This window comes from Nocardia sp. GTS18 (genome assembly GCF_013839555.1).
GTDB classification, from domain to species: Bacteria; Actinomycetota; Actinomycetes; order Mycobacteriales; family Mycobacteriaceae; genus Nocardia; species Nocardia rosealba.
This window is the reverse complement of sequence record NZ_JACBIU010000002.1, coordinates 224,942-338,150: the sequence shown is the minus strand read 5'-3', so window position 1 is coordinate 338,150 and position 113,209 is coordinate 224,942. Positions and strand designations below refer to the sequence as shown.

At 68.4% G+C, this 113,209-nt stretch carries 111 protein-coding genes and 1 tRNA gene (2 of these 112 cut by a window edge); 65 read left to right on the top strand and 47 right to left on the bottom strand.

Going from position 1 to position 113,209, the window contains the following annotated elements; genetic code table 11:
- Positions 1-305 carry the 3' end of a TetR/AcrR family transcriptional regulator gene (locus HYG95_RS04750; RefSeq protein ID WP_181696756.1) on the top strand. Its footprint begins 355 nt before the window's first position, so only the last 305 of its 660 coding nucleotides appear in the window; the start codon falls outside the window, past its left edge; its stop codon occupies positions 303-305.
- 35 nt (positions 306-340) lie between these two features.
- On the opposite strand, the gene HYG95_RS04745 is transcribed toward HYG95_RS04750, so the two are convergent.
- The gene (locus HYG95_RS04745) at positions 341-1,162 is read right to left on the bottom strand and encodes an alpha/beta fold hydrolase (RefSeq protein ID WP_181696755.1); all 822 of its coding nucleotides are present in this window, start codon (positions 1,160-1,162) and stop codon (positions 341-343) included.
- 121 nt (positions 1,163-1,283) lie between these two features.
- Between HYG95_RS04745 and HYG95_RS04740 the strand changes: the two genes are divergently transcribed.
- Positions 1,284-2,282: a GlxA family transcriptional regulator gene (locus tag HYG95_RS04740; RefSeq protein ID WP_181696754.1), complete on the top strand. Its 999-nt coding sequence runs from the start codon at positions 1,284-1,286 to the stop codon at positions 2,280-2,282.
- A 1-nt stretch (position 2,283) separates the two neighbouring features.
- Here HYG95_RS04740 and HYG95_RS04735 read toward each other — a convergent pair whose 3' ends face one another.
- From HYG95_RS04735 to HYG95_RS04710, 6 genes are all read right to left on the bottom strand, one after another.
- Positions 2,284-2,808: a PH domain-containing protein gene (locus HYG95_RS04735; RefSeq protein ID WP_181696753.1), complete on the bottom strand. Its 525-nt coding sequence runs from the start codon at positions 2,806-2,808 to the stop codon at positions 2,284-2,286.
- Positions 2,809-2,864: 56 nt separating this feature from the next.
- Positions 2,865-3,662, bottom strand: a complete 798-nt coding sequence (locus HYG95_RS04730) for a family 1 encapsulin nanocompartment shell protein (RefSeq protein ID WP_181696752.1) — start codon at positions 3,660-3,662, stop codon at positions 2,865-2,867.
- Positions 3,663-3,676: 14 nt separating this feature from the next.
- Complete coding sequence (locus HYG95_RS04725; protein ID WP_181696751.1) at positions 3,677-4,726, bottom strand: Dyp-type peroxidase; 1,050 nt, start codon at positions 4,724-4,726, stop codon at positions 3,677-3,679.
- 34 nt (positions 4,727-4,760) lie between these two features.
- Positions 4,761-5,087 carry a cupin domain-containing protein gene (locus HYG95_RS04720; RefSeq protein WP_067485336.1) on the bottom strand — a complete coding sequence of 109 codons (327 nt, stop codon included), beginning with the start codon at positions 5,085-5,087 and terminating at the stop codon, positions 4,761-4,763.
- A 107-nt stretch (positions 5,088-5,194) separates the two neighbouring features.
- The gene (locus HYG95_RS04715) at positions 5,195-5,686 is read right to left on the bottom strand and encodes a dihydrofolate reductase (protein WP_370465676.1); all 492 of its coding nucleotides are present in this window, start codon (positions 5,684-5,686) and stop codon (positions 5,195-5,197) included.
- Entirely contained in the window at positions 5,683-6,486 is an 804-nt protein-coding gene (locus HYG95_RS04710; RefSeq protein ID WP_181696750.1) for a thymidylate synthase, read from the bottom strand. Before HYG95_RS04710 ends, HYG95_RS04715 begins: the two co-directional genes overlap by 4 nt.
- Before the next feature lie 45 nt (positions 6,487-6,531).
- Between HYG95_RS04710 and cobF the strand changes: the two genes are divergently transcribed.
- Both cobF and HYG95_RS04700 read left to right on the top strand, forming a co-directional pair.
- Entirely contained in the window at positions 6,532-7,272 is a 741-nt protein-coding gene (gene cobF, locus HYG95_RS04705; RefSeq protein ID WP_181696749.1) for a precorrin-6A synthase (deacetylating), read from the top strand.
- Between the two features lie 14 nt (positions 7,273-7,286).
- Entirely contained in the window at positions 7,287-8,156 is an 870-nt protein-coding gene (locus HYG95_RS04700) for an Fpg/Nei family DNA glycosylase (RefSeq protein ID WP_181696748.1), read from the top strand.
- Here the strand turns inward: HYG95_RS04700 and HYG95_RS04695 are convergent, their stop codons facing one another.
- The 3 genes from HYG95_RS04695 to HYG95_RS04685 all read right to left on the bottom strand — a co-directional run bounded on the left by HYG95_RS04695 (position 8,157) and on the right by HYG95_RS04685 (position 11,286).
- Entirely contained in the window at positions 8,157-9,590 is a 1,434-nt protein-coding gene (locus HYG95_RS04695; RefSeq protein WP_181696747.1) for an NAD(P)/FAD-dependent oxidoreductase, read from the bottom strand.
- Positions 9,587-9,832, bottom strand: coding sequence for a DUF2630 family protein (locus tag HYG95_RS04690; protein ID WP_181696746.1), 246 nt, complete (start codon positions 9,830-9,832; stop codon positions 9,587-9,589). Before HYG95_RS04690 ends, HYG95_RS04695 begins: the two co-directional genes overlap by 4 nt.
- 71 nt (positions 9,833-9,903) lie before the next feature.
- Entirely contained in the window at positions 9,904-11,286 is a 1,383-nt protein-coding gene (locus HYG95_RS04685) for a PLP-dependent aminotransferase family protein (RefSeq protein ID WP_181696745.1), read from the bottom strand.
- Positions 11,287-11,365: 79 nt separating this feature from the next.
- Here HYG95_RS04685 and HYG95_RS04680 point away from each other — a divergent pair, with 79 nt between their 5' ends.
- On the top strand, positions 11,366-12,055 hold the full coding sequence (locus HYG95_RS04680) for a pyridoxamine 5'-phosphate oxidase family protein (RefSeq protein ID WP_181696744.1): 690 nt from the start codon (positions 11,366-11,368) through the stop codon (positions 12,053-12,055).
- Positions 12,056-12,199: 144 nt separating this feature from the next.
- Positions 12,200-12,889: a TetR/AcrR family transcriptional regulator gene (locus HYG95_RS04675; protein ID WP_220139024.1), complete on the top strand. Its 690-nt coding sequence runs from the start codon at positions 12,200-12,202 to the stop codon at positions 12,887-12,889.
- 28 nt (positions 12,890-12,917) lie between these two features.
- Here the strand turns inward: HYG95_RS04675 and HYG95_RS04670 are convergent, their stop codons facing one another.
- Both HYG95_RS04670 and HYG95_RS04665 read right to left on the bottom strand, forming a co-directional pair.
- A complete protein-coding gene (locus HYG95_RS04670; protein ID WP_181696743.1) occupies positions 12,918-14,198 on the bottom strand; it encodes a hypothetical protein in 1,281 nt (426 codons plus the stop codon).
- Positions 14,198-14,986: a crotonase/enoyl-CoA hydratase family protein gene (locus HYG95_RS04665; protein ID WP_181696742.1), complete on the bottom strand. Its 789-nt coding sequence runs from the start codon at positions 14,984-14,986 to the stop codon at positions 14,198-14,200. The genes HYG95_RS04670 and HYG95_RS04665 overlap by 1 nt, the downstream gene beginning before the upstream one ends.
- A gap of 64 nt (positions 14,987-15,050) precedes the next feature.
- Here HYG95_RS04665 and HYG95_RS04660 point away from each other — a divergent pair, with 64 nt between their 5' ends.
- The 4 genes from HYG95_RS04660 (at position 15,051) to HYG95_RS04645 (ending at position 18,751) form a co-directional block, all read left to right on the top strand.
- Positions 15,051-15,656, top strand: a complete 606-nt coding sequence (locus HYG95_RS04660; protein WP_181696741.1) for a TetR/AcrR family transcriptional regulator — start codon at positions 15,051-15,053, stop codon at positions 15,654-15,656.
- Positions 15,657-15,673: 17 nt separating this feature from the next.
- Positions 15,674-17,302: an acyl-CoA dehydrogenase family protein gene (locus tag HYG95_RS04655; protein ID WP_181696740.1), complete on the top strand. Its 1,629-nt coding sequence runs from the start codon at positions 15,674-15,676 to the stop codon at positions 17,300-17,302.
- A gap of 51 nt (positions 17,303-17,353) precedes the next feature.
- Positions 17,354-18,013 (top strand): nucleoside/nucleotide kinase family protein, encoded by a 660-nt coding sequence (locus tag HYG95_RS04650; protein WP_181696739.1) that lies wholly within the window; start codon positions 17,354-17,356, stop codon positions 18,011-18,013.
- Positions 18,014-18,202: 189 nt separating this feature from the next.
- Positions 18,203-18,751, top strand: coding sequence for a potassium channel family protein (locus HYG95_RS04645; protein ID WP_181696738.1), 549 nt, complete (start codon positions 18,203-18,205; stop codon positions 18,749-18,751).
- On the opposite strand, the gene pgi is transcribed toward HYG95_RS04645, so the two are convergent.
- Entirely contained in the window at positions 18,720-20,360 is a 1,641-nt protein-coding gene (pgi, locus tag HYG95_RS04640) for a glucose-6-phosphate isomerase (protein WP_181696737.1), read from the bottom strand. The two genes, HYG95_RS04645 and pgi, sit on opposite strands and share 32 nt — an antisense overlap.
- 303 nt (positions 20,361-20,663) lie before the next feature.
- Between pgi and HYG95_RS04635 the strand changes: the two genes are divergently transcribed.
- On the top strand, positions 20,664-22,121 hold the full coding sequence (locus HYG95_RS04635) for an NAD-dependent succinate-semialdehyde dehydrogenase (RefSeq protein WP_181696736.1): 1,458 nt from the start codon (positions 20,664-20,666) through the stop codon (positions 22,119-22,121).
- Between the two features lie 94 nt (positions 22,122-22,215).
- Here the strand turns inward: HYG95_RS04635 and HYG95_RS04630 are convergent, their stop codons facing one another.
- A complete protein-coding gene (locus HYG95_RS04630) occupies positions 22,216-22,509 on the bottom strand; it encodes a chorismate mutase (protein ID WP_133733847.1) in 294 nt (97 codons plus the stop codon).
- Between the two features lie 335 nt (positions 22,510-22,844).
- On the opposite strand from HYG95_RS04630, the gene pcrA reads away from it, so the two are divergent.
- Positions 22,845-25,442, top strand: coding sequence for a DNA helicase PcrA (pcrA, locus tag HYG95_RS04625; protein ID WP_255494973.1), 2,598 nt, complete (start codon positions 22,845-22,847; stop codon positions 25,440-25,442).
- An 87-nt stretch (positions 25,443-25,529) separates the two neighbouring features.
- On the opposite strand, the gene HYG95_RS04620 is transcribed toward pcrA, so the two are convergent.
- Both HYG95_RS04620 and HYG95_RS04615 read right to left on the bottom strand, forming a co-directional pair.
- Positions 25,530-26,924, bottom strand: coding sequence for a DUF1731 domain-containing protein (locus HYG95_RS04620; RefSeq protein ID WP_181696735.1), 1,395 nt, complete (start codon positions 26,922-26,924; stop codon positions 25,530-25,532).
- Between the two features lie 56 nt (positions 26,925-26,980).
- On the bottom strand, positions 26,981-28,048 hold the full coding sequence (locus HYG95_RS04615) for a M23 family metallopeptidase (protein WP_181696734.1): 1,068 nt from the start codon (positions 28,046-28,048) through the stop codon (positions 26,981-26,983).
- Between the two features lie 514 nt (positions 28,049-28,562).
- On the opposite strand from HYG95_RS04615, the gene sucC reads away from it, so the two are divergent.
- From sucC to purH, 6 genes are all read left to right on the top strand, one after another.
- Positions 28,563-29,729 (top strand): ADP-forming succinate--CoA ligase subunit beta, encoded by a 1,167-nt coding sequence (sucC, locus tag HYG95_RS04610; RefSeq protein WP_067485387.1) that lies wholly within the window; start codon positions 28,563-28,565, stop codon positions 29,727-29,729.
- 12 nt (positions 29,730-29,741) lie between these two features.
- A complete protein-coding gene (sucD, locus tag HYG95_RS04605; RefSeq protein WP_067485390.1) occupies positions 29,742-30,659 on the top strand; it encodes a succinate--CoA ligase subunit alpha in 918 nt (305 codons plus the stop codon).
- 201 nt (positions 30,660-30,860) lie between these two features.
- Positions 30,861-31,895, top strand: a complete 1,035-nt coding sequence (locus HYG95_RS04600; RefSeq protein ID WP_181696733.1) for a DUF5336 domain-containing protein — start codon at positions 30,861-30,863, stop codon at positions 31,893-31,895.
- A gap of 115 nt (positions 31,896-32,010) precedes the next feature.
- The gene (locus HYG95_RS04595; RefSeq protein WP_181696732.1) at positions 32,011-33,525 is read left to right on the top strand and encodes a DUF6350 family protein; all 1,515 of its coding nucleotides are present in this window, start codon (positions 32,011-32,013) and stop codon (positions 33,523-33,525) included.
- A gap of 56 nt (positions 33,526-33,581) precedes the next feature.
- Positions 33,582-34,238, top strand: a complete 657-nt coding sequence (gene purN, locus HYG95_RS04590) for a phosphoribosylglycinamide formyltransferase (protein ID WP_220139068.1) — start codon at positions 33,582-33,584, stop codon at positions 34,236-34,238.
- Positions 34,235-35,800, top strand: coding sequence for a bifunctional phosphoribosylaminoimidazolecarboxamide formyltransferase/IMP cyclohydrolase (gene purH, locus HYG95_RS04585; protein ID WP_181696731.1), 1,566 nt, complete (start codon positions 34,235-34,237; stop codon positions 35,798-35,800). The genes purN and purH overlap by 4 nt, the downstream gene beginning before the upstream one ends.
- A gap of 56 nt (positions 35,801-35,856) precedes the next feature.
- On the opposite strand, the gene HYG95_RS04580 is transcribed toward purH, so the two are convergent.
- The 5 genes from HYG95_RS04580 to rpmB all read right to left on the bottom strand — a co-directional run bounded on the left by HYG95_RS04580 (position 35,857) and on the right by rpmB (position 37,367).
- Positions 35,857-36,288 (bottom strand): hypothetical protein, encoded by a 432-nt coding sequence (locus tag HYG95_RS04580; RefSeq protein ID WP_255494972.1) that lies wholly within the window; start codon positions 36,286-36,288, stop codon positions 35,857-35,859.
- A 68-nt stretch (positions 36,289-36,356) separates the two neighbouring features.
- Positions 36,357-36,614: a 30S ribosomal protein S18 gene (rpsR, locus tag HYG95_RS04575; RefSeq protein WP_067485410.1), complete on the bottom strand. Its 258-nt coding sequence runs from the start codon at positions 36,612-36,614 to the stop codon at positions 36,357-36,359.
- A gap of 32 nt (positions 36,615-36,646) precedes the next feature.
- Positions 36,647-36,952 (bottom strand): 30S ribosomal protein S14, encoded by a 306-nt coding sequence (gene rpsN, locus HYG95_RS04570; protein WP_181696730.1) that lies wholly within the window; start codon positions 36,950-36,952, stop codon positions 36,647-36,649.
- Complete coding sequence (gene rpmG, locus HYG95_RS04565) at positions 36,952-37,122, bottom strand: 50S ribosomal protein L33 (protein WP_011211511.1); 171 nt, start codon at positions 37,120-37,122, stop codon at positions 36,952-36,954. Before rpmG ends, rpsN begins: the two co-directional genes overlap by 1 nt.
- Positions 37,123-37,130: 8 nt before the next feature.
- Positions 37,131-37,367, bottom strand: coding sequence for a 50S ribosomal protein L28 (rpmB, locus tag HYG95_RS04560; protein WP_067485415.1), 237 nt, complete (start codon positions 37,365-37,367; stop codon positions 37,131-37,133).
- A gap of 104 nt (positions 37,368-37,471) precedes the next feature.
- Between rpmB and mrf the strand changes: the two genes are divergently transcribed.
- The 3 genes from mrf to rpmF are packed head-to-tail and all read left to right on the top strand — an operon-like array spanning position 37,472 to position 39,219.
- A complete protein-coding gene (gene mrf, locus HYG95_RS04555) occupies positions 37,472-38,776 on the top strand; it encodes a ribosome hibernation factor-recruiting GTPase MRF (protein ID WP_370465675.1) in 1,305 nt (434 codons plus the stop codon).
- On the top strand, positions 38,773-39,039 hold the full coding sequence (locus HYG95_RS04550; RefSeq protein WP_181696728.1) for a type B 50S ribosomal protein L31: 267 nt from the start codon (positions 38,773-38,775) through the stop codon (positions 39,037-39,039). Before mrf ends, HYG95_RS04550 begins: the two co-directional genes overlap by 4 nt.
- Before the next feature lie 3 nt (positions 39,040-39,042).
- On the top strand, positions 39,043-39,219 hold the full coding sequence (gene rpmF, locus HYG95_RS04545) for a 50S ribosomal protein L32 (protein ID WP_067485420.1): 177 nt from the start codon (positions 39,043-39,045) through the stop codon (positions 39,217-39,219).
- 123 nt (positions 39,220-39,342) lie between these two features.
- Here the strand turns inward: rpmF and HYG95_RS04540 are convergent, their stop codons facing one another.
- The 6 genes from HYG95_RS04540 to HYG95_RS04515 form a co-directional block, all read right to left on the bottom strand.
- Positions 39,343-39,567: a hypothetical protein gene (locus HYG95_RS04540; protein WP_067485421.1), complete on the bottom strand. Its 225-nt coding sequence runs from the start codon at positions 39,565-39,567 to the stop codon at positions 39,343-39,345.
- A 496-nt stretch (positions 39,568-40,063) separates the two neighbouring features.
- Complete coding sequence (locus tag HYG95_RS04535; RefSeq protein WP_181696727.1) at positions 40,064-40,843, bottom strand: MHYT domain-containing protein; 780 nt, start codon at positions 40,841-40,843, stop codon at positions 40,064-40,066.
- Complete coding sequence (locus HYG95_RS04530; protein WP_225278646.1) at positions 40,836-41,462, bottom strand: ATP/GTP-binding protein; 627 nt, start codon at positions 41,460-41,462, stop codon at positions 40,836-40,838. Before HYG95_RS04530 ends, HYG95_RS04535 begins: the two co-directional genes overlap by 8 nt.
- Positions 41,443-41,814: a DUF742 domain-containing protein gene (locus HYG95_RS04525; protein WP_067485423.1), complete on the bottom strand. Its 372-nt coding sequence runs from the start codon at positions 41,812-41,814 to the stop codon at positions 41,443-41,445. Before HYG95_RS04525 ends, HYG95_RS04530 begins: the two co-directional genes overlap by 20 nt.
- A 6-nt stretch (positions 41,815-41,820) precedes the next feature.
- A complete protein-coding gene (locus HYG95_RS04520) occupies positions 41,821-42,225 on the bottom strand; it encodes a roadblock/LC7 domain-containing protein (protein ID WP_181696726.1) in 405 nt (134 codons plus the stop codon).
- Entirely contained in the window at positions 42,222-45,452 is a 3,231-nt protein-coding gene (locus HYG95_RS04515; protein WP_255494971.1) for an ATP-binding protein, read from the bottom strand. Before HYG95_RS04515 ends, HYG95_RS04520 begins: the two co-directional genes overlap by 4 nt.
- Positions 45,453-45,687: 235 nt before the next feature.
- Here HYG95_RS04515 and HYG95_RS04510 point away from each other — a divergent pair, with 235 nt between their 5' ends.
- From HYG95_RS04510 to HYG95_RS04470, 9 genes are all read left to right on the top strand, one after another.
- Positions 45,688-46,374, top strand: a complete 687-nt coding sequence (locus tag HYG95_RS04510; protein WP_067485428.1) for a response regulator transcription factor — start codon at positions 45,688-45,690, stop codon at positions 46,372-46,374.
- Positions 46,375-46,383: 9 nt separating this feature from the next.
- Positions 46,384-47,841, top strand: coding sequence for a HAMP domain-containing sensor histidine kinase (locus HYG95_RS04505; RefSeq protein ID WP_181696725.1), 1,458 nt, complete (start codon positions 46,384-46,386; stop codon positions 47,839-47,841).
- A gap of 88 nt (positions 47,842-47,929) precedes the next feature.
- Positions 47,930-49,204 carry a S1C family serine protease gene (locus HYG95_RS04500; RefSeq protein WP_181696724.1) on the top strand — a complete coding sequence of 425 codons (1,275 nt, stop codon included), beginning with the start codon at positions 47,930-47,932 and terminating at the stop codon, positions 49,202-49,204.
- Entirely contained in the window at positions 49,204-49,746 is a 543-nt protein-coding gene (locus tag HYG95_RS04495) for a molybdenum cofactor biosynthesis protein B (RefSeq protein WP_181696798.1), read from the top strand. The genes HYG95_RS04500 and HYG95_RS04495 overlap by 1 nt, the downstream gene beginning before the upstream one ends.
- 4 nt (positions 49,747-49,750) lie before the next feature.
- A complete protein-coding gene (locus HYG95_RS04490) occupies positions 49,751-49,942 on the top strand; it encodes a hypothetical protein (protein WP_181696723.1) in 192 nt (63 codons plus the stop codon).
- 524 nt (positions 49,943-50,466) lie between these two features.
- Entirely contained in the window at positions 50,467-51,144 is a 678-nt protein-coding gene (locus tag HYG95_RS04485) for an MspA family porin (RefSeq protein WP_181696722.1), read from the top strand.
- 66 nt (positions 51,145-51,210) lie between these two features.
- Entirely contained in the window at positions 51,211-51,870 is a 660-nt protein-coding gene (locus tag HYG95_RS04480; RefSeq protein ID WP_181696721.1) for an MspA family porin, read from the top strand.
- A gap of 444 nt (positions 51,871-52,314) precedes the next feature.
- The gene (locus tag HYG95_RS04475; RefSeq protein ID WP_067641775.1) at positions 52,315-52,980 is read left to right on the top strand and encodes an MspA family porin; all 666 of its coding nucleotides are present in this window, start codon (positions 52,315-52,317) and stop codon (positions 52,978-52,980) included.
- Positions 52,981-53,042: 62 nt separating this feature from the next.
- Positions 53,043-53,711, top strand: coding sequence for an MspA family porin (locus HYG95_RS04470; protein ID WP_181696720.1), 669 nt, complete (start codon positions 53,043-53,045; stop codon positions 53,709-53,711).
- A 123-nt stretch (positions 53,712-53,834) separates the two neighbouring features.
- On the opposite strand, the gene HYG95_RS04465 is transcribed toward HYG95_RS04470, so the two are convergent.
- The 3 genes from HYG95_RS04465 to HYG95_RS04455 all read right to left on the bottom strand — a co-directional run bounded on the left by HYG95_RS04465 (position 53,835) and on the right by HYG95_RS04455 (position 55,551).
- Positions 53,835-54,500 carry an SAF domain-containing protein gene (locus HYG95_RS04465; RefSeq protein ID WP_181696719.1) on the bottom strand — a complete coding sequence of 222 codons (666 nt, stop codon included), beginning with the start codon at positions 54,498-54,500 and terminating at the stop codon, positions 53,835-53,837.
- A gap of 85 nt (positions 54,501-54,585) precedes the next feature.
- Complete coding sequence (locus HYG95_RS04460; RefSeq protein WP_181696718.1) at positions 54,586-54,882, bottom strand: FmdB family zinc ribbon protein; 297 nt, start codon at positions 54,880-54,882, stop codon at positions 54,586-54,588.
- A 69-nt stretch (positions 54,883-54,951) separates the two neighbouring features.
- Positions 54,952-55,551 (bottom strand): 5-formyltetrahydrofolate cyclo-ligase, encoded by a 600-nt coding sequence (locus tag HYG95_RS04455; RefSeq protein WP_181696797.1) that lies wholly within the window; start codon positions 55,549-55,551, stop codon positions 54,952-54,954.
- A gap of 87 nt (positions 55,552-55,638) precedes the next feature.
- Between HYG95_RS04455 and HYG95_RS04450 the strand changes: the two genes are divergently transcribed.
- From HYG95_RS04450 to HYG95_RS04430, 5 genes are all read left to right on the top strand, one after another.
- Entirely contained in the window at positions 55,639-56,565 is a 927-nt protein-coding gene (locus HYG95_RS04450) for a UTP--glucose-1-phosphate uridylyltransferase (RefSeq protein WP_067485930.1), read from the top strand.
- A gap of 46 nt (positions 56,566-56,611) precedes the next feature.
- Entirely contained in the window at positions 56,612-57,871 is a 1,260-nt protein-coding gene (glp, locus tag HYG95_RS04445) for a gephyrin-like molybdotransferase Glp (protein WP_181696717.1), read from the top strand.
- A 12-nt stretch (positions 57,872-57,883) separates the two neighbouring features.
- Entirely contained in the window at positions 57,884-58,534 is a 651-nt protein-coding gene (locus tag HYG95_RS04440) for a GNAT family N-acetyltransferase (RefSeq protein WP_067485934.1), read from the top strand.
- Positions 58,535-58,670: 136 nt separating this feature from the next.
- On the top strand, positions 58,671-59,660 hold the full coding sequence (gene glpR / locus HYG95_RS04435; RefSeq protein WP_181696716.1) for a gephyrin-like molybdotransferase receptor GlpR: 990 nt from the start codon (positions 58,671-58,673) through the stop codon (positions 59,658-59,660).
- Positions 59,661-59,747: 87 nt separating this feature from the next.
- Positions 59,748-59,820 (top strand) — tRNA-Ala (locus tag HYG95_RS04430).
- Between the two features lie 120 nt (positions 59,821-59,940).
- Here HYG95_RS04430 and HYG95_RS04425 read toward each other — a convergent pair.
- The 3 genes from HYG95_RS04425 to HYG95_RS04415 all read right to left on the bottom strand — a co-directional run bounded on the left by HYG95_RS04425 (position 59,941) and on the right by HYG95_RS04415 (position 61,993).
- Positions 59,941-60,309, bottom strand: coding sequence for a YncE family protein (locus tag HYG95_RS04425; RefSeq protein WP_220139074.1), 369 nt, complete (start codon positions 60,307-60,309; stop codon positions 59,941-59,943).
- Positions 60,267-61,046, bottom strand: a complete 780-nt coding sequence (locus tag HYG95_RS25095; protein ID WP_370465674.1) for a YncE family protein — start codon at positions 61,044-61,046, stop codon at positions 60,267-60,269. Before HYG95_RS25095 ends, HYG95_RS04425 begins: the two co-directional genes overlap by 43 nt.
- A 77-nt stretch (positions 61,047-61,123) precedes the next feature.
- The gene (locus HYG95_RS04415; protein WP_181696713.1) at positions 61,124-61,993 is read right to left on the bottom strand and encodes an alpha/beta fold hydrolase; all 870 of its coding nucleotides are present in this window, start codon (positions 61,991-61,993) and stop codon (positions 61,124-61,126) included.
- A 54-nt stretch (positions 61,994-62,047) separates the two neighbouring features.
- Here HYG95_RS04415 and HYG95_RS04410 point away from each other — a divergent pair, with 54 nt between their 5' ends.
- Positions 62,048-64,009 carry an AfsR/SARP family transcriptional regulator gene (locus HYG95_RS04410; protein WP_181696712.1) on the top strand — a complete coding sequence of 654 codons (1,962 nt, stop codon included), beginning with the start codon at positions 62,048-62,050 and terminating at the stop codon, positions 64,007-64,009.
- A 185-nt stretch (positions 64,010-64,194) separates the two neighbouring features.
- Positions 64,195-65,043 carry an SDR family NAD(P)-dependent oxidoreductase gene (locus HYG95_RS04405; protein WP_181696711.1) on the top strand — a complete coding sequence of 283 codons (849 nt, stop codon included), beginning with the start codon at positions 64,195-64,197 and terminating at the stop codon, positions 65,041-65,043.
- A gap of 8 nt (positions 65,044-65,051) precedes the next feature.
- On the opposite strand, the gene HYG95_RS04400 is transcribed toward HYG95_RS04405, so the two are convergent.
- Entirely contained in the window at positions 65,052-65,528 is a 477-nt protein-coding gene (locus HYG95_RS04400; RefSeq protein ID WP_181696710.1) for a GtrA family protein, read from the bottom strand.
- 143 nt (positions 65,529-65,671) lie between these two features.
- Here HYG95_RS04400 and HYG95_RS04395 point away from each other — a divergent pair, with 143 nt between their 5' ends.
- Positions 65,672-66,616 (top strand): ATP-binding cassette domain-containing protein, encoded by a 945-nt coding sequence (locus tag HYG95_RS04395; protein ID WP_181696709.1) that lies wholly within the window; start codon positions 65,672-65,674, stop codon positions 66,614-66,616.
- Entirely contained in the window at positions 66,613-67,389 is a 777-nt protein-coding gene (locus HYG95_RS04390) for an ABC transporter permease (protein WP_181696708.1), read from the top strand. The genes HYG95_RS04395 and HYG95_RS04390 overlap by 4 nt, the downstream gene beginning before the upstream one ends.
- Here the strand turns inward: HYG95_RS04390 and HYG95_RS04385 are convergent.
- A complete protein-coding gene (locus tag HYG95_RS04385; RefSeq protein WP_220139023.1) occupies positions 67,373-70,513 on the bottom strand; it encodes a BTAD domain-containing putative transcriptional regulator in 3,141 nt (1,046 codons plus the stop codon). The genes HYG95_RS04390 and HYG95_RS04385 overlap by 17 nt on opposite strands.
- Positions 70,514-70,663: 150 nt before the next feature.
- On the opposite strand from HYG95_RS04385, the gene HYG95_RS04380 reads away from it, so the two are divergent.
- Entirely contained in the window at positions 70,664-71,293 is a 630-nt protein-coding gene (locus HYG95_RS04380) for a hypothetical protein (protein WP_181696706.1), read from the top strand.
- A gap of 60 nt (positions 71,294-71,353) precedes the next feature.
- Here HYG95_RS04380 and HYG95_RS04375 read toward each other — a convergent pair whose 3' ends face one another.
- The gene (locus tag HYG95_RS04375) at positions 71,354-72,844 is read right to left on the bottom strand and encodes an MDR family MFS transporter (protein WP_181696705.1); all 1,491 of its coding nucleotides are present in this window, start codon (positions 72,842-72,844) and stop codon (positions 71,354-71,356) included.
- Between the two features lie 291 nt (positions 72,845-73,135).
- Between HYG95_RS04375 and HYG95_RS04370 the strand changes: the two genes are divergently transcribed.
- Positions 73,136-74,062 (top strand): alpha/beta hydrolase family protein, encoded by a 927-nt coding sequence (locus HYG95_RS04370; RefSeq protein ID WP_356985853.1) that lies wholly within the window; start codon positions 73,136-73,138, stop codon positions 74,060-74,062.
- On the opposite strand, the gene HYG95_RS04365 is transcribed toward HYG95_RS04370, so the two are convergent.
- Positions 74,055-76,232 carry a hypothetical protein gene (locus HYG95_RS04365; protein WP_220139022.1) on the bottom strand — a complete coding sequence of 726 codons (2,178 nt, stop codon included), beginning with the start codon at positions 76,230-76,232 and terminating at the stop codon, positions 74,055-74,057. The two genes, HYG95_RS04370 and HYG95_RS04365, sit on opposite strands and share 8 nt — an antisense overlap.
- A 182-nt stretch (positions 76,233-76,414) precedes the next feature.
- On the opposite strand from HYG95_RS04365, the gene HYG95_RS04360 reads away from it, so the two are divergent.
- From HYG95_RS04360 to HYG95_RS04335, 6 genes are all read left to right on the top strand, one after another.
- Positions 76,415-76,858 (top strand): GyrI-like domain-containing protein, encoded by a 444-nt coding sequence (locus HYG95_RS04360; protein WP_067485472.1) that lies wholly within the window; start codon positions 76,415-76,417, stop codon positions 76,856-76,858.
- Entirely contained in the window at positions 76,855-77,295 is a 441-nt protein-coding gene (locus HYG95_RS04355; RefSeq protein ID WP_181696703.1) for an AraC family transcriptional regulator, read from the top strand. Before HYG95_RS04360 ends, HYG95_RS04355 begins: the two co-directional genes overlap by 4 nt.
- Before the next feature lie 309 nt (positions 77,296-77,604).
- The gene (locus tag HYG95_RS04350) at positions 77,605-79,752 is read left to right on the top strand and encodes an Rv1355c family protein (RefSeq protein WP_181696702.1); all 2,148 of its coding nucleotides are present in this window, start codon (positions 77,605-77,607) and stop codon (positions 79,750-79,752) included.
- Positions 79,753-79,820: 68 nt separating this feature from the next.
- Complete coding sequence (locus tag HYG95_RS04345; RefSeq protein ID WP_067485939.1) at positions 79,821-81,638, top strand: bifunctional diguanylate cyclase/phosphodiesterase; 1,818 nt, start codon at positions 79,821-79,823, stop codon at positions 81,636-81,638.
- A complete protein-coding gene (locus HYG95_RS04340) occupies positions 81,639-82,607 on the top strand; it encodes a GAF domain-containing protein (protein WP_181696701.1) in 969 nt (322 codons plus the stop codon).
- 78 nt (positions 82,608-82,685) lie between these two features.
- Entirely contained in the window at positions 82,686-83,813 is a 1,128-nt protein-coding gene (locus tag HYG95_RS04335; protein WP_181696700.1) for a glycosyltransferase, read from the top strand.
- Between the two features lie 12 nt (positions 83,814-83,825).
- Here the strand turns inward: HYG95_RS04335 and rsmI are convergent, their stop codons facing one another.
- Positions 83,826-84,653 (bottom strand): 16S rRNA (cytidine(1402)-2'-O)-methyltransferase, encoded by an 828-nt coding sequence (gene rsmI, locus HYG95_RS04330; protein WP_370465673.1) that lies wholly within the window; start codon positions 84,651-84,653, stop codon positions 83,826-83,828.
- Positions 84,654-84,802: 149 nt separating this feature from the next.
- On the opposite strand from rsmI, the gene HYG95_RS04325 reads away from it, so the two are divergent.
- The gene (locus HYG95_RS04325; protein ID WP_370465672.1) at positions 84,803-86,398 is read left to right on the top strand and encodes a dolichyl-phosphate-mannose--protein mannosyltransferase; all 1,596 of its coding nucleotides are present in this window, start codon (positions 84,803-84,805) and stop codon (positions 86,396-86,398) included.
- A 6-nt stretch (positions 86,399-86,404) separates the two neighbouring features.
- On the opposite strand, the gene HYG95_RS04320 is transcribed toward HYG95_RS04325, so the two are convergent.
- A complete protein-coding gene (locus HYG95_RS04320) occupies positions 86,405-86,761 on the bottom strand; it encodes a GntR family transcriptional regulator (RefSeq protein WP_181696698.1) in 357 nt (118 codons plus the stop codon).
- Complete coding sequence (gene arcA, locus HYG95_RS04315) at positions 86,761-87,996, bottom strand: arginine deiminase (protein WP_067485485.1); 1,236 nt, start codon at positions 87,994-87,996, stop codon at positions 86,761-86,763. Before arcA ends, HYG95_RS04320 begins: the two co-directional genes overlap by 1 nt.
- A gap of 121 nt (positions 87,997-88,117) precedes the next feature.
- Between arcA and soxR the strand changes: the two genes are divergently transcribed.
- Genes soxR through HYG95_RS04295 form a run of 4 tightly spaced genes read left to right on the top strand, consistent with a single transcriptional unit; the run spans position 88,118 to position 90,519 of the window.
- Positions 88,118-88,603: a redox-sensitive transcriptional activator SoxR gene (soxR, locus tag HYG95_RS04310; RefSeq protein WP_067485487.1), complete on the top strand. Its 486-nt coding sequence runs from the start codon at positions 88,118-88,120 to the stop codon at positions 88,601-88,603.
- A 33-nt stretch (positions 88,604-88,636) separates the two neighbouring features.
- A complete protein-coding gene (locus HYG95_RS04305; protein ID WP_181696697.1) occupies positions 88,637-89,389 on the top strand; it encodes an isocitrate lyase/phosphoenolpyruvate mutase family protein in 753 nt (250 codons plus the stop codon).
- Positions 89,390-89,425: 36 nt separating this feature from the next.
- Positions 89,426-89,944: a helix-turn-helix domain-containing protein gene (locus HYG95_RS04300; protein WP_181696696.1), complete on the top strand. Its 519-nt coding sequence runs from the start codon at positions 89,426-89,428 to the stop codon at positions 89,942-89,944.
- Positions 89,945-89,958: 14 nt separating this feature from the next.
- Positions 89,959-90,519 carry a PIN domain-containing protein gene (locus HYG95_RS04295; protein WP_220139021.1) on the top strand — a complete coding sequence of 187 codons (561 nt, stop codon included), beginning with the start codon at positions 89,959-89,961 and terminating at the stop codon, positions 90,517-90,519.
- 21 nt (positions 90,520-90,540) lie between these two features.
- On the opposite strand, the gene metG is transcribed toward HYG95_RS04295, so the two are convergent.
- Entirely contained in the window at positions 90,541-92,106 is a 1,566-nt protein-coding gene (gene metG, locus HYG95_RS04290; protein ID WP_181696694.1) for a methionine--tRNA ligase, read from the bottom strand.
- A gap of 22 nt (positions 92,107-92,128) precedes the next feature.
- On the opposite strand from metG, the gene HYG95_RS04285 reads away from it, so the two are divergent.
- From HYG95_RS04285 to rsmA, 6 genes are all read left to right on the top strand, one after another.
- On the top strand, positions 92,129-92,962 hold the full coding sequence (locus HYG95_RS04285) for a TatD family hydrolase (protein WP_370465671.1): 834 nt from the start codon (positions 92,129-92,131) through the stop codon (positions 92,960-92,962).
- A 173-nt stretch (positions 92,963-93,135) separates the two neighbouring features.
- Complete coding sequence (locus HYG95_RS04280) at positions 93,136-94,263, top strand: resuscitation-promoting factor (protein WP_181696692.1); 1,128 nt, start codon at positions 93,136-93,138, stop codon at positions 94,261-94,263.
- 112 nt (positions 94,264-94,375) lie between these two features.
- Complete coding sequence (locus tag HYG95_RS04275; protein WP_181696691.1) at positions 94,376-95,779, top strand: hypothetical protein; 1,404 nt, start codon at positions 94,376-94,378, stop codon at positions 95,777-95,779.
- 122 nt (positions 95,780-95,901) lie between these two features.
- Complete coding sequence (locus tag HYG95_RS04270) at positions 95,902-97,032, top strand: alpha/beta fold hydrolase (RefSeq protein ID WP_181696792.1); 1,131 nt, start codon at positions 95,902-95,904, stop codon at positions 97,030-97,032.
- Between the two features lie 61 nt (positions 97,033-97,093).
- Positions 97,094-98,236: a lipase family protein gene (locus HYG95_RS04265; protein ID WP_181696690.1), complete on the top strand. Its 1,143-nt coding sequence runs from the start codon at positions 97,094-97,096 to the stop codon at positions 98,234-98,236.
- 34 nt (positions 98,237-98,270) lie between these two features.
- Complete coding sequence (gene rsmA, locus HYG95_RS04260) at positions 98,271-99,152, top strand: 16S rRNA (adenine(1518)-N(6)/adenine(1519)-N(6))-dimethyltransferase RsmA (RefSeq protein ID WP_181696689.1); 882 nt, start codon at positions 98,271-98,273, stop codon at positions 99,150-99,152.
- A gap of 42 nt (positions 99,153-99,194) precedes the next feature.
- Here the strand turns inward: rsmA and HYG95_RS04255 are convergent, their stop codons facing one another.
- Positions 99,195-99,401 carry a cation transporter gene (locus HYG95_RS04255; RefSeq protein ID WP_181696688.1) on the bottom strand — a complete coding sequence of 69 codons (207 nt, stop codon included), beginning with the start codon at positions 99,399-99,401 and terminating at the stop codon, positions 99,195-99,197.
- 173 nt (positions 99,402-99,574) lie between these two features.
- Between HYG95_RS04255 and HYG95_RS04250 the strand changes: the two genes are divergently transcribed.
- Entirely contained in the window at positions 99,575-100,501 is a 927-nt protein-coding gene (locus HYG95_RS04250; RefSeq protein WP_181696687.1) for a 4-(cytidine 5'-diphospho)-2-C-methyl-D-erythritol kinase, read from the top strand.
- Between the two features lie 75 nt (positions 100,502-100,576).
- On the top strand, positions 100,577-102,367 hold the full coding sequence (locus HYG95_RS04245; protein WP_181696686.1) for an ABC-F family ATP-binding cassette domain-containing protein: 1,791 nt from the start codon (positions 100,577-100,579) through the stop codon (positions 102,365-102,367).
- Here HYG95_RS04245 and HYG95_RS04240 read toward each other — a convergent pair.
- Together HYG95_RS04240 and HYG95_RS04235 are read right to left on the bottom strand one after the other, a co-directional pair.
- On the bottom strand, positions 102,364-103,200 hold the full coding sequence (locus tag HYG95_RS04240; protein ID WP_181696685.1) for an Abi-alpha family protein: 837 nt from the start codon (positions 103,198-103,200) through the stop codon (positions 102,364-102,366). The two genes, HYG95_RS04245 and HYG95_RS04240, sit on opposite strands and share 4 nt — an antisense overlap.
- Entirely contained in the window at positions 103,191-104,513 is a 1,323-nt protein-coding gene (locus HYG95_RS04235; protein WP_181696684.1) for a hypothetical protein, read from the bottom strand. The genes HYG95_RS04240 and HYG95_RS04235 overlap by 10 nt, the downstream gene beginning before the upstream one ends.
- Before the next feature lie 338 nt (positions 104,514-104,851).
- Here HYG95_RS04235 and HYG95_RS24655 point away from each other — a divergent pair, with 338 nt between their 5' ends.
- Together HYG95_RS24655 and HYG95_RS04225 are read left to right on the top strand one after the other, a co-directional pair.
- Positions 104,852-105,724 (top strand): Abi-alpha family protein, encoded by an 873-nt coding sequence (locus HYG95_RS24655; protein WP_084456787.1) that lies wholly within the window; start codon positions 104,852-104,854, stop codon positions 105,722-105,724.
- A 206-nt stretch (positions 105,725-105,930) separates the two neighbouring features.
- The gene (locus HYG95_RS04225; RefSeq protein WP_370465680.1) at positions 105,931-106,518 is read left to right on the top strand and encodes a nuclear transport factor 2 family protein; all 588 of its coding nucleotides are present in this window, start codon (positions 105,931-105,933) and stop codon (positions 106,516-106,518) included.
- Positions 106,519-106,539: 21 nt separating this feature from the next.
- Here HYG95_RS04225 and HYG95_RS04220 read toward each other — a convergent pair whose 3' ends face one another.
- A complete protein-coding gene (locus HYG95_RS04220) occupies positions 106,540-108,180 on the bottom strand; it encodes a peptide chain release factor 3 (protein ID WP_181696683.1) in 1,641 nt (546 codons plus the stop codon).
- 320 nt (positions 108,181-108,500) lie between these two features.
- Here HYG95_RS04220 and HYG95_RS04215 point away from each other — a divergent pair, with 320 nt between their 5' ends.
- Together HYG95_RS04215 and pth are read left to right on the top strand one after the other, a co-directional pair.
- The gene (locus HYG95_RS04215) at positions 108,501-109,115 is read left to right on the top strand and encodes a 50S ribosomal protein L25/general stress protein Ctc (protein ID WP_181696682.1); all 615 of its coding nucleotides are present in this window, start codon (positions 108,501-108,503) and stop codon (positions 109,113-109,115) included.
- Between the two features lie 20 nt (positions 109,116-109,135).
- Positions 109,136-109,714, top strand: coding sequence for an aminoacyl-tRNA hydrolase (gene pth, locus HYG95_RS04210; protein WP_181696681.1), 579 nt, complete (start codon positions 109,136-109,138; stop codon positions 109,712-109,714).
- 49 nt (positions 109,715-109,763) lie between these two features.
- Here the strand turns inward: pth and HYG95_RS04205 are convergent, their stop codons facing one another.
- Both HYG95_RS04205 and HYG95_RS04200 read right to left on the bottom strand, forming a co-directional pair.
- Complete coding sequence (locus HYG95_RS04205; protein WP_181696680.1) at positions 109,764-111,407, bottom strand: fatty acyl-AMP ligase; 1,644 nt, start codon at positions 111,405-111,407, stop codon at positions 109,764-109,766.
- A 192-nt stretch (positions 111,408-111,599) separates the two neighbouring features.
- Positions 111,600-112,781: an aminotransferase class V-fold PLP-dependent enzyme gene (locus HYG95_RS04200; RefSeq protein WP_181696679.1), complete on the bottom strand. Its 1,182-nt coding sequence runs from the start codon at positions 112,779-112,781 to the stop codon at positions 111,600-111,602.
- 123 nt (positions 112,782-112,904) lie between these two features.
- On the opposite strand from HYG95_RS04200, the gene egtA reads away from it, so the two are divergent.
- A protein-coding gene (gene egtA, locus HYG95_RS04195; RefSeq protein WP_181696678.1) for an ergothioneine biosynthesis glutamate--cysteine ligase EgtA crosses the window boundary here: on the top strand, positions 112,905-113,209 show its 5' end (the start). The gene runs 973 nt beyond the window's last position; the window shows 305 of its 1,278 coding nt (coding positions 1-305); its start codon is at positions 112,905-112,907; its stop codon lies off the right edge, out of view.

Here is a 113,209-nt window from a genome sequence, read left to right as displayed (position 1 = left end):
ACCTGCTGCCGGAACTGCGCACCGAACGTTTCGTCGCCTTCCGCCGCCGCCGCGACGAACTGCGCGAACACTACGAACGGCTCGCCGCCGAATCCTGTGCTGCGGCAGGGCAATCCGACGACGCGCGGATTCTGCCGTTCCGGCTGGTGGAGACGGTGATCGCGATCAGGTCCGACGAAGGGGCCGCGGGCGAGGAGGCCGAGCGCGTCATCCCGGACGCGATCGTGCGCATCGTCGGTCACCAGGGTGCGATGGATTCGGTGCGAGCCGCCGCCGACGCCTTGCTCGACCGCCTGTCGGACTGAGTGACCGGCGCGACGCGAGGCCGCGCCGGAAACTCTCAGCCCTTGATGAACGCGAGGATGTCGCTGATCAGCTCCTGCTGGTAGGCACCGAAGATGCCGTGCGGCGCCCCGGGGTACACCTTCAGCGTGCCGTCCTTCACCAGCTCGATCGACTTGTGTGCCGAGTTCGCGATGGGCACGATTTGATCGTCGTCGCCGTGCGCGATGAGGATCGGTACCTCGAGGGCGCGCAGGTCCTCGGTGAAATCGGTCGCCGAGAACGCGGCGACACACTCGTAGGCGGCCTGGATTCCCGCGAGCATGCCCTGCCGCCAGAAGTCGTCCATGGCGCCCTTGGACACGGCCGCACCCTCGCGGTTGAAGCCGAAGAACGACGGAGCCAGCTCCTGGTAGAAGTTGGACCGGTCCGCCAGCACCCCGGCACGGATGTTGTCGAACACCGACATGGGCAGACCGTCGGGGTAGGCCTCGGTGGCCACCATGATCGGCGGCACCGCACCGATGGTGACGACCTTGGCGACCCGGTCCCGGCCGTGGCGCGCCGCGTAACGCACGGCCTCGCCGCCGCCGGTCGAATGCCCGACGACGATCACATCGCGCAGATCGAGCGATTCGACGAGTTCGGCGAGGTCACGCGCGTAGGTGTCCATGTCGTTGCCCTGCCACGGCTGCGAGGAGCGGCCGTGTCCGCGACGGTCGTGGGCGATGACGCGATAACCGGCGTCGGCGAAGGTCTTGCGCTCGAGCGCCCAGGCATCGGAGCTCAGCGGCCAGCCGTGGCTGAAGACGATGGGCTGCCCGGTGCCCCAGTCGGAGAAGTAGATCTCGGTGCCGTCGGATGTCGTGAAGTAGGGCATGGCGATCCTGTCGAACGAGGTGGATGGATAGGTTGCTCATAGTTGTCGAGCGCGGGTGGGCTGTCGCCTACCCGAACGGCCGCGAATCCCGCTATTTCGGACGAACAGTAGATTTGTGGCTATGTCTGTAGCCCCGGATCGCCCGCGTCACAACGCATCTACTGGGACACGGCGTATCGGGTTTCTCCTGTTCGACGGGGTGAAGGCACTCGACTACGTCGGCCCGGCCGAGGTGTTCGTCGAGGCGAATCAGTTCGCCGATGCCTACGAGATCGTGCTGCTCTCACCCACCGGCGCGCCCGTGCAGACCTCGGTCGGCGGGGGAGTTGCTGTGGGGGCGGCAGCCGCCGATGTACTCGCGCTCGACACGCTCGTCGTGCCGGGCAGCGAGGTGCGCCCGGCCCAGTTCGTCCGTCCAGAACTACTCGACGCGGCACGTGTGCTCGCCGCGCGGAGCAGGCGGGTGGTTTCGATCTGCAGCGGGGCGTTCGTGCTCGCCGAACTCGGGCTGCTGGACGGGCGCGGCGCGACAACGCACTGGAAGTTCGCCCCCGAGCTGGCCCGCCGGTATCCGCGCGTGGAGGTGCTGGCGGATCGGATCTTCGTACGGGAGGCCGATATCGCGACCTCGGCCGGCGTAGCCGCGGGGATCGACCTCGCGCTGGCGCTGGTCGCCGAAGACATCGGCAGTGCCGTGGCCCGGCAGGTCGCCCAGGGTCTGCTGGTCTACCTCCAGCGATCCGGCGGGCAGGCGCAGTTCTCGACCCCGTTGCGCGCGGTGGCGCTGCCGCCGGGCCCGGTGCGCGCGGTGACGGACCTGATCGCCGACGACCCGTCACGGCGCCACAGCGTGCAGGAACTCGCCCGCCACGTGAACGTGAGCCCACGCCACCTCACCCGGCTCTTCACCGAGGAGGTCGGGCTCAGCCCGGCCGAATACGCGGCGAACATGCGCTTCGATCTGGCCCGCGCCCAACTCGAGGCGGGCAGCTCGGTGCGACGGGCCGCCGCCGACGCGGGCTTCACCAGCCCCGAGGCACTGCGGCGCACCTTCATCGCACGGCTCGGTGTGTCGCCGTCGGATTACCGGCGGCGGTTCACCTCCGGGCTCAGCGCCTGAGTCAGCGGGAGGTCGGCGGCGCGATCTGCCAGTGCTCGTTGAGGGCAGCGGCGATCCCGGGCAGCACGGTGATCGGAATCCGCTTGGCCCGCAACATCTCCCGGATCTCGGTCACCTGTTCCCGCTTGCGCATGTCGTAGGCGCCCGAGACCGGGCCAATGACCGGTGGGATCGACAGCAGCACGAGTTCGTCGCCGTTCTCGGTGAGGTCGAGGGCCAGTGCCCAGCGGCCGTGCTCGTCGAGGGTGAACCGCCCGGCCACCACTCGGTCCCACGGCACGGTGGCCGACCGGAACGGGGTCCGCACGTAGATACCGTGCTCGGTGAGCTCGACGACATCGCGCACGAACAGCGCGACACCCGCCGCCACACCGCCGACGGCGCCGACCAGCACGCCGGTCACCACCCGGTTGGCGCCGAACATCGCCACCAGCAGACCGGCGATCCCGATGGTGACCAGCAGCCCGATCAGGCAGTAGAACAGGCTCCTGCTCGCGGGCACGACCCCGGCACGCACGTCGGCCATGCGGACCTCCCTCTCACGATTCGTGGCCAACCCTAGCGCCGGTCACGCGATCGGGCTCACGACCCGAGCGATACCGCTGCTTCGGAGGTCTCGACCAGGAAGGTGAAGGTTTCCTGGAAGTACAGCTGGACGGTGTCGGCGTCGTGGCTGAGGTATCCGATGGAGAGGTCTTGGCCGATGGCGAGTTCGAAGTCGCCGCCGCGGGTGGTGAGGGCGAATCCGCCGGTGATGGCCGGTGCCCAGATGATCTCGCCGTCGATGAGGCGCTCGATGTGGGTGCGGATCGGGTGGCCGTGGTCGGAGGTTTCGCTGACCTTGGTGTAGAGGTCGGCGCTGAGCAGTACCGAGTAGGGGCCCTGGACACCGGCCAGGCGCAGCCCGGTGAGGGCACGCGAGATGGCGTCGGGGATGTCGACCACATTGCTCGGCAGCGTGATCGGGGTGCAGGACGCGGCGGCGCGGATGCCGGTGATGCCCGCAGCGGCGTAACCCTCGAAGATCGCGCGGTCTTCGGCGAAGGCGATTTTCTGGGCGGCGTCTTTGAGGTTGTCGAGGTCGGCGTCGGGGGCGCCGCGTTCGATGTCGTCGAGTTCGGAGCGTTGCAGGGTGAAGGGCACCCGCAGTTCCACGAGCGGCTGCACCACGCGCTGGTGTGCCTGCACACCGTCGTCGGGGGAGTCGATCGGGGCGAGCCTGCCGCGGTTGAGCGCCGAGTAACCGACGCCGTGCGGGCCCGAGACATCGACGACCCGGCGTCCGGCGATATTGCGCTTGAACGTGCGGGTGGCCTCCTCCTCGATCTCGGCCCAGGCCTCGTCGGTGATCGGCGCGAGTTCGCGATGCAGGTTGTTCATTCGGATACTCCTTCTCATCGAGTTTTCATCGAGCCGATGGCGAGGGCGCCGTCGGAACCCGCTGCGGAGGTATTTGCCCGTTCCACCGGAATTATCTCGGGCAACGGTCCGGATTCCGCCTCGTCGGCGAGGTTCGCGGGCGCGTCGGGCAGATCGTCGAGGAAATCGACGGTCGGGGTGAAGAACAGGGTGCCGGTGACCGCGACGGAGAAGTCGAGGATGCGGTCGTAGGCGGCTTCCTCGGTGCCGAGGAACATGCGCTCGAGCATCCGCTCGGTGACGCTCGGGGTGGCGGCGTAAGCGACGTAGTAGGTGCCGAACTCGCCGTCGGCGACCGAGCCGAAAGGCATGTTGGCACGGACGATCTGGCGCTCGGTGCCGTCGTCGTCGACGATGGTGTTCACCGCCACATGCGAATCGGCGGGCTTCACATCGTCGGGCAGTTCGTAGTCGCCGAGCTTGGTGCGCCCGATCACCCGCTCCTGCTCCTCGATCGACAGAGCGTTCCACTGGTCGAGCGGGTGGGTGTACTTCTGCACGATCACGTAACTGCCCCCGGTGAATTCGGGGTCCTCGGCACCGATCAGGGCCGCAGCGGCCGCGGCACCACCCTCGGGGTTCTCCGTGCCGTCGACGAAGCCGAGCAGGTCGCGCTGTTCGAAGTAGCGGAACCCGACCACCTCGTCGACAACCGTCGCCGCGCCACGCAGCCGTTCGGCGATCACCATGCCCAATTCGAAGCACGGGCCCTGGGTTTCGGCGCGGATGTGGAAAAGCAGGTCGCCGGGGGTGGCAGGCGCGCTGTGCACCGGACCGTTGTATCCCGGGAACTCGTGCAGCTCAGCCGGTTTGGGCCCGGCGAACAGGCGGTCCCACGCGGCGGAACCGATGGAGGTGACGCAACTCAGGCCCTCGCCGGGCACCCGGAAGCCGACCGATCGCCGTAAACCGTTGATATCGGCGAGCACATCGCGCACCACCGATTCGCCGCCCTCGTCGATGGTGAAGACGAGGAAGAGCGCGGCAGGCGACAGTGGATCGAGAATCGGTTGTGGCTCACCCATGGCGTCCAGAGTACGACGCCGTACCGACAGGTACTTATTTGGCGACGGTGAGCAGGAAGGTCACGTCGTCGATGGCTTTGACGCTGTGGCGGGCGCGCGGAACCACGATCAGATCGCCTGCCGAGCCCTTCCACTCGTCGGTGCCCGCGATCAGTACGAGCGTGCCGGTGAGGACCTGGATCGTCGCGTCGCCGGCATTGTCGTGTTCGGCCAGGCTCTGCCCTTCGGCCAGCGCGACGACGGTCTGGCGCAGGGCGTGGGTGTGGCCGCCGATGAGGGTTTGCGAACTCCGACCACTCGTCGAGGTGGCCGCCAGCTTCAGCTGTTGACGGGCCACCGCGGTCAGCGATTTCTTGTCCATGGGAACGCGCCTTTCGCAGGCTTCTCGCGGGCAGGTCTTCGCCTGGGAGTATGCCCGACATCACACCCGCGCTCGGGCGTTTTGCCGCGACCGTTAGCGACGTGTTGTCACTGCCGGACGTAATGCCGAATGCGGTAGCGCAGACCGTTTTCGGCGGTGCGCCACGGGGTATCCGGTGCCTGCCATTCCGGGCCGATGACCGGGGCGAAAGCATCGCCCGCCACGGTGGTGTCGACCTCGGTGACCAGCAGGGTCGTTGCCAGCGGCACCGCCTGGCGGTAGATCTCGCCACCACCGGCGATCCAGGTGTCGGCGGTGCCGGTCATGGCCAGCGCGTCGGGCAGCGAGGCGGCACGTTCGGCGCCCTCGGCGGCCCAGTCGGACTGACGGGTGACGACGATATTGCGTCGCCCGGCCAGTGGTCGGAAGGCGGCGGGCAGGGAGTCCCAGGTGCGCCTGCCCATGATCACGGGGTGACCGGTGGTCGTCTTCCGGAAATTGGCCATGTCCTCGGGCAGCCGCCACGGGATGGTGTTGTCGACGCCGATCACCCCGTCGTTGGCCTGCGCCCAGATCAGGCCGATCATGCGGTCGTTCACACCGCCACCGGCGCCTTGATGGCCGGGTGGTGCTGGTACCCGGACAGTTCGACATCGTCGTAGGTGTAGTCGAACAGGCTGGTGGCCGGGCGCAGGTGCAGGGTGGGGAAGGGGTAGGGCTCGCGGGTGAGCTGTTCACGCACCTGGTCGACGTGGTTGTCGTAGATGTGCACGTCGCCACCTGTCCAGATGAACTCGCCCGGTTCCAGCTCGGTCTGCTGGGCGACCATCAGGGTGAGCAGCGCGTAGCTGGCGATATTGAACGGCACACCGAGGAACAGGTCGGCGCTGCGCTGGTACAGCTGGCACGACAGCTTGCCGTCGGCGACATAGAACTGGAAGAAGGCGTGGCAGGGGGCGAGCGCCATCTTGTCCAGGTCGGCCACGTTCCACGCCGACACGATCATCCGGCGCGAATCCGGGTCGGTGCGCAGGGTGTGCAGGACCTGGGCGATCTGGTCGATGTGGGTGCCGTCGGGTGTCGGCCAGGAACGCCACTGCACGCCGTACACCGGGCCGAGCTCGCCGTCCGCATCCGCCCATTCGTCCCAGATGGTGACGCCGTGCTCGCGCAGCCACGACACATTGGAGTCGCCGCGCAGGAACCACAGCAACTCGTAGACGATGGATTTCAGGTGCACCCGCTTGGTGGTGATCAGCGGAAACGCCTCGGCCAGGTCGTAGCGCAGTTGATGGCCGAAGATGCTTCGGGTGCCGGTGCCGGTCCGATCGGCTTTCGGCGTGCCGTGTTCGAGCACGCGCCGGAGCAGATCTTCGTACTGCGTATCAGGGGTGGCCACGCCTGCCGATTCTACTGCTGTGCGCACCTGGCAAGCTCTGCGCGTATGCGCAAGCTCTACGTGATCGGTATCGGTGCGGGCGACCCCGACCAGGTGACGATGCAGGCAGTCAAGGCCATGCGGCGCGCCGAGGCGTTCTTCGTGATCGGCAAGGGCGCCGAGAAGCAGGAACTCGTCGACGTGCGCACCGCGATCCTGGCCGAGTACGTCGACGGCCCGCACCGGGTGCTCGAGATCGCCGACCCGCCACGCGACCGCGCACCCGCCGACTACACCGGTGTGGTGCAGGACTGGCACGAACGGCGCGCGGTGCTGCTGGAAGAGGCCTTCGAGCAGGTGGACGGCGACGGCGCGATCCTCGTCTGGGGCGATCCGGCCCTCTACGACAGCACCCTGCGCATGGTGGAGCGGGTGCTCGACCGTGGGCGGGTTCGGTTCGATTACGAGGTGATCCCCGGCGTCACCAGCGTCGCGGCACTGGCCGCCGCCCACCGGGTGGTGCTGCACCGCATCGGCGAACCCGTGCACATCACCACGGGGCGCAAGCTGCGCGAAGAAGGCCTCGGCCCGGGTTCGACGGTGGTGATGCTCGACGGCGAATGCTCGTTCACCGAGGTGCCCGGCGACGATATCCACATCTGGTGGGGCGCCTATCTCGGTATGCCCGACGAGATATTGATCGAAGGCAATCTGCGCGAGGTGGAGAAATCCATTCTCGAACGTCGTGCGCGATCGCGCGCCGAAAAGGGCTGGATCATGGACGTCTACCTGTTGCGGTCCGAATAGCTAGACTGACCTTTGTGCCCGAGTTACCCGAGGTAGAGGCGTTGGCGCAGTTCCTCCGGGATCATGCGGTCGGTGCGGTGGTGGGTCGCGTCGACGTGGCCGCGTTGAGTGCGGTGAAGACATTCGATCCGCCGGTGACCGCGCTGTCCGGCCGGGACGTGACCGGTGCGGGCCGGTGGGGCAAGTTTCTCGGAATGGACTGTGGTGGGCTGTGGTTGATCACCCATCTGTCACGTGGCGGCTGGTTGCGGTGGGTCGACGAACCGAATCCGTTGCCGCCCAAGCCCGGTGGTAAGAGCCCGCTCGCCTTGCGCGTGCATTTCTTCACTCCTGAAGGCGCGACGCCCGCCATCGACCTCACCGAGGCGGGAACCAAGAAACGCCTCGCGGTGTATGTCGTGGAGGATCCGCAGTCGGTTCCGGGCATCGCCCGGCTCGGTCCCGACGCGCTCGCGGTGACCGAGGACGAATTCGCGGCCCTGCTGCGCGGCACATCGCAGCGCATCAAGACCGCACTGGTTGATCAGACCCTGCTGGCCGGTATCGGCAATGCCTATTCCGACGAGATACTGCACACCGCACGCATTTCGCCGTTCGCGAATACGAAAACGATGCCCGCCGAAACTGTTTCGCAGTTGTACGCGGCGATGCGTTCGGTATTGCTCGATGCCGTCGACCGTTCGACCGGGCAGGACGCGGCCCGGTTGAAGGGGGAGAAGCGATCCGGCATGCGGGTGCACGCCAGGACCGGGCAGCCGTGTCCGGTGTGTGGCGACACGGTACGTGAGGTGTCCTACGCGGAGCGCTCTTTTCAGTACTGCCCGACCTGTCAGACCGGCGGCAAGGTGCTCGCCGACCGGCGGATGTCGCGGTTGCTCAAGTAGTCAGCGGTCCCGCCAGGTTTCCAGCAGCCGTAACCAGAATTCGCTGACCGTGGGAAACGCCGGTACCGCGTGCCACAGGGTGTCCAGTGGCACCCGCCCGACCACCGCGATGGTGGCGGCGTGCAATTGTTCGCCCATGTCGGGCCCGACGAAAGTGGCGCCGAGAAGGCGGTTTTCGGTGGTATCGACGACGATCTTCGCGCGGCCGTGGAAATCGTCGCGCGACAATGCGGAACCGGCTACCGAGATATCCATTTCCACGGTGTCGACCGCGTATCCGGCCTTGCGGGCCTGCTGCTCGGTGAGGCCGATGGCGGCGAGTTCCGGTGCGGTGTAGACGACTTGGGGAATCTGCTCGTGGTCGGCGCTCGCGGTGTAGCGGCTCTTGTCCAGCGGCGTGCCCTGTGCGCGAGCGGCGATGACATCCCCGCACACGCGGGCCTGGTATTTGCCCATATGTGTCAGTGCCGCACGGTGGTTCACATCGCCCACCGCGTACAGCCATTCCCCGGGAACATCACGGACAGTCAGGTGATCGTCGACGTCGAGATAGCCTGCCGACAGGCCGACCGTGTCCAGGCCGAGGTCGTCGGTCGCGGGTGCGCGGCCGGTCGCGACGACCAGCTCGTCGGCCTCCAGCTCACCGTTGTCGAGCACCAGCGTGACCGGGCCGCCGTGGATGCGGCCGACCCCGGTGTCGGCGGGGTCGCGGCGCGACACCATCAGCGGCTCGGTGTTCAGGCGAACCTCGACGCCCTTGTCGCGCAGACCTCGCAGCACCAGATCGGCGGCGAAGGGCTCCACCCGTGGCAGCAACCGGTCACCGCGCACCAGCATGGTCACCTCGGCCGCGCCCAGTTCGATCAGCCAAGTCGCTGCCTCGCACGCGACGACACCGCCGCCGATGATCGCGACCCGGGTCGGTACGACCGTCAGATTGGTCGCGTCGCGCGAGGTCCAGGGCAGGGCATCGCGCAGACCGGGAGTGTCGGGAATCGCGGCTGTTGTTCCGGTCGCGATCACGACAGCGTGCCTGGCGCGCAGTTCCCGCACCCCCGCGTCGGTGTGCACTTCGACCCGCCGCTCCCCGGCGAGCCTGGCCGCACCGCGGACCGGGTCGATGCGCGCCGATTTCGCCCAGTCGACCTGGGAGGTGTCGTCGCGGCGGTGGACGAAGGTGTCGCGGCGGGCCAGCACATCGGCCACCTCGGGGCCGCTCGCCGTCAGCCCGGGTAGCCCGGCGGCGAGATCGAGCACGGCGCCCGTGCGCAGCAGTGTCTTGCTGGGAATGCACGCCCAATAGCTGCATTCGCCGCCGAACAGTTCCCGTTCCACGAGCGCGGCGGTGCGGTCGCTGCCCGCGATGGCGTACGCGGCGGCGTTCTCGCCCGCCGGGCCGCCACCGATCACGATGACGTCGTACTCGTCGGTCACTGCAAGTAGCCCTCGACCTCACGGGGCGAGCGCATCTCGGTGTCTTCGGGGGAGGCGTCGGCGCCTGCGCGGGCGCGGCGCTGCCGCAGCAGATCCCAGGCCTGATCGAGCATCACCTCCAGCTGGGCGAGCTGCTTGCGCTCGCTGACCGGGTCGATCTCGCCCGCCGTCGCCTTGGACCGCAGTTCGTGTTCTTCGTCGACCAGCTGCTTGATCTTGGCCAGGATGTCCTGATCGGTCATGTGCTCACCACTTCGATTCTCGGAGGGGTAGTGCCGGGCGAACCGCGACCCGCGCGGGGTCCTGGTCCATGCTACGACCGCCGGGTGACATGAGCGGCGAGACAATCGGCCGCGATCGGGACGGCCCGGGCCAATTCGGCGCTGGTCAGGGCCGTGTAACCGAGGGCGACACCGAACTTGTGCGGCGTGGCGAGGTGATGGCGGGCCAGCCCGTCGAGCAGGACCCCGCGGCTCCGGGCGGCATCGACCGCGGCGGCCTCGGCGCCGGCGTCGGGCAGTTCGACGACCACGTGCGAGCCGGCGTCGTCACCGAGGACGGGCAGGCCCCGGTCGGCGAGCTCACCGACGAGCAGGGCGCGCCGTGGCGGGACCACCCGGCGCAGGCGACGCAGATGCCGGGCGAGGTCGCCGTTGCGGGCGAATTCGGCGAGCACAAGTTGGCCGGCCGGGCTCGGTGAACTGCCGATGCGGGCGCGGTGCGCCAGGACGGCCGCGGTGATGTCGGGACGAGCGACGAGCCAGCCGACACCGAGGGTGGGGGCGATGATCTTGCTCGTGGTGCCGAGGTGGACCACCACGTCCGGGGCCATCGCCGCGAGCAGGGGCAAGGGTGCGGTGTCGTAGCGCAATTCGCCGTCGTAGTCGTCCTCGATGACCAGAGCGCCGGTGCTGCGGGCGAATTCGACCAGTTCCACCCGGCGCCGGGCGGGCATCCGCGCACCCATCGGAAACTGATGTGCCGGTGTGCAATACACGGCGCGAACACCCGGCGGAATGCGGTCGACACACAGTCCGTGCGCGTCGACGGGCACCGGGAGCACCGTCGTCCCCGCGGCCTGGAACGCGCCGACCGCGCGTAGATAGCCGGGGTCTTCGATGGCCACGGTGTCGCCGGGACGGAGCAGGGCCGCGGCGAGTTCGCCGACGGCGGTGCTCGTGCCCGCGGTCGCCAGGACCACCGACGACGCGCCCGCGGCCAGTCCGCGATGCCGGAGCAGATGCTCGGCGACGGCATCGCGATAGCCGGGCTCACCCGCTCGATCCTTGCGGGCCTCGGGTGCGCGGTCACCGGCCGAGCGCCACGCGCGACGCCAGGCCGCGCGGTCGAGGGCCTCGATGCACGGTGCGCCTGCGGCGAGGTCGAGCAGGGTCGGTGCGTCCGCGATGCCCTTCATCGCGACGGTGCTCGGCGGTGCTGTCGCGGGGGCGGTGCTCAGGTAGGTGCCGGACCCGCGTCGACCGGTGAGCCAGCCCTCGGCGTGCAATTGGTCGTAGGCGGCGGCGATCACGGCCCGGCTCACTTCCAGCCGTTGCGCGAGGGTGCGCGAGGGCGGTAGCCGGTCGCCGACGCGTAGGACGCGGGTGGTCGCGGCGGTGCGCAGGGCATCGGCCACCTGCACCGACAGGGGTTCGGCGGCGGAGCGGTCGAGCGGGATCGGGAAGTCGTCGAGCATCGCCCACCTCTGATTGGACTGTCGTTCCTGCGTCGAATTGGACCTGTGCGAAGGCCAATCGTGCGGCGATGCTCATCTTATGAGCACGCACACCAGAACGCCGCTGTCCCCGACCCCGCGCACCACGGTGACCAGAGCCAAGGAACGCGCCCGCAGCGACCGGGCCGAACTGGACGCGGTGCTCGACGCGGGACTGATCTGCCACCTCGGAGTCGTGCTCGGTGGTTCGCCGGTGGTGCTGCCGACCGTGTACGGCCGCGCGGGCGACACGATCTACCTGCACGGTTCCACCGGTGCGGGCAATATGCGCGCCGCCGTCGGCACCGACATCAGCATCGCGGTGACCCAGGTCGACGGCCTGATCTACGCCCGCTCCGCCATGCACTTCTCGATGAACTACCGGTCGGCGGTGGTGCGCGGGCGGGCCGAACTCGTTACCGACGAGGACGAACGGCTGGAAGCGCTACGGGTGATCGTCGAGCACGCGGCGCCCGGATCCTGGGACCGTGTCCGCCCGCCCAGCCGCAAGGAGATGGCGGCCACGATGGTGCTGGCCCTCGACCTCACCGAGGCGTCGGTGAAAGTCCGGACCGGCGGGCCGAAGGACGACGAGGACGACATCACCGCAGGCGGGGTGTGGGCGGGGGAGCTCCCGCTGCGGCAGGTGTGGGGTGTGCCGGTGCCGTCGGTGGACCTCGAACCGGGGATCGAGGTCCCCGCCGAGGTGGTGGATCGGGTCGATTCGGCGATGCCGGTCGCGCTGCGGTAGGGAAGGGGTCGACGTTCCGCAGACTGCTGCGGATGGTCGTCGGGCTGGGTGATTCGATCAGTCGCGTAGTGCGGCGATGGAGTCGCGCGATTCGCTCGTCGTGGCACCTCGGTGGGCGGGTGCGCGCTCGGTACAGTCCCGCTTATGCCGTCGAGTCCGCTCAGCGGGGGCGAGCCGCCCGAACAGTTGTCGTGCACCGAGGATCGGGTGGTGGACGCGGCCCTGGCAGTGCTCGACGAGGGCGGGGCGGGTGCGCTCACGGTCGAGGCGGTTGCGGAGCGACTCGGCGTCGACCCGGCCGCGCTGGCTTGCGATCGGAGCGGACTGGAACGGGCCGCCATCGAACGCGTGCTCTCGAACGTGCGGCTCGGGCCGCTCTACGACCGGGGCGTCGAGTGGGTCTCGGCGGTGATCCAGTTGGCGCTGAGTATGCGGTCGCGGCTGTGGGAGCATCCGGCGGTCGCGGTGCTGATGATGTCGGGTCCGCACGACGGTCCGGCGGCGGACGGGCCCGCCGCACGCGATATCGAAGAGGCGTTGTTCGCCTGCTTCGCGCGCGGTGGTCTGCATACGCAGATGCGGGCGCACGGGGTGTACGCGGTGCTCGTCTATGTCCTCGGTTCGACGGCGCTCGATATCGCCGAGACGAACGGAATTCCGCCGCTGCCTACTGATTCGGAGCGGATCGCGCGGCGGCGCGAGCAACTCAGGGACCTGGACGTGGATCGCTGGACGCGTACCGCCGCGCATGTGGACGAGATCGCGGCGTGGACATCCGTCGACCAATTCGTCTGGGGGCTGAGGGTTCTGCTCGTGGGTATGACGGCGAATTGAGTTGCTGCGACCCGGAGGCCACGCGAACTCACCAGGGCTCGGCGGACAACCCGGCCTTCGACAGCACGAGATCCGCTGCAGCGGTGAGTGATTCGTGTGTGTCCAAGCTGACGAGCGCCAGCGTGTAGGTGTCGGCCAGACGGGAGAGGTAACCGGAGAGGCGAGTACGTGGAAAATCCGTGATGCCCGGATGGATCGCGCGGGCGGCCACGCGGGTGCATTCGTGCGGGCCGACAGTGCGCAGGGCGTCGGGCATTGTGCCGATATTGGAGCACAGGATGTCGCGCTCACCAGCACCTTTGCTGAGCTTGTACGCCAAGCGATCAGGGAGTACCTGCAGGATTTCTTCGGGCAGCCCGGCGGGCGCCGACATGCGGCGTAGATAGGCGTCGCGGGCTTTGACGCGAATCGTCTCCGGGGTGTCGGCACGGTAGATCCGGATCTCGGTCACGGCGAGATCGTTGTCCACGCGCGGTTCGTCGCGGGTATCCACCGGCAGGCTCGCAGTGATGGTGTCGGCACCGAAGCCGTTCTCCCACAGAATGTTCGCGACCAGATAGATGAACAGGCTGTTCGGTGTGCCACCGGCTTCCGCTGCGACGGAATCCCATCGTCCCGCGTCGAAAGCCAGCAGGGAGCTGCGGACGGTGCGACCTGGAGCCGCCGCGGGAACGATGGTCTCGGGCGGTCGGGGAACACCGTTGCGCAGTGCGCGCGCGGTCCCGCCGAGCACCGTGGCCCACTGCGTCCGAGCATCGGCCCAGTCCGAACGGGCCTCGTCCGCGGACCGTTCGCGGCGCTGGTCTCGTGCGGTGGAGGCGACCGCAGTCGACGCATGCTCTGTAGGTGTGCCGTTCAGCGATCGCAAGGCCAGCGCGACGGCGTGGATCAGTCCGCGTGCGTCGGCGAGGGCGTGCGAACAGGTCAGAGCGACAACGGTTCCGCCGTCTGCCAGAGGCGCCGCTGACAACCGCCAACCGGGGAAGAACTCGGGATCGAGGTCGGCGCCGAGCGTATCCGCCCACGGCAGGATTTCCCCCTCACGCAGGGGAGCGCGGTCGGCATCGGCCGCGAGGTAGTCGAGCGGGTGGGCGCGGACGGTGGGTTGCCAGGCACGTCGGGCGCCGGGAACGCGGACGCGGACGACTCTGCGGCCCAGCGGACCATGACTCAGCTCGTGGTGGATCTGTCGCAGCAGAGCCGGACCCATCGTGTCCGGCGTACGCCACAGTCCCTGCAGGGCGATCGGCGTGCCCATTCCCCGATGGGTACGCAGGAAGATCTCGTCGACGACGGTCAGGCGGTCCATTACGACGTGGAGGCGGCGCCGTGCCTGCCCGCGCCCGCGGCGAAGCGGGCCGCACCCTCGAGCGCACCATCGGCGAGAGCCTTGACACCGTGCGCGAATTCGATGCGTAGGGCCTCGTCCTCGGAATGACCGACCTGGTCGTACACGGATTCGCGGTCGGAACGCAGGCAGGTCTGCGGGAGCGCCGCGAGTTGCCCGGCCAGCTCCTCGGCTACCCGACGCGCATCCCCGGTGGGAACCACGCGGGTGACCAGCCCCATCTGCAACGCTTCGGGCGCGCCCACCGGCCGACCGGTGAGAATCATGTCCAGCGCCCGCCCCTCGCCGACGATGCGCGGCAGCCGCACCGTTCCGCCATCGATGAGCGGCACTCCCCAACGGCGGCAGAACACGCCGAACACGGCGTCCTGTTCGGCCACCCGCAGGTCACACCACAGCGCCAGCTCGAGGCCACCGGCTACCGCGTGCCCGGACACCGCCGCGATCACCGGTTTGGACAGCCGCATCCTGGTGGGGCCCATCGGTCCGTCACCGTCGGGCGTCGCCTGATTGCTGCGGTCGGTGCCGAGCGATTTCAGATCGGCGCCGGCGCAGAACGTGCCGTGCTCGCCCCACAGCACCGCCACCGAGGCTGTGGGGTCGGCGTCGAACGCGCGGAAAGCGTCGGCCAGGGCGCGGGCCGTCGGCCCGTCGACGGCGTTGCGGGCGTGGGGACGGTTCAGGATCACCGTGGTGACGGGCCCCGCCTTCTCGACACGCACCGAATCGGACGCGAGACCTGAGCTCATTGCTCGACCATACGACGAAACCTACCCTTGTGTGAAGAGGTGAATCGGTGGTTCACTTCTTCGTATGGTGTACCGGAGGACGCCCGCCGTGCAGGCCCGGCTCGACGCGCAGCGAGCGCTGATCGTGCAGGGTGCGACGGCCGTGCTCTCGCGCGACGGGTTCGCCGGCTTGTCGATGGCCGCGGTAGCGGCGGAGGCGGGTATCGCCACCGGCACGGTGTACAAGCAGTTCGAGAACAAGGCCGCGCTGGTGTCGGCCGTGTTCGAGAAGGTCGTCGCCCGCGAGGTCGCCGCGGTGCGCGCGGCGGTCGCCGAGGGCGACGTGGTGCAGCGGGTCAGCGCGGCCGTCGAGACCTTCGCCGGGCGTGCGCTCAAGAACCCGAAACTCGCCTACGTGCTGCTGGCCGAGCCCGTCGACGCCGCCGTCGACGTGCAACGCCTGGAGTTCCGCCGAGCCTTCACCGCCTCGTTCGAAGCGGCCATCACCCACGGCGTCGCCGAAGGCGCGCTGCCGCCGCAGGATTCGCACCTGTCCGCGGCCGCGCTCGTCGGCGCCATCGGCGAGGTGCTCGTCGGGCCCCTCGCCACGGCCCCGCCCGCCGAGTCCGTCGTTCCCGAACTGGTCGCTTTCGCCGTTCGCGCGCTCGGTGCGCGCCCGGAATCGTTGTAGCCCTAAGGAGTTCCGCCGTGATCACCCATGACGTGTTCAATCAGGTACCACCGCTCGTCCCCTTCGACGCCTCGCGTAATCCCGCGCTCATCGAGGGCCTGCACCGGGAGGGTGCGGGCTGGGCCGAGGCGGAGGTACGTGAACTCGGCGCTCTCGCAGGCGGTTTCGCCGCACAGGAGTGGGGCAGGCTGGCCAACGAGTACCCGCCGGTGCTGCACACCCACGACCGGTGGGGACACCGCGTCGACGAGGTCGAGTTCCATCCGCACTGGCACGACCTGATGAATGTGGCGGTGACGCACGGCCTGCACGGCGCACCGTGGCTCGACGAGCGCCCCGGTGCGCACACCGCCCGCGCGGCCAAGTTCTACACCTGGGGTGTGGCCGACGCCGGGCACATGTGTCCCATCTCGATGACCTACGCGGTGGTTCCCGCGCTGCGCCACAACCCCGAACTCGCCGCCCGCTTCGAGCCGCTGCTCGGCTCGCGCACCTACGATTTCGGATTGCGTGAGCCCGCCACGAAAGCGGGGCTGATCGCGGGCATGTCGATGACCGAGAAGCAGGGCGGCTCGGACGTGCGCGCCAACACCACCACCGCCACACCGCAATCGGACGGGTCGTACCGCATCGTCGGGCACAAGTGGTTCACCTCGGCGCCCATGTCGGACATGTTCCTCACCCTCGCGCAGGCGCCGGGCGGGTTGTCGTGCTTCCTGCTGCCGCGCGTGCTGCCCGACGGCACCCGCAACCCGATCCGGATCCAGCGGCTCAAGGACAAGCTCGGCAACAAGTCGAACGCCTCCTCGGAGATCGAATACGAGAACGCCACCGGGTGGCTCGTCGGCGCCGAGGGTGCCGGGGTGAAGACGATCATCGAGATGGTCAATATGACCCGCCTCGACTGCGTGATCGGCTCGGCCACCGGCATGCGGGTCGGTGCGGTCACCGCCGTGCATCACGCCAGGCATCGAGAAGCGTTCGGCGCGAAGCTGATCGACCAGCCCGCCATGCGCAACGTGCTGGCCGACCTGATCGTCGAATCCGACGCGGCGACCACCGTGATGATGCGTCTGGCCGGGGCCACCGACCGCGCGGGCAGCGACCCGGCCGAGGCGGCGCTGCGCCGGATCGCGCTGGCCATCACCAAGTACTGGGTGTGCAAGCGGGCCCCCGCGCATGCCGCCGAAGCGCTGGAATGCCTCGGCGGTAACGGGTATGCCGAGGAATCGGGGATGCCGCGTCTGTACCGGGAGGCGCCGCTCATGTCGATCTGGGAGGGGTCGGGCAATGTGGCTGCGCTGGATGCCCTGCGCGCCATGGGGCGTCAGCCCGAGACCGTCGAGGCCTACTTCGCCGAGGTCGGTCTGGCTCGTGGCGCGGACCCGCGTCTCGACGACGCCATCGACCGGGTCGGCAAGGAACTCACCGACCTGTCCGATATCGAATACCGGGCGCGCCGGGTGGTCGAGTTGATGGCGCTGGTGCTGCAGGGTGCGCAGTTGGTACGCCACGGTCATCCGGCCGTCGCCGATGCATTCTGCGCGACCCGGCTGAGCGGTGACTGGGGGATCGCTTACGGCACCCTGCCGGTCGGTGTCGACACCGGTGCGATTCTCGAACGGGGGTTCGTCGATACGCACTGAGCCGACTCCGGCCGGTCCTTCGCATGGCCGGGCTGGCGGTACCGTGACCGCGTGGCTCGAGCGGACGATGTGTTGACGGCAAGGGACCTCGCCGGGCTGGTGCCGACGCGCGCGGACCGGTTTCTCCTCGGTATCGCGGGCCCGCCGGGAGCTGGTAAATCGACGCTCGCGCAGCGCCTTTGCCACGAGCTGAATCGTCTCGGGCGACCTGCGGTCGTTGCGCCGATGGACGGCTATCACCTGCGCAACGACGTACTGAGAGCCAGGGGTGCGCTGGCGCGCAAGGGCGAGCCCGACACCTTCGACGCGGCCGCGTTCGTCACCGGCCTTCGCCTGCTCCGGGAAACACCCGTCGGCGAACCGGTGCCGTGGCCGCTGTTCGACCGGGCCGTCGACGAACCGACCGAGGGCGGTGTGGTGGTGCGCGACGAGCGCGTGGTCGTCGTCGAGGGGAACTACCTGCTGCTCACCGACGCACCGGGTTGGGCGCCGGTACGCGGACTGCTCGACGAATGCTGGTATCTCGACGCGCCACGGCAGGTGCTCACCGAACGCCTGCTCGACCGGCACATCGAAGGCGGGCGCACCCAGGATGAGGCGCGGGTGAAAGTGATGGACAGCGACCTGCGCAATGCCGACCTCATCGCCGCCACCCGAAGCCGCGCGGATCGGGTCCTGATCGCGACGGGCCGTGGATACGCCCTGGACTGACCGCCCCAGCCCTTCGCGCCGCCCCACCCTTCGCGCCGCCGCACCCCTTCGCCGCGTGGTACTGCCTCGCCCCGAGGCACCCCTTCGCCGCGTGGTACTGCTTCACCGCGGCACGACACCCCTTGCCGACCGCGGCACGCCGGGCGTGTGTCGCGCGGAAAGCGGCGGACTCGGCGCAATCATGGACTGATGAAGCGACGAGTCCCCGTGCACGCGGTCCGCAACGGCGCGGCAGCGGCCTGCGCGCTGGCGCTGTACTACAGCGTGCCGGTGGGGTGGGTGTTCGCACTCGACTCGTGGCCGGGGCGGGTCGTAGGGGTCGTCGTGTTCGTCGCGAGCGTCGCCGGACTCGGCTGGCTCGTGTGGCGGCGGATCGAGCACCTCCTCGAGGAGTCGACCGCGTTGGGCGAGCGGGTCGATGGGGTGCTGCTCGTGCTGTGCATCGTGTGCGTGGTGTTCGCACTCGTCTACTACCGCATGGAGCAACTACATCCGAACCAGTTCGCCGGGCTCGAGACGCGAACCGACGCACTGTATTACACGCTGGTCACCCTCGGGACCGTCGGTTACGGCGACATCCACGCCGTCGGCCAAGGCGCACGCATCGTCACCATGGTGCAGATCGTGTTCGACCTGGTCGTCCTCGGCACCCTGCTCGCCATCGTCACCACCAGCGTGACCAGCCGGATCCGCGCCGCGAGCGAGGTCAGCGCCGCCGCGCGCGATACCACTCGATGAGCGCGTCGGTCGACGAGTCACCCACCGACTCGGGCTCTTCCGGACCGCTCAGCAACGGCGTCAGGGCCAGCGCCTGCTGCTTGCCGAGCTCCACACCCCACTGATCGAAACTGTCGATGCCCCAGATGATTCCCTCGACGAACACCTGGTGCTCGTACAGCGCGATCAGCTGACCCATCGTCGACGGCGTGAGCTCCGGCGCCATGATCGTGGTGCTCGGCCGATTGCCGGGCATCACCTTGTGCGGCACCAACTTCGGATCGGTGCCCTCGGCCGCGATCTCTTCGGCGGTCTTGCCGAACGCGAGCACCTTGGTCTGCGCCAACAGGTTGCTCATCAGGATGTCCTGCATGCTGCCGGTGCCGTCGCGGGTCGGCAGGTCGTCGGTCGACCGGGCGAAACCGACGAAATCGGCCGGAATCAACCGGGTGCCCTGATGCAGCAGCTGATAGAAGGCGTGCTGGCCGTTGGTACCCGGCTCACCCCAGAAGATCTCACCCGTCGACGACGTGACCGGACTGCCGTCGGCACGCACCGATTTGCCGTTGGACTCCATCGTCAGCTGCTGCAGATACGCGGGGAACCGCGCCATATCGTTCGAATACGGCAGCACCACACGCGATTCCGCGCCGAAGAAGTTCGAATACCAGACGCCGAGCATCGCCAGCAGCACCGGACCGTTCGACTCCAACGGCTGCGACGCGAAATGCCGGTCGACGGCGTGCATTCCGCTGAGGAACTCGCCGAACCGTTCCTTGCCGATGGTCACCATCACCGAGAGACCGATCGCCGAATCCACCGAGTAGCGGCCGCCGACCCAATCCCAGAAACCGAACATGTGTGCGGTGTCGATACCGAACGCCGCCACCCGCTCCGCGTTCGTCGACACCGCGACGAAATGTTTGGCCACCGCGTTCTCACCGAGCGCCGCGACCAGCCAGCGCCGCGCCGCCGTCGCGTTGGTGAGGGTCTCCAAGGTGGAGAACGTCTTCGACGCGACGATGAACAATGTGCGCGCCGGATCGAGCCCCGCCAGCTTGGACACCAGATCGGCCGGGTCGACATTCGACACGAACCGGGCCTCGATCTCCGGATCGGCATAGTGCCGCAACGCGCGATACACCATGTCCGGCCCCAGATCCGAGCCACCGATACCGATATTGACCACCGTGGTGATGCGCTCACCGGTCGCCCCGCGCCACGCACCCGAGCGCACCGAATCGGCGAACTCGCCCATCCGGCGCAGCACGTCGTGCACGGCGGCATCGGCGTCGGTGCCGTCGATGTCGAGCTGCTCGCCCACCGGCAGACGCAACGCGATGTGCCCCACCGCGCGGTCCTCGGAGGTGTTGATGTGCTTGCCGGAATACATCTCGTCGCGTCGCTGCGGCACACCGGCCGCGCGCGCGAGATCCACCAGCAGACGCAGGGTTTCGCGGGTCACGCGATGTTTGCTGTAGTCGATGTGTAGATCGGCGACCTGCACGGTCAACTCCCGGCCGCGCGCCGGATCCTCGGCGAACAACTGCCGCAGATGCAGAGGTGCGACAGTGCGGTGATTGGTTTGCAGTGCCTGCCAGGCCGCCGACGCGGTGATGTCGCTGCTCACCCCGCCGAGCGTACTGTGTTGTCGGAGCGCTGGCGCGCTCGAGTTCGCGGCCCCGCCGGTCCCGACGATCAGGCGCCGTTGCTTGCTCCTTCGTCGCGTACGCCACGGCACCTGATCGTCGGGACGGCCGCGAACCGCCGACTTCGTCGGCGATCCCTCCTCGAGGTCGGGATGTACGGGGCTGGGGATGCGGTTATGGCGGCATTCGAGTTGGTGGCCGAGGGTGGGTTCGGGTGGTCCTTCTGGGTTATTCGTGTGGCGTTTGGCGGCTTCTCGGCCGGGGGGTCGGCATAGGGTGGGGGCATGGTTTCTGAACGGGACGTGATCGAGTTCGTACCAAAGGGTTTGTGGATCGGGTCGGGGCCGGTGGAGGCTACGGGCGGGGCCACATTTCCCGTGCACAATCCGGCCGACGGGTCGGTGATCACCGAGGTGGCGGATGCGACGCCCGAGGACGCGATGCGGGCGCTCGACGCGGCGGTGGCGGCCGGGCGGGAGTGGGCGGAAACGCCGTCGCGGGAACGCGGTGAGATCTTGCGGGCGGTGTTCACCGAGCTCACGGCGCGGGCCGAGGAGTTCGCGTTGCTGATGACGCTCGAGATGGGCAAGGCGCTCGGGGAGAGCCGCAACGAGGTGCGCTACGGCGCCGAGTTCTTCCGGTGGTTCAGCGAGGAAGCGGTGCGGGTGCACGGGCGGTATCTGCACGCGCCGTCGGGCACGGGGCGGATCATGGTCGCCAAACAACCGGTGGGCCCGTGCCTGGCGATCACGCCGTGGAATTTCCCGCTGGCCATGGGCACCCGCAAGATCGGTCCGGCGCTGGCGGCCGGCTGCACGATGATCGTCAAGCCCGCGTCGGCGACGCCACTGACCATGCTCGCGCTGGCCCGCCTGTGCAGCGAGGCCGGGCTGCCCGACGGTGTGCTGTCGGTCGTCACAACCAGCCGTTCCGGTGCCGTCACGGGCCCGCTGATCGACGATCCGCGCCTGCGCAAGCTCACCTTCACCGGGTCGACCGAGGTGGGTAAGAAGCTGGTCTCGTCGTCGGCGAACCGGCTGCTGCGCACCTCCATGGAACTGGGCGGCAACGCGCCCTTCGTGGTGTTCGACGACGCCGACATCGACAGCGCGGTGGCCGGTGCCATGCAGGCGAAACTGCGCAACGGCGGGGAGGCGTGCACGGCCGCCAACCGGTTCCACGTGCAGCGCGGCGTCGTCGCGGAATTCACCGAGAAGCTGGTGGCGGCGATGACCGAATCGGTGGTGCTCGGGCCGGGGACGGACGCGTCGACGACGCTCGGACCGCTGGTGAGCGCCGAGCAGCGCGAGACCGTCGCCGAACTCGTCGACGACGCGGTGAAAACCGGTGCGAAGCTGCTGCTCGGCGGGGAGACCCCGGTTGGGCCGGGCTGGTTCTACCCCGCCACCGTGCTCGCCGAAGTGCCGCCCGCCGCCCGCATCCTGCGCGAGGAGGTGTTCGGTCCGGTCGCGCCGATCGTCGCCTTCGACACCGAGGAGGAGGGCGTCGCCGCCGCCAACGACACGCAATACGGGCTGGTCAGCTACGTCTACACCCGCGACCTGGATCGTGCGCTTCGGGTGTCGGAGGCGATGGAGACCGGCATGGTCGGCGTGAACCGCGGTGTCATCTCCGACCCGGCCGCGCCCTTCGGCGGCGTCAAGGAATCGGGCTTCGGCCGCGAGGGCGGGACCGAGGGCATCGAGGAATACCTGGACACGAAGTACATCGCCCTCACCTGAGCGAAAAAAATAACCGCCCCGGGGATGTTGTCGCACCCGGGGCGGCTTTTCGTGAGCGGCGATCTGGACGACCGCCGCGTGGTTCGAGTTCGGCCTAGCGGCCGAGACGTCCGCGACCGAGGCGGAGCAGGAGCATGGCGAGGGTGTGACCCTCCTGGCCGAGCTCACTGAAGCGTTCGAGCACTTTCATCTCACGGCTGTGCACCAGCCGGGGCCCCCCAGAGGCCATCCGGGTGCGCCCGATGATCCGCGAAATTTCGCTCCGGCGTTTGATCGCGGCGAGGATGGTGGCGTCGAGTTCGTCGATTTCGAGGCGAAGCTTCTCGATCTCCGCCTCCGATTGCGGCAGTGCCGCCTCTGACCCGGCGGTTGTAGCAGGGGTGCTCATCATTCATCTCCTCGTGTCAGAACTGGGATCGGTCGATACGGACGTCGTGTTACCGATCTGTTCCTTCACCCTGAAAAACTTTCCGGCTGGGCGCCTGCCGCCACGATATCGGATCGATTGCCGATCCGGACAGGCGAAGCGGCGCTGACCACGCGGCCCAGTCTGCCACGGGTCGGTAGGTATGCAAAACAGTTGTGTTTGTGAATCCGCTGAGAACATTCACACGGGTGGGTACGACACCGGTCGTCATCCGGTTCACCCGCGGTTTGCCGGCCGGTGGCCGCGCCGACGGCGGTTGGCCGCTTGTCGGTGCCCGCCGGTAGCGTGGACAGACGATGGATATCACGGTCGCTCCCTCCGCAGACGAAACATCGTCCACCGCGCCGAACACCCCGGTCGCGGCACCAGACAGCACCGCCGCACCGCAGGGTGACGGCGGTGGCGGTGGTGTGGCTCGCAGCGGTCTTGCCGAGGCGGCGGCCCGGCACAGCGCCGAGCAGGAACAGCGCCGCAAGGAGCGCGAACAGCGTCGCGCCGAGGAAACCGAGCGGCTGCTCGACGGGCTCAACCCGCAGCAGCGCGCCGCCGTGGTGCACGCCGGTTCGCCGCTGCTGATCGTGGCGGGAGCGGGCTCGGGCAAAACGGCCGTGCTCACCCGCCGCATCGCCTACCTGCTCGCCGCACGCGGAGTGCAGACCGGACAGATCCTGGCGATCACGTTCACCAACAAGGCTGCTGCCGAGATGCGGGAGCGGGTGGCCGGGCTCGTCGGTCCGCGCGCCGCGAGCATGTGGGTATCGACTTTCCATTCCAGCTGTGTGCGCATTCTTCGCATGCAGGCGGCTTTGCTGCCGGGTCTGAATTCGAATTTCTCCATCTACGACGCCGACGATTCGCGCCGATTGCTCACGATGATCAGCCGCGATTTCGACATCGACACCAAAAAATATTCGGCGCGGCTGCTGTCGACGGCCATCTCCAATTTGAAGAACGAATTGATCGGGCCCGAACAAGCCGCCCGCGACGCCGAGGCCGACGACACCGAACTGCCCGCACTGGTCGCCCGCGTGTACGGCGAATACCAGAAGCGGCTGCGCGCGGCCAATGCCCTCGATTTCGACGATCTGATCGGTGAGACGGTCGCGCTGCTGCAGAACCACCCGCAGGTGGCCGAGTACTACCGGCGCCGGTTCCGGCACGTTCTCGTCGACGAGTACCAGGACACCAACCACGCCCAGTACGTGCTGGTGCGCGAACTCGTCGGCCACCACGGCCATTCCGGCGACGAGCAGGTGCCGCCCGGCGAGCTGTGCGTCGTCGGCGACGCCGACCAGTCCATCTACGCCTTCCGCGGTGCGACCATCCGCAATATCGAGGAATTCGAACGCGATTTCCCCGACGCCGAAACCATTCTGCTGGAGCAGAACTACCGCTCCACCCAGCACATCCTGTCGGCGGCCAACGCCGTGATCGCCCGCAACGAGGGCAGGCGTGAGAAGAAGCTGTGGACCGATTCCGGTGAGGGCGAGCTCATCACCGGCTACGTCGCCGACAACGAACACGACGAGGCCTCGTTCGTCGCGAAGGAAATCGACCGGTTGGTCGACGCGGGCGAGGCCACCTACGGTGATGTGGCGGTGTTCTACCGCACCAACAACAATTCGCGTGCGCTGGAAGAGATCTTCATCCGCATGGGGCTGCCGTACAAGGTGGTCGGCGGGGTCCGCTTCTACGAGCGCAAGGAAGTGCGCGATGTGGTGGCCTACCTGCGCGTGCTGGAGAACCCCGACGACGCCGTGAGCCTGCGCCGCATCCTCAACACCCCGCGCCGTGGCATCGGCGACCGTGCCGAGGCCTGCGTCGCGGTGCACGCAGAGCAGCGCGACATCGGTTTCGCGGCGGCCCTGCGCGACGCGGCCGACGGCAAGGTGGCGCTGCTCAATACCCGTGCGCAGCGGGCCATCGCCGGTTTCCTCGACCTGCTCGACGAGATCCGGGCCGCCGGACAGCGCGCCGACAGCGAGTACCCCGATGTGGGCAATGTGGTCGACGCGGTGCTCGACCGCACCGGCTACCGCGCCGAACTCGAGGCCTCCGACGACCCGCAGGACGGCGCGCGGCTGGACAACCTCAACGAATTGGTCAGCGTCGCCCGCGAATTCAGTTCCGAGGCGTTCAACAACGCCGAGGCCGCGCGCGAGGAGGGCCTGCTGCCCGAGGTGGGCGACGGTGAACCCGAACCCGGTTCGCTCGCGGCGTTCCTCGAACGGGTGTCACTGGTCGCCGATACCGATCAGATCCCGGACGAGGGCTCCGGGGTGGTCACCATGATGACCCTGCACACCGCCAAGGGCCTGGAGTTCCCGGTCGTTTTCGTCACCGGCTGGGAGGACGGCCAGTTCCCGCACATGCGGGCGCTCGGCGATCCGAACGAGCTGGCCGAGGAACGCAGGCTGGCGTACGTGGGCATCACCCGCGCCCGTCAGCGGCTGTACCTGTCACGAGCCGTGGTTCGGTCGGGCTGGGGGCAGCCGGTGTCGAACCCGGAATCGCGGTTCCTGCAGGAGATTCCGCAGCATCTGCTGGATTGGCGCAGGCTCGAACCGGTGGTGTCGCCGGTGCAACGTGGTCGCAGGCGCGGCGATGACAGCGGGTTCGATCGGGACTGGACGCGCGGCGACGGCTGGGATCAGCGGCCGGGCGTGCGCGGCGGTACCGGCACCCGCAGACCGGCGCCCGGCGGTGCGGTGAAGCGCAACAACACCGATCTCGTTCTCGCCGTGGGTGATCGGGTCACCGACGACAAGTACGGCCTGGGCCGGGTGGTCGCCGCCGACGGCGTCGGCCCACTGGCGACCGTCACCATCGACTTCGGCACCGCCGGAAAGATCCGCTTGATCCCCCAATTCAGCCGAACCATCGTCAAGTTGTGAATTGGTGGCCAACCCACTGAACCACCTCCCGGCCCTCACGGTCCGACGTGAGCCCGACTGCCAGCAGTCGAGCTCCGGACGGCACGCCTAATTCGCGGGGAGGCGGGCGGGGAGCAGGTCGGTGAGGGCCTCGTCGAGGGTGGGGTACTGGAAGGTGAAGCCGGTCTTCGGCAGCACCTCCGAAGTGGCGTGGCGGCCGGTGAGACCGAGTGCCGGATCCGACCGCAGCACCACGGCGCCCACCGACAGGATCGCTTTCGGCGTCGGCGGGGCAGCGGGGCGATGCAGGATTCGGCGCAGCGTCGCCATGAGTTCGGCATTGCGGACCGGGTTCTCGGTGGCGGCCACCAGGATGCCGTCGGGGATGCTCACCTCGGGATCCAGTCCGAGGCAGGCCCGCACGATGCGCAGCCAGTCCTCGATGTGGATCCAGCTGAACCATTGGTCGCCGGGGCCGACCCGTCCGCCGAGCCCGGCCTTGGTGAGCTGGCTCAGGCGTTTGAGCGCCGGGGCGTCCGGATCGAGCACGATGGATGTGCGCAGGATGGTCCAGTGCGCGGCCTGGGCCGGGTCGAATGCCTGCTCCCACGGCTCGGCGACGCCGGTCATCTGCGGCAGCCCTTCGGGCACGGGTGTTGTTTCCGTGCAGCGCGTTTCGCCCGCGTCCGACCAGATGGCGGTGGTGCTGGCCTGCACCCAGTAGTCGACCGGGGTGTCACGGGTGCGGGCGGCGGCGACCAGTGCCGTGGTGGAATCGACGCGGCTGCTGCGCAGTTCGGCGATATTGCGTTCGGTCGGCCTGCAGTCGACGAGTTTGCCCGCCAGGTTGACGACCGCGATCCGGCCGGGTTCGCGGAGTTCGGCGGCCCAGGCACCGACCGAGCGGCCGTCCCATTCGGTCTGCCGGAACGGTATTCCGGGGTTGCGGCGCCGGGTGAGCAGGGTGACGCGCGGACCACGGCAGGTGAGGTCGGCGGCGATCTGCACGCCGAGCGCTCCGGTGCCACCGGCGATCACCACGTTCAGGGCGTCGTCGGCCGGGACGAGGCCGGCGAGCCGGGCCAGGCGCGAGAAGTTCACGCGGGCTCCGGTTTCGATGAACGGTCCGGCCGCCGCCCGCATCGCCGCTGCGGACACACCGCTGAAGCGCAGTTCCTGAGTGACCTCGGTTCCACCCGCGCGCGGTTCGAGCCGCCAGGTGAGCACCATGCTTCCGGCGGGCTCGGGCTGCTCGATGGTCAGCTCACGTTCGGGCACAAGAGTTGTCACGGTGAACGGGGCGCCGAACCGCTCGTGCACCCGCGCGGACAGTTTCCCGTTGGGCACATAGTCACCGGTCGCACCGACGGCGACAGGCCCGTGCATCCGCACCGCACGCACACCCGGATTCCATTCCGGCCACTGCGTGAGATCCCCCAGCACCGCCCACACCGATTCCGGTGGCAGGGCAATGAACTGCGTGTACTTCGTCGTACCAGCCATACGAAAACGCTACCCCGCTAACGGGAAAGCGGAACCGTGCTGCTGGTCACCCGTCCTCAGTCGCGCTGGGCGCCCAGGCTGATACCACGGGTGGCGAGCCACGGGATGGGGTCGATCTTGTCGGTGCCGTTCTGCCACACCTCGAAGTGCACGTGCGGGCCGGTGGAGAAGCCGCGGTTGCCCATGGTGGCGATCTGGTCGCCCGCCATCACCCGTTCACCCTGCGAGACCGTCGCGGTGTCGATGTGACCATAGATGGTGACGGTGCCGTCGTCGTGCAGGATGCGCACCCACATGCCGAAACCGGAGGCGGGGCCCGCTTCGATGACGGTGCCGTCGGCGACCGCGTAGATCGGGGTGCCGATCGGACCCGCCACGTCGATGCCGAGATGCTGCACGCCCCAGCGGGCACCGAACCCGGAGGTGTAGTTACCGGTAGTGAATTTGGCGAACAGGGGCCGCAGCTTGGCGGACTCCTGGGCGGCCAGGTCTTCGGCGAACTTCTGGCCCTTGGCGAGGATGTCGTCGAAGTGGCTCATGTCGGCCACGGCGGTGGCGTCGAGTACCTGCGGCGACGAGCCGGTGACGTGGTCGGCGACCTCGGTGGTGCTCATCGACTGGGCGGCGATCTCGTGGATCTGACCCGCGGCTTCGTAGTCGACGCCGGAGTCGGTCTGCTGCGGGGAGGCCATGGCGGCCTGGCCGGCCGCGACGACCGCGCCCGCGGCGACGGCGATGACGGCGGCGCGGCCCTTCAGCGCGGTGGGCGGTGCGGGCACGCGGTGGGCGCCGCCACGCCGCTCGGCGCGACGCGGTTCGGGTGCCGGGGTCTCGGGTTCGGCGGGCGCCCAGTCTGTTTCGTAGGTGCCGGAGTCGTAGGAGCCCGACTCGTCGGCGGTCCATTCGTCCTCGGCGGGCGTCCACGCGGCGTTGTCGGACCAGGCGTCGTTCCCGGACCAGGAGTTCTCGGTGTGCCAGGAATCGGTGCTCGGCCAGGCGGGCTGCTGCGGCTGTGGCGCGGCGGCGCGGGGGCTGCGCGGGTGTGAGGTGAACTCGTCGGCATACCGGTAACGGCGGCCTGAGCTGTTGCGATCTTCAACTGGGAAGGTGGAGCGGTGGTTCATCGGCTACGCCTGACGTTCCTCAAGCTTGTCGTCCTCCTCAGTCCTGACCTGCCAGTCGTGACCTGGTTGTCGTGACCTGGTTGTGACATCGACCGCATTGACGGTAACGAAGCGATTGCAGAGTGGCAAGCGCTGGTCGAGAACCTACACTTGTCTGTGAGATTCGTCACCGTATTGCTGCAGAATAACTCACCGATTCGCGACACTTCGGGTGAGGTCGATCGACGACATAACGTAGTAGATGGCGGGGTGTTCCCCCTTTAGGTGTTCCGACCTGCCACGGCACCGAAAAACTACTCACCAGTAGCCTTGGCCAGCGGTTTTGGTGACCTCCCCGCACCCGTCGTGACCTGCGCCACTTAGGATGAATGTGGTCGTTTAGCCCTCCCCGTGACTAGTTAGAGTCCGACCGACCCGCTAGCTGACCCCTCGAGCGACCTGCAACCAGTCGCTACGGCAAGTCGGGCCGCCAACAAAGACGTTGTCATAGCAACGCAGACGAGACGGTGAGTACATGGATCTCTTCGAATATCAGGCGAAGGAGCTCTTCGTTAAGCACGGAGTGCCTTCGTCCGAGGGTCGTGTTTGCGACACGGCCGAAGAAGCACGCGCCATTGCCGAGGAAATCGGCAAGCCGGTCATGGTCAAGGCGCAGGTCAAGGTAGGCGGTCGCGGCAAGGCGGGTGGCGTGAAGTACGCCGCCACCCCGGAAGACGCGTTCACCCACGCGCAGAACATCCTCGGCCTCGACATCAAGGGCCACATCGTCAAGAAGCTCCTGGTCGCCGAGGCCAAGGACATCGCGGAGGAGTACTACATCTCCTTCCTGCTCGACCGCTCCAACCGCACCTACCTGGCCATGTGTTCGGTCGAGGGCGGCATGGAGATCGAAGAGGTCGCGGAGAAGACCCCCGAGCGTCTGGCCAAGATCCCCGTCGACGCCGTGAAGGGTGTCGACCTGACCTTCGCCCGCGAGATCGCGGAGAAGGGCCACCTGCCCGCCGAGGTGCTCGATGCCGCGGCCGTGACCATCCAGAAGCTGTGGGAGGTCTTCACCAAGGAAGACACCACCCTGGTCGAGGTCAACCCGCTGGTGCGCACCCCGAACGACGAGATCCTCGCCCTCGACGGCAAGGTCACCCTGGACGAGAACGCCGAGTTCCGTCAGCCCGGCCACCTCGAGTTCGCCGACGTCGACGCGACCGACCCGCTCGAGCTCAAGGCCAAGGAGAACGACCTCAACTACGTCAAGCTCGACGGTGAGGTCGGCATCATCGGCAACGGCGCCGGTCTGGTCATGTCGACCCTGGACGTCGTCGCCTACGCGGGCGAGAACCACGGCGGCGTGAAGCCCGCCAACTTCCTCGACATCGGCGGCGGCGCTTCGGCTTCCGTGATGGCCGCGGGTCTGGACGTGATCCTCGGTGACGCGCAGGTCAAGAGCGTGTTCGTCAACGTCTTCGGTGGCATCACCGCGTGCGACGCCGTGGCCAACGGCATCGTCGGCGCGCTCGAGGTGCTCGGTGACGCGGCCACCAAGCCGCTGGTCGTTCGCCTGGACGGCAACAACGTCGAAGAGGGTCGTCGCATCCTCGCCGAGGCCAACCACCCGCTGGTGACGCTGGCCCAGACCATGGACGAGGGCGCCGACAAGGCTGCCGAACTCGCCGCAGCGAAGTAAGGAACAGCGAACATGTCCATCTTCCTGAACAAGGACAACAAGGTCATCGTCCAGGGCATCACCGGCGGCGAGGGCACCAAGCACACCGCGCTGATGCTGAAGGCGGGCACCAACGTCGTCGGTGGCGTCAACGCGCGCAAGGCCGGTACCACGGTCAAGCACACCGACAAAGACGGCAACGAGATCGAGCTGCCCGTGTTCGCTTCGGTGGCCGAGGCCATGGAGAAGACCGGCGCCGACACCTCCATCGCGTTCGTGCCCCCGGCCTTCTCGAAGGACGCCATCATCGAGGCCATCGACGCGGAGATCCCGCTGCTCGTGGTCATCACCGAGGGCATCCCGGTGCAGGACTCCGCCTACGCGTGGGCCTACAACGTCGAAAAGGGCGAGAAGACCCGCATCATCGGCCCGAACTGCCCCGGCATCATCACCCCCGGTGAGGCGCTGGTCGGCATCACCCCGAACAACATCACCGGCAAGGGCCCGATCGGCCTGGTGTCGAAGTCGGGCACGCTGACCTACCAGATGATGTACGAGCTGCGCGATTTCGGTTTCTCCACCGCGATCGGCATCGGCGGCGACCCGGTCATCGGCACCACCCACATCGACGCCATCGAGGCGTTCGAGAAGGACCCCGAGACCAAGATCATCGTGATGATCGGCGAGATCGGTGGCGACGCCGAAGAGCGTGCCGCGGCCTACATCAAGGCCAACGTGACCAAGCCGGTCGTCGGCTACGTCGCGGGCTTCACCGCCCCCGAGGGCAAGACCATGGGCCACGCGGGCGCGATCGTGTCCAGTGGTGGTGGCACCGCGCAGGCCAAGCAGGAAGCGCTCGAGGCAGCGGGTGTGAAGGTCGGCAAGACGCCGTCCGCCACCGCCGCGCTCGCTCGCGAGATCCTGGAGAAGGCGTCCATCGCCTCTGCCTGACCCGCGAATCACATTGTCGAAGGCCGCTTTCAGGTTTAGCCTGGGCGGCCTTCGTCGATTCATCCACAGGCGGTGGTTTATCCACAGCCTGCATCGGTAGGTGATGACCGCGGGCGTGGCGTGCAGTAGCGTCAGGTATCGGATCAGGCACCAGTCAGTTCGACGCGACCGATGCGCACGACTCGACAAGGAGACGACGACATGTCCTACCCGACAGGGGGCTCCGGGTACAACGCACCCGCGACACCCGCCGCGCCCACACAGGGCCCGAGCACCGGAGCCGCCGCGGCTGCGTCCGTGGACGACGGTGGCGCCAAGGGGCTGCCCTTCATTCTCACCGCCGCGGGCGCCGGACTCGGTGTTGTCACCTTCCTGCTCGGCTTCGCGCCGTTCATCGGTTTCTCCCTCGGGGCGAAAACCGAGACCAGCAGCATGTTCGACTCCAGTGCGGGCGGTTACGCGGCGCTGATCCTGGCCGCCGCGATCGTGGCCGGTCTGTCGCTGCTGCCCAAGCTGAACAACCTCCCCGTGGCCGTCGCTCTCGCCGCGGCCGGATTCGTGGGCGTCGTGGTGGCGCTCATCAGCATCGAGAGCGCGGAACTGCAGTGGGGCGCCTTCGTCGTCTCGGTCTTCGCTTTCATCGTGACCGTTCTGCTCGTGGTCGCGCTGCTGTTCCAGCTCGGCATCATCAAGCCGCCGGCGCCCAAGCCCGCGCAGCCGCAGCAGCCGGGTCAGTACGGGCAGTACGGCCAGCAGGGTTACGGGCAGCAGGGATACGGCCAGCCGGGTCAGCAGCAGTCCTTCGGTCAGGGTGGTTACGGCCAGGCCTCGACCGGTGGGCAGTACCCCACGCAGTCGCCCTACGGTCAGCAGAGTTCGCCGTCGATGCCGCAGGCACAGCAGCCGTCCTACGGTCAGCAGGGTCAGCAGCAGGGTTACGGTCAGCCGCAACAGCAGTCGCCGTACGGCCAGCAGTACGGCGCCGCGCCGCAGCAGCAGCCTTACGGTGGGGCCCCGCAGGCGCAGCCGCGTCCCGATGAGAGCGCCACCCAGACCTTCGGCGGCCAGCCGACCGGTCAGCCGGGTGGTCAGCCGTTCGGTGCGCCCAATTACGGTGGTGCGCAGCAGGGTTCGGCCCCGCAGCCCGGGCAGAGTCAGCCGTTCGGTGGCGAGCAGAACGCCGACCCGGCGGCCGACGCGACCACCGCGTTCCGTCCCAGCGACGACCAGAAGTAGGAAAACCGACGGCTGGTTGTGGCCCCAGGTTTCGATCGCGAGCCCACAGGTGTGCCTGTGGGCTCGCGGCGCGCCTGACCCGCGCTCGCCGGGGAAGCTGCCACGCTGAATTGTCATGAGCTCCCGTAACGCCCTCGTGCGCCGGACCTCCGGGTCACGCGGCGGGGAGACTACCACCGCACCCTCCGGCCCGGAACACGCCTGGTGGTCGCTGCCACCGGACCGGGCGCGGACCCTGCTGCTCGTCGCCGCCCGGCCGACGATCTGCGCGCTGACGGCCATGATCGTCGTGGTGCTGCTGGTGATGCTCACCTCGGGCACCGAGCTCACCAGTGCGCCGGGCGCGGTCGCGGCGACCTGGCTCGCGGCCCATCAGATTCCGCTCACCGTCGGCCGGACCACCCTCGGTCTGCTGCCGCTGGTGCCGACCGTCGTGCTGGTGTGGCTGTCCGCCCGCGAATGCGCACGGGCCGTGCCGGACCGACCGACGCCGGTCGACCTGGGCTGGCTCACCGCCGCCGTACTCGCCGGGCCGCTCGTCATGACTTCGGTGTGCCTGGCTGTTGTCGGCGATGCCGCGGGCGTCACGCCACTCGAACCGCCCGGTGTCGTCACCGCTTTCGGCTGGGTACTGGTGCTGTACCTGGCCGCGGCTGCCGCCGGGATCTGCGCCCGCGCCTGGGATTCGTTGTGTGCGCTCCTCCCCGTTGATATCCCGGAGTGGGCCGTACTCGGTGCGCGCGCCGCCCGCCGCACCGTGCTGCGCATGCTCGGCTGCGCGGCGCTGGCGACCGTGATCTCGTTCTGCACGCACCTGTCCCGCGTCGGCGAGACGTATCAGCAGGCACACGATGTGACCGATGTGCTCGGCATGACCCTGCTCTCGCTGCTCTACCTGCCGAACGTGATCGTCGGCGCCGCCGGGATGCTCAGCGGCGCCGCGGTGCAGTTCGGGGTCGGGTCGGTGGGGTTGTTCGGTGTGAGCGCCGGGCAGGTGCCGCCGGTGCCCGCGTTGATCCCGCTGCCCACCGGTCCCGCCGCCGCGTGGTGGCCGGTGCTGCTGCTCGTGCCGCTGGCCGTCGGCGTGCTCGGCGGTGTGGAACTCGGCCGCACGAGCGACGATCGCCCCGGTGCGCCGTGGGCGACGCTCACCTGTGCCGGCCTGTCGACCCTCACCTTCCTGATCCTGTCGATCCTGAGCAGCGGTCAGCTCGGCGCCGTCGGTTTGGTCGGGCCCGATCTGTTGATGCTGGTCGTGCTGATGGTCACCTGGTTCGGTTTCGGCGGCTTCGTCGGCATGGTCTTCGCCCGCCGCTTCCTCGCACCGGCCGTCGAATACGACGACTACTCCTACGACGAGGACGACGACTACTACTACGAGGACGACGAAGGCGAGCACGACGAAGGCGACGACGACTACGCCGACGATCACGACTACGCCGACGACGACCACGAATACCCCGCCGAACCGGCCGTGGAAGTCGACGCCGAACTCGTCGAGGACATCGACGACGAGCCCGAGGTGAGCATCGCCGCCCCCGGCTCGACGACCCCACCGACCGACGACATCGTCGACGCCGAGGTGGTGGAGCCGGACCTGCCGGAGGGTGACGGGGACACCGGTCGTTAAGCTCGACCCGGCGCATTGTCGATCGCCGCCACCCGACCACACGCAGGAGTAGAGCGCTGACGTCCTCGTTTGCCCAGTGGAAGCCCGCCCGGACCCCGGCTACCGTCGTCGTCCTCGCCTCGGGCACCGGCTCGCTGCTCAACGCACTGCTGGCCGCCGCCCGTGAACCCGGTTACCCGGCGAAGATCGTCAGCGTCGGTGTCGACCGGGTGTGCCAGGCCACCGAACATGCCGAGGCCGCGGGCGTCGACCACTTCCGGGTCGCGGTCAAGGATTTCGACGACCGGGCCGCCTGGGACCGCGCGCTCGCCGACGCGGTCGCGGCCTACGAACCCGACCTGGTCGTCTCGGCCGGCTTCATGAAGATCGTCGGCCCCGCGTTCCTGGAACGCTTCGGTGGCCGATTCATCAACACCCATCCCGCGCTGCTGCCGTCGTTCCCCGGCGCGCACGGTGTGCGTGACGCGCTGGCTTACGGCGCCAAGGTCACCGGCTGCACGGTGCACCTGGTCGACGGCGGGGTCGACACGGGCCCGATCCTCGCGCAGGAGGCGGTCGAGGTGCTGCCCGGCGACGACGAGGCCGCGCTGCACGAGCGCATCAAGGTTGTCGAGCGACGGTTGCTGGCGCAGGTCATCGCCGCCGTCGCGACGCGAGGCATTGTCTCCGACGGACGAAAGGCAGAGATACCAGATGAGCGAGCACACCGGTGAGTGAACGTAAGGCGATCCGCAGGGCGCTGGTGAGCGTCTACGACAAGACCGGGCTCGTCGAGCTGGCCACCGGACTGCACGCCGCGGGCGTGGAGCTGGTGTCGACCGGTTCGACCGCGGGCAAGATCGCCGAGGCGGGCATTCCGGTCACCCGGGTCGAGGACCTGACCGGTTTCCCCGAGACCCTCGACGGCCGCGTGAAGACGCTGCACCCGCGCGTGCACGCCGGCATCCTGGCCGACACCCGCCGCGCCGAGCACCTCGACCAGCTCGTCGAGCTCGGTGTCGAGGCCTTCGAGCTGGTGGTGGTCAACCTCTACCCGTTCACCCAGACCGTGGCCAGCGGCGCCGGTGTGGACGAGTGCGTGGAGCAGATCGACATCGGCGGTCCGTCGATGGTGCGTGCCGCCGCCAAGAACCACCCGTCGGTGGGTGTGGTCGTCGACGTCACCGACTACGACGACGTGCTCGCGGCCGTGAAGTCGGGCGGATTCACCCTCGCCGAGCGGACCGCGTTGGCCGCCAAGGCTTTCCAGCACACCGCCAACTACGACGTGGCCGTGGCGAGCTGGATGGGCTCGGTCGCCGTGCCCGCCGTGCAGCCCGAGACCGAGCAGTTCCCGAGCTGGGTCGCCGGTTCGTGGGAGCGGGCCGCGGTGCTGCGCTACGGCGAGAACCCGCACCAGGCCGCGGCGCTGTACACCAGCAACGACGGCACCGTCGGCATCGCGCAGGCGCAGCAGTTGCACGGCAAGGAGATGTCGTACAACAACTACACCGACGGTGACGCCGCCTGGCGTGCCGCGTTCGACTTCGACGAGCCCGCCGTGGCGGTCATCAAACACGCCAACCCGTGTGGCATCGCCGTCGGCGCCGACATCGCCGAGGCTCACCGCAAGGCGCACGCCACCGATCCGGTGAGCGCCTACGGTGGCGTGATCGCCGCCAACCGCGAGGTGAGCGTCGAGATGGCCGAGCAGGTCGCCGAGATCTTCACCGAGGTGATCGTGGCCCCCGGTTACGCGCCCGGCGCCGTGGAGGTGCTGCAGCGCAAGAAGAACGTGCGCGTGCTGGTCGCCGAGCCGCCGCGCCGCAAGGGTGTGGAGCTGCGGCCGATCAGCGGCGGTGCGCTGCTCCAGGATCGCGACGTGCTCGACGCGTCGGGCGACGACCCGGCCAACTGGACCCTCGCCGCCGGTGATCCCGCCGACGCCACCACGCTGGCCGATCTCGAATTCGCTTGGCGCGCTTGCCGTGCGGTGAAGTCGAACGCGATCCTGCTGGCCGACGACGGCGCCGCTGTCGGCGTCGGCATGGGGCAGGTGAACCGGGTCGACTCCTGCAAGCTCGCCGTGGAACGCGCGGGGGAGCGGGCCAAGGGTTCGGTCGCCGCCTCGGATGCCTTCTTCCCGTTCTCCGACGGCCCGCAGATCCTGGTCGCCGCGGGCGTGCGCGCCATCGTCCACCCGGGTGGTTCGATCCGCGACAAGGACACCGTGGAACTGTGCAAGGAAGCGGGCGTCACGCTGTACCTGACCGGGGCGCGTCACTTCGCGCACTGAGTTCGCTTGCCCCGCAACGGGTGCCGCGCCGTCACGGTGCGGCACCCGCTGCTGTTTCAGGCCGCGTCGACGACCTGCCGGGAGCCCAGCGGCGCGTCGAGGGTGATCTCCAGCGTGCCGAGGACGGCCTCCATCGTGCACATCCGCCCGACGGCGTCGGCGGGGGTACCGGCACGCAGTGCGACGGTGACCGTGTCGGCCGTTTCGGTGACGGTGGCGTCGACGCCGTTGCACTGGGGATTGCCGGTCTGGAAGTCGACCGCGATGGTGGCCTCGCCCACCCGGCGCCACGCGGTGAACGGCAGTGGGCGTGGGTCGACCAGGTTCGGGTCGGCGGTGAACGGCCGACCGATGTCGGGCCCGGTGCTTTCCGGGCGGGTGTTCGTCGGTGCCGAGGTGGGTGTGGTGTCCCCGGAACTCGCGCAGGCCGGTGCGAACAGCACGGCCAGGCTCGCGACGAGGGCGAAGCGGCGCGACAACGGTCTCATGGCGTCCACCCTAGCCACGGCACGAAAACGGCCCCGGAGCACCAGCTCCGGGGCCGTCTGTCACGAGCTCACTTGGTGGTCGTGAACGGCAGCAACGCCATCTCGCGCGCGTTCTTCACCGCGACGGCGACCTGACGCTGCTGCCGCGGGGTCAGCCCGGTGACGCGGCGGCTACGGATCTTGCCGCGATCGGAGATGAAGGTGCGCAGCAGGTTGACGTCTTTGTAGTCGACGTATTCGATGCCCGCGGCGATCAGCGGGTTCTTCTTCGGCTTGCGGCCCTGCTCGGCGCGTGCCTTCTTGGACGGTGCTCGCTTCACTGCCATGGGATTTTCCTTCTCACGAGATCAGTGGGTGTCTACCAGCTCGATTTGTGGACCCCAGGGAGCTCGCCCCGGTGGGCCATCTCGCGCACACGTATACGGGAGAGCCCGAACTTGCGGAGATGACCGCGTGGCCGGCCATCGGCTGCATCCCGATTGCGCAATCGTACCGGACTGGCATCGCGGGGCTGGGCGCGCAGTTCGGCCTGGGCCGCGGCGCGCTCGTCGTCGCCGGTGCTCGGCTTGCGGATGATCTCCTTGAGCTCGGCACGGCGCGCGGCGTAGCGCTCGACGATCACGCGCCGCTGCTCGTTGCGGGCGATCTTCGACTTCTTCGCCATCAGCGCTCCTCGCGGAAGTCGACGTGCTTGCGCACGACGGGGTCGTATTTGCGCAGGACCATCCGGTCGGGGTCGTTGCGGCGGTTCTTGCGGGTGACGTAGGTGTAGCCGGTGCCCGCGGTGGACTTGAGTTTGACGATCGGCCGCAGTTCGGTCGATTTCGAGGCCATGGGTGCTCCTAGATCTTGTCGCCGCGAGCGCGGATGCGGGCCACTACGGCCTCGATCCCGTCGCGGTCGATGGTCTTGATGCCCTTGGCGGAGACCGTCAGCGTGACGCGGCGGCCCTCACTGGGCAGGTAGTAGGTCTTGCGCTGGATGTTGGGGTTCCAGCGGCGGTTCGTGCGCCGGTGCGAATGCGAGACGGCTTTTCCGAAGCCGGGCTTGCGTCCGGTGACCTGGCAGTGGGCCGACATGCGACCTCCCTCCACGGTTATGACAACCATTTTCGACAATGCTTATTCCGCACTGTACCGTTGCCCTTGAAGTAAATGAAAATCGTTATCGAAAGGGGTACCGGGTGCTTGACCAGTCCGACCGGAGAACACCCGTGGTGCTGCTGGCCGGTTTCGCCGGACCCGCCATGACCGGCGTCGAGCACATCGCGGCGGTGCTGAGCGAGGATGCGGGCACGGTCGTCGTGCAGCACGACCTCGCCGAACTGCGCGAGGGCGTGGTCCGGCGCACGGTGCGCACCGCGGGCAACGTGACAACGACGGTGCTCGAACTGGCGCACGGCTGTGTGTCGTGCACGCTGCGCGCCGATCTGCTGCCGATGCTGTGCACACTCGCCGCCCGCGAGCCGGTGCGGCGCATCGTGCTTGCCCTCGACCCGGCCATCGAGGCCGAGGCGCTGTGCCACGCGATCGAGACCGTCGAGGTGACCGGTGTCGCCGACCGGGTCGACGGCCCCGCGGGCCGGAACGTGCGCATCGAGGCCGTGCTGACCTGCGTCGACGGCAACCAGTGGCTCGCCGACGCCACGGGTGACGAGGCACTGGCCGACCGTGGTCTCGCCTCCGCCGACGACGAACGAACCGTCGCCCAGGTGGCCGTCGGTCAGGTCGACTTCGCCGACGCGCTCGTGGTGCTCGCCGACGGTGTGGAGCCCCTCGACCGCGAACGCCTCGACGCGGTGCTCACCCGGCTGGCGCCCGGCGCACCGACCGCCTGGCTCGGCGACCTGTCCGGCTTCGACGCCGTCGAGGTGGGCGCGCTGCTCACCCGCGTGCCCGACGATGCCCGGCGCGGTCACATCTTCGACGCCCACGCGCCGCTGCTGCGCGGTCAGCCGCCACTGAGCACCGACTGCGGTGTGTCGATCGTCGAGTTCGCCGCCCGCAGGCCGTTCCATCCGGCCCGGCTGCACGACGCCCTCGACGTGCTGTTCGACGGTGTGGTCACCGCGCGCGGCCGGATCTGGCTGGCCACCCAGCCCGACCAGGTGGTGTGGCTCGAATCGGCAGGCGGTGGGCTGCGCGTCGGAGGGGCGGGCAAGTGGCTGGCCGCGATGACGCCCGAGGAGCAGGCCGAGGTCGATCCGGCGCGGCGCGCGATGGCGGCGCTCGGCTGGGACGACCGGTTCGGCGACCGCGATGTGTCGCTGGTGATCCTGGCCCACGACGCCGACCCCGCCGAGATCCGGCACGCCCTGCACTGGGCGCTGGTGGAGGACGACGAACTGCTGCTCGTCGATCGCGCCCCCGAGCGGGTCGCGTTGTGGGAGGACCCCTTCGGCGAATGGCACGAAGACCCGTGCGCCGACCCCGCCGAGGCTCCGGCCACGGCGAGCGAGCGCACCAACCCGAGAGGAGAAACGGCATGAAAGCGGGCATCCACCCCGACTACCACCCGGTCGTGTTCGAGGACGCGAGCACCGGCAAGAAGTTCCTGACCCGGTCCACGGCGACCAGCGACCGGACCGTCGACTGGGAGGACGGGAACACCTACCCGCTGCTCACCGTCGACGTGACCTCGGATTCGCACCCGTTCTGGACCGGCACCGCGCGCAATCTCGACACCCAGGGCCGCGTGGAGAAGTTCGAGCGCCGCTACGGCAAGCGTTCGCGCCCGGGCAAGGAGGGCTGAGGCATGGCGGTTCCCAAGCGCCGGATGTCGCGCTCGAACACCAGGAGCAGGCGTTCGCAGTGGAAGGCCGAGGCGCCCCAACTCGTCCCGGTGACCGTGGCGGGTGTCGAATATCGGGTGCCACGTCGTATCGTTGGTGCCGTACGGAAGGGCCTGATCGATCCCGCGCGGATCTCCTGACCTTCCCAGGGTGTTCGAGAGCCGGTTCGGAGGGGACAACCCGAAGCGGGGTATCGGACAAAATGCAACGGCCTGCCGGGGTGTGAACCCCGACAGGCCGTTGCCATGTCAGCCGGTTACTTCTCAGCCTTCTTGCTCGGCGAGGGCGACCAGTGCGACGGCGAGCTTGATGTACTTGTTGGTGCCGAGGTCGGCGATGGTCTTGATCTTCAGCGCATCGAGCAGCTGCTGATCGACGCCTGCGGCGAGCCCGGCGAGGGCCGACGGCGGCGCGGACAGAATTTCCTTCAGCGTCTTGTTCTCGTATTCCTTGTCGAGAACTTTGTCGAGCACCACGTTGACGGCCATGCGAACTCCTTCGAACGAACCTTGGATGTGCCGGGCGAGACGAAAGCGCCCTGCGGGGACGATAACCCGCGCGAGGCCCGGATGTGGGCCTAACGCACCGTCCGCCGTGTGAGCTGGGAAGCAGGGTGTCCAGGGGGCTTACTGGCCACCTGTAATGCCTGGTCAGGGGCCCGCTCGGGAGGCCGGGGCAATCGCCCGGTTACCGGTGTGACGCATGCCACGTGGACTTGCCGCTCCGGAAAGCTTGCCGAGCGATTGCTGAACGCCCAGATACCAACTCGGGGTTTGTTTTTCGGCACAGGAAAATTCCTGAATGACTGATGCGGAGTCCTGCACGGGTATGTACTCTCGTGCGGGAGGGCGGGTTCTCCTACCAAGGAGAACCCGCTCATCGCCACTTCAGGGGCGGTTTTCGCTCGAATCCAGCACCGCGGGACCGCATTCGGGCAGCGGGGCGCAAGACGGTAAAGATTCCGGCAAACCGGACGTTAGCCAGTTATCGCGCACCGACGGTTTCGGCCTTCTCGGCGGCCTCGATGGCGTCGCGCCGATCGGGCGCCACCAGGATCGCCGTGATGGGCACCGTGAGGCCGAGCGAACCGAGCACGAACATCGGGAACACCAGGTCGAACAGCTGCAGCCCGTCGGGCGTGCGCGCACCGGGGTTCACGTCGAATTCCAGCGCGCCGACCGCCGTGTAGTACAGCGCCGCGACCCCCACGGCGAACAGCAGCGACAGCACCACGCGCAGGCCGATCAACCGCACCGTCTGACCGGCCCACAGCACGCCGGTGCACAACGCCATCGACATCAGCAGTACGAGCCCGATGAGGCCGAGCGACTCCGCCACGGTGCCCTGCACCGCGAGTGCGTCCAACGTGAGATAGGTCGACAGGCCGACGCCGAGCCCCATCGTCAACCCGCCGATCACCAGCCGAGGCAGATCGAGACGCCGCCCGCCGATCAGGAACCCGGCGAACACGGCGATCACCGCGATGGCGGCCGAGGCCGTGCCGAGGGCCAAGTTGTAGCGCACCGCGCTGCCCTCGACGTGAATGCCGAGCAGCGCGACCGAATTCGCCAGCCACAGACCGACACCACCGAGCGAGACGGCGGCCATCGTGAGCCACACGATGCGGAACCGCACCGAGTACTTGGCGTGGCGCACACACGCGAAGGCGACGACCGCGCCGACGGCCGACAGATCGAACGCCAGCCACGCCACGCCCGTACCGCGACCGAACACCTCCGCTCCGGTCGCGAGCAGATCAACCACGCCTGCCAGCTCCTTCGAACTGCTGCGGCTCGAGCTGGGCGATGGCGTATTCGGTCACCGCCGCCAGCGCCTGACGGACCTCGACGGCGTTGCGGGCGTCGATGTCGACGATCGGGATGCCCTCGCGCACCGAGAGCGCTTCGCGCAGTTCGGCGATCGGGAAACGCGGGGCGTTCGGGAAGCGGTTCACCGCGATCAGGAACGGCAGCCCGCGCGCCTCGAAGAAGTCGACGGCGGCGAAGCTGTCTTCCAGCCTGCGGGTGTCGATCAGCACCACCGCGCCGATGGCGCCGCGGATGAGGTCGTCCCACATGAACCAGAACCGCTTCTGGCCGGGCGTGCCGAACAGGTAGAGCACCAGGTTGCCCGGCAGCACGATGCGGCCGAAGTCCATCGCGACGGTGGTGGTCTCCTTCTCCGGCGTCTCGGCGAGATCGTCGATGCCGTCGGAGAAATGGGTCACCATCGCTTCGGTGCGCAGCGGAACGATCTCCGACACCGAGCCGACGAAGGTCGTCTTCCCGGCGCCGAAACCGCCCGCCACCACGATCTTCGTCGAGGCGACCCGTTGCTCGGGTGCCTGCTGGCGCGGTGCGCCCTCAGAGGCCACGGAGTCCACGCAAAGTCCTCTCCATCAGTGATCGGCGTTCGTCGTAGCTCGCCTGCTCGGTCAGCGTCGAGTGCACTCGAAGTATCCCGCCCACAACGAGATCGCCGATCATCACCCGGACCATACCCAGTGGGCGTGACAGGTATGCCGCGATCTCGGCGACCGAGAGGCGATGTGTGGCCAGGCGCACTATCTCACTGCGTAAATCGCCTGCGGGCCATTCCAAGTGTGCGGTATAGGAGACCGTCTCCACGACCGCCTCGAGTGGCAGCGCGATCGCGGGTTCGGTGCGGCCTGCGGTCAGGGCATAGGGCCTGACGCGTGTGGTCGGCCGGATTTCGGATCCGTACGGGCTCGACATCTCACCTCAGCCGGCGGAGCGGGCGGTGGCGGTGACCGCCGAGCCCACCCGGTCGACGAGCAGTGCCATCTCGTAGCCGATACGGCCGATGTCATGGCTCTTGTTGGCCAGAACCGCCAGGTGCGAACCGTTTCCGACGCTCATCACCAGCAGGTAGCCGCGCTGCATCTCGACGATCGACTGCATCACCTTGCCGCCGTCGAACAGTTGCGCCGCACCGGCGGACAGGCTCGCCAGACCCGCGGTCACCGCCGCGAGTTGTTCGGCGCGGTCCGAGGGTAGATGCGGGCTGGTCGCCTGCAGCAACCCGTCGGCCGAGACCAGCACCGCGTGCGAGACGCCGGGCACGTCCCGGGTGAAGCGGGCGACCAGCCAGTTCAGATTCTCGTCTGTGGGGTGCGCGTTGCTCATTCGAGGCCTCCGTCGTTGTACTGGATCTCGGCACGGCCACTGCGGACGCCGCTGAGATGTCGGGTCAAGTTGTTGCGGATCTCCTCGGGATCGCGGGCGCCCGCTTCCTCGGCTGGTGCCAGTCCGCCGGGCACCAGCTGGGCGCCCGGTTTACGGATCGGCAGTCCACCGGAGGTGCGTGCGGAGGTCGGTGGCTTGTCCGCACTGGCCGCCGCCGTCCATCCCGCGTCGCCGGGGGAGCTCCATGATGCCCCGTTCGACGCGGATTCGCTTGCGGCTGTGGAAGGTTCGACGAGCCACTCGGAAACCATGCGCTGATAGATCGGCGTCGGCGCCTCACCGTTGACCGGCTGCAACCTGGTCGAGGACGTGGGGACGGGGTCCCCGGCGGTGTCCTCGACGGGCTCGGCCGACTCGGGCCGTGCTTCGTCGAGCGGCTGCAGGCGTGCGGGGGAATCCTGTCGCTGCGCCGACGAGCTGGGCTCGTCGACCGGTTGCACGACGGCGGACGGGGTCTCCTCGGAGCGGTCGGCGTCCGAGCCGCTGCCGTCGAGCGGGTGGAGGCCGGTCGACCGGGCCGTGTCCGGGCCGGAGCTCGATCCGCTGCCGTCGAGCCGGTGGAGATCGGCCGAGGGCGCCGGATCGCGGCGCTCGTCGAGTGGACCCGCGTGGGATCGCTGTGTCGCGTCGTCGGTGTCGGCGCGGCTGCCGCCCGACCGATGCGGGAGGGCCGACGGTGTCGCGTCGGCTGGATCGCGGCGACCCTCGGAAGGTCGTGGGTCGGGCGAGGCCTGCCCGCTGTCGAGTGAGCGCGGGTCGGCCGCATCGGTGCGAGCGCCGCCGAGCGGTTGCAGGCGCACGGGAGCGGCCGGGCTCTGCGCTTGACGCCCGTTCGAATCGTGCTGGGGCGCCTCGTCGGAGCGGTTGCGGGTAGGTAGGGGCCAGGCGGCCGTCGGCTGACCGGTGGTCGGCCGGACAGGCGGGGGGACCTGCCAGGACGCGGACGGGGTGCGCTGCGGAAGCCCGGTGTTCTCGGCCTTCGGCTCGGGTAGGTCCTCGATCGGGTGCTCGGCCCACAGCCCGCTCGGCGTCTCATCGACCGGTTCGGATTCCGGCGCTGCCGACGGAACCCGTTGCGGCAGACCCGCCTTGGTGAGCGGCGCGCGGTATTCGCTGGCGTCGTAGGCGCCGGTGGTCGAACCGTACTGCGGCGGCACGAGCGGGTTCGCCACCGGGCTCAGCGGGTTCGGTGCGCCGACCGGCATGATCGGATTGGGTCCGGTGATGTCGGCGGCCGTGAGCGCCGACGGGACAAGCGGATTCGGTCCGGTCGACACCAGCGGATTGGGCCCGGTGGCCGGACCCGAGGAGGGCGGCGGGGGAGCGACGAGCGCACTGGGCAGATGCACGCTCGCGGTGATCCCCGGCTGCGGCGCCGAACCGTTGGTGCGGCGCAGGCTCACGGTGATGGTGTGCCGCTTGGCGAGCCTGCCGACCACGAAAAGACCCATCCGGCGGGCGGTTTCGATGGTCACCTCACCACCGGAGGCGAGCCGTTCATTGGTGGTGCGCAGATCGTCGGCCGACATGCCGAGGCCGCGGTCGGTGATCTCGATCAGGTACCCGCCGTCGACGGCCCGGCCGACGATCACCGCCACCGAGGTGCTCGGCGGCGAGTAGCGCAGCGCGTTGTCGATGAGCTCGGCGAGCAGGTGCTCGATGTCGACGGCCGACTCACCGGCGACCACGCCGTCGGGCACATTCCCGATCTCGACGCGCTGGTAGTCCTCCACCTGCGACACCGCGCTCCAGAGCATGTCCGACAGCGGCACCGGCGGCAGATGACCACGGCGCAGCGCGGTACCGGCGAGCACGAGCAGGTTGTCGCCGTTGCGGCGCATGCGGGTGGCGAGGTGGTCGAGGCGGAACAGGGTCTGCAGGCGCGAGGGGTTGTCCTCGTCGTGCTCGAGTTCCTCGATGAGCGCGAGCTGCTGCTCGACCAGCGACTGGCTGCGCCGCGACAGCGTCTCGAACATGTTGCCGATCTGCAGACGCAGTCGCGCCTGGTCGGCGGCCAGGTTGAGGGCCTGCTCGTGCATCTCGTCGACGGCGCGGGCGAGCTGACCGATCTCGTCGGTGGAGTGCACACCCACCGGCGCGATCTCGGGGGTCGCGCCGCCGCTGCGCACCACGGCGAGCTCGTCGGGCAGCTTCACATGGGCCACCTCGAGCGCGTCGCGGCGCAGCCTGCGCACCGGGACGACCAGGGTGCGCGCCACCGCGAGCGCCAGCGCGAGACCGGCGAGCAGCATGCCGAGGACCAGGGTGGTCTCGCGCAGCGCGGCGGTCTGGGCGGTCGAGGTGTTGAGGTCGAGGGTCTTGTCGATCTCGTCGAGCAGACCGGAGATGGTCGCCGCGTAGGTATCGGCGCTGACCTGCAGGGTGTTGAGCACCGCCGCGTTGGTCGTCGGGTCGCCGTTGTTCTGGCTGAACACGCTGATCCTGGTCTGGACCGCGTCGAGCAGCGAGGCCATGCTGCCCGCGTTGCCGGGCAGGATCATCGCGTAGGTCTTGATCATGGTCTGCTCGGAACCGAGCTCGACCAGCATCCGCGCACGAGCGCTCTGGCTCGTTCCCGCGTCGGGGGACACGACCAGCGTGCGTTCCCGGGTGAGCACCCGCCGCGCCTGGTGCAGCGCGGTGAGCTGCAGGAAGTAGCGCTGCACGACGTAGTCCTCGACCACCGGGGTCTTGGCGAGGGCGTTGCCGATGCGTTCACCGATCTCGTCGGTCTGTTCGCCGACCATCGCGGGCGATCCGCTGCGCACGGTGTTGCGCAGGGTGGCACCCGTGGTCGTGGCGGCGGTGAGTTCGTCGGCGACGGCCCGATCGATGCTCGCCATGCGCAGCGCGCTCTGTACCTCGGCGAGGGCTTGGTCGTAGGTGGTGAGCGCGGCGTCGGTCTGTGGGTCGGCGATCGCACCCCAGTTGGCGGTCGCGGCGACGGCGAGTTGTTCGGTGGCGGTGGCGAATTTGACGACGGGCCGGATGACGGCGGCCTGTTCGGTCGCCGCACCGAGTTGGGTCATGGTCTCGAGTTCGGCATTGATGCGCAGCACGGCGAACGTGGTCGCGAGCATCACCGGCAGCACGAGAACCACACCGACCTTGCGCGTTACCGACCAGTTCGACAGGCTGAATTGCCAGGAGCGCGATGCAGGTTCCATCCGCGTGCGTTGCCTCTGCTTCCACGTGTGACCCCGGCCCGCGCGGGGGAGGTCGCGGACCGATGCGAGCGCAGAACCAACTGAAGGTCTTCTTTTATCGCAGGAAAGATACCGTGCCGGGTGGTCAACGGCAATCCGGGCAGGACAGCCCGAAATCGCCGAATATGTGCTGACGCAACGCTGACCACCGCCACCCTCTCAGTACGTTCTCAGTCGCTAACGGCAAACTGAGCACATGCGCATTCTGGTTGTCGACGACGATCGTGCGGTGCGGGAATCACTGCGCCGATCACTGAGCTTCAACGGCTACACCGTCGACCTGGCCGTCGACGGCATGGACGCTTTGGAGAAAGTCACAACAGCCAGGCCCGATGCGCTCGTTCTCGATGTGATGATGCCCCGTCTGGACGGCCTGGAAGTGTGCCGCCGGCTGCGCAGTACGGGCGATGATCTGCCGATTCTCGTTTTGACCGCGCGCGATTCGGTCTCCGAACGCGTGGCCGGGCTCGATGCGGGTGCCGACGATTATTTGCCGAAGCCTTTCGCGCTGGAGGAATTGCTCGCGCGTTTACGCGCTTTGCTGCGCAGGCGGGCGCCCGATCTCGGCGAAGCATCCGAAGCGATGGTGTTCGCTGATCTGTCGCTGGACCCGGTCACTCGCGAAGTTTCGCGCGGTGAACGTTCGATCAGCTTGACTCGTACCGAGTTCTCGCTGCTGGAGATGTTGATGGCCAATCCGCGCCGGGTGCTCACCCGAGGGCGGATCCTGGAAGAGGTGTGGGGTTACGACTTTCCCACCTCCGGCAACGCGCTCGAGGTCTACATCGGCTATTTGCGCCGCAAAACCGAGGCCGACGGCGAGGAACGCTTGATCCACACCGTGCGCGGCGTCGGGTACGTGCTGCGCGAGACCCCTCCCTAGGCCGCGGGCATGGCACACAAGGAACCGGTGGTCGCCGGACTCGGCCGTCCGCTCGACTCCGGCGAGATGCGCCCACCGATGCCGCTCACGCGCTCGGTGTCGCTGCGCTGGCGGGTCACCCTGCTGGCCGCCTCGGTGGTGCTGATCGCGGTGGCCGTCACCTCCATCGCGGCCTACGCGATGGTCGCGCGTGCCCTCTACGCCGACGTCGACGCGCAACTCGAGGCGCGTGCGGCGACCATGATCAACAACAATTTCGAGTCGATCGGGTTCCAGTCGATCGTGCTCGCCGGGTTGTACTCCAACGAGGTCGGCGTCGCACTGATCTATGCCGATCACAAGCCGTATATGCCGCCGCAGCAGACGATTCCGCCGGTCGGCGCCCAGGAACTCGCGGTGGCCGACGGCAAGCTCAACTCCTCGCTGCGCACCGTCGGTGACCAGCGCGTCCTCGCCGCGCGCACGCACAGCGGCGCCACGCTCATCATCTCCCAGAAGCTCTACCGCACCCGCGAGGTGCTCGACCGGCTGGCGTGGCTGCTGTTCGTCGTCGGCGCCTGCGGTGTGGTGCTCGCCGCCGCGGCCGGTACCGCCGTCGGCCGCACCGGTCTTCGCCCGATCGCGCGCCTGACCGCCGCGACCGAGCGGGTCGCGCGCACCGACGACCTCACCCCGATCCCGGTCACCGGTGACGACGAATTGGCAAGGCTCACCGAGAGTTTCAACACCATGCTGCGTGCCCTGGCCGAATCCCGGGACCGGCAGCGCCGTCTCGTCGCCGACGCCGGACACGAGCTGCGCACCCCGCTCACCTCGCTGCGCACCAATATGGAACTGCTCATCGCCTCGAGCAGGCCGGGTGCGCCACGGGTGCCCGACGAGGACATGGTCGAGCTGCGAGCCGACGTGGTCGCCCAGATCGAGGAGCTGTCCACACTCGTCGGCGACCTCGTCGACCTGGCCCGCGAGGACGCCCCGGAAACCGTCTACGAGCGGGTGGATCTCGGCGAAGTGGCCGAGCGGGCGCTGGAGCGCGCGCGGCGGCGTCGCGCGGGCATCACCTTCGTCGCCGACCTGCGCCCCTGGTTCGTCTACGGCCACGAGGCCGGCTTGGAACGCGCGGTGCTCAACGTGCTCGACAACGCGGCCAAGTGGAGCCCGCCCGACGCGGTCGTGCGGATCACCATGCGCCCGGCAGGCCCGGGACTGCTGGAACTCGCCGTCGCCGACGCGGGCCCCGGCATTCCGCCAGGCGAACGCGAGCTGGTGTTCGAACGCTTCTACCGGACCACCGCGTCCAGGTCGATGCCCGGTTCCGGGCTCGGGCTCGCGATCGTGAAACAGGTGGTGACCAAGCACGGCGGAACCATCGCCATCGACACCTCCGATCGCGGCGGTGCCCTGGTCCGCATCGTCCTGCCCGGTGAGGCGGCGCCCGCGGCAGTGGAACCGGACGAGGCACCCTGAACCGAGTCTCGGGCAACTGACGGGCCGGTCTCAGGCGCTTCTCAGTAGCCGTCGCCAAGCTTGTCGGCAAGCGTGAGAGAAGGTGACCATGAACGACGATCCCCAGCAGCGGCCCGCCGACCACCCCCTCGGCGGCCACGGCCCGGGACAGGCGGATCACCCCGCCACCGTGCCGGGTAGCCACCCGTATGGGCCCGCGCAGCACGGCTACGGACCCCAGCCGTACCCCCAGCAGCCCTACACCCCCCCGCCCGCGGCCCCGCGAAAGCCGTTGCGGCTCGGCTTGATCGCCGGAGCCACCGCACTCGCGCTGGTGAGCGGTGGCGTCGGCGGTGTGGTCGGCGTGCTCGCCGCCGACTCCGATCCGGCGCCGGTGACCAACGCGCTCGAGGCGCCACGACCCGAGGTGAACAACGCCGCCAACGCGCCCGCCGGGTCGACCCAGGCGGTCGCGCAGCGGGTGTTGCCCAGCGTGGTGATGATCAAGGTCGCGGGCACCCGCGCGTCCGGTGAGGGGTCGGGGGTCGTGCTGTCCTCGGACGGGCTGATCCTGACCAACAACCACGTCGCCGCCGGTGCCGGATCGGGGGCGAAGATGGAGGTGGTGTTCAGCGACGGCAGCACCGCGCCCGCCACCATGATCGGCGCCGACCCGGTGTCCGACCTGGCCGTCATCAAGGCCGACAAGACCGGCCTCACCCCGATCGAACTCGGCACCTCCGACGGACTCGCGGTCGGCCAGCCGGTGATCGCGATCGGTTCGCCGCTCGGCCTGGCAGGCACCGTCACCACCGGCATCGTCTCGGCGCTCAACCGGCCCGTCTCCACCAGCGGTGAGGGCACACCGAGCCAGGTGAACCCGGTCATCGACGCGATCCAGACCGACGCCGCGATCAACCCGGGCAACTCCGGCGGCGCGCTCGTCGACGGCCAGGGCAAGCTCATCGGCATCAACACCGCCATCGCCAGCCTCGGCGGCGAGATGTCGGGTGCGCAGAGCGGATCCATCGGCCTGGGCTTCGCCATCCCGGTCGACCAGGCGCGCCGCGTGGCCGACGAACTCATCAAGACCGGCAAGGCCACCTACGCCCAGATCGGGATCAAACTGCGTCCGCTCGACACGGCCGCCCGGGTGCTCGAGGCGACCCCGGACGGGCCTGCCGCCAAGGCGGGCATCCCCGCGGGCGCGATCATCACCCGCCTCGACGACCGGCCCATCGATTCCGGCGACGCGCTGATCGCCGCCGTCCGTTCCCGCCAGCCAGGAGACACCGTGAAGATCACCTACACCGACGAACAGGGCGGAAACGCCAAGACCGTGGACGTCACGCTCACGGCCGCCGCGGCGGAGAGCGGCCGATGATGCGATCGAACGCGGCACTGTCGTGCGTAGGCGCTACGGTGATGACCATGGACATCGATGCTCCCGTGGCAGGGCGGGCACTTGTAGTGGTCGTCGACGACCGGACGGCGCACGGCGGCGTCGACTCGCTCGGCCCGCTCGTCACCGAATTGCTCAACGAAGCGGGCTTCCTGGTCGACGCCTCGGTGACCGTGCAGGCCGACGAGGTCGAGATCCGCAACGCGCTCAACACCGCCGTCATCGGCGGTGTCGACCTGGTGATCTCGGTCGGCGGCACGGGCATGTCGCCGCGTGATGTCACCCCCGAGGCCACCGCCCAGGTGCTCGACCGGGAACTGCCCGGCATCACCGAGGCGCTGCGTGCCTCGGGCCGCGTGGCCGGTTCGCTCGACGCGGGTCTGTCGCGCGGCGTCTCCGGTATTTCCGGCAGCACCCTCGTGGTGAACCTGCCGGGCACCCGCTCCGCGGTGCGCGACGGCATGGCCACCCTCGGCCCGCTGGCGAGCCGGGTGATCGGCGAACTCTCCGGTCTGGACGAGTGATTCGATGAACGCGTCGGACAGCACATCGCCCGAGGAGCGCGAGGCCGCGCGGCGCAAGGCCGCCGAAGCGGCTCGGCTCGCGCGGATCTTCGGCGATGTGCTGCCCGAAACCACCGCTGACGAGCGCGGCGACGGTTCGCGCGGTTCCGATAACGACGAGTGGCTGCGTTCGCAAATACCGCCCCACCACGGGTGACCGACCCGTTATCTGCCTTTCCCGCTACGTGATAGCCAACCGGGGTTAATCCACTATTAACCCATTGCGAAGCGGCTACATTTTCCGAGGACCACACTTGAAGTGTGGTCCTTTGTCGTATAAGCGACGGTTTGCGGTCCGGGAAGCGGAGCTGTTCATCCCACTTGACAAACCCGAAGCTCAGGGCATCTATGCACGTCAAAGCATGTGGCGATGTATGAACTTGTGCCGGGCGTCACAGTGAAATTTACGAACTCTACGGTTGCTGGAACTAGAACGCAGCGTTTAATGTTCGCCATCCAGACCCACCACAATCGGTCCCCGCAGTACTCAACTTCTGTGCGTTGAACATCCGGTGCAGCCCTACCCTCGGGTAGCTCCGCCGACCCCGGCCGTATCGCCGAAATAACAGTCGGTTACGTAACGGCAACAAAGGGGCGACACACTGAGCTGGGCCTGTGAGGTCCACCCGTCCGGTCACGAAAGTCGAGACCGGCTGCTAGAGAACACTGATGAGGGGAAGTATGAGCGAGAACCGCACCACCGGTGTGCGCCGCGGCGCCCGTGCCGCGGGCGTCGGCGCTGCCGCGGCCGCCATGGCCATCGGCCTGCTGTCGACCGGTGCCGCCAACGCAGACACCTTCGTACCGTTGCCGGACGGTCAGAAGGCAGGCCCCGGGGTGACCATCACCCGTACCGGCGAGAGCGCCCTGATTTCGCCGTCGATGGCGGCCAACGGCGCAGGTCGCGTCGTGTGGGTGTCGGGCTCGGCCATCGCCGACGTCACCGCGACCCCCGAGGGCGAGGCAGGCCCCTGGAACGGCCCGAGCGGCCGCGACGGCTCCAACAACTCTTCCTCGCACGGCACCTCCATCCTCAGCACCGGCTACATCGTCGGTTGCCAGGTGAGCATCGCCGACGACGCGATCGGTGCCGGTGTGTCCGGCGGCGTGAGCACCGGCGGCGTCAACGCCGGTGGCTCGATCGGCGTGAACCTGGGCCCGGGCGAGGTCAAGTTCGTGCAGATCAACTCGAAGGACATCGTCAAGGCGGGTGTCTACGCGATCGATTACCAGGACGCGGAGATCGAGATCCAGGGCTGCGCCGGTTACGCGCAGGCCCGGGCGTACACCGTGGTCGAGATCATCGGCGACCACTACTCGAAGACCACCCTGTACGGCATGCCGTTCAGCATCGGCTGACGTCTTTCGAACCGGTACGAATCCTCTTCTCGCTACGGCGAACTCACTCCTCGAGGGACAAATCCTATGATCAACCGTAAGTTCATGGCGCGGATGGCGGGCGTCGGCGCCGCGGCCTCCGTGGCCGTCGGCCTGCTCTCCACGGGCGCGGCCAATGCCGATACCTTTGTGCCGCTGCCGGGCGGCCACATCACCAAGACCCTGTCCGACGGCACCGTCGTCGACATCAGCCTGGTCGGCGAGTCGGCCCTCATCAGCCCGTCGATGGGCTCCACCCCCGTGCACCGCAACGCGTGGGTGTCGGGCAGCGCGCAGGTCACCGTCTCCACCGGTGGCGCGGGCAAGATCTACCCGGGCTACACCGTCGGCTGCCAGGTGAACATCGCCGGCGGCGGTGTCTCCGGTGAGGGCAATGTCGAGTCCGACTGGGAAGGCAAGGTCGACGGCGGCGTCGGCACCGGCGGCGAGCTCTCGCTCGGCCCCGGCCAGGCGAAGTCGTTCTACGTTCTCGACATCGAGAAGGCCGACGACTACGGCAACGAGTCGCACAGCAAGAACAACAAGTTCAAGAACGGCAGTGGCTCGGTGACCTGGTCGGACACCACCATCGGCCTGTCCGGCTGCGCCGGCTACGCGCAGGCTCGTGCCTTCGTGAGCGTCGAGGTCGAGACCGACAATGTGATCAGCTGGGTCACCCTGTGGGGCCAGCCCTTCAGCCTCGGCTGATCTGTTGTCCCGCCTCCCCGCGAATTCAGGCCAGACCTGGGCGCGGGGAGGCTTGCGTCGGCGGCCGGACCAGGATGGTGGCGGGGTCAGCCCGTCCCCGGCGAGTTACCCCTGTTGGTGCGAGATCAGCTGATCGGTAAGCGAAAGGGCCCGTGCGTGTGCACGGGCCCTTTCGGCGTTCGCTGGACATAGCCAAGGGCTCTCATTATGTTTGTTGCGAATCGACTGCTCTCGCGGTCGGATTCATCCGCGTTTCGTTCGCCGATCGGCTCAGCTCGCGCCGATTCGGTGACCGCAGGCTTCTCGATCCACCTCCCGGCAGGACTGTCTGTCCTGTTGCCAGCGGTGCTGTGCCCTTGTGGCACACCTCAGCTGGGGCCGGGTGCGTTACAGATATCGACCTCGATGGTCGAGGTCGATTTTGCGTATACCTCGAGGGGAACAATGAGCGAGAACCGCACCAATCGTGTGCGCGGCGCCTGGAGCGCAGGCGCCGCGGCGGCGGTGACGATCGGCCTGCTGTCGGCCGGTGCCGCCAACGCCGATACCTTTGTGCCGCTGCCCGACGGTCATAAGGCCGGGCCTGGTCTGAGCATCACCCGCGTCGGCGAGAAGGCGACCATCTCGCCCTCGCTCGCCGCCAACGGCGCGGGCCGGGTGGCCTGGGTGAGCGGCAGCGTCGTGGCCGACGTCCAGCAGACACCCGAGGGTGAGCCCGGGCCGTGGAACGGTCCGTCGGGTCGTCCCGGCTCCAATAATTCGTCCACACACGGTACTTCGCAGCTCAATACCGGTTACATCGTCGGCTGCCAGGTGAGCATCGCCGACGACGCGATCGGTGCCGGTGTGTCCGGTGGCGTGAGCACCGGCGGCGTCAGTGCCGGTGGTTCGATCGGGCTCAACCTCGGCCCGGGTGAGGTCGCGTTCGCGCAGATCAGTTCGAAGGACATCACCAAGCCCGGCGTCTACGCCATCGACTACCAGGACGCCGAGATCCAGGTGCAGGGCTGCGGCGGTTATGCCCAGGCCCGCGCGTACACGGTGGTCGAGATCATCGGCGACCACTACTCCAAGACCACGCTCTACGGCATGCCGTTCAGCATCGGCTGAGCGGGACGACCGCCGAAAATCCTGCCAGCTCGATCGAATTCACCCTCGAGGGGTCTACTGAGATGATCAATCGCAAGAGTACGACGCGGGCGGCGGGCGTGGCTGCCGCCGTGTCCTGCACCATCGGGCTGTTCTCCGTCGGCGCCGCCCATGCCGACACCTTCGTGCCGCTGCCCGGCGGCGAGATCACCAAGACGCTGTCGGACGGCACCGTCGTGAACATCAAGATGGTCGGCGAATCGGCCACCATCAGCCCGTCGATGGGTTCGACTCCGGTGCACCGCAACGCGTGGGTGTCGGGTAGTGCTCAGGTGTCGGTGTCCGGTGGTGGTGACGCGTCGGGCGGCAAGATCTACCCCGGCTACACCGTCGGCTGCCAGGTGAACATCGCCGGTGGTGGCGTGAGCGGCGAGGGCGAGGGCGCGGTCGATGACGCGGGCGAGCCCTCCGCCGGCATCGGCACCGGTGGCGAACTGTCGCTCGGACCAGGTCAGGCGAAGTCGTTCTACGTGCTCGATCTCGAGAAGGCCGACGACTACGGCAACGAATCGCATTCCAAGAACAACAAATTCAAGGGTTCCAACGGCTCGGTGACCTGGGCCGACGAAACCATCGGCCTGTCCGGCTGCGGTGGGTACGCGCAGGCGCGCTCGTTCGTGAGCGTGGAGGTCGAGACCGACAATGTCATCAGCTGGGTGACGCTGTGGGGTCAGCCCTTCAGCCTCGGCTGACACGGCTGCTGTGTAACGACCTGCCTCGCAGGCGAATCGGGGTCGCTCTTCGGAGTGGACCCCGATTTCGCTGTAGGGGACAGGCTTCGGGACCTGACAGTCCGTCATCGTGTGGACGGCCGGTTAGTGGAACACCACGGTGAGCGCCGTGCGTAAGGACGCTCCGGCCACTGCGGTCGCGTACTCGGTGGCCAGTGCGACGAGCACCACCCGCTCGGCGCGCCGGTCGGCGGTCGCGGTGACGAGTACGACCGCCGCGTCGGTGGCCAGGGTGCGCGCCGGTGCGTCGGCACCCGGCCCGCCCGTGTCGTCGACACCGACCACGTCTACCCGGTCGCCGGCGCGCAGCACCTCGGCTACCGCCGAATCGGCCAGTCGGATCGGCACGATCCGGGCGTCGTCGGTGCCCGCGGCGGCCGCGGCCAGGCGGGGGCCGATCACCCGCAGATCGGTGAACATCTCACCCGCACGCATGGCACCGGTGAGTGTCGCGCCGAGCAGGGGAGCGGCTTCGGCGGCGAAACCGGTAGGGAGCGTTCGGGTTTCGTGCCGATCGACGCGTACATCGTCGGCGGTGAGCACCCTTCCCGGCGCCAGATCACGGGCCGCGACCACCACCGGTTGTGTTGCCGCACCGGGATCGCCGCGCACGAACAGGACGACGGCGACAACAGCGAGCGCGGCGGCGAGGATGCGGCGCGCGAGCAGGGCATCGGCCCAGGCGGGGCGATTACCGAGGGCGAACCGCCAGGAGCTGCCACGTCCCAGATCGGCAAGGCTGCGAGTCATGCCTGAAGCCTAGGAACGCGGCGGCATCACCGACAGCGGCGAAGGGCCGCCTGTGGATAACTCGGGGGTGTGGAGAACTCTTCGTTCAGCTCGCGGCGGCGGGAGCGGCGGCGCTCGACGACGAACCGCTCGCGGACGACCCGCTCGACGAGGAGCTGCCGTTACCGTCCGAGGACTTCGCCGGCTCGCTCGCGGTGGACGCGCCACCACGGCTGTCGGTGCGGTAGAAACCGCTGCCCTTGAACACAATCCCGACCGAGTTGAACAGCTTCCGCAGCTTCCCCGTGCACTGCGGGCATTCCGTCAGTGAATCCTCGGAGAAGGACTGAACGATGTCGAAGCGGTTGTCACACTCGGTGCACGCGTACGAATAAGTTGGCACAGGATCCTCCGCAAGTCTCGTCGATCTAGCACTCTACCGCCGACACTGCCAACCTCGCCAATCGCCGTTTCATTCCGCCGCTCGCGCGCGGGGATCGCCCAGCTCGCTCAGGCCCGCCTCGGGCGTCAACGCCCAGCCCATCCGATGGTCGTGCGGTTCCTCGGGCAACTCGACCACCAACTCCACGTCCCGGACCACCGCGATCAACCGCGCGCCCGCACTCGCCGCGCCGAGGGTGCGGTCGTAATACCCGGCGCCGCGTCCGAGTCGCACACCACGCCGGTCGACCGCGAGCGCCGGGATCAGGATCGTGGCGGCCTCGGCGACCACCGGTGGCGGCAAGGTCTCGGTGATCGGTTCGAGCAGGCCGAAGCGCGCGGGGCGCAGCGAATCGGCCCCCGCGTAGTGCGCCCAGCTCAGCGGCCCCGGCTCTCCGGTGACGGGCAGCAACACTGTGGCGCCGCGCTCGCGCAGGGCATCGAGCATGCGCAGATCGCCCGGCTCGGTCTTCGTCGGTACGTAGGCGCACACCACCTCATCGGCCCCGGCCAGCAGGGCCGCGGTGGCCGCGAGGGCACTCGCCTCACGAGCGTGTTCGGCGGGTCCCACGGCGGCCCGGGTGGCCAGGATCTCACGTCGCCACGCATATTTCGTGCGCTCACCGGGCATCTCCACAGCGACCACCCTAAGCTCTTGCCGACGCCGGATCGTCGCGACGGGCGATCGGACGGCACGCTGAATGGATAGGGTATGCGCATGACAGACAAGACTTCCGGTTTCCGCACTGCGGTTGTCCCCGCGGCCGGACTCGGAACGCGGTTTCTGCCTGCGACCAAAACGGTGCCCAAGGAACTGCTGCCGGTAGTCGACACGCCCGGCATCGAACTGGTCGCCGCCGAGGCCGCGGATTCCGGTGCCGACCGCCTCGTGATCGTCACCTCGCCGGGCAAGGACGGCGTGGTCGCCCACTTCGTCGAGGACCTCGTCCTGGAGAGCACCCTCGCCGAACGCGGCAAGTTCGCGCTGCTCGAGAAGGTGCGCAAGGCGCCCGGTCTGCTCGACGTCACCTCCGTCGTGCAGGAGGAGCCGCTCGGTCTCGGTCATGCCGTCGCCCAGGCCGAGCCCGTCCTCGACGCCGACGAAGACGCGATCGCGGTGCTGCTGCCCGACGACCTCGTGCTGCCCTGCGGTGTGCTCGAGACGATGAGCCGGGTCCGTCGGGAGCGCGGCGGCACCGTGCTGTGCGCGATCGACGTGCCGAAGTCGCAGGTCAGCGCCTACGGTGTGTTCGACGTGGAGGATCTGGCCGAGGGTGCGGAGGCCGATGTGCTCCGGGTGCGCGGCATGGTCGAGAAGCCCGACCTGGCCGACGCGCCGTCGACGCTGGCCGCCGCCGGCCGCTACCTGCTCGACCGCGCGATCTTCGACGCCCTGCGCCGCATCGAGCCGGGCGCGGGCGGCGAGTTGCAGCTCACCGACGCCATCGCCCTGCTCATCGCCGAGGATCACCCGGTCCATGTGGTCGTCCATCGTGGGTCGCGCCACGATTTGGGCAACCCGGGCGGCTATCTTCGAGCTGCCGTCGATTTCGCCCTCGAGCGGGACGAATACGGGCCGCAACTGCGCGAGTGGCTGAAGTTCCGGCTCAGCCCGGAATGGGACCCGCAAGCGCCGGTCGCGTAAAACGATGGGAACCGGCGAAGCCGTCGCCGATACACACAGGAGCTCGATGCGCTCGGTTGAGGATCAGCTGATCAAGGTCACCGCGGCAGCGGTCGCGCCCCGGCCGGTCCGGGTGGCGATTTCCGAGGCCCAGGGTTTGCTGTGCGCCGAGGACGTGGTCACCGAACGACCGCTGCCCGGCTTCGACCAGGCCGCCATCGACGGCTACGCGGTGCGCAGCGTCGACGTGAGCGCCGCCGGTGCCGAGGTGCGCGACGAAGAGGGCGAACTCATCGACCTCACCCTGCCCGTGGTCGGCGAGGTGGTCGCGGGTTCGCGGCAGCCGATCCGGCTGCAACCGAGGCAGACGGTGCGTGTCGACACCGGCGCACCCATGCCGACGCTGGCCGACGCGGTGCTTCCGGTCGAGTTCACCGACGGTGGCCGGGCCAGGATCAAGGTGTTCGAGCCGGTGCGCTCCGGCGACTACGTGCGCCGCGTGGGCGACGACGTGCAGCCCGGTGACGTGGCGGTTCGCGCCGGAACCATCATCGGCGCGGCCCAGGTGGGTCTGCTCGCCGCGGTCGGCCAGGACAAGGTGCTCGTGCATCCGCGCCCCCGGCTGTCGGTGATCTCCATCGGTGGCGAACTGATCGATATCGACCGCACACCCGGCCCCGGCCAGGTCTACGACGTGAACTCCTACGCCCTGGCCGCCGCCGCACGTGACGCCGGTGCCGACGTGAACCGGGTGGGCATCGTCAGCGCCGACCCGCGCCGGCTGCGCGATGTGGTCGAAGGTCAGCTGGTGCGCTCAGAGGTCGTGGTGATCGCGGGCGCGGTCGGCGGCTGGGCGTCGGAGCAGGTGCGTGAGGCGCTCGACGGGCTCGGCGAGCTCGAGGTGGACCGGGTGGCCATGCACCCCGGGTCCGTCCAGGGCTTCGGCCGGCTCGGGCGCGACGAGGTGCCGACCTTCCTGCTGCCGTCGAATCCGGTGAGCGCGCTCGTGGTGTTCGAGGTGATGGTGCGGCCGCTGATCCGCATCGCGCTCGGGCGGCGTCAGCCGATGCGGCGAATCGTCAACGCGCGCACCATCACTCCCATCACCTCGATGCCGGGCCGCAAGGGCTATCTGCGCGCCCAGCTGCTGCGCGACGAGGCCACCGGTGACTACCTGGTGCAGCCGCTCGGCAACGGCAACGGCGGCTCCTCGCACCTGCTCGCGACGCTCGCCGAGGCCAACAGCCTGATCGTGGTGGAACCCGACGACACCGATTTCCGCACCGGTGACGAGGTGCGGGTCGCGTTCCTGGCGCAGCGCGGCTGAGAAGTGGAGTCCATGAACGTCTTCCGGGCCGGTCAGCATCCCGGGTGGCCTGCTCGTCTCGGTCCGGTGATCGTGGCGGGCGGCCAGGTCACCTTGCGGCCGGTGCGTTTTCGCGACGCCGCCGCCTGGAGCCGGATCCGGCTGCGCGACCGCGACCACCTCGAACCGTGGGAACCGACCGGCCGCGGCAGTTGGGAGGCGCGCAACCACGCCTCCAACTGGCCGTCGCTGTGGACCAGCCTGAAGGCCGAAGCGCGGCGCGGGGCGATGATTCCGCTGGTCATCGAGGTCGACGGGCAGTTCAGTGGGCAGCTCACCATCGGCAATATCGTGCGCGGGGCGCTGCGTTCGGCCTGGATCGGGTACTGGGTGGCCAAGGATTTGGGCGGCCAGGGGGTGGCGACGGCGGCACTCGGGCTCGGGCTCGACCACTGCTTCGGGCCGGTCGGCCTGCACCGGGTGGAAGCCACGGTGCGGCCGGAAAACCTTGCCAGCCAAGCCGTTCTGCGCAATGTCGGGTTCCGGGAAGAGGGTTTGCTGCGTCGTTACCTCGACGTCGACGGCGCCTGGCGCGATCACCTGCTGGTGGGCTTGACTGTCGAAGAGGTCATGGGCACCGTCGTAGATCGCCTGGTCAGGGAGGGTCGAGCGGCGCTGCCGTGAAAATTCTGTTACTCATGTGGCAGGTGTGCACGGCGCGCCTGCCACACGGGCGCGCGTGCCCGAATTAACCTACGGACGTCGGTAGTGCGTCCACGGACGGACAACACGTTGGCGGGGACGGGAGGTGATGACCGCGATGCCTAATTCGATCCTGTGGATCGGACTGGTCGTTCTGTGGGTATTCGTCCTGTTCCCGATCCTCGCGGACCGGCATCCCCGGATCCGCCGCACCACCGACGCTGCACTCGCCACGCGCGTGCTGCACCGTGGCGGGGCCGAACGACGGATTCGCATCGGGGCGGCGGGCGGACACGAGAGTGACCCCGACTATCGCCCCCGTGTGCTGACCAAGCGCCCCCACCGTACCGATTCGGAGGATCGGATGACGACCGATGAGCCCGTCACCGAAGGCGATGACGAAAAGCCCACCGTCACAGCAGAACTCGACGACATCGAACACGGCCCCGACGAAGAACCCGGCGACGACGCCGAACTCACCGCCACCGAGGCCGACGACGAAGCGGCCGAACCGGATTCGGTCCAGGCCGCCGTGGAAGAACCGCCGGTCTCGGCGCGCATCCCACCCGCACCACCCGCTCGCCTCGACGACCTACCCGAACCCGTCGACGACGACGAGGACTTCGTGCCGTCGCGGCGCGGACGCGGCGGCTACGACCCCGAGGCCGACGCCATCGCCCGCGCCGCCCGCTACAGCTTCCGCCAGCGCGCGGTGCTCGGCCTCATCATCGCCGTCATCCTGTTCGCGGCCTTCGGTCTGCTGCTGAACTCGATGTTCTGGTGGGCCTGCGGCCTGTCCGCCGCCGTGCTCGCCGGCTACCTGGCGTACCTGCGCAAGCAGGTGCACGTCGAGGAGGAGATCCGGCGCCGCCGCATGGCCCGCCTCGCGCGCGGCCGCACCCGCGAAACCGCCACCGCCACCCCCGAGGCGGCCACCACCCGCCGCACCATGGACCGCGACACCGCACGCGCCCTGCGCCGCCGCTCCACCCTGCTCGACACCGACGACGAGGACCCGATGTTCGAACACCTCGAAACCTTCGATCCGGCCACCGCCCGAGCCCTACGTCACCGGGTCTCCGACCTCGGTCGAGCCGTCGGCGAATAACCGGCAAAACAGCAGGTCAGCACACCGATTCGGTATCCGGCCGCACCGCCTGATACAGTGTCACAGCGCGGTTCGCCAGAGCCGCACGGGGCTATAGCGCAGTTGGTAGCGCGTCTCGTTCGCATCGAGAAGGTCAGGGGTTCGATTCCCCTTAGCTCCACAGTTCGAGTCAGGCCGGGTTCCGAAGAAATTCTTCGGAACCCGGCCTGACTCGTTTCCCCACTACGTCACCCGTTGGTTGAAGTGAACGAAACTTGGATGCTCGCCCTGCCGAGGTCGATCACCGATGGGCGATTATTTCGATCCGGCCGATGTCCTCGTTGGTCACGTAGAGATGATGGGTGGCGGGATCCACTGCAGCTCCCCAAGTGGACGAACCGTATTCGGTGGACGGGGTGATGCCGGAGAGGCGTGCGGCGGTGAGCGTGCGGGTAGGTGTATCGATCATCGACACAGTGCTGTGTGCCATACCGGTGAGGAAGACGGTGTGCTCAGCGGGATCGATGACGGCCGCGTAGCCGGTCACCCGATCGCCCAGCGAGACGCTTCCCGCTGGCGTGCGGCTCGCGGTATCGAACAGCGAGACCGAGTGCCCATTGAAATGGGTCACGTAGGCGGTGTGCGTTGGGTGGTCGATGGCGATGTGCACGGGATCCTTCCCGACAGCGAAATTGGTGCTGACGGTGTAGGTCGTCGGGTCGATGACGGAGACGTTGCCCTCTTTGACGACCCACAGGTGTGTGTGTTCGGATCGACCGCCAGGCCGGTGGGATAGCCGTCGACCGCAATCGTGGCGCGGACAGTTCGAGTGATGGTGTCGATGGCGGTGACGGTTCGGGAGAGGCGATTGGCGACGTAGAGGGTGCTGCGGTCCGGATCCACTACGACTGCGAAGGGGTCACCCTCGAAGTCGATTGTCGTGGTGACAGTGTCGGTATCGGGACTGATAACCACCACCTGGCCTGCCGAGTTACCGCAGACAAGGTAGACGAGGTGGGTGACCGGGTCCACCGCGATCGACTGGGGCCCGTGCGGATACACCTTGCCCACCGGTATTCGGGCGGCGACGTCCCGCGTGCGGGTGTCGATCACGGAGACTGTCTGCTGATCGGTGGAGTCTGCGTAATGGGCCACGTATGCCCTGTGTGTTCCGGGATCTATCGCAACGCTGCGTGGGTTTTCGCCCACAGCTACCGTCGCCTCCACTCGGTACGGGCCGGGACCGATACTCGAACCGCCGATGGTGGCCGGATCGGTGGTCGTAGGTGCGGCAACGGAGGTTGTCGATGGCTGGGTGGCTGGCCTCGGTGCGCTGCACCCGGAGAGGGAAATCCCCACCGCTACCGCCAGACCGAGTACAGCCACGAGCCTTGTCTTCGAGAGCATTTGCCGAAACCTATCAGCGAACGCGCTAACCAGCCGACCGTGATGTGGAACTCCGGGACAGCCGCGGACCGAGGTTGTCAGCGGGTGAGTAGGGTGCGGATTTCTGTGGCGACCAGGGCTGGATCCTGTTCGGCCATGAAGTGGCCTGCTTCGACTGTGCGGTGGCGGAGGTCGGGGGCCCATGCCTGCCAGAGGGTGGTGGCGTCGTAGCCGAGCGCGGCACCCCAGTCCTGTTGCAGCACGGTGACCGGCATGGTGAGGGTATTGCCCGCTGCTCGGTCGGCGCGATCGTGATCGACGTCGACGGTGGCCGAGGCGCGGTAGTCGGCGACGATGGACGGGACCGCTGCCCGGCACGCGGCCAGGTAGGCGTCGCGGACCTCCGCCGGGAGGGTCTGCGGATCGAGGGTCCAGGCGTCGAGGAAGTAGCCGAAGAACTCGTCGGACGCGGCCGCGATCATCCGTTCCGGTAGGCCTGGCGGCTGCGCCATCAGATACAGGTGGAAGCCGACCGCTCCTGCGGTCCCGTGCAGCGCATCCCACATGTCGAGGGTGGGCAGTACGTCCAAGCAGGCGAGATGAGTGATGACCTCCGGGTGATCCAGCCCGGCCCGGAAGGCCACCAGCGCACCGCGGTCATGCCCGACCAGCGCGAAGCGATCATGGCCGAGCGCTCGGGCCAGCGCCACGATGTCGGCGGCCATGACGCGCTTGCTGTAGGTGTCGCCGTCGTCGAGCGGCTTGTCGCTGGCGCCGTATCCGCGCAGGTCGGGGCAGATGACGGTGTGTTCGGTCGCGAGGTCGGCGGCGACGTGCCGCCACATCAGATGGGTCTGCGGGAAGCCGTGCAGCAGCACGATCGGGCTGCCCGAACCGCCGACAGCCGCCGACAGCCGCACCCCGTCGGCTACCTCGACGATATGGGTCTCGAAGTGGGGGAAAGTCATGGTTGCTCCATTCGTTCGGTCCGGTCCAGAGTGCGTGCCGCGAATGAGCAACCGATGAGCGTCGGTACGGTACGTCGGGTGGAGATCGGTGTGTTCGGGGCGGTGCGGGCGCTCGACGCGGCCGGTGCGCCGGTCGCGCTCGGTGGGCCGCGACAGCGCGCCGTACTGGCCAGACTGGTCGCCGCCCACCGCCGGGTGGTCCCGGTCGACGTGCTGGTGGCAGACCTGTGGGCGGAACCGCCCCGCGACCCTGTCGGCACGGTGCGCACCTTCGTCGCCGCGTTGCGCCGCGGCCTCGAACCCGAGCGCGCACCACGCACGCCTGCCCGTGTGCTGGTCACCGAGGGACCTGGCTACGCGCTGCGCCTGCCCGACGACGCGGTCGACGTGTGGCGCTTCGCCCACACGGTGGAAGCACTCGGCGACGCGCCACCGGCCCGCGTGGTGACCGGGCTCAGCGAAGCGCTGAGTTGGTGGCGCGGACCCGCTTATGCCGAAGCGGGCGACGCGCCGTGGGCGCTGGCGCCGCGCAGCCGGCTCACCGAACTGCGCTCGCTCGCGGTCGAGCGGCTGGCCGCGGCGCGGATCGAACTCGGTGACACGGCCGCCGCCGTCGCCGATCTGGACGCGCACGTCGTCGAACACCCGTGGCGCGAGGACGCCTGGCACCTGCTTGCGCTGGCGCTGTACCGCGCCGGTCGGCAGGCCGACGCCCTCACGGTGCTGCGGCGCGCACGGGCGATGCTGCGCGACCACCTCGGCCTCGAACCCGGCCCGCGCCTGTCCCGGCTGGAACAAGACATCCTGCGCCAAGCTGGGTACCTGGACCGCACCGGTGACGCTGCCCGGCTGTGGGCGCAGGCGACCGCCGCCTACGACAGCACCGTCTCCGACCGCGTCCGGCTCGAATCCACGGTCGGTTTGATGCGCGACCTGGCCGTCACCGGCGGTGCGGGACTCGATGCGGCACAGCGGCATCGGGCCGCGGCCGTCACCGCCGCCGAACAACTCGGCGACCCGATCCTGACCGCACGCGTGATCGGCGCCTACGACGTCCCCGCCGTGTGGCCCCGCTCCGACGACCCGTCCCGGGCCCGGTCGCTGGTCCGCAGCGCCGAACGCGCGCTCGCCGCGATTCCGGACGGGCCCGCCGCGCTGCGCTGCCGACTGCTGGCGACGATCGCGGTCGAATCCCGTGGCGTCGACGCCGGACCGCGCGCCGAACACGCCGCCGGCGAAGCCGAACGGTCTGCGCGCGAAATGGGGGACGCGCCCCTGCTGGCCTACGCCTTGAACGGTGTCTACATGCAGAGCTTCGCCCGCACCGGGCTGGCCGCCGAACGTGCGGTGCTCGGAGAGCGTTTGGTGGTCCTCGGCGAGGAGCACGGCTTGGTCCGCTTTGCCGTCCTCGGTCGCCTCATCAATCTGCAATCTGCCTGTGCCACAAATGATCTCACGCTGGCCGACACCCAAGCCCAGGCGGCCGACGAGCTGTCTGCCCGGCACGACCTGCCGCTGGTCGGTGTCTTCACCACCTGGTACCGGGCCCTGCGCACAGCGGTCACCGAGCCCTTCGACCAGGCGCGCGACGCGTACCTGCGCGCCGCCGAACTCCTGCCGGGATCCGGGATGCCTGGCCTGGCCGACGGACTGCTGCCCCTGGCACTGCTCGGCCTGCACCTGCAACACCACCGCTCGTTCCGGCCCGAGCCGGGCACGGAGTGGGGCCCGGCAGAGCCGTGGATCCGGCCGCTGCTCCTGGCAGAGGCCGGCGACCTCGCAGCCGCGCGCCTCGCCCTGCGCGGCCTGCCCGATCCACCGAGAGATCCGCACGCCGAAGCACTCTGGTGCGTCCTCGGCCGCACCGCGCTGCTGGTCGGTGACCAGGACACCATCGCCCGCGCCCACACCGCCCTGCTACCCGCGGCCGCCGAATCCGCAGGCGCGGCAGGCGGATTGTTCACGGCCGGTCCCGTCGCCGACTACCTCGCGGAACTGGAAGCAGCCCGGAACTGAGGACCTCGCGCACCCCGCGACGGGTCCACTGTCGGGGTCGGAGCGGTCGAAGACGACCTTCCAGTCATGGGGGCGAGGTTCGAGGGCGGGGAAGACCACCGCCGGTGACTTACCATTTGGTCAATTCGCTGGAGAGTCGCTGCGAGGCAGTCGGCCCCACTCACCTCCGATCCAGGGCAGGCGCAATGAACAATCCCGTGACGAAGGTTCTTCTCAATCCCGCACCTTCCGCCAAATCCGTGCTGGGTGCGGCTCTTTCGGGGCCGGTCGACCTCAGCGGGAAAGTTGTCGTGCTGACCGGGGCGTCGTCGGGGATCGGTGAGACCACCGCGCATCTGTTGGCGAGCCACGGTGCCCACATCGTCGCCGTCGCCCGCGATCGGGAGCGGCTCGATCAGGTCTGCGCCGACATCGCCGCCGCGGGCGGGAGCGCGCACGCGGTGCCGTGCGATATGACGGACGCCGATCAGGTCAGCGAACTGGCCACGACGGTGCTCGACCTGTTCGGGGTGCCGGACATCATCATCAACAACGCGGGACGCTCGATCCGGCGCACGGCGCTCGACGCCGCCGAACGGGCGCACGACTACGAACGGACCATGGCGGTCAACTACTTCGGACCCGTCCGGTTGACGCTGGCGATGCTTCCCGCGCTGCGCCTGGTGAACCGCGGCCACATCATCAACATCGGTACCTGGGGAACCACCGCCGGGGTGATGCCGAAATTCAGCGCCTACCACGCTTCCAAAGCCGCACTCGCCGCCTTCGGCCGCAGTGTCGGCGCGGAATGTCACGGCACCGGCATCAAGGTGACCACCATCGGATTCCCGCTCGTGCGCACTCCGATGATCAGTCCCACCGCCGAGTACGACAGCCAAGCGGCCCTCACTCCCGACCAGGCCGCGCAATGGGTGCTCACCGCCGTCCGGGATCAGCCGGTCGAGCTGTACCCCGTCTACGCCGGAGTGCTGCGACTGATGTCGGCCCTTTCCCCGCGCCTCACCGACGCTGTCGTCCGAGCCGCCGGGATCTGAGCCGGGGGTCAGAAGACCAGGTAGCGGAGGGTCAGGAAGCGGGCCAGGCCTACGGCGGCCATGATCGCCAGCATGGCGCCGGCCTGGGTGAGGTCGTCGAGGGTGGGGGCGAAGGATTCGAGGGCGGCCAGGGCGGCTGTGGTGATGCCGAGGCCGATCAGTGCGAGGCCGCCGCCCTGATATTGGGCCGTGAACCAGGGGACAGCCGTGGTGCGGAAGGTGAGGCGGCGGTGTAGTTCGTTGGCTATCACCGTGCTCACCACGGAGCCCGCGACATTGGCGGTGAGGGGGCCGAGGCCGGTGCAGGACATGAACAGCAGCACGTAGGCGATGTTGCTGACGCCACCGACCACCGCGAAGCGCAGCAGCTGGGCGACGGCGTGGTCGCCGAGCGCGAACTGGCGGCCCCAGGCGTACAGACGGGACCAGTCCGGCGCGGGGGCGACGAGGGGACCGAAGACGGGGGCGATGGCGATGCTGTTCACGAGAGGAACCGTCGCCCGGTGCGCTGACGCGGACCTGACGCGGCACTGACAGACATCGCACACGGCATGACGCTGATGTGTGTCAGGGGAGGTGTCAGGTCGCCGTCAGCGCGATGTCAGCCTGCCCGGCGACTGTTGTCGGCATGAACAGCACAGCAATCGCCGCCTCGGGGCTGCGGAAGTCCTACGGGGACAAGAAAGTTCTCGACGGTATCGATATCACCGTCGAAGCGGGCAGCATCTTCTCCCTGCTCGGCCCGAACGGCGCGGGCAAGACCACCACCGTCAATGTGCTCACCACGCTGCTTCAGGTCGATGCGGGCACCGCGCGGGTGGCGGGCCACGACCTGATGGCCGAGACCAAGGCGGTCCGCAAGGCCATCGGCGTCACCGGGCAGTTCGCCGCCGTCGACGACCTGCTCACCGGTGCGGAGAACCTGCGGCTGATGGCCGACCTGCACCGCCTGCGCGGCGCCGCGGGTAAACGGGTGATCGCCGACCTGCTCGAGCGCTTCGACCTGGTCGAGTCGGCGAACAAGCAGGCGGGCAGCTACTCCGGCGGTATGCGCCGCAAGCTCGATCTGGCGATGACGCTGGTGACCAAGCCGCGGATCATCTTCCTCGACGAACCGACCACCGGTCTCGATCCTCGCAGCCGCCGCACCATGTGGGACATGGTGCGCGAACTGACCGACGAGGGCGTGACAATCTTCCTCACCACCCAGTACCTCGAGGAAGCCGATCAGCTGGCCGACAAGATCGCAGTGCTCGACCATGGCCGCATCGTCGCCGAAGGTACCGCGAGCGAACTCAAGCGCCGAATTCCCGGCAGCCACATCAAGTTCCGCTTCAGCGCCGCCGCCGAACTCGCCGCCGCCGCGCGGGCTCTGGCCGGCTCCACCCCCGACGAGGAGTCGCTCACCCTGAGCGTCCCCGGCGACGGGGGAACGAAAAACCTTCGCGCCCTGATGGATCAGCTCGCCGCCCACGACCTCGAGGCCGACGAGGTCTCCATCCACACCCCCGATCTCGACGACGTTTTCCTCGCCCTCACCGGGCGCGCTACCCAGGAGGCCGAAGCCCGATGAGCACCACCACGTCCAACCCGCTGTCCAGCGCACTGTTCGATTCGTCGGTCATGTTGCGGCGCAACTTCACCCACATCACTCGCAGTCCGGTGACCATCTTCAATGCCGCGCTGATGCCGGTGATGATGATGCTGATCTTCGTCTACGTCTTCGGTGACGCTTTCGATGTCGGCGAGAACTACATCGACTACGCGGTGCCGGGCATGCTCATGCTCGCCATCAGCTACGGCCTGTCCGGCACGGCGGTGTCGGTGAGCTCGGACATGACCAAGGGCGTCATCAACCGGTTCAAGGTGATGGATGTGTCGCGCGGTGCCGTGCTCACCGGGCATGTCGCGGCGAGCATCGTCACCAATGTGATCGCCCTGACGGCCGTGCTCGGCGTCGGTTTCGCGCTCGGGTTCCGTTCACCGGCGAGCGCGGTGCAGTGGCTCGGCGCGCTCGGTGTGCTGCTGGCGACCGCCTTCGCCGCCGCCTGGCTGACCGTCGCCCTCGGCATGGCCGCCAAGACCCCGGAGGCCGCGGGCATGTCGGTGGTTCCGCTGCTCATGCTGCCCTTCCTGAGCAGCGCGATCGTGCCCGCCGAGAAGATGGGGCCCGGTGTGCGGCAGTTCGCCGAGTACCAGCCGTTCACCCCGATCATCGAATCGGTGCGCGGTTTCCTGGCCGGTACGCCGTCGGGCGGCCACACCATCGCCGCCTTCGCCTGGTGCGCGGGCTTCGCGGTGATCGGCTATGTGTGGTCGCGCTCGACCTTCAGCAAGCGAGTGTGAGCTCGACCAGTTCGGTGACATCCGATTCCGACCCCCGAGCCACCGCCTCGGCGAAGTCCGCTTCGCCGAGGCTTCGGCGTGCCTGCTCCTCGATGCGGGCGGCGTCGGGCAGCGACAGGTCGGGCACGCCGCGCGTGACAGTGGCGGCACCGAGCAGCCGGGCGGCCTGCGCGGGTTGTTCGGCGCGCAAGGCCAGATCCGCGATCCCGACCAGGATCTGGGCCAGCAGCGCCGCGTGACCGGCGCTCGATGCGGCGTGGAAGGCCGCGCGGTGGCTGGTACGTGCCTCGTGGAGATCGGCGGCGAGATAGCCGCGCAGATCGTGGGCCATGGCGCTGACCACCGGTTGCCCGGCCTCGTCGCCGAGCAGTTTCTGTGCCAGTTCCATCTGCTGCTGCGCGAGTACGGGTTCGCCACTCCACCTGGCCAATTCGGCGCGGACGAGCGCGACCTCGGCCAGCGAGGTCGGCCAGCCGGTGCGGTCCGCGCACTCCTGCGCGTGCGCCAACGCCGCCTCGCTCGCCTCACTGTCGTCGAGCAACCAGTACAGCTGGGCCTGGCGTGCGCGCATCCGCACCACGGCCTCCAGCGTGCCGACCTCGGTGACCACCGCGATCGCCTCGTCGAAAAGCACGCAGGCGGCATCGAATTCGCCGCGCATGGCCGTGCGGTTGGCCAGCTCGGTCAGCGCGAACGACATACCCCAGCGCTCGCCGATGACACGGAATTCCGCGAGCGCCTGCTCGAGCAGTTCGTCGGCCGCGCGGCCCGGATGGCCGAGCACGGTGCGCAGCTTGCCCAGTTGGAGCCGGGCCAGTGCGCGCACCCACGGATCATCGTCGGCGAGCAGCGATTCGAACGCGGGCAGATAGTGCTCGGGGCCGGCCAGGATGCGCTCCAGCGCACCGGCGAACCGCAGCGCGGGATGTCCGCCCCGGCTGTCGCGGCCGTACCGGCTGGCCTTGCGGATCCATTCTCCGACCTCGTGTTCGCCACTGCGACCGCCGCTGAGGAAGTGCACGACCAGGGCATACACCGTTGCCCGTGTCTCGTCGTCCACGTCGCCGGACAGTTCGGCGGCGGCCAGGACGAACTCGGTGCCCTCGCCCTTGTAACCGGCCAGCCACCAGTACCAGCCCGCAGCGGCGGCCAGGCGCATCGCGGCATCGGCGTCGGCGGCGAGGGCCGTGCGCATGGCGACCGCGAGGTTGTCGTGGTCGGCCTCGAGTACGGCGAGCCAGTCGAGCTGCTCGGCGCGGCGCAGGTGTGGTTCGGCGGTGGCCGCCAGGGTGATGAAGTGCGAGATGTGCGCTCGGCGTGCGGATTCTGCGTCGCCCGCCTCGTCGAGGCGTTCGGCGGCGTACTGCTTGATGGTCTCGAGCATGCGGTAGCGCGGCTGTGGATTCTCGGACACTGTGAGCAGCGACTTCTCGGTCAGCGTGGTGAGGTGTTCGAGCACCTCCCAGTCCTGCACCGTCGCACCGTCGGCGCAGACGTGTTCGGCCGCCTCGAGACTCGCACCGCCGGAGAACACCGCGAGCCTGCGCAGCACCGTCTTCTCCGCGTCCGACAGCAACTCCCAGCTCCAGTCGACTACCGCGCGCAAGGTGCGGTGCTGGGCGATCGCGGTGCGGCTGCCGCCGGTGAGCAGGCGGAACCGGTCGTCGAGGCGGTGGGCGAGCTGCTCGAGCGACATGGTGCGCAGCCTCGCCGCCGCCAGCTCGATGGCCAGGGGAATACCGTCCAGGGCCCGGCACACCCGGGCCATCGTCGCCAAAGCCGTTGCATCCGAACCGAGGTCGCCGCGCACCGCACTCGCGCGGTCACGCAGCAGGACGACGGCGGGGGAGGACTCGATCGCCTGCGGGTCGGCGTTCTCCCTCGGCACCGTGAGCGGCGCGACCTGCCACAGCGCCTCGCCGGTGATGCCGAGCGGTTCCCGGCTCGTCGCCAGGATGCGCAGACCCGTGCACTCACCCAGGATCCGGTGGGCGAAGGTGGCGGCGGCCTCGATCACGTGCTCGCAGTTGTCGAGGATCAGCAGGGTTTCCCGGTCGCCGATGGCGGCGACGAGCCGGTCCATCGGTTCGGCGTTCGGGGTGTCGCCGATCAGGGCGTCGCGCCGGCCGAGTGCCGCGAAGGCCAGCTGAGCGAGGTCGCCGCTCGCGTCGGTGGCGGCGAGTTCCACCAGCCACGCGCCCTCGGGGAGGTCGTCGAGCATGGTGCGGGCGGCTTCCACCGCCAGCCGGGTCTTGCCCGAGCCGCCCGGGCCGGTGATCGTCGTGAGCCGGTGTGTCGCAAGGAGTTCGCGCACCACGGCGATGTCACCGTGCTTGCCGATATAGCTGGTCAGCTCGGCGCGCAGGTTCGTCGAGCGCTGCGCGGGCCGGGCGCCGACCTCGCCGCGCAGCAGCGCGACGTGCAACTCCGAAAGCTCCGGTGACGGGTCGACGCCGAGTTCGTCGGCCAGTGCCTCGCGGGTGCGCTGGTACACCACCAGCGCCTCGGCCCCGCGACCCGCCGCGCCGAGCGCGCGCATCAGCGCGGCAACCAGTCGCTCCTGAACCGGATGCCGCGCAACGACTTCGGTGAGTTCGGCGACGACCTCGGGGCCACGACCCAGTCGCACCTCGGCCTCGTACCGGTCCTCCATCGTGGCCAGGCGCAGTCCCCGGAAACGGGTGACCACCGGGTCGAACGGAGGGCTGTCGGCGACGTCCTGCAGGGGCTCGCCACGCCAGAGTTCCAGTGCCTCGCGCAGCAGTTCGGCCTGGCGCAGGTCGTCGGTGCCGCGCGCTTCGTCGAGCAGCCGTTCGAAGCGCACCGCGTCGACGGCGCCGGGCTCGACGGCGAGACGGTACCCGCCCGCCTGCACCTCGAGTGAACCGTCGGGCAGCAGTCTGCGCAGCCGGGAAACCAGCGCCTGCAAGGCATTCGCGGCGTCGGCCGGTGGTTGTTCGTCCCAGATCAGGTCGACGAGCCGTGTCTTGGGGATGGCGCGGCCCGGTTCCAGCGCGAGGGAGATGAGCAATGCCCGCAGCCGGGCGCCGGGTATCGCTATCGATCCACCGTCTGCTGTCCGGATCTCCAGCGGCCCGAGCATTCCGATCTGCACGTCGCCCATTGTGCACCGGGCGACCGGGCGATGCCCACCACAGCTGGTCGCCTGTCCGGATATGGTGTCCCCGGGTGCGTCAGGGTGGTGTCAGCCTCGTGTCAGCGCCGGTCGCGACAGTATGGTCATCAACCGAACGGATCCACCGAGGAGCACCCGATGTACACCTTCGCCACCACCGCACCGGTCACCGTCAGCGTCGATGTCCTGTCGGCAGGCGTCACCGTCATCGCCTCCGACCGCACCGACGCCGTCGTCACCGTCGCGCCGTCCGATCCGGGCAAGAAGGGCGACGTGCGCGTCGCCGAACAGACCGAGGTGAACTTCGCCGACGGCAAGCTCACGGTGGTGACGCCCAAGAGCTGGCGCACCCACAGCCCGTTCGGTGGCAACCCGTCGATCGAGCTGACCATCGAGGTGCCAACCGGTTCACACCTCACCGGGACGGCCGGGGTCGGACAGCTGCGTGGCAACGGTGCGCTCGGCGCCTGCGACCTGACGATCTCCCTCGGCGACATCGTCCTCGAGCGCCCCGCGGGTCCGGTCACCGCCAAGGTCGCCAAGGGCGACATCCGCATCGGAGAGGTGACCAGCGGCGAGATCCGGGTGGAGACCTCCATGGGCGAGCTGGAGGTGGGCATCCGCCCCGGCACCGCCGTGCAGCTCGAGACCGAGGCGACCGTCGGCGCCGTGCGCAACACGATCGTGCCGGTTGCTCCCAACGGTCGATCGGTGCGCCTGCACGCGCGAAATACCGTCGGGGACATCATCATCCGTCCCGCGGCCTGACCGGCCGGGAGAACGACGAAGCCCCCGTCCACGAGGAACGGGGGCTTCACGGGGAACAGGTCAGTTCTTGACCAGCTCCGGGGTTTCCTCCTCGGCGTCCTGCACCGCCGGGGCGGCGTGCGGGTCGGCCGCCGCGCGAGCGGGCAGCAACACCGCCATCGCGATGACGATCAGGGCGAGGACGGCGGAGACACCGAAGGCCAGGCGCATGCCGTCCAGCCCCGCCGTCGCCGGGTCGGTGCCCGCGTCGATGAGCGAGGTACTGCGCGCCGACATCACGGTGACCACCAGCGCGGTGCCGAAGGCCGCGGCCACCTGCTGCAAGGTGCCGAGCATCGAGCTGCCGTGCGAGTACAGGTTCATCGGCAGGGCGCCGAGGCCGAGGGTGAACACCGGGGTGAACGTGGCCGCCAGCGACACCATCATCAGGATGTGCAGGCCGAGCAGCTGCCAGTAGGGCATGTCCATCGAGATCTGGGTGAAGCCCGCCAGCGAGACGGTGATGCCGATCGAACCGGGGATCACCAGCACGCGCCCGCCGAACTTGTCGAACAGCTTGCCGACGGTCGGCCCGAGCAGACCCATCGCCAGACCACCCGGCATCACCAGCAGGCCGGTCTCCAGCGGGCTCAGGTGCCGCAGGTTCTGCAGGTACAGCGGCAGCAGGATCATCGAACCCATCATCGCCAGGAACGCGACCGACATCAGCACGAGCGCCTTGGTGTAGGTCCCCGCCAGCAGCACACGCAGGTCGAGCAGCGGAGTGCCGGTTCGCTGCAAGCGGATCTGACGCAGCGCGAACGCGGCGATCAGAGCCAGGCCGACAGCGACGATCGCGATCGCGGTCGTGTAGTCGTCGCCGTGGAACTTGCTCAGCCCGTACACCAGCCCACCGAAACCGAGCGCCGCCAACGCGACACTGAGCAGGTCGATGGCCCCGGCCTCCGGCTCGCCGACGTTCTCGAGCTGGCGAAGACCCAGCCAGGTGACGATGCCGGTGATCGGCAGCATCAGCACGAAGAGCAGTCGCCACGAGTCGATCTGGGGCACGCTGATCTGCAGCACCAGGCCGGACACGACCGGACCCATCGCGGGCGCGACCGAGATGGCCAGGGTGACGTTGCCCATCACCCGGCCGCGATCCTTCTCCGCGACAACGGTCATCAGCGTGGTCATCAGCAGCGGCATCATCACCGCGGTGCCACCGGCCTGGATGATCCGGCCGATGAGCAGCACGGCGAAGGTCGGCGCGACGGCCGAGAGCACGGTGCCCGCCATGAAGGTGGCCATCGCCGTGGCGTAGGCCGTCCTGGTCGTCACCCGCTGCAGGAACCAGCCGGTGGTGGGGATGATCGCCGCCATGGTGAGCATGAACGCGGTGGACACCCACTGCGCGGCCACCTCGGTGACCTTCAGATCCTCCATCAGGCGGGGGATCGCGTTGATCATGATGGTCTCGTTGAGGATCACGACGAAGGTCGCGAGTACCAGGACCCGGATGACAGTGGGCGTCCGCTCCTTCGCGGCAGGTGCGGATATATCGGCTGGCATTCGGGTAAACCTCCGGGGCGGGGAACGGCGGGTGTGCGGGCACCACAAGAAAGAAGACGGGGGCCGTCGGTCCAACTCATCGGGCGCGGGCAAGTATTCCGTTCACCACCGACACAAATCATCTGGTTTTCCGGGCGCCGAGAGCTCGGCTATCGGCGGAAACAGCAGCTCACCAGCGCCTCGTAGGTCATCCGTCCAAGCCGCAGTGACCCTGGTCACCATCCGGTGGCGGTGTCGGCCGAGCGCGTGTGATTCCGTGTCGAACCCGCGAGCAGGGGGTATACCGGATCAGTGACTACATCGAGGTTGTGGCTTGCTGTGGTGTGCGCGATCGTTGCTGTTGTCGGCGCGGGCCGGGCGACAGCCGATCCGGGGGCTCATGTGACGGGGGAGGCGCCCTTAGGTGGGCGGGCCGCCCAGATCGACGTGTACTCGCCCGCGATGGGGCGGGTCGTGCAGAACAAGGTGATCAAGGCGGCAGGCGCGGGTGCGCCGACGCTGTACCTGCTCACGGGTGCGGGCGGTGGCGCCGACGGCATCTCCTGGTGGGACAACACCGATGTGCGGCACTTCTTCGCCGACAAGTTCGTCAATGTGGTGATGCCGGTCGGTGGTGCGTTCACCCTGTACACCGACTGGATCTCCGACGATCCCGCCGTCGGGCGCGTGCGGTGGGAGACCTACCTGACCGAGGAACTGCCCGGCGTGATCGACGGCGCGCTCGGCACCAACGGCCGCAACGCCATCGCCGGTGTGTCGATGAGCGCGGCGTCGGCCCTGGATCTGGCGATCCAGGGCGGCCCGAGGTTCTCGGCGGTCGCGGCGCTGAGCGGATGCCCGTGGGCGGCCGACCCGATGGGCATCGCGATGGCGAGCGCCCAGGCCGTGCGCGGCGGCGGCAACCCGGGCAACATGTGGGGCGTGCCGGGCGGACCCACCTGGCGCGAGCACGACGTGTTCGCCAATGCTGGTCGGCTCGCGGGCAAGTCGATCTTCCTCGCCGCGGCGACAGGCGCACCGGGCGCCGCCGACCGTGGTCTGCCGATGCCGCCGCTCGAGACCATCGCGGGTGCCTGCACGGCTGCCTTCGCCGGGCGCCTCGCCCAGCTGGGCATTCCGGCCGTGCACGTGCACCGGCCGACCGGTTCGCACACCTGGGGTCAGTTCGAGGCCGACCTGCACGAAGCCTGGCCGCACCTGGCCGCCGCGATCAGCTGACCGCGACGTGGGGGCGCTCGGCGGTCGGCTCCTCGATCGCCGGTTCGTCCTCGCGCCGGTACCACCAGTGCAGCGCCGCGATCCCGAGCACGGCGAGCAGTGCCGCCGTGAGGCTGATCGACAGGCCGGGCGGTCGCCAGGTGATGGTGAGCTCGGCATTGTGCGTGCCGGGCGGAATGTCGACGGCGAGGAAGGTGCCCGCCACCGCGCGGGTCGGGATCTCGCTCGGGCCGAGGGTGGCCGTGTAGCCGGGCCAGGCCAGGCGTGAGAACACGATCCGTCCGCCGGTGCCGGAGGAGACGGTCGCGCGGTTGGTGAGCCCGGCCTCCGGCATCACCGTGGCGTGGACACCGGATTCGTGCGCGATCATGTCGCCGGGGGAGGGCAGCGGATTCACGCGTTCCAGCACCCAGATCTGGTGCTCGTGGCCGGGGTAGCGGACGAACGCCCAGCCAGGGGGTGCGGGTTTGTCGCCCGCGTCCGGGTACTGCGCGCGTTGCAGCACAACGCGATCCAGTCGCATGAGGTCGACGATCGGTGTGTCGGTCGATGGTTCGACAGCGAACACCCGGCGATAGGCGTCCGGGCAGGTACCACCGTCCCACGCCATGCACAGCAGTCCCGCGAAGGCGGCGTGCCCGACAGGTGTGTACCCGTTCACGTACTGCAGGCCCATGTTCTTGGCATAGCTGCCGAGCGCGATCGATCCGTAAGTGCCTGCGAGCGTGCGTTCCTCGTCGCGCACCGCGATGCGGTCGGCCAATTGCAAAGTGCGCCCGCCGAAATCGGGGAAGGCGGCCAGCATCTCCGAGCGCCGCTCCGGGAACCCGTAGGACAGTGGGGTTTCGGGAGCCGCGGCGACCTGGGCGAACGCGATGGGCATCGTCGCGGCGATCATCGCCACCGCCGCGGCGGCCACGCCACGATGGCGCGCGAGCCACAGCGCGCCCGCGCCCATCGCCACGACCACGACGACCGCGAGCGCATGCCGGACCACGAGTTCCGGTGCGGCCGAGAAGGACCGGATGAACAGCAGCCCGATCAACGCGCCCGCCGCCGCGTACCGCCGCCGCGACGAGGCGAACACCCCGTACCTGCTGAGCAGCACACAGACGAGCAAGAGCACGGCGATGGCGAGCATCGGCAGCACCCGTGCGGGCCAGCGCAGCGGCCCGATCGCGCCCGGTCCCGCCGTCCACATCAGCGTCGCCACCCCGAACAGCGCGATGCCGCTCCACTCGCTCGCCGTCTTCGCCGCCGCCTTCCAATCGATGAAGGCCAGCGCCGGAATCACGAACCACGCGATGTAGACCATCGGCAGTGGCTGCACATGTCCCCACCACGCGGTGAACGCCGGAACCGTGCTGGGCAGACTGGCATTGAGCGATTCCGACCACGGCACCGTGAGGAACGGATCGTTGTGGATGGTCGAGACGTCGCCGCGCCAGGTGGCCTGGGACGACAGCAGCAGCGGCAGATTCGCGATCAGCGAGGCCAGCGCGGCGAGACCGGCGGCGGTGAGCATCCGCAGCACCGGCACCCACTTGCGCTGGTACAGGTACTCCCCGGCGGCTACGGCCACGATCATCAGCGCGGCCTCGACCGCCGGGAAGACGTATTGGATCGTCAGCGCCAGGTACAGGAACACGAACAGCGGGATCGGGCCGGATCGTTTGCGCGCGTATAGCACCGCCGAGGCCCAGGCGTGCACGAGCCACGCGGTGCCCGTCTGGGAGGTGAACCAGCTCGCCTCGTCGAAGAACAGGAACCAGCCGCTGAAGGGGAACGCCACCCCGGCCAGTGCCGCCCACGGCGCCCGCGCGCCGTAGGCCAGGCAGATGCGGAACACGCCGAGCGCCGCGATCGCGGAGAACACGAACTTCACGGCCGTCGCGTAGCCGGCCAGATTGTCGAACGAGGGTGCGAGCAGATACACCAGTAGCTGGGCCGGGTTGTAGAGCCCGGCCTCCTCGAGGCTGTAGTTGCCTGCCATCCATTCCCACGGGACCATCGCCGGGAACCGGCCGGCGCGCAGTTCGGCGCCGAGCAGCTGCCACATCGGCACGTACTGCGCCTCGGTATCGTCGGTGTAGAAATGGCGCGCGTCGCCCAGCAACACCGCGATGTACCCCGCCAGGACCGCGACAACGACAAGTCCTGCCCACCGCATCACTTGTTTTCGCGGTTCGAGCGCCGCGCGTACCCACACGAGCGCGGGAGCTTAGGGCATGGAGGTGAATCGGACAATGCCCCGCGTGGTGATGGACGTTTGACCAGCTCAGCTGTGGTTAGGTGGGGTCGACCGATGTTGATAGCATGGCGCAACCGTGCCGACCTTCGAGAGAGTCATCAATGCAGTTCGAAATCGTCGAGCGGGACGAGACCTGGGTGGCCGGTTTGCCGGTCCGCAGTCCCAAACGCGCACTCGGTAAGCTGCGCGACCACGACCTCGAAGCCGCCTGGTCGGCGGTCCTGCACCAGGATCTCGGCGGCCCCCTGGCTAGCGCCTACACCGATTTCAGCGGCGAGCTGGGCACCTACAACACCCAGATCGTCGGCTATCAGTGCGATTCGCTCGACCAGGTCACCCGTGGCCATCTCGCCGCCCGGCTCCCGCGCGGCGCCTACGCCCGCTTCTCCTCGGTCGGTAACTTTCCCCAGGTGATGACGGATCTGTGGACCCAGATCGCCTACGCCGAGGAACACAACCAGATCAAGCGCACCTTCACCGGCGATTTCGAGTGCTACCCGCACGCGTACAAGATCGACCTGTACCTGGCGGTCGATCCGCGATGACGTACACGATCGTGGTCCGCGGCGGGGCGCTCTACGGCGGCCTCGTCGTGCCGCGCGTGCATCCCAGTTTCAAGGTCTCCAACAGCGATCTGATCGAGTTCCTCAAGGACCGCCTGCGCGACCGTCCCGGCGGCCGCGAACCGCTGCACACCGTCTACGTGCCGGACCCGGCGGGCAACTGGAACGCCCTGGTCGCCCGCGAATTCGCCGCGCCCGACGAGGTTCCCGTCGGTGACCTCATGGTCGGCGTGCCCAAGGGCATCTACGCCCGCTTCGCGCCCAACGGCGACTACCACGACCCGGTCGAGGACGTGTGGGCCCAGGTCGACGACGCCACCGCCTCCGCCGAGATCTCGCGCGCCTACCGCGAGGAGATCGAGGTCTGGCACGGGCCGACCGACGTGGAGCTGTTCGTGTCCATCCAAGTCGATAACTGACGGGTAGCTGCATTCGGACCGTACGGTCTGCGAAAATTTACTCAGTGCACCCTAACCGCTTCTGACCTGCAGTTATTTCAACTGGCTCAGAAGGTTTCCGGGAAATTAGCCACTTGTCTGGTGGATTCGTAACCGATGACGGATACTGCACCAGTCGGCATCTATGGGACGCCGACCCCTTGCGGGCGTGAAGCATGGAGTAGGAACCCGATGGCTGTCGATGCAGCATGCGGCGAAACGCGGTTGCGGCGGATTCACCGTCACACCGCCGCGGTCGCGACGGCACGTTTTCGTGGGGTCGATCGATAGATGAACGAACCAGCACCACAGACGGCGGACTACCGGCCACGTCTGTTCGATCCGCGCGACCCCATCGACCGGGCAACCTTGCGGCAGCTCGCCGACACCCCTGGCATCCAGACCGTCGACCTGCGCGCCGGGTTGCGCGCCGAACTCGATCAGCTCACCGGCCCACCGCCGGGTCTCGACCCCGGCGAGGAACGGTGGGTGCACTACCCGTGGCGCAACGCGCTGGTCGCCGTCCTCGGGCCCGACGCCTTCGCCGCGATCCGCTCGGACCGCAACCGCAACAAGCTCACCCGAGCGGAGCAGCAGCGGCTGCGGGAACTGCGGGTCGGCGTCGTGGGGCAGAGCGTCGGCCATTCGGTGGCCTACACGCTGGCTCTCGAGGGCACCTGTGGGCTGCTGCGCCTGGCCGACTTCGACACCATCGAGCTGTCGAACCTCAACCGGGTGCCGGGCGGGCTGTTCGACATCGGCGTGAACAAAGCGGTGGTCACCGCCCGCCGCATCGCCGAACTCGACCCCTACCTGCCGGTGGAGATCTGGCAGACCGGTGTGCTCACCGAGACCGCCGACGAATTCCTCGACGGGCTCTCCCTCGTCGTCGAGGAATGCGATTCGCTCGACATCAAATTCGCAGTCCGCGAAGCCGCGCGCCGCAGGCGCATCCCGCTGCTGATGGACACCAACGACCGCGGCCTGTTCGACGTGGAGCGCTACGACCTCGAACCCGACCGGGAACCCTTCCACGGTCTGCTCGGCGCGACCACCGGCGCTCAACTCGCCGGTCTCGATACCAGGTCCAAGGCGCCACACGTGTTGCGCATCCTCGACCCGGCCCAGCTGTCCGCACGCATGGCCGCCAGCCTGGCCGAGGTCGGCGAAACCATCACCACCTGGCCGCAATTGGGTGGTGAGGTGCAGCTGGGTGCCGCGATCGTCAGTGCGGCGGTCCGCCGGATCGGACTCGGGGCGAAGCTGTCGTCGGGACGAACCCGCATCGACCTCGAGGCCGCCCTGGATTCGCTCGCCGAACCGTGCTGCCTCGACGATGACGCCGACGACCACGCCACCGAACTCGACGACGAGCAACCACCCGCCGACGCCATCGGCGCCATCCTCGCCTGCGCGCAGCGCGCGCCGTCGGGCGGCAATGTGCAGCCGTGGACCCTGCGTGGCGACGACGAGCTCATCGAGATCGCCCTCGATCCGACAGACACGACGGCGATGGATGTCGACCTGCGCGGTAGTGCGGTCGCCGTCGGTGCCGCGTTGTACAACGCCACGGCGGCCGCCGCGGCACACGGTTTGCTCAGCGATACGCGACTGCTCGTCGACGAGCCGTCGGCACCCCTGATCGCCCGCCTGCGCCTGCGTGCAGGCACCGACGCCGAACTCGCCGCCGACTACCCGCTCGCCTGTGCACGCCACACCAACCGGCGCCTCGGCAACGCCGCCGACCTCCCGGATTCGGTGCTGCACGCCCTCGCGCAAGCAGCGGGCGACCAGGCGATCGTGCACGCGATCACCGGGCGCGAACGCCTCGCCGAGGCGGCGGAGCTGCTCGGTGCCAGCGACCGCGTCCGCTATCTCACCCCGCAGCTGCACCAGCAGCTCTACGCCGAATTGCGCTGGCCGGGCGAGGATATCCGCACCGGCATCGATGTGCGGACCCTCGACCCGGCGCCGGACGAACTCGCGAAACTCCAGGTCGGCAGCCGCAGTGATGTGATGGACCGGTTGCGCGAGTGGTCGGCGGGTACCGCGCTGGGCGAATTCACGGTCGATCGGGTGCTGTCGAGTTCCGCGCTCGTCGCCGTCGGGTTCCGGAAACGCGGCGGCGGCGTACCGGATCTGGCGGACTACGCACGGGCCGGTGCCGCGGTCGAAAAGGTCTGGTTGCGGGCGCAACTGCTGGGGCTGGCGGTGCAGCCGGTGTCTCCGGTGTTCCTGTACGCGAACCGGCCCGAGGATTTGCGCCGCGTTTCTCCCGAGTTCACAGATACACTTGCCAGCATTCAGAGGCGTTTCCTGGACATCATGGAAATCTCTGAGGATGAGAACGTGGCATTGGTTCTTCGTCTGAGCTACGCCGCCGCTGCGAGCGTTCGCAGTCGACGGTTGCCGGTGCCTGGCAGTAGGAACGACGGATAGCGCGGATCGGAGACAGCGTGCATCGGCAATCGCTCGACTCACTGGTGACCGAGGTCGCCTCCGAGTTGATGGGTGTCGACGCCACGACCATGGTGGCGGCGAGCGAGCGAGTGCTCGCCGCACTCGTCGAACATTTCGACGTCGATTTCAGCTATCTGCGCCATACCGACCGCACCCGCCGCGCCACCGTGCTCGTCGCCGAATGGCCGCAGCGCGCGGATACGCCGGTGCCCGACCCGTTACGGGTGGTGGAGTTCGACAAGGCCGACTCGGTATTCCGCGCTCTCGAATTCGCCACCGAACCGCTGATCGTTCGGCCCGGTAACGATAGTGAGGACTACCAGGAAACGATCCGCAAATCCTCCGGCATTCCGCAGGTCGCCATGGCCTGTGTGCCGCTGGTTTCGCGGGGAGAGTCCACCGGTGTGCTCGGCTTCGTGAAGATGGGCGACCGCACCTGGACCAAGCGTGAACTCAATGTCCTCAAGGCGATCGCCGCCCTGTTCGCGCAACTGCAGGCGCGCGTGGTCGCCGAGGAGAAGCTGCGCTATATCGCCCTGCACGACGATCTCACCGGGCTGGCCAACCGCCGCGCCCTGCTCGAATACATGGAGCGCAGGCTCGCCCCCGAAAACCCCGGCCCCGTCGCCACCTTCTTTCTCGATCTCGACCGGCTCAAGGCCCTCAACGATTTCCTCGGCCACAGCGCGGGCGACAATTTCATTCGCACCCTCGCCCGCAGGCTGAAACAGAACCTCGGGCCCGACGACATGATCGCCCGCCTCGGTGGCGACGAATTCGTGATCGTGCCCGCCGAGCCGATGGACGCGGTCGCCGCCGAACTCGAGGCCGCGCGCATTCAGCAACTCATCGGGCGCCGCGTGTCGGTGGGCCAGGAGTCGGTGAGCCGTGGTGTGAGTGTCGGTGTGGCACTGGGCATTCCGGGCGAGACTTCGGTGTCGGACGTCTTGCGCCGAGCCGATCACGCCCTCCTGTCCGCCAAATCCGGTGGCGGCAACGGCGTCGCGGTGTTCACCGATGCCATGCGCGCGCAGTTCGAACTCCAGGACGACGTGGAGCTGAACCTGCGCAGCGCGGTCTCCGACGGGTCGCTGATCCTGCACTACCAGCCCGAGGTCGACCTGCGTACCGGCCGGATCGTCGCGCTCGAGGCGCTGGTGCGCTGGCAGCATCCCACCCGTGGCCTGTTACCGCCCGGTGCGTTCGTGTCGGTTGCCGAGGCGACCAACCTGGCGGGCGAGCTCGGTCGCTGGGTGATCCGTTCGGCCTGCTCCCAATTCGCCGACTGGCGGCGGCGTGGCTTGGCGGCCAATGTCGTCATCCGGATCAATGTGTCGCCGGTGCAGCTGGTGAGCGCCGACTTCGTCGAGCGGATCGAGGACATCCTTCGCCTGTTCGAGATCGACGGCAGCTCGGTGTGCCTCGAAATCACCGAACATGTCGTCGTGCAGGACCTGGTGCGCACCCGGGTGACCCTGCGCGGGCTCAAGCGGATGGGCGTGCAGATCGCCATCGACGACTTCGGCACCGGCTACAGCTCGCTGTCGCATCTCAAGGCCTTGCCGGTGGACGCGGTGAAGATCGACCGGGGTTTCGTGCAGCGCCTCGGCGACAGCAACGACGACCTCGCGATCGTGAAATCCATTATCGGCCTGGCCGGTTCGTTCGGACTCGGCGTGGTCGGCGAGGGTGTGGAGACGCCGATGGCGGCCCGGACCCTTGTGGGTCTCGGCTGCTACCGCGCCCAGGGATTCCTGATCGCACGACCGATGCCCGCCGAGGAGGTCGAGGTTCAGCTTCGGGAGGGGCGCATTCCGCTCGATCTCGATCTGCCACGTGCCGGACGCGGCGTGGCGCCCAGCTGAATGACCGCCGACGGGTGGTTACTGGTCGAGACCCTGACCGAGGATCTCGAACCGGCTCTTGTCGCCGACGACACGCGGATCAGGGAATGGATCGCCCCCCGACGCTGGTCACGCGCGATCGGTCCCGCCAAGGCGAAACTGCTGCTCGACGCGGTGCGCGGCCGGGAGTCCGCACGTCTCGGCGACACCGTCGTTGTCGTCGAACCGGTGCGATGCGCACTGGGCGGGACTCACGGCGTTCAGGTCTGGATCGGGCAGGCCGACGCGCCCGTGCCGCCACGCCGTCACGTCGCCGCCTGGGATTGGGATGCCCGCACCGAACTCGCCCATCACGGGCCGGGTCTGGAGGAACTGATCTTCGCGCGCGAGCCCGGGGCCGTGCGGGTGGTGCGCACACCGCCCGAGGCGTTCGGGCGCATGGTCCGTTTCGACGGTCGGGTCGACTATTTCGCGATGGCGAGCACCCTCGAGCCCGGCGGGCGCTGGCAGGGAGCGGTCGACGTGCTCGGCGACGACGAACAGGTCCGCCGGTTCCAGATGGTTGCGCGGGCTCGGCCGGAGCTGCGCCGGGTGAGCGGATTGATGCACGCCGTCCCCGAACTCGGCGGCGAGACGGTCGACCTCGAGGTCGCGATGCTGCGCGCCGTGTCCAAGGGAGTGGATGTCGGCGCCGGGCTGATCCTGCTCGCCAGCGGCGTCATCTACGAATGGGTGGCTGATCCACCGCCACCGCTGGATCGCTGGGCCGTCGAACGACCGACCATCGACCCCGCCGATCTGACCGCATTGCGTGCCGCCTGCGCGGAGCTGGTGAACGCTCCGGAAACGCCGCGGCGGCTCATGCTGCGGGTGCGCTTCGGCGGGGGCGAGTGGATCCGCGCGCACGCCGAGCTGGCGACGGTCACCACCGCCGCGACCGGCCACGGATTGCTCCGGGTCCGGCCCGCGGTCGACGGCGAATCGGGTTAAGCGGCTCTTTCACGGGTGTTCACGTGCCATTCCACGGGCAGGAGCCGCGAGTAACCCGGACGGCTGGACCATCGGCATGTGCGCATCGTGCAGCTAGCGAATTTCTACGGCCCACGATCCGGTGGGTTGCGCACCGCGCTGCACCACCTGGGGGAAGGCTATGTGGCCGCCGGGCACGAGGTGGTGCTGATCGTGCCGGGTCCGCGCCGCAGCGAGGAAGTGCTGTCGACGGGGGCTTTGCGAATCACCTTGCCCGCGTTCGGTATTCCGTTCACCGGTGGATACCGCGCGGCCGACCCGCGGGCGGTGGCCGACGTACTCGCCGGGCTGCGCCCCGATGTGCTCGAGGTGTCGGACCGGCTCACGCTGCGTGGTTTCGGGCGCTGGGCCGGGCGGCGCGGCGTGACCAGCGTGATGATCTCGCACGAACGGCTCGACCGGCTGCTCGGTCAGGTGCTCCCCGGGCCCGCCGCCCGGCGCTGCGCCGACGTGGCCAACCGGCGCACCGCCGACGACTACGACATGGTCGTGTGCACCACCGATTTCGCCCGCGAGGAGTTCCTGCGGATCGGTGCCCCCAACGTCGAACTGGTCCCGCTCGGTGTCGACCTCGACCTGTTCAGCCCGCGCAGGCGCGACCGGCAGCTCCGTGCCGACCTCGGCGTGGACGGTTATCCACTGCTCGTGCACTGCGGCCGGTTGTCGGTGGAGAAACGGGTGGACCGCAGCATCGAGGCGATCGGCGCCCTGCACCGTGCGGGCATGCCGACCCGCCTGGTCGTCGCGGGCGACGGCCCCCGCCGCGAATCCCTCGAACGCCGCGCCCGCACCCTGCCGGCCTTGCCCGGCGGCGAACCAGCCGTGCACTTCACCGGTTTCATCAGCGACCGCACCGAGGTGGCGACCCTGCTCGCCACCGCCGACGTCTCCCTGGCTCCCGGCCCCCACGAAACCTTCGGCCTCGCCGCCCTGGAAGCCCTGGCCGCGGGCACCCCCGTGGTGGCCAGCCGCTCCTCGGCCCTGGCCGACATCATCACCGCCGAATGCGGCGCCGTGGCCGCCGACCGCCCCCGAGCCTTCGCCCGAGCCGTCACCGACGTCCTCGCCATGCCGACCACCGACCGCCGCCAGGCCGCCCGCCACCGCGCCGAACAATTCACCTGGCCCCGGGCGGTGGCAGGCATGCTCGCGGTCCTGAACCGCTGACCGCGTTCGTCCTCACTCGGCGGAGCGGGCGGCGAGTACGGCGTCGTAGAGTTCGCGGCGGGAGGCGCCTCGGCCTGCCGATACTTCCGCGCAGGCGTCTTTGAGGCGCATACCGCTCGCGACGAGGGTTTCGACTTCGTCGACGAGTTGGGCCGGTTCGGCCGAAACCGGTTGGGCGCCTTCGAGAACCACGGTGATTTCGCCGCGCGCGCCGTCGACCGCCCATTCGGCGAGTTCGCCGAGGGTGCCGCGGACGACCTCTTCGTAGGTTTTGGTGAGTTCGCGGCAGACGGCGGCGCGGCGGTCGGGGCCGAGGACGGTGACGGCGTCGGCGAGGCAGTCGGCGAGGCGGTGCGGCGCTTCGAAGAAGACGCAGGCGCGTTGCTCGGAAGCCAAGGTGCGCAACCACTCCCGGCGCTGGCCGCCTTTGCGCGGTGCGAAACCGTCGAAGCAGAAACGCTCGACCGGCAGGCCCGACAGGGCGAGCGCGGTGGTGACGGCAGAGGGGCCGGGCAGGCAGGTGACGGGCAGGTCGCGTGCCACGGCGGCGGCCACCAGTCGATAACCGGGGTCGCTCACCGACGGCATGCCCGCGTCGGTCACCAGGAGCACGGTGAGCCCGCTCGCGATGTCGTCGAGCAGGGCGGGGATGCGGGCGGTCTCGACATGGTCGTAGAAGCTGACGACGCGCCCGGTGATCTCCACCCCGAGCGCCTTGGCGAGCGATTTGGTGCGGCGGGTGTCCTCGGCGGCGACCACATCGGCCGTGCCGAGCGCGTCGCGCAGACGCTGCGAAGCATCGCCGATATCGCCCATCGGGGTTGCCGCTAGGACCAACACGGTGGGGTTCCGCCTCTCCGGGAGTTCGGCCGCAGGCGTGCGTGCGGCGCGCGGTGCCAGTGGATGGCGCGACGTCCATTCTGTCAGGTGACCCGGTCCCGACCGGTGTCGGCTCGGCCCGAGTCGGTGGCACCGCCTACGATCGGGGCGTGATCCCGGTGACCGAAGCCCGTTCGACGCGCCCGGTGTCGGCCGTGGTGAGCCCGGTGCCGCTGCGACCCGCCCCCGATTTCGGGCCGCTCGACACCGCGCGGGGCTGGGCGGTCACCCTGGTGCTCACGGTGATCGCGGGCATCACCCGCTTCCTGAACCTGAACTATCCGACCGACGCGCGCACACCGGTTTTCGACGAGAAGCACTACGCCCCGCAGGCCTGGCAGATGGTCACCGGCGGCGGAGTCGAGGACAACCCCGCCTACGGCCTGGTCGTGCACCCGCCGGTCGGCAAGCAGTTCATCGCCGTCAGCGAGGCCCTGTTCGGCTACAACGCCTGGGGCTGGCGCGGCACCGCCGCCCTGGCAGGCACCGTGCTGGTGCTGCTGGTGATCCGGATCGTGCGCCGGATGTCGCGCTCCACATTGATCGGCGCGTTCGCGGGCATCCTGCTCATCGCCGACGGCCTCACCTTCGTGTCCTCGCGCATCGGCATGCTCGACATCTTCATGGCGTTGCTGGTCACCGCCGCGTTCGGCTGCCTGATCGTCGATCGAGACGAGGTGCGTGAGCGAATGGCCGCCGCGGATCTGGCCGGTCGCGTCGGGCTCACCGATTGGGGTCCGCGGCTGGGGGTGCGCTGGTGGCGTTTCGGCGCCGGTGTGCTGCTCGGTCTGGCCTGTGGAACCAAATGGTCGGGCATCTACTTCATCATGTTCTTCGGGCTGATGAGCGTGGCGTTCGATGTGAGCGCCCGGCGCGCGTACGGGGTGCGCAGGCCGTGGGTCGGCACGTTGGTGCGCGATGTGGGGCCCGCGTTGTACGCCCTCGTCGTCATTCCGCTCGTGGTGTACCTGTCGTCGTATTGGGCGTGGTTCGCCAGTGAGACCGGCACCTATCGGCACGCGGTCGGAAGTCAGGTCGGCACCGGTGGGGCGTTCGCGTTCCTGCCCGACGCCCTGCGCTCGCTCTGGTACTACCAGGGCGAAACCCTGGACTTCCATTCGACTCTCACCAATTCGGCGGGCAATCACCACCCGTGGGAATCCAAGCCGTGGACCTGGCCGATGGGTCTGCGCCCGATGCTCTACTACTACGCCGACGGCACCGTCACCGGATGCGGCGAGGCACAGTGTGTGAAGGCCGTGATGGCCATCGGAACCCCGGCGCTGTGGTGGCTCGCGCTGCCTGCGCTCGGCTGGATGATCTGGCGCAGCGTCACCCGGCGGGACTGGCGGTACGCGGCGGTGCTCGTCGGCTACGGTGCCGGTCTGCTGCCCTGGTTCCTCACCCTCGACCGGCAGATGTACTTCTTCTACGCCGTCGTGCTCGCCCCGTTCCTCGTGATGGGCGTCGCGCTGGTCCTCGGCGACATCCTCGGTTCGTCGCGGCCGGTGGGGATACCACGCAGCCCGACGGGCACCTACCTGCCCGCCCCGGTCGACGAGCGCTACGCCCTCGGGCTGCTGATCGTCTCCATCTACCTGGGCCTGGTGATCGCGAATTTCGTCTGGCTGTGGCCCATTCTCACCGGGATGCCGATCAGCCCCGCCACCTGGCAGGACCACCTCTGGTTACCGAGCTGGCGCTGACCCCTCTCAGCCGAGAGCACGGTGGACGAAGTCGATGGCGTCGCTGTCGGTGAGGCCGAGCCTGCGGATGGTCGTCACATATTCGACGGCGGCGCGGCCGGCGATATCGCGGGTCGGGTCGCCCGACGACGCGATGAAAGAGCCTTGGCGGCCACGGGTTTCGAGTACACCGTCGGCCTCGAGTTCACGGTAGGCGCGGGCGACGGTGTTGGGTGCGATACCGAGGTCGGCGGCCAGCGCCCGCACGGTGGGGATCTTGGTGCCCGCCGTGAGCGTGCCCGCGCGGACCTGTTCGATCACCGCCATCCGCAACTGTTCGTAGGGCGGCTGGGTGGAATCGGCGGACAGCTCGACGTGGAACATCACACCTCGTCTCGGGACAGCGGGCAGGACATGCATCGGGGGCCGCCGCGCCCGGACCCCAGCTCCGAACCCTGGATGGTGAGCACCTCGATCCCCGCGTCGGTCAGGCGGGAGTTGGTCATCTCGTTGCGTTCGTAGGCCACGACGACGCCGGGGGCGAGCGCGAGGGTGTTGTTGCCGTCGTCCCACTGCTCGCGTTCGGCGGCGGGCCCATCGCGGCCGGTGTCGATCACCCGCAGGGTCGGGATACCCATCGCGGCGGCAGCGGCGGGCAGGAACGGTTCGGGGCCGCTGATGCTGATGCGTTCGGTGTCACCACGGCCGGCGAAACCGTCCTCGCGGCGAATCGTGAACGCCTGCAGGGTTTCCCGTACACCGGGATACATCACCACCGCATCGGTGTCGACCATGGTGCACACGGTGTCCAGGTGCATGGTCGCGCGGTTCTGGGCGATCGGCACCACCAGCACGGTGTGCGCGAGGTCGTCGTCGAAAAGGCTGCGCGCCAATGCTTCCGCTCCCGCGGGGGTGGTTCGCTCGCCCACACCCACCGCGACGACGCCGGGAGCGAGCAACAGCACATCACCGCCTTCGATGGGGGCCGTGTGCGACTCGTAGGCCCGGCGCACGCCGAGGAAACGGGGGTGGAAGGCGTAGACGAGGTCGGTGATGGAGGTTTCGCGACTGCGCGCGGGCAGGGCGAGGGAGGTGATGGCCACCTTGGGACCGACCCAGAACGACGAGTCGCGCGTGAACAGCAGGTTGGGCAGTGGGTCGATGACGAAATCGGCACCGTGATGCATCCGCCGCACCAGCGACGTGGAGTCGGGACCGAACGGCAGTTCGTCGAAAGTCATTCCGGCCATGAGGATGTCGGCCAGTTCTGGCGCCTCGACCTTGCGGAGTTCGGCGGCGAGCTGGTCGGCGAGGTCGTGGCCGAGCCTGCGCGCGTCGACGGCGGCGGAGATGCCCTGGATACGGGCGGCGCCGCTGGTCGCGAGGGTTTCGGTGAGCAGGTCGGCGAGCAGCAGCACCTCCACACCGCGCCCGCGCAGGACGGCGGCGAAGGCGTCGTGTTCCTCCTGGGCGCGTTCCACCCAGGGGATGCCGTCGAAGAGCAGCTGATCGTTGTTGCTCGGGGTGAGCCTGCGCAGCTCATCGCCGGGCCGGTGCAGCAGCACCGTGCGCAATGTGCCGACCTCGGAGGTGACAGCCAGGCGCGAGTCCGTTCCCATGCCGAAACCGTAATGCGAGCGGGGCGCGCCTGCCAGGAGGACCCGCACCGAGTCACCCCGTTTTCGTACACCACACAAGTACCTCAAGTATGGTTGAGGTGAAAGCGGGAGGAGACAGGAAATGACGACGGCCGATTGGCAAACGAAGGAGCTGACCCCCGGGCAGCTTTCCGAGCGTAGTGGAGTTGCAGTGTCCGCGTTGCACTTCTACGAACGCGAAGGTCTCATAACGAGTCGTCGAACCAGTGGCAATCAACGCCGCTACGCGCGCGAGACGTTGCGGCGGGTGGCGTTCATCCGCATCTCCCAGCGCGTCGGCATCCCGCTCAGCGATATCCGCTCCGCGCTCGACCGGCTGCCCGAGGGCCGCACACCGACTCGACGCGATTGGGAGGCCGTGTCGACCACCTGGCGTGCGGATCTCGACGAACGAATCACCCAGCTCACGCGCCTGCGCGACAATCTCACCGGTTGCATCGGCTGCGGCTGCCTGTCGCTCGGTTCGTGCAAGCTCGTCAACGAGCACGACCGCCTCGGCGCGGAGGGGCCGGGCGCGCGCGTGCTCGATGTGCACCTGAACTGCCCACCCAAAAGTGGCTGCGCCTAGCCACTGTCGCGCGGCTGGGGCATCATCGCGGGTATGACTTCACTCGAGACCCGCGCCAAGTCCCTGCTCGCGCTGCACCGTCCCGGCGACCCGGTGGTCCTGCCGACGGTGTGGGACGCCTGGTCGGCGAATGTCGCTGTGGGTGCGGGATTTTCGGGACTGACCATGGGCAGTCATCCGGTCGCGGACTCGATCGGTCGGCCCGACGGTGAGGGGATGAGCTTCGACGAACTGCTCGCGCGTGTCGCGCAGGTGACCGCCTCGGTGGAGGTGCCGGTGTCGGTCGACATCGAATCCGGGTACGGCCTCGAACCGTTGCAGCTCATCGACGGCCTGCTCGGGGCGGGTGCCGTCGGCCTGAACATCGAGGACACCGTGCACAGCGAGGGCAAGCGGCTGCGCGACGCCCAGGAGCACGCCGACCTGGTGCGCGGCCTGCGCGAGGCCGCCGACGCCACCGGCGTGCACGTGGTCGTCAATGCCCGAACCGACCTGTTCCTGCGCCAGGACGGCGAGGAAGCCGATCGCGTCGACCGTGCCATCGCCCGCCTGACCCTCGCCGCCGAAGCGGGTGCCGACGTGCTCTACCCCGTCGGCCGCCACAGCGACGAAACCCTGCGCCGCCTCACCACCGAACTGCCGCGCCCGGTCAACGCGATCGGCCAACCCGGTACTCCCGCCAAGTCCTATTTCGCCGACCTCGGGGTAGCCCGGATCAGCTTCGGGCCCTTCCTCCAGGCGGCGCTCGCCACCGAAGCGACCCGTCTGCTCGAGACCTGGAAGTAGGTTGCGAATTTTTCGAATTAACGTCATGCTTGGTCTATGACCAGCACAAATCGCAAGATTCTCAGGAACGGCACCGTCCTGCCGCCAGAAGATCTGCGTGAACTGCTGGACCTTTCCAGATTCCTTGAACAGCACACCGAGACGGCCGCTCTGCTCGGACCCGACGGAGAACAGATCCCGCTGCCGGCCGAGGTGTACGAGGTCTTGGTCCAAGTGGTTGGCGCCATGCGGAAACGCCGGGCCGTCACCATCGCGCCGGTAGAGCAGCGCCTGACCACCCAGCAGGCCGCGGATCTGCTCGGGATCAGCCGCCCGACGCTGATCAAGTTGCTGGAAGCGGGAAAGCTGCCTTGCGACAAGCCGTCCGGCAGCCGCCACCGGCGACTGCTGCTCAGCGATGTGCTCGAGTACCAGCAAAGGCGGCGAGCCGAACGCAGCGGTGTGCTCGACCAGTTGGTCAGCGACGCCGAGGACGACGGCCTCTACGATCCTCCTCCGGAGGACTATCTCCAAGCGATTCGGGAGGCACGCTCAGCGCGCAGTTCCGAGATCTGATGTCAGGATTTCGGGTGGTTCTCGATGCTTGTGTGCTCGTTCCCATCGTGAAATCCGATCTACTTCTCACGCTTGCTCACAGGCATGCGTTCTGCCCGCTGTGGAGTGATCTCATCCTCGATGAGATTTCGCGAGCCGTGGTGAAGGTCAACCCACGCATGACCGAGGAACGGATCGCCCGCCGCGTCGATGGCATGAACGCAGCTTTCGAGGACGCCTGTGTAGAGGGTTGGGAACCGTTGGAGCACTGCGTGACAGGGCTCCCTGACTCGTGCGACAGGCACGTCGTCGCTGCAGCGGTACGGGGCAATGCCGCAGCGATCATCACGGACAACGTCAAGCACTTCCCGGATGAGGCTCTCGAGCGGTGGGGGATCCATGCCATCGCGTCAGACGACTTTCTGCTCGACGTGCTCGATCTGAACCCGAGCGTGGTCCTCTCGAGTCTGATCGAAATGGTTGGTCGGCGGAAGAATCCGCCCGTCACCGTCGATGACATCCTGCGGGCGCTAGACCTCGCGAACGCTCCTCGATTCGTCCGCGAGATCCGCTCGATCCTCGACGAGGGCATCTGACGTTCTGCCCTCAGGTTTCATCTACTCCTTCGGCTCCACGTACCGGGGGAACACCGGTTCCGGGGCCGGGAGGTCGGTGCCGGGGACGAGCGGGGTGGGGATGTCGGCGAAGGTGCGGGCCTCCTGGCCGAGGAGGTCGAGGATCTTCGCGGCGGAGCCGGGCATCACCGGCTGGACCAGGATCGCGACGATGCGGACCACCTCGAGGGTGACGTAGAGGACCGTCGCCATGCGCGCCAGGTCTTCCTCGGTGCCCGACTTGCGCAGGGCCCAGGGTGCATTGGCGGAGAAATAGCGGTTGGTCTCGCCGAGGGTGAGCCAGACGGCTTCCAGGGCAAGGTGCATCTGCTGGGCGTCGAATTCGGTGCGGCACTTGTCGAGCAGGCCCGCCGCGCGGTCGAGCAGGGCGCGGTCGTCGGCGGTGAATTCGCCCGGCGTGGGGACCTTGGCGTCGCAGTTCTTGTTGACCATGGTCAGGCTGCGCTGCACCAGGTTGCCGAATTCGTTGGCCAGGTCGCTGTTGATGCGGCCCGCGATGGCCTCGTTGCTGTAGCTGCCGTCCTGGCCGTAGGAGATCTCACGCAGCAGGAAGAAACGCACCTGGTCGAGACCGTAGGTGGAGACCAGTTCGAGCGGGTCGACGATATTGCCCGTCGACTTCGACATCTTCTCGCCCTTGTTGTACAGGAACCCGTGCACGAACACGCGCTCCGGCAGTTCGATCCCAGCCGACATCAGGAACGCAGGCCAGTACACCGTGTGGAAGCGGGTGATGTCCTTGCCGATGATGTGCACGTTCGCCGGCCAGAACTTGCGGAACCGTTCGGAGTCGGTGTCCGGGAAGCCCACGCCGGTCAGGTAATTGGTGAGCGCGTCGACCCACACGTACATCACGTGGTCGGGGTGGCCGGGAACCGGAACACCCCAGTCGAAGGTGGTGCGCGAGATCGACAGATCCTTCAGCCCGGCCTTGACGTAGCTCACGATCTCGTTGCGCCGGGTGGCCGGGGCGATGAATTCGGGGCGCGTCTCGTAGAGCTCGAGCAGCTTGTCCTGGTACTGCGAGAGCTTGAAGAAGTAGTTCGACTCCTCGGTCCAGGTGACCGGGGTCTGTGTCTCGGTGGACACGCGGGTGCCGTCGTCGAGGAGGGTGGTCTCCTCCTCGGTGTAGAACGCCTCGTCGCGCACCGAGTACCAGCCGGAGTAGTTGTCGAGGTAGATGTCGCCGTTGGCGAGCATGCGTTCCCAGATGGCGACGCTGGCGGCCTTGTGGTCCTCGTCGGTGGTGCGGATGAACCGGTCGAACGAGACGTCGAGGGCCTTGTCCATGGCCTCGAACACGTCGGAGTTGCGCGCGGCCAGTTCCTGGACGGGAACGCCTTCGGCGGACGCGGTCTGCTGCATCTTCTGGCCGTGCTCGTCGGTGCCGGTCATGAAGAACACGTCGTAACCGTCGAGACGCTTGAAGCGGGCAAGCGCGTCGGTGGAGATGTACTCGTACGCGTGCCCCATATGCGGCGCACCGTTCGGGTAGGCGATGGCCGTGGTGATGTAGAAGGCCGGCTGCTGCTCGCTTCGCTCGCTCATGATGGCAACTACTGTAATCCGCGTGGCAAACCAGAATCGTCCGGCTCCGCCTCCTCCTGCACCGCTCGCGCCGCTGATCGACGCGCACACCCACCTCGACGCCTGTGGTGCGACCGATGCCGCCTCGACCACCGCGATCGTCGACCGGGCCGCCGCCGTCGGGGTGGGCCACGTGGTGACGGTCGCCGACGACCTCGCCGCCGCCCAGTGGGCGGTCCGGGCCGCGCACTGGGACCCGCGCGTGTACGCGGCCGTCGCGCTGCACCCCACCCGTGCGAACGCCCTGGACGACAAGGCCGTGGCCGAGCTGGAGAACCTCGCCACCGACCCCCGCGTCGTCGCGATCGGGGAGACCGGCCTGGACTACTACTGGCCGGGCAAACTCGACGGCTGCGCCGACATCGAGACCCAGATCGAAGGTTTCCGCTGGCATATCGACCTGGCCAAGCGGGTGCGCAAGCCGCTGATGATCCACAACCGTGAGGCCGACCACGACCTGCTGACGGTGCTGCTCGACGAGGGCGCGCCCGACACGGTGATCTTCCACTGCTTCTCCTCGGACGCGAATATGGCGCAGGCGTGTGTGGCCGAGGGGTATGTGCTCAGTTTCTCGGGAACGGTGAGTTTCAAGAACGCGCACGAATTGCGTGAGGCGGCCAAGTTGGTGCCCGACGATCAGATCCTGGTCGAAACCGACGCGCCGTATCTGACGCCGCACCCGTATCGCGGGGCGCCGAACGAGTCGTACTGCCTGCCGTACACGGTGCGCGCGCTCGCCGAGATCCGCGAACAGGACCCGGTCGAATTGGCGGAGACGACCACGGCCAACGCCCGAAGGCTCTATCGCATTCGCTGAGTCCGTTTCGCCCGGTTGTCAGGGGGCTGGACGATAAACGTGTTTCGGCTCACATTTCTGTGTCGAAGCCGTTATCTACCTGCGCTGTCTATATCGAATCGTGATGTGTGGTCCCGCTGATCGGGCGGCACCCTGTTGTCCCACGTCGACATGCTCGTTATCGTTCCGTAACCATGTCGGCTTTCGCACGGATCAACTCGTCCCGCTCGCCGCTGCTGTACGCGGCGGCGGCGGCCCTGTTGCTGGTGTTGCTCGTCGGCGCCTCGATGGCCATCGTCAACCACAAGACCGTGGCGATCGTGGTCGACGGAGAACGCGTCGAGCTCACCACGATGTCGCGCGATGTGCGCGCGATCCTCGACGACGCGGGCTACGAACTCACCGAACACGACGACGTGCGCCCGGCGGCCGGCACGAAGGTGTCCGACGGCGCGACCATCACCCTCAACCGCGGCCGCGAGATCACGGTGATCGTCGACGGCGCCGAACGTAAGGTGTGGACCACCGGTATCACCGCGGGCGAGGCCCTCGCGCAGATGCAGATTCCGGCCGACACCCACGTGGTGCCCACCCGCACCGAGAAGCTGCCGCTGGCCGGTGCCGCGCTGAGCGTGTACACCCCGCGCACCCTCACCGTCGTCGACGGTGGTGGCGAACCGGTCGACGTGCGCCTGGCCGCCCCGACCGTCGGCGATTTCCTCACCGCCGCGGGCATCCCGCTCAAAGACCAGGACTTCGCCGAGCCCGCCGCGAGCACTCCGCTCACCGGCGATATGAAGGTCACCGTGACCCGTCAGCGCATCGAGGAGCGCACCGAGACCCTGCCGCTGGAACCCACCGAGCAGGTGATCGAGGACGTCACGATGAACATGAGCCGCACCGTCGTGGAAAACCCCGGTGCGCCCGGCCTGCACGAGGCGACCTTCGCGGTGACCATGATCAACGGTGTGGAAGCCCATCGCGTGCAGACCAATTCGAAGGTCATCACCCCCGCCCAGCCCAAGACCATCCGCAAGGGCGCCAAGCCCGGCACCGAGGTGCCGCCGGTCCGCGACGGCGACATCTGGGACGCGCTGGCCAAGTGCGAGTCGACCGGCAACTGGTCGATCAACACCGGCAACGGCTACTACGGCGGCATCCAGTTCGACCAGAGCACCTGGGAACGCCAGGGCGGCCTCAAGTACGCCCCCCGCGCCGACCTGGCCACCCGCGAGGAACAGATCGCCATCGCCGAAGTGACCCGCGCCCGCCAGGGCTGGGGCGCCTGGCCCGCCTGCACCGGCCGCCTCGGCCTCAGCTGATCAGTTCTGAGCGTGCCCGGAATCTGCTTGCTGCGCATTGCTTTTCGGCTCGGTGCTTGTCTCCCCTGAGGTACTGTCATCGCGGTAGCGACGAACTGCGGGCAGGGGAACGGTGGAGGGATACGAAGAAAAAGTTGTTCCTCGCCATCTCTGGGACTACGCCGAAGCGCATACGCGCTACCGAATCGCGGCAGAAGACCTGAAGCGTTACCTCGGTGATGTATTGGAGCAAGGTGGGGTAACCGCCATCTACAATATCGAGTCGCGCGTAAAGGATATCGACTCCTATCGAAAAAAATCTGAGCGGGTCGATAAATGCGGTGAGCGCAAATACAAGGATCCTGTTGTGGGAATCCAGGATTGCATCGCTGCGCGAGTGATCGTGTTCGAAGAGTCGGCCCGGGAGGATACCAAAGAGGTTATTCGAGCCAACTTCGTGCTCGGTGGGGATGAAAATCCCGGCCTGCTGAAGAACAACGGATACGATAGCTGGCACTTCATTGTCACCGGATTCTTGAGGGCTGATGTTCTGGCGCGCTTCCCGGAGTTGATGAACTATTTGCGCGAGCGACATGCCCTAGAAATTCAGGTGCGTACGGTGGCGGGGCATGCTTGGGCGGAGTACGAACACGACGTTCGTTATAAGAGCGACCCGTCGCGCAATAGTGTGTATTCGTTACTGCCGGAGAACCGGCAGAGAGAAATTGATCGACTGTTCATCGAGGCGGGCGGTCTGCGCTGGTACCTGGACCACACCTTCGATCGGATCGGGAAGCTGCTGAAGTCGGCAGAGCCAGGAAGCGGGCCGACCGCCTATCAGACCACCGGAGACGTCGAGATACCTGCCGTGGTTTCGGAAGGCGCGGGCATCGAGAACGTCGCTATCGACCTGGACAGCTTGCGTCTGTTTCTTGCTGAGCGATACCCAGAGTTGGCAGACGGCAGCCCGGAAGGCTTGAGTGCATTGCTCGACCGACTGTTGCGGCTGAATTTGACATCCATAGAAAAACTGCGCGCCGTCTTGGAATCCGTCGACTCCGATCGAGTGGAAACGCTGATGGAATACCGGCTTTCGCCGTCGCGTGTTCGTCGCGTGAATGATGATCTGCTGGCCGCTTTAGGTTACGAATACGTCGAATCTGCGAGGGCGGGATCGTTCACGCATCGAAATTTCAGACTCAGGCTACCGCGCGTGCAAGGAAAGCTGCGGATCTATCGAATAATTGGAGCAGGGCCGGAACAGGAAGAAAAGGTCTACACCGGTGCGGCAGTTCTTCGTGAGCTGGTCGAGATCGTGGCGGAACGTGGGGGAGCGTCGGCAGCTGAATTGAGCGGGGTTGTCTCTACATCAGCTTATGGGGTCGGTACCAGGGCGAGGCAGGTGTTCGGCGGTGAGCTGTGGGTGAATGCCAACATGGACCGGCCTGGCATCGACCGCGCGATACTGGAGCTCCTCGGGCGGATCAGCGAAACCGGCATCCAGGTGACACGGGGCGGTGAGCGTCTCCGCGGATAGCCGCGATGCGGGCAGTCGCTGTCACGGCGGGGGATTGCCGTGGGGTAGCGTGCTCTCGTTTCGCCGGGTCTGCTGTGCTCGTGCGGTGGGGTCGGCTTCGGACGAGTCGACGGGTGGTTGAGATGCGCGGTGTTTCGGCGTTGCGATGCGCGGCTGCGGCGGTGGCTGTTTCGGTGGGGCTCGGGATTTGTGCGCCGGGCGCGCGAGCGGAGTCGCCCGGGGAGGTGCTCGCGGTGACGTCTGCAGTGCTGCGCGGGCTGGACGCCGAGATCATCGACTACTCGACCAGGGGAGTCGGCGGGGCGACCCAGCCGGCCAGTGGTGTGCTGTATCTGCCCGACGGCACCGCGCCCGAGGGTGGGTGGCCGATCGTCGCCTACGACCACGGCACCACCGGGCTCGGTGCCGGTTGTGGTGGGCAATCGGATCCGGCGGGTGCGCCGTGGCCGGAATCGCAAGTGGGGCAGAACGAATTCATCCGGCACGTGGTGTCACGCGGGTTCGCGGTGGTTGCCCCGGATTATCTGGGACTCGGGCGGTTCGACACCGGACCGCACCCGTACCTCGACATCGATACCGAGGCGACCGCCACGCTCGACCTGCTGCGCGCCGCCCGGTCGGTGCATCCGGAGCTCTCGCCGTTGTGGCTGGCATCGGGCATGTCGCAGGGTGGGCATGCCGCGCTCGCCACCGCACACCGGCAGGCGAGCTACGCGCCGGAGCTGGATTTCCGCGGCACCATCGCCGTCGACCCGGCCTCGGATGTGGAGAAGGTCGCCCCGCTGCTCGGCCCGGGCAACCCGGACCGCGTGAGCGGCGGCACCCTCGGCTTCTCGGCGAGCATTCTCGCCGGATTGCGTGCCGCTCGGCCGGAGGCGCAGGTCGACAGCTACCTCAGCCCGCTGGGCCGCCAGGTGCTCGACGAGATCGGCTCGCTGTGCCAGGACGCCATCGACGACCGGGTCGCCGATCTCTACCTCGGCGACCTGCTGTCGCGCTCGCTCGGCGAGGAACCGCTGCGCTCGGTGATGACCGACTACATGGCCGTGCCGACCAGCGGTTACGACGCGCCGATCCTGCTGCTGGTGAACGCCACCGACCGGACCGTGCCGTCCCCGCTGCACGCGGCGCTCGCGGCGCAGTTCGCCGCGGGCGGCGTGGCATTCGAGACGGTGGTCGGGACCGGAAGCCACACCCAGCTGAACCCGGCGATGTGGGTGGCCATCGATGAATTCCTGGCTAGAGCACGCTGACGACAACCACCCATCTGTACACTCGTCCAAGTTCATGATCCCCTGGTGGAGAGACGAGTCCATGTCTGACAAGCCGATCAGAGCGGCCGTTGTCGCGGCCCTGACCTCGGCCGCGCTGCTCGCCGGTCTCGCTCCCGCGTCCGCCGAAACGCCCGGCTCGCTCATCTCGGCGCAGGCCGAGGCGGCGGGCTGGCACGGCCTGGATCGCGGCTCGTCCATCGAGTACTGGATGACCGACTCGTCCGGCGTCGCCCGTCCGGCCAGCGGTGCGCTGTTCCTCCCGAGCGGTGAGGCCCCCGCCACCGGCTGGCCGATCATCGCCTACGACCACGGCAGTTCCGGCTCCGGCCGGGGCTGCGGCGGTCAGGCCGACCCGGAGACCGCGCCGTTCCCCACTCAGCGTGCGGCCGAGGACCGGCTCATCAAACGGTTCGTCGAGCAGGGCTTCGCCGTCGTCACGCCCGACTACCTGGGTCTGGGCCGCTTCGACACCGGTCCGCACCCGTATCTCGAGGTGCGCAGCGAGGCGACCGCGACCATCGATCTGGTCCGCGCGGCCCGCGCTGCCGACCCCGACCTGTCGCGGACATGGAGCGTGGTCGGTACCTCCCAGGGCGGACACGCGGCGCTGAGCTCGGCCCACGTCCAGTCCTCCTACGCTCCCGAACTCGATTTCCGGGGCACGGTCGCCATCGATGCCGCCTCCGATGTCGAGAAGGTCCTGCCGTTCATGGGACCGGACGTGCCCGGCCCGCCGGGGAGCACGATCTTCCTCGTCAGCATCCTCGCTGGTCTGCGCGCCACCCATCCCGAACTCGACGTGGACTCCTATCTGACGCCGCATGGCAAGGCCGTCATCGATGCGGCCGCAGGCCAGTGCCTCGACACGATCGTCGCCGAGACCAAGGGGCTCACCTCGCGCGACCTGTTCGTCCGTCCGATCGAACCGCTGCGCGGTCCACTCGCGGCCTACATGGCCCTGCCGACCAGCGGTTACGACGCGCCGATCCTGCTGACCATGAATGTCACCGACACGATCGTCCCGTCCCCGCTGCACGCGGCACTCGTCGCCCAGTTCGCCGTGAACGGAGTGGACCACCAGGTGCTGCCCGGCACCGGCACGCACGGCTCGGTGACACCGGCCCAGCTCGATGCCATCGACGCCTTCCTCGCCCGTGTCAACGCCGCCCCACCACAGCGCTGAGCTGCCCGATCGGCGAGGTTGGTAAGTTCTAGCAGTGCCCGAACCCGATAATTCCGCTCGTGGTCCCGCCGCGCTGCTCGGCCCCGCCGAGGTGCGTACGCTGGCCGAACGCTTCGGCGTGCGACCGACCAAACAGCTCGGGCAGAACTTCGTCCACGACGCGAACACGGTGCGGCGCATCGTGTCCGCGGCGGGCGTCGGTCGGGGCGACACGGTACTCGAGGTCGGTCCCGGTCTCGGCTCGCTGACGCTTGCCCTGCTCGATGTGGTCGACCAGGTGGTCGCCGTGGAGATCGACCCGGTGCTCGCGAACTACCTGCCCGAAACCGTCGCCGATCGCGCTCCCGACCTGGTCGGGAATCTGCGGGTGGTGGAGGCCGACGCGCTGCGTGTGCGCGCCGATCAGCTGCCCGCCGAACCGACCGCGCTGGTGGCGAACCTGCCGTACAACGTTGCCGTGCCGGTGCTGCTGCACCTGCTCGCCGAATTGCCGAGCATCAAGGTCTCGCTGGTGATGGTGCAGGCCGAGGTGGCCGATCGGCTCGCCGCCGAACCGGGCAACCGGGTGTACGGGGTGCCGAGTGTCAAAGCGGGGTTCTTCGGCAAGGTCCGGCGCGCGGGTCATGTGGGTACGCAGGTGTTCTGGCCGGTGCCCCGGGTGGAATCGGGCCTGGTCCGCATCGATCGGTATGCCGAACCGCCGTGGCCGATGGACGACGCGCATCGCAGGCGGGTGTTCGAGGTGATCGACTCGGCCTTCGCGCAGCGGCGAAAGACCTTGCGGGCGGCGCTGTCCGGCTGGGCGGGTTCGCCCGCCGAGGCCGAGCGCAGGCTCGTCGCCGCGGGTATCGATCCGACGGCGCGTGGCGAGACTCTCGAGACCGCCGCGTTCGTGAAACTGGCCGCTCAGCGCTGAGTCCTTGTGGCCCGTACCCCGTCGGTGCGGGCCACAGCAGGGTCAGCGGGCGAGTTCGTAGCCCGCCTCGTCGACGGCGGCGGCCACGTCGGCGTCGGACACCTCGTTCGCGCTGTCGACGCGTACCAGTCCGCTGGCCAGGTCGACGTCGACGCTGGTGACGCCGTCGATCTTGCCGATCTCCTGCTTGACCGAGCTCACGCAGTGTCCGCAGGTCATCCCCGTGACGGTGTAAGTGGTGGTGGCCATGGCCGACTCCTTCGCTCGAATATACGGTCCCGGGGTATGCCCCCGACACGAACGAACATACCCCCCGGCGGTATGGAGCGCAAGCCCTCGGTTCGTCCATCGCGAATACCCACCGACCGGTCGGCCGTTTCGGCACACATACTCGTCGGTACTACCGGTTACGCTTGGTGATCGTGCTGTCAGTTGTGCCCAGCCCGGTCGTCGTGCGCGCTCCTTCGAAGGTGAATCTGCATCTCGGAGTCGGTGATCTGCGCGCCGACGGGTACCACGACCTGACCACGGTCTTCCAGGCATTATCCCTGTCCGACGACCTACGATTGGCCCCCGCCGCCTCGCTCACCGTCCGGGTGACAGGCGAGGGCGCGACGCAGGTCCCCACCGACCGGACCAACCTCGTCTGGCAGGCCGCCGTCGCGCTGGCCCACCTGGCCGGGCGTGCGCCACTGGTGGAGATCGCCATCACCAAGGGCATCCCGGTGGCCGGTGGTATGGCGGGCGGAAGCGCCGACGCGGCTGCCGCGCTCGTCGGGCTCAACGAGCTGTGGGATCTCGGCCTCGGCCGCGACGAACTGGCCTCGGTCGCCGCCGAGCTCGGCAGCGATGTGCCGTTCGCCCTGCACGGTGGCACCGCACTGGGCACCGGCCGTGGTGAACGGCTGCTGCCGGTGCTGTCGCGCAACACCTTTCACTGGGTACTCGCCCTCGCCAAGGACGGGTTGTCCACCCCGTCGGTCTTCCGCGAACTCGACCGTCTGCGTGCGGAAGGCGACCCGCCGCGTCTCGGCGACCCGCAGAAACTCCTGCAGGCCCTGGCCGCAGGCGACCCACACGCCCTCGCCCCGCTACTCGGCAACGACTTGCAGGCAGCCGCCCTTTCCCTGAAACCGGAACTGCGCCGCACCCTGCGCGCCGGGGTCGGCGCCGGTGCGCTGGCCGGGCTGGTGTCGGGGTCCGGCCCGACCTGCGCGTTCCTGTGTGAGACGGAGGAGGCGGCCATCGCGGTGGCCGCCGAACTGGCCGGAGCGGGCGTGTGCCGCAGCGTGCGCACTGCGAGCGGCCCGGTACCCGGCGCGCGCGTGCTCGACCACGAAGCGCACTGAACGCGGCGGCCCCTCGGTGGGTGAGTAGGCTCGGCCCAGCCGGATAGTCACGCGGAAGGCGGGCGAAGAACACCTATGTCGAACCTGATCAACCTCGAACAAGTCTCCAAGAGCTTCGGCATCAAGCCGCTGTTGGACGACGTCTCCCTCGGTATCCACGCCGGGGAACGAATCGGGGTGGTCGGTCTCAACGGTGGTGGTAAGACCACGCTGCTCGAGGTGCTGACGGGTCTCGAGCCGCCCGACAGCGGCCGGGTGAGCCGGGTCGGTGGGCTGCGGATGGCCGTGGTCACCCAGCGCGGTGTGCTGCCCGAGGGGGCGACGATCGGGTCGGTCGTGCTCGCGGGACTGTCCGACGACCTGTCGACCGTCGACATCGCCGAACACGAGTGGGCCGCCGACGCGCGCATCCGCACCGTGCTCGAGGGCATCGGCATCGCCGACCTCGGCCTCGACACCCCGGTCACCAACTTGTCCGGTGGGGAACGCCGCCGCGTCGCGCTGGCCGCCGCCCTCGTGCGCGACCTCGACCTGCTGGTGCTCGACGAGCCGACCAACCACCTCGACATCGAGGGTGTGCAGTGGCTGGCCCAGCATCTGATCGCCCGTCGTACCGCGCTGGTGGTCGTCACCCACGATCGCTGGTTCCTCGACACCGTCGCCACCCGCACCTGGGAGGTCGTCGGCGGCAAGGTGGAGACCTACGAGGGCGGCTACGGCGACTGGATCTACGCCCGCGCCGAACGCGCCCGCCAGGCCGATGCCTCCGAGGCGCGCCGCGCCAACCTGGCCCGCAAGGAACTGGCCTGGCTGCGCCGGGGCGCCAAGGCCCGCACGTCCAAGCCGCGCTACCGCGTCGAGGCCGCCGAGGCGCTGATCGCCGATGTGCCGCCGCCACGCGACTCCGTCTCGCTGGCCGCCTTCGCCCGCAAACGTCTCGGACGCGTGGTGATCGAGCTCGAGGACGCCACCCTCACCACCCCCGACGGCCGCGAGCTGGTGAGCGACCTCACCTGGCGGCTCGCGCCCGGCGAACGGGTCGGTCTCGTCGGCGTGAACGGTTCGGGCAAGACGACGCTGCTGCGCGCCCTGGCCGGCGACGCGGAACCGGCCACGGGCAAGCGGATCCAGGGTCAGACCGTCCAGATCGGCTGGCTGCGTCAGGAACTCGACGACCTGCCCACCGATATGCGGGTGCTGGAGGCCGTGCAGCAGATCGCGCAGCGAATCATGCTCGGCGACAAGGAGATCTCGGCCGGTCAGCTCGCCGAGCGGCTCGGGTTCACACCCGCCCGTCAGCGCACCCCGGTCGGTGACCTCTCCGGTGGTGAACGCCGCCGCCTGCAGCTCACCCGCATCCTGATGGCCGAACCGAACGTGCTGCTGCTCGACGAGCCGACCAACGACCTCGATATCGACACCCTGCAGCAGCTCGAAGACCTGCTCGACAACTGGGCGGGCACCCTCGTGGTCATCAGTCACGACCGCTACCTGGTCGAACGGATCTGTGACTCCACCTGGGCCCTGTTCGGCGACGGCAAACTCACCAACCTGCCCGGCGGTATCGACCAGTACCTCACCCGCCGCGCCGCGCAGACCGACGCCGCCAAGCCGATCAACACCAAGTCGACCGCGACGTCGACGGATTCGGCCGACCGCCGTGCCGCGCGCAAGGAACTCTCGCGCCTGGAACGTTCCATCGCCAAGCTCGACGAGCGCGAACAGAAACTCCACACCGCCCTCGCCGACGCGGCCACCGACCCGGACAAACTCGTGAAGCTCAATACCGAACTCAAAGAGGTTGTCGCGGAAAAGGAAGCGGCGGAAGAGCGCTGGATGGAACTCGCCGAGCTGGCCGAGAGCTAGGTTGCGGTCTCTCGCCCATCGTTGATCACGACCGGTAAACAGGTCTGGACGAAGTCGGCGCCGAACTCGGTGAGCACGATGCTGCGGTAGCTCACCTTGGTGCCGAAACTGGCGCGCTTCAACGCCTCCCGCACCTGTTCCTGTGCCTCGATGAGCTGGTAGCGGCTCGGGTTGCCCACCGGCTCACGGGTGGACTCGATGAGTCCGAGCCTGCGCAGGTTCGGCAGGTATTGCGGCACCCGGTTCGGAAAGCGAAGGCCCGCATGCTCACCCAGCATGGTGAGCCCGCTGATGAGGCGTTCGCCGCCGAAGGCCCGCTGACGTCCGGTGCGCACGTCGAGCGACGGCTGCGGTCCGTCCACGTGCAGAAACCGCAGGATGCGCGCCTCGTCGGGGGTGATCTCGGCGAGGATGCCCGGGTAGGCCGGATGCGAATCCGGTGCCACCGCATGGGTACTCGCCGACAGGCGGAGCAGTTCGGCGCCCTGTTCGCGCAGCGTCGGCATGCCGGAACCACCGTGTTGTTCCCCGCTCAGGGGAAGTCCGAGGGCGTTGCGCAGCCGGTCGCGTACTTCGGTCTGCGCGTCGGCGAGCACATCGGCGGGTGGGGCACCCGCGATACTGCCGCGCAGCACCGTGACCGTGACACCGAGGGCCGTGTCGAGAGTCCACATCGTCATCCCCGACGCGGCGGTGATCGCCACGCGCGCAACACCCGTAGCCGCGCGTGCGGTGCGCACCGGTGATACCGGGAGCACACCGCGGCGGGCATCGGGCGACGGCACCGACCGTCGCACCAGTTCGGTGGACGGAGGTCCGTCGTCTACATCCATGTCGTCGCTACTCCTGTTCCGAAGACCAGGATGTGAGCGTATCCGGCAATGAGCCCGAGCGCGCCGCCATGGACGAAAAGCAACCATTCGTCCTGTTTGATCGCCGAACGCAGCATGTCCACGAAGTCGTGCGGCGAAAGCGCGGACATTTGCCGGGCGATGAATTCGTTGACCTGACGGCCCTGCTGGACATTGAACGCGGGGTCGGCGAAGGCCATGGGCGCGATCGTCATGGCCTCGGCGGTGAGGGTGGACTGCAGCGAGTCGTATTCGCGGCTGCCGAGCATGAATTTCACCGCGGGCCTGGCCGGGCCGAGGGCGCGGTCGGCGGCCGGGCGCAGCGTGTCCTCGAGCATCTGCAGCGTGCGGTCCGAGCGCGGGCCGTTGAGCAGTTCGTCACCGATGTTGGCGACGGTGAGCACCTCGGTCGACACCAAAGCCGCGTAGCCGGAAGTGATTTCGGGCTGACGCTTGATGAGCAGACCCTGCCGCCACGGGCACCACCACTTGGGTTCGGCGGGCGCGAAGATCATGTTCAGACCCACCCAGTTCACCACCCAGCCGATCACGATGCCGCCGAGCGGCAGCACGACCAAGGGTGAGAGCGAGGTCGTGTGCAGGGCGAGCACGAGCAGCAGACCGCAGGGCGCGCCGAAATAGAAACCGAAATTCTGCATGAATCGGAGTTCTTTGGCGCCGAGCACCTGGAACAACTGGTTGAGCAATTGCGGGCGTGCCTGGAAATAGCGGATCACCATCTGCTTCACATCGAGCAGCTGATCGATATTGGTGCCGAGTTCCATGGTGAGCTCGCGCAGGATCTCCGGCAGTTGCGAACGCACCCGCTGGTGGATCATCTCCCTGACCTGGGTGGGCAAGTTGTACCAGAGCTGCGGATGCTCACGGCGCAGGATCACTTCGACGATGTCGCGAATCTGCGCGTCGGCCACCTCGGCCAGGTGCTCGGCGAGTTTGTCCGGCTCGAGTTCGCGGTAGAAGTCGGAGACGCTGCCCAGTTTCGACAGCCCCTTGTCGACCGCGATGCTCGCCATTTTGTCGGCACGCGAGGGGACGATGCCCTGCCAGCCGATGCGGCCGTCGTAACTCAGCAGCGGCAGCACCTGAATTCGCTTGGGCAGGTAGGGAAACACCGTGCGCAGGCCGGGCAGCTTGACGCCGTGGAACTCGAGCGGCCGGAACAGCATGAGAATGCCGGTCCAGTTGGTGATGTAACCGATGACGCCTGTGAACAACGGGATGGTCAGAATTTCGAGCAGGAGCGTCGGATGGATACCGAACACACTTTCCAACACTTACGACACCCTCCTGCCGATACCCGGTGACCACCGCCTTCACCGGCGTTCAAAAACTAGCACCCCCGCAGCGAGGTGACCCTACTGTGAGGTACGGAACCGGGTCCATTCGCCGTGCTCCAGGCCACAGGGTAGTGTCTGAGACATCAGTCACAGAACCTGTCGCGGATGCCGCACTCGACCCACCGAGTCGGAACAATGACCATCACCACATTTCGTGACAGGCCACAATCGAGGCGCGGACAGGGGCGCGCTGTAGATCGCACTGTGCCTGGAGCGTGGTCGGGCAATAATCTGGTGGGCGATCGTTGTCCACGGCGAGACTTCGGAGTAGGACGTTGACAGACGACAGGACCGGACAGGACCTGGCCCGTGCCGGTACCCGCGCCGTCGAGCGCAGCTCGGATGTCGAGCAGCGGCAGATCAGTAACGAAGCCCGCCTGATCCGGGGCGTGTTCCGGGCGGCCGGACTGGCCGCGGGCACCGCCGTGCGCGGCAGCCAGTGGGCGGTCGGCACCACCTACGAAGTCACCAAGGAGCTGGCGCAGGCCGCGCTCGACGGTGAGTCGTCGGCCGATATCGCCGAGCGCACCGGCAACGCGCTGCGCTCGATCGCCCGCAGCGCCCTCGGTGTCACCGAGGGTTCGGTGCGCGAGATCGTCAGCTATGTGCCGACCACCAACGGTTCGGGCCAGCAGTCACTGGCGGTCGGCCCGTACCTGCGCTCCACCACCACCGAGGAACTGCGCCGCCGCGGCGACGCGCTGCTGGCCCGCTCGGCCGACGTGTACTTCACCGAGGACGTGCACCCCGCCTACGACCGCATCCTCGACGAGATCGCCCCCGACGAGGCCCGCATCCTGCGGTTCATGGCCCTCAACGGACCCCAGCCCGCCGTCGATGTGCGGACCAACCGCCCGCTCGGCATCGGCTCGGAACTGGTGCAGGGCGACCTCACCTCGGTGCCCGAACAGGCAGGTGTGCGCTACCCCGACCGGGCCCGCTCCTACCTCATCAACCTCAACCGCCTCGGTCTCACCCTCACCTCCGACGACCCGGTGGTGCTGAGCCGCTACATGGTGCTCGAGGTGCAGCCGGTGGTCGAGGAGGCGCTCAAGAAGGCCGGACGCGCGCCGAAGATCGTGCGCAAGAGCCTTCGCCTCTCGGAATTCGGCGAGGACTTCTGCCGCACCTGCTTCACCATCGGCTAGCCCAGACAGTCGGGGCCCGAGCGGGCGCAGGTCACACTCCGGTTTCGACAGGGGTAGCGATCGGGTACAGATCCGCCTCACGTGGGCGATCGGGTGGGATCGTGGAGGGCATGGAGCAAGGGTCCGGGTCTGTGAACGCGCGCGTCGAGGAGGTCGATGTGCGTCGTGAACGCCCGGGGCCGCTGTTACCCGGGGCGGAGGAGCCGTTGGTCGCCGGGCACGGGACGGACAGTGTGATCGCCGACGACGAACAGCCCGCCGCCGCGCCGCCCGAGCAACCGAAGCCACGCCCACCCGAGCACCCCGACGACGTCACCGCGATCAGCAGACTCAAATTCCGCTACCTGCGCACGCTGGACACCAAGTCCTGGGACGAGTTCGCCGACACCCTCGTACCCGAGGCAACGGCGACCTACAGCGAATACCTGCAGTTCGAGTCGCGCGAGGCCTTCCTCGCCTTCCTGCGCAACACCCTCGGCCCGCACGTCATCACCGAGCATCGCTGCGATCATCCCGAGATCGATGTCGACGGCGACACCGCCACCGGCACCTGGTATCTCGCCGACACCGTACTCATCCCCGAACACAACATGTGCCTGCACGGGGCCGCGTTCTACACCGACCGCTACGTGCGCTGCGACGACGGTTACTGGCGCATCGCGCACACCGGCTACGAACGCACCTACGAGGTGGTCCTCTCGCTCAGCGACCTGCCGAGCCTGCGGCTCACCGCGAGCCGCTGGGGCATGATCTCCCAGGATGTTTCCCGGGTGGAGCGCGAACCGGAGGAGTAGACCCCTCGGCGACCCAGACAGCTAGTCGGCCGTGGCCACCAGCGGCTCGAGGGTGAGATCCGGGTGTTCCTTCTCGATGTACTGCAGCCGCCACTTGTCGCTGAACAGGGCGAGGATCGCGCCGTCGGTACGGGTGAACACCTCGACTCCGCGCTGGCGGTCCAGCTCCGGCGCCGACTCGGCATCGGTGCGCCTGGCCAGGCTGTAGGCGAGGAAGTCGAGCTGGGTCTCGACATTGAACTCGGCCTGCATACGGGCGGTGACCACCTCGAACTGCATGGGTCCGACGGCGGCCAGCACGGGCGAGGCGTCGCCGCGCGCGTCGTTGCGCAGCACCTGGACGACGCCCTCGGAATCGAGCTGGTCCATGGCCTTGCGGAACTGCTTGTACTTGCCCGCGCTCTGGGCGCGCAGCGTCGCGAAGTGCTCGGGCGCGAAGCTCGGGATCGGCGGGAACTCGACCTTCTTGTCCACGAACAGGGTGTGTCCCGGTGCCAGCGCGGTCGCGTTCACCAGGCCGACCACGTCGCCGGGATAGGCGGTGTCGACGGTGGTGCGTTCGCGGCCGAACACCGTGAGCGCGTACTTGGTCGCGAAGGGCCGACCGGTCTGGGCGTGCGTGACGACCATGCCGCGTTCGAACTCACCCGACACGATGCGCATGAAGGCCAACCGGTCGCGGTGCGCGGTGTCCATGCCGGCCTGGACCTTGAACACCACCGCGCTGAACGGGTCACCGGTCTCGCGGGCTCTGCCGTTCACATCGGCGCGCGGACCTGGTGCCGGCGCCAGCGCGACGAGGGCCTCGAGCAGTTGGCGCACACCGAAATTCAGCATCGCCGAGGCATAGATGACCGGCGAGGTCTGCCCGGCGAGGAACAGTTCCTGATCGTGGTCCTGCCCGGTGGCCGAGAGCAGTTCGCTCTCCTCGGCGGCGGTGGTCCACGCCTCGCCCTCACGTGCCTGCGCCTCGGCGGGCGTCAGCGATTCCTCGGGGGCGATCGTCGCGCCACCGGCGGTGCGGGTGAAGTGGATGTACTCGGTCGCCTCGCCCTCGGGCCCGCGGCGCAGCAGGCCGCGGAAGTCGCCCGCGATACCGACCGGGAGGAACAGGGGAGTCGGGGTGAGGCCGATGCGCTCGCTGATCTCGTCGAGCAGTTCCAGCGGCGCCTGGCCCGGACGGTCCCATTTGTTGATCACCGTGATCACCGGGATGCCACGGTGCCGACACACCTGGAACAGCTTGAGCGTCTGCGGTTCGAGGCCCTTGGCGGCGTCGATCAGCATCACCGCGGCGTCGACGGCGGTGAGCACGCGGTAGGTGTCCTCGGAGAAATCGGAGTGACCCGGCGTATCGACGAGGTTGATGACACTGTCGACATCCGAACCGGCCGCGCGGTAATTGAATTGCAGCGCGGTCGAACTCACGGAGATACCGCGCGCCTTCTCCATTTCCATCCAGTCCGAGACGGTCGACTTGCGACCGGCCTTACCGTGGATGGCGCCCGCCTCGGAAATCATCTTCGCGTGCAGGGCCAGCGCCTCGGTGAGCGTCGACTTACCCGCGTCGGGGTGCGAGATCACGGCGAACGTGCGGCGACGGGCCACCTCGGCGGGTAATCCGCGCGGGGTGGGGACGGCGCTCTCTCCGGACTCGGTCAACACAAAACCTCTCGCAGTGGTCGGCAACCAATCGAGTTTATTGGAGCGCTGGCGCGCTCGAGGCCGCGGCCCCTCCTCGGGGTCGGGTGTGGGGGCTGGGAGTTCGAAGCTGGAGCGGTTTCGGGTCCGCCGATTCGGTGCGGTATGGTGGTCGGGTTGTCTCGGCGAGGGTGAGTCGCACCCCGTGTGCTCACCGTGATCGACGCGGCTCGGCCTTCCCGGTCGTCCTCGTTCGTTCTTCGTCCGACGAGCAGACCACCCGACCCCGGTAGATGGGTCGCCCTTGACCAGCCCGGAAGAGCCGTAGGAGCGCATCAGTCATGTCCGACGTGAACCAGATCGAAGCCGCCGTCCGTACCGAATTCGGTAAGGGCGCCGCTCGCCGTACCCGTCGCGACGGCAACGTGCCCGCCGTGCTGTACGGCCACCAGTCCGAGCCGCAGCACCTGTCGCTGGACGCGAAGGCCTTCGCCGCCATCCTGCGTCTGCACGGCACCAACGCCATCCTGAGCCTGAAGATCGACGGCAAGGAGCAGCTGGCGATGACCAAGTCGGTCGTCGTCCACCCGATCCGCCGCTACATCGAGCACGCCGACCTGCTGATCGTCAAGCGTGGCGAGCGCGTCGTCGCCGACGTCAACGTCGTCGTCACCGGCGATGCCGCCGCGGGCACCCTGGTCACCCAGGAGCTCAACAACCTGTCGATCGAGGCCGACGCGATGAACCTGCCCGAGAGCATCGAGGTCTCGGTCGAGGGCGTCGAGGCGGGCACCCAGATCCAGGCAGGCGACATCACGCTGCCCAAGGGCGTCACCCTGGCCGGCGAGCCGGAGATCCTGGTCGTCAACGTGATCCAGGCGCCGTCGGCCGCTCAGCTCGACGACGAGGGTGAAGGCACCGCCGACGCGGGCGACACCCCCGAAGAGACCGAGTAAGACGCTCAACGGTTCGGCCGATGACCGAATCCTCCGGGCCCGCACTCGTGGTGGGGCTGGGTAACCCCGGCCCCGAATACGAGCGCACCCGCCACAATGTGGGCTTTCTGGTCGCCGACGTGCTCGCCGAGCGCGTCGGCGGCCGTTTTGCCGTGCACAAGAAGTCCGGCGCCGATCTGCTGCAGGCCCGCCTCGACGGCCGCCAGATCCTCATCGCCAAACCGCGCACCTATATGAATCTGTCCGGGCGTCCGGTGGCGGCGCTGGCGAAGTTCTTCTCGGTGCCCGTCGATCAGGTGATCGTGGTGCACGACGAATTGGATCTGCCGTTCGGGACGATCCGGCTCAAGCAGGGCGGCGGGGAAGGCGGCCACAACGGTCTGCGGTCCATTTCCCAGGCCCTCACCACCAAGGACTACCTGCGTACCCGGATCGGCATCAGCCGTCCGCCGGGCCGTCAGGATCCGGCTGATTATGTGCTCAAGCCGTTCTCGGCTCCCGAGCGCAAAGAGGTGCCGGTGATCGTGGAGCAGGCTGCCGATGCGGTGGAGTTGTTGCTGAAGGCCGGTTTGGAAACCGCCCAGAACCAGTTGCACTAGCGAACTTCCGACACGAGCCCTCCCCGATTTCGGGGAGGGCTCGTTGTCGTCAGCGGAGGTGGGCTGCCGTGGCGGTGCGGCGGAGCTTTCCCGAAGAGGTCTTCGGGAGGGCGCCGGGGCCGAGAATGGCAACGGTGCGAGGGCGGGCGCCTACCTCGGCGAACACCTCGTGGACGATCTCGCGTTCGATGCGTTTCACCTCGTCGGGGACCTGATAGTCGTTGGATTCGACCACCACGGCGAAGCTTTCGCGCTTGTCGCCCGCGTCGAGGCGGACCGCTACGGCATTGCCGGGCCGTACGCCCTGGACGCGCAGGGCAGCGCGTTCGATATCGGTGGGGTAGATGTTGCGGCCGCCCATGATGATGACGTCCTTCATGCGGCCGCACACCACGATGAGGCCGTCGTCGGTGAAGTAGCCGATGTCGCCGGTGTCGAGCCAGCCGTCGGCGTCCTGGGCGGGGCGGAAACCGTCGACGGTGACGTAGCCCGAAGTGACGGCGGGGCCGCGCAATTCGATGACGCCCACCGAGCGCACCGGCAGCGGCTGACGCTCGTCGTCGACCACCCGGCCTTCGAGATCGTCGACCAGGTGGCCGAGGGTCGGCAGTTTGCGCGGCGTGCCGTGATGGCCGTCCTCGGCGACGGGCACCGCCTTGCCGACGGCCTCGAGCAGATCCGCGTCGACGATATCGAGCACCATGCCGTGACCGGGATCGGGAATCGACACGGCGAGGGTGGTTTCGGCCATGCCGTAGACGGGGGTGAGGGCGGACGGGTTGAGGCCGAACTGTTTTCCGGCCTCGGCCAGGGCCGTCATGGTGTCGGGGTCGACCGGCTCGGCGCCGTTCCACATGTAGCGCACACTCGACAGGTCCATGCTGCCCGGTTCGGCCTGCCGTAGCCTGCGCGCCAGCAGCGAATACGCGAAATTCGGTGCGGCCGTGACAGTCCCGCGATACTTGGCGATGAGTTCGGCCCACAGCAGCGGCCTGGCCAGGAAATCGAGCGGCGTCACGCACACCACCTCGGCACCGAACTGCATGGGCACACTGAGGAATCCGACCATGCCCATGTCGTGGAACAGCGGCAGCCAGCTGACCATCACGTCGTCGTCGGTCTGGAACTTGACGCGATTGAACATCGCGTAGGCGTTGACGTAGAAGTTGCCGTGGGTGATGCGCACGGCCTTCGGCGAACCGGTCGACCCGGAGGTCAACTGCTGCAGGGCGATATCGTCCTCGGTGGTCGGCACCGGGTCGCTGTCGGTGCCCTCCGCCAGCTCCGCTACCCGCACCACCGTGATCCCGCGCTCCCGGAGCACCGGTTCGGCGGGTGCGAACGGCTCACCGAGCACCACGGCCTTCGCGTCGATCATGTTCAGGACTGTTTCGGTGTCGCGTACCCAGACCGCGAGGTCGGTGCGTGGCGTCGGCTGGTGCAGCATCGTGATCGAGGCGCCACGCATCCAGATCCCTTGGCACACAGGGGCGATGTCGACCGGCAGCCCGGCGAGCACACCCACGGCATCGCCGTGCCCGATCCCGGCGGCCGCGAGACCGCCCGCCATCCGCCGCGCCTGGCGATGGATTTCCCCCCAGGTCTGCCGAAGCGGTGCCTCGGGTTCTCCGGTGACCAGCCCACGCGGGCTGGACAGCGCTGTGGCAAACATTTCGTCGGTGAACCTGCTCAACGTCGGACTCCCTTTACGCCAACGATCGGTTACGGCCGTGCTCCCAACAGATCCCGCCCCGTGATTCCGGTGTTAACCCCAATTGCCCCCGGGCACCCCTGTGTGAACACGATAGCCGCTGCCTCCGACTGCTCTGGCCACACCGGGGCAATTGCCTGCCGGAGGCAGCGGGCCGAACGTGTGATCCGCCGGTCAGCGCTGTGTCAGGGTTGCCAAGGTCGCGACGAAACGGTCGAGATCGGAGCGGCTGACGAAGTAGTGCGGTGAGGCGCGCAGGATGGCGGGCAATGCGCGCTCGGTCATGTCGAGCAGCGCCGAGGTGGCGCGGCTGACGGTGACGGTGACGGCGTGCTCGGCGAGCCGGTCACGCAGCTGGTCCGGATCGTGGCCGTCGGCGGTGAACGAGACGATGCCGCTGTGCTCGGTCCCCAGATCGCGCACGGTCACGCCGGGCAGGTCGGTCATGGCTTCGCGCAGGTATTCCGCGCGGGCCGCCACCGCCGCGTAGGCCTCGGCGGGGCCGAGTTCGAGCAGGTAGTCCACGGCGGCGCCGAGGCCGAGGCGCGCGGCCACATCGCACTCCCAGAACTCGAAGCGCTGGGCGCCGTCGGCGAGACGGTAGTCGGTGGGGCCGGTCCAGGTGGCGCTGTGCAGGTCGAGGCGGGCGGGTTCCATCGTGTGCGCGAGTTCGTTACGCACATAAAGGAATCCGGTGCCGCGCGGGCCGCGCAACCACTTGCGGCCGGTGGCGGACAGGGCGTCGACACCGAGTTCGATCACGTCGATCGCCAGCTGGCCGATCGATTGGCAGGCATCGAGCAGAACGATCGCACCGGCTTGTTTCGCGATGCGGGTGGCCTCGGCGACCGGGTTCACCAGACCGCCGTTGGTCGGCGCGTGCTGCAGCGAGACCAGGCGTACGCGCTCGTCGAGCATGTTCGCCAGGGCCGCGGTGTCGAGGCGGCCGGTGTCGTCGCTGGGAATGCGCTCGACCACCGCGCCGGTGGCGGCGGCGCGCTGCAGCGCGGCGATGGCATTGCTCGCGTAGTCGGCGCCGGAGATCAGCACGCGGTCGCCGGGGCGCAGCGGCACCGAATAGGCGAAATCGGCCCATGACCTGGTGGCACTGTCGCTGAGCGCGATGGTGTCGGGGGTGGCGCCGATCAGTGTGGCGATGGAGGTCTTCACGGCGGCGAGGTCGTCGAGTCGTTCGTTTGCCGCACGGTAGCCACCGATGTCGGCTTCGCGACGAAGATGGGCGATCACGGTGTCGGTGACGATGCGCGGCGGCAGCGACGAGCCCGCGCTGTCGAGGAAGACCTTGCCGTCGGCAAGGCCCGGCGTGGCGGCGGTAATGGCGGCGAAATCCAGCATGGCGACGACCCTAGCGCCGATCGGTGTTCGGCTTCTCGACACTTTTTCTGTCGGTGTCTCTCGCTACCCTGGAATGAACGACATGCGCCGAGCCCCGGCGGCGCTCACCACGTGGAGGTTGGCATGGCGGTCACCCTGGAACGTTCCTCCTGGCCGGATTCCGCCTGCGACCAGGGCGAATTGTCGTCGCGGGCGGCGGCTGAGGCCTACGTGGGCGGTGTCTGTTTCAAGCTCGGGCCACCCACGCTGATCGGTGCCGAACTCGAATGGCTCACCGCCGGACCCACCGGTGCGAGACCCTCGCTCGACCAGCTCTCCTCGGCCCTCGGGCCACATGCTCCGACCTCCCTCGCCCCTGCCTCACCCGCGCTCGCGCTGTCCGGTGGCAGCGCGGTGACCATCGAACCCGGTGGTCAGATCGAACTCTC

Excerpts from the sequence above, each read along its gene's own strand:
- HYG95_RS04745 (WP_181696755.1), bottom strand. The coding sequence starts at position 1,162 with ATGCCCTACTTCACGACATCCGACGGCACCGAGATCTACTTCTCCGAC.
- HYG95_RS04740 (WP_181696754.1), top strand. The coding sequence starts at position 1,284 with ATGTCTGTAGCCCCGGATCGCCCGCGTCACAACGCATCTACTGGGACA.
- HYG95_RS04735 (WP_181696753.1), bottom strand. The coding sequence starts at position 2,808 with ATGGCCGACGTGCGTGCCGGGGTCGTGCCCGCGAGCAGGAGCCTGTTC.
- HYG95_RS04730 (WP_181696752.1), bottom strand. The coding sequence starts at position 3,662 with ATGAACAACCTGCATCGCGAACTCGCGCCGATCACCGACGAGGCCTGG.
- HYG95_RS04725 (WP_181696751.1), bottom strand. The coding sequence starts at position 4,726 with ATGGGTGAGCCACAACCGATTCTCGATCCACTGTCGCCTGCCGCGCTC.
- HYG95_RS04720 (WP_067485336.1), bottom strand. The coding sequence starts at position 5,087 with ATGGACAAGAAATCGCTGACCGCGGTGGCCCGTCAACAGCTGAAGCTG.
- cobF (WP_181696749.1), top strand. The coding sequence starts at position 6,532 with ATGCGCAAGCTCTACGTGATCGGTATCGGTGCGGGCGACCCCGACCAG.
- HYG95_RS04690 (WP_181696746.1), bottom strand. The coding sequence starts at position 9,832 with ATGACCGATCAGGACATCCTGGCCAAGATCAAGCAGCTGGTCGACGAA.
- HYG95_RS04685 (WP_181696745.1), bottom strand. The coding sequence starts at position 11,286 with ATGCTCGACGACTTCCCGATCCCGCTCGACCGCTCCGCCGCCGAACCC.
- HYG95_RS04680 (WP_181696744.1), top strand. The coding sequence starts at position 11,366 with ATGAGCACGCACACCAGAACGCCGCTGTCCCCGACCCCGCGCACCACG.
- HYG95_RS04675 (WP_220139024.1), top strand. The coding sequence starts at position 12,200 with ATGCCGTCGAGTCCGCTCAGCGGGGGCGAGCCGCCCGAACAGTTGTCG.
- HYG95_RS04670 (WP_181696743.1), bottom strand. The coding sequence starts at position 14,198 with ATGGACCGCCTGACCGTCGTCGACGAGATCTTCCTGCGTACCCATCGG.
- HYG95_RS04665 (WP_181696742.1), bottom strand. The coding sequence starts at position 14,986 with ATGAGCTCAGGTCTCGCGTCCGATTCGGTGCGTGTCGAGAAGGCGGGG.
- HYG95_RS04660 (WP_181696741.1), top strand. The coding sequence starts at position 15,051 with ATGGTGTACCGGAGGACGCCCGCCGTGCAGGCCCGGCTCGACGCGCAG.
- HYG95_RS04645 (WP_181696738.1), top strand. The coding sequence starts at position 18,203 with ATGAAGCGACGAGTCCCCGTGCACGCGGTCCGCAACGGCGCGGCAGCG.
- HYG95_RS04635 (WP_181696736.1), top strand. The coding sequence starts at position 20,664 with ATGGTTTCTGAACGGGACGTGATCGAGTTCGTACCAAAGGGTTTGTGG.
- HYG95_RS04630 (WP_133733847.1), bottom strand. The coding sequence starts at position 22,509 with ATGAGCACCCCTGCTACAACCGCCGGGTCAGAGGCGGCACTGCCGCAA.
- pcrA (WP_255494973.1), top strand. The coding sequence starts at position 22,845 with ATGGATATCACGGTCGCTCCCTCCGCAGACGAAACATCGTCCACCGCG.
- HYG95_RS04620 (WP_181696735.1), bottom strand. The coding sequence starts at position 26,924 with ATGGCTGGTACGACGAAGTACACGCAGTTCATTGCCCTGCCACCGGAA.
- HYG95_RS04615 (WP_181696734.1), bottom strand. The coding sequence starts at position 28,048 with ATGAACCACCGCTCCACCTTCCCAGTTGAAGATCGCAACAGCTCAGGC.
- sucC (WP_067485387.1), top strand. The coding sequence starts at position 28,563 with ATGGATCTCTTCGAATATCAGGCGAAGGAGCTCTTCGTTAAGCACGGA.
- sucD (WP_067485390.1), top strand. The coding sequence starts at position 29,742 with ATGTCCATCTTCCTGAACAAGGACAACAAGGTCATCGTCCAGGGCATC.
- HYG95_RS04600 (WP_181696733.1), top strand. The coding sequence starts at position 30,861 with ATGTCCTACCCGACAGGGGGCTCCGGGTACAACGCACCCGCGACACCC.
- HYG95_RS04595 (WP_181696732.1), top strand. The coding sequence starts at position 32,011 with ATGAGCTCCCGTAACGCCCTCGTGCGCCGGACCTCCGGGTCACGCGGC.
- HYG95_RS04580 (WP_255494972.1), bottom strand. The coding sequence starts at position 36,288 with ATGAGACCGTTGTCGCGCCGCTTCGCCCTCGTCGCGAGCCTGGCCGTG.
- rpsR (WP_067485410.1), bottom strand. The coding sequence starts at position 36,614 with ATGGCAGTGAAGCGAGCACCGTCCAAGAAGGCACGCGCCGAGCAGGGC.
- rpsN (WP_181696730.1), bottom strand. The coding sequence starts at position 36,952 with ATGGCGAAGAAGTCGAAGATCGCCCGCAACGAGCAGCGGCGCGTGATC.
- rpmG (WP_011211511.1), bottom strand. The coding sequence starts at position 37,122 with ATGGCCTCGAAATCGACCGAACTGCGGCCGATCGTCAAACTCAAGTCC.
- rpmB (WP_067485415.1), bottom strand. The coding sequence starts at position 37,367 with ATGTCGGCCCACTGCCAGGTCACCGGACGCAAGCCCGGCTTCGGAAAA.
- HYG95_RS04550 (WP_181696728.1), top strand. The coding sequence starts at position 38,773 with ATGAAAGCGGGCATCCACCCCGACTACCACCCGGTCGTGTTCGAGGAC.
- rpmF (WP_067485420.1), top strand. The coding sequence starts at position 39,043 with ATGGCGGTTCCCAAGCGCCGGATGTCGCGCTCGAACACCAGGAGCAGG.
- HYG95_RS04540 (WP_067485421.1), bottom strand. The coding sequence starts at position 39,567 with ATGGCCGTCAACGTGGTGCTCGACAAAGTTCTCGACAAGGAATACGAG.
- HYG95_RS04525 (WP_067485423.1), bottom strand. The coding sequence starts at position 41,814 with ATGTCGAGCCCGTACGGATCCGAAATCCGGCCGACCACACGCGTCAGG.
- HYG95_RS04520 (WP_181696726.1), bottom strand. The coding sequence starts at position 42,225 with ATGAGCAACGCGCACCCCACAGACGAGAATCTGAACTGGCTGGTCGCC.
- HYG95_RS04515 (WP_255494971.1), bottom strand. The coding sequence starts at position 45,452 with ATGGAACCTGCATCGCGCTCCTGGCAATTCAGCCTGTCGAACTGGTCG.
- HYG95_RS04510 (WP_067485428.1), top strand. The coding sequence starts at position 45,688 with ATGCGCATTCTGGTTGTCGACGACGATCGTGCGGTGCGGGAATCACTG.
- HYG95_RS04505 (WP_181696725.1), top strand. The coding sequence starts at position 46,384 with ATGGCACACAAGGAACCGGTGGTCGCCGGACTCGGCCGTCCGCTCGAC.
- HYG95_RS04500 (WP_181696724.1), top strand. The coding sequence starts at position 47,930 with ATGAACGACGATCCCCAGCAGCGGCCCGCCGACCACCCCCTCGGCGGC.
- HYG95_RS04495 (WP_181696798.1), top strand. The coding sequence starts at position 49,204 with ATGCGATCGAACGCGGCACTGTCGTGCGTAGGCGCTACGGTGATGACC.
- HYG95_RS04490 (WP_181696723.1), top strand. The coding sequence starts at position 49,751 with ATGAACGCGTCGGACAGCACATCGCCCGAGGAGCGCGAGGCCGCGCGG.
- HYG95_RS04485 (WP_181696722.1), top strand. The coding sequence starts at position 50,467 with ATGAGCGAGAACCGCACCACCGGTGTGCGCCGCGGCGCCCGTGCCGCG.
- HYG95_RS04480 (WP_181696721.1), top strand. The coding sequence starts at position 51,211 with ATGATCAACCGTAAGTTCATGGCGCGGATGGCGGGCGTCGGCGCCGCG.
- HYG95_RS04475 (WP_067641775.1), top strand. The coding sequence starts at position 52,315 with ATGAGCGAGAACCGCACCAATCGTGTGCGCGGCGCCTGGAGCGCAGGC.
- HYG95_RS04470 (WP_181696720.1), top strand. The coding sequence starts at position 53,043 with ATGATCAATCGCAAGAGTACGACGCGGGCGGCGGGCGTGGCTGCCGCC.
- HYG95_RS04465 (WP_181696719.1), bottom strand. The coding sequence starts at position 54,500 with ATGACTCGCAGCCTTGCCGATCTGGGACGTGGCAGCTCCTGGCGGTTC.
- HYG95_RS04455 (WP_181696797.1), bottom strand. The coding sequence starts at position 55,551 with ATGCCCGGTGAGCGCACGAAATATGCGTGGCGACGTGAGATCCTGGCC.
- HYG95_RS04450 (WP_067485930.1), top strand. The coding sequence starts at position 55,639 with ATGACAGACAAGACTTCCGGTTTCCGCACTGCGGTTGTCCCCGCGGCC.
- glp (WP_181696717.1), top strand. The coding sequence starts at position 56,612 with ATGCGCTCGGTTGAGGATCAGCTGATCAAGGTCACCGCGGCAGCGGTC.
- HYG95_RS04440 (WP_067485934.1), top strand. The coding sequence starts at position 57,884 with ATGAACGTCTTCCGGGCCGGTCAGCATCCCGGGTGGCCTGCTCGTCTC.
- glpR (WP_181696716.1), top strand. The coding sequence starts at position 58,671 with ATGCCTAATTCGATCCTGTGGATCGGACTGGTCGTTCTGTGGGTATTC.
- HYG95_RS25095 (WP_370465674.1), bottom strand. The coding sequence starts at position 61,046 with ATGCTCTCGAAGACAAGGCTCGTGGCTGTACTCGGTCTGGCGGTAGCG.
- HYG95_RS04415 (WP_181696713.1), bottom strand. The coding sequence starts at position 61,993 with ATGACTTTCCCCCACTTCGAGACCCATATCGTCGAGGTAGCCGACGGG.
- HYG95_RS04410 (WP_181696712.1), top strand. The coding sequence starts at position 62,048 with ATGAGCGTCGGTACGGTACGTCGGGTGGAGATCGGTGTGTTCGGGGCG.
- HYG95_RS04405 (WP_181696711.1), top strand. The coding sequence starts at position 64,195 with ATGAACAATCCCGTGACGAAGGTTCTTCTCAATCCCGCACCTTCCGCC.
- HYG95_RS04395 (WP_181696709.1), top strand. The coding sequence starts at position 65,672 with ATGAACAGCACAGCAATCGCCGCCTCGGGGCTGCGGAAGTCCTACGGG.
- HYG95_RS04390 (WP_181696708.1), top strand. The coding sequence starts at position 66,613 with ATGAGCACCACCACGTCCAACCCGCTGTCCAGCGCACTGTTCGATTCG.
- HYG95_RS04385 (WP_220139023.1), bottom strand. The coding sequence starts at position 70,513 with ATGGGCGACGTGCAGATCGGAATGCTCGGGCCGCTGGAGATCCGGACA.
- HYG95_RS04380 (WP_181696706.1), top strand. The coding sequence starts at position 70,664 with ATGTACACCTTCGCCACCACCGCACCGGTCACCGTCAGCGTCGATGTC.
- HYG95_RS04375 (WP_181696705.1), bottom strand. The coding sequence starts at position 72,844 with ATGCCAGCCGATATATCCGCACCTGCCGCGAAGGAGCGGACGCCCACT.
- HYG95_RS04365 (WP_220139022.1), bottom strand. The coding sequence starts at position 76,232 with ATGCGGTGGGCAGGACTTGTCGTTGTCGCGGTCCTGGCGGGGTACATC.
- HYG95_RS04360 (WP_067485472.1), top strand. The coding sequence starts at position 76,415 with ATGCAGTTCGAAATCGTCGAGCGGGACGAGACCTGGGTGGCCGGTTTG.
- HYG95_RS04355 (WP_181696703.1), top strand. The coding sequence starts at position 76,855 with ATGACGTACACGATCGTGGTCCGCGGCGGGGCGCTCTACGGCGGCCTC.
- HYG95_RS04350 (WP_181696702.1), top strand. The coding sequence starts at position 77,605 with ATGAACGAACCAGCACCACAGACGGCGGACTACCGGCCACGTCTGTTC.
- HYG95_RS04345 (WP_067485939.1), top strand. The coding sequence starts at position 79,821 with ATGGGTGTCGACGCCACGACCATGGTGGCGGCGAGCGAGCGAGTGCTC.
- HYG95_RS04340 (WP_181696701.1), top strand. The coding sequence starts at position 81,639 with ATGACCGCCGACGGGTGGTTACTGGTCGAGACCCTGACCGAGGATCTC.
- HYG95_RS04320 (WP_181696698.1), bottom strand. The coding sequence starts at position 86,761 with ATGTTCCACGTCGAGCTGTCCGCCGATTCCACCCAGCCGCCCTACGAA.
- arcA (WP_067485485.1), bottom strand. The coding sequence starts at position 87,996 with ATGGGAACGGACTCGCGCCTGGCTGTCACCTCCGAGGTCGGCACATTG.
- soxR (WP_067485487.1), top strand. The coding sequence starts at position 88,118 with ATGACGACGGCCGATTGGCAAACGAAGGAGCTGACCCCCGGGCAGCTT.
- HYG95_RS04305 (WP_181696697.1), top strand. The coding sequence starts at position 88,637 with ATGACTTCACTCGAGACCCGCGCCAAGTCCCTGCTCGCGCTGCACCGT.
- HYG95_RS04300 (WP_181696696.1), top strand. The coding sequence starts at position 89,426 with ATGACCAGCACAAATCGCAAGATTCTCAGGAACGGCACCGTCCTGCCG.
- metG (WP_181696694.1), bottom strand. The coding sequence starts at position 92,106 with ATGAGCGAGCGAAGCGAGCAGCAGCCGGCCTTCTACATCACCACGGCC.
- HYG95_RS04280 (WP_181696692.1), top strand. The coding sequence starts at position 93,136 with ATGTCGGCTTTCGCACGGATCAACTCGTCCCGCTCGCCGCTGCTGTAC.
- HYG95_RS04270 (WP_181696792.1), top strand. The coding sequence starts at position 95,902 with ATGCGCGGTGTTTCGGCGTTGCGATGCGCGGCTGCGGCGGTGGCTGTT.
- HYG95_RS04265 (WP_181696690.1), top strand. The coding sequence starts at position 97,094 with ATGTCTGACAAGCCGATCAGAGCGGCCGTTGTCGCGGCCCTGACCTCG.
- HYG95_RS04255 (WP_181696688.1), bottom strand. The coding sequence starts at position 99,401 with ATGGCCACCACCACTTACACCGTCACGGGGATGACCTGCGGACACTGC.
- HYG95_RS04245 (WP_181696686.1), top strand. The coding sequence starts at position 100,577 with ATGTCGAACCTGATCAACCTCGAACAAGTCTCCAAGAGCTTCGGCATC.
- HYG95_RS04240 (WP_181696685.1), bottom strand. The coding sequence starts at position 103,200 with ATGGATGTAGACGACGGACCTCCGTCCACCGAACTGGTGCGACGGTCG.
- HYG95_RS04215 (WP_181696682.1), top strand. The coding sequence starts at position 108,501 with ATGTCCGACGTGAACCAGATCGAAGCCGCCGTCCGTACCGAATTCGGT.
- pth (WP_181696681.1), top strand. The coding sequence starts at position 109,136 with ATGACCGAATCCTCCGGGCCCGCACTCGTGGTGGGGCTGGGTAACCCC.
- HYG95_RS04200 (WP_181696679.1), bottom strand. The coding sequence starts at position 112,781 with ATGCTGGATTTCGCCGCCATTACCGCCGCCACGCCGGGCCTTGCCGAC.